General features: G+C 72.6%; 111 protein-coding genes and 1 riboswitch (1 of these 112 only partly in view). Of the genes, 66 read left to right on the top strand and 45 right to left on the bottom strand.

All coding sequences use genetic code 11. From position 1 onward, the window contains the following. Positions 1–23 precede the first annotated feature (23 nt). Positions 24–1109 (bottom strand): NlpC/P60 family protein, encoded by a 1086-nt coding sequence (locus tag P3T35_RS16940; RefSeq protein WP_101385188.1) that lies wholly within the window; start codon positions 1107–1109, stop codon positions 24–26. Positions 1110–1471: 362 nt separating this feature from the next. On the opposite strand from P3T35_RS16940, the gene P3T35_RS16935 reads away from it, so the two are divergent. From P3T35_RS16935 to P3T35_RS16915, 5 genes are all read left to right on the top strand, one after another. Next, positions 1472–1846, top strand: coding sequence for a hypothetical protein (locus P3T35_RS16935; protein WP_280706558.1), 375 nt, complete (start codon positions 1472–1474; stop codon positions 1844–1846). A 197-nt stretch (positions 1847–2043) separates the two neighbouring features. Next, positions 2044–2865, top strand: a complete 822-nt coding sequence (locus P3T35_RS16930) for a hypothetical protein (RefSeq protein WP_180356547.1) — start codon at positions 2044–2046, stop codon at positions 2863–2865. Beyond that, entirely contained in the window at positions 2855–4138 is a 1284-nt protein-coding gene (locus P3T35_RS16925; RefSeq protein ID WP_280706533.1) for a hypothetical protein, read from the top strand. Before P3T35_RS16930 ends, P3T35_RS16925 begins: the two co-directional genes overlap by 11 nt. Positions 4139–4144: 6 nt before the next feature. Then, a complete protein-coding gene (locus tag P3T35_RS16920; protein WP_101381708.1) occupies positions 4145–5725 on the top strand; it encodes an SCO6880 family protein in 1581 nt (526 codons plus the stop codon). A 48-nt stretch (positions 5726–5773) separates the two neighbouring features. Further along, positions 5774–7117: an ATP-binding protein gene (locus tag P3T35_RS16915; protein ID WP_101381709.1), complete on the top strand. Its 1344-nt coding sequence runs from the start codon at positions 5774–5776 to the stop codon at positions 7115–7117. 20 nt (positions 7118–7137) lie between these two features. Here the strand turns inward: P3T35_RS16915 and P3T35_RS16910 are convergent, their stop codons facing one another. From P3T35_RS16910 to P3T35_RS16890, 5 genes are all read right to left on the bottom strand, one after another. Beyond that, the gene (locus P3T35_RS16910; RefSeq protein ID WP_101381710.1) at positions 7138–8631 is read right to left on the bottom strand and encodes a HAMP domain-containing sensor histidine kinase; all 1494 of its coding nucleotides are present in this window, start codon (positions 8629–8631) and stop codon (positions 7138–7140) included. A gap of 71 nt (positions 8632–8702) precedes the next feature. After that, entirely contained in the window at positions 8703–9476 is a 774-nt protein-coding gene (locus P3T35_RS16905) for a response regulator transcription factor (protein WP_101381711.1), read from the bottom strand. A 90-nt stretch (positions 9477–9566) separates the two neighbouring features. Next, a complete protein-coding gene (locus P3T35_RS16900) occupies positions 9567–10676 on the bottom strand; it encodes a trypsin-like peptidase domain-containing protein (protein ID WP_101381712.1) in 1110 nt (369 codons plus the stop codon). A gap of 89 nt (positions 10677–10765) precedes the next feature. Further along, positions 10766–11839, bottom strand: coding sequence for a LacI family DNA-binding transcriptional regulator (locus P3T35_RS16895; RefSeq protein ID WP_101381713.1), 1074 nt, complete (start codon positions 11837–11839; stop codon positions 10766–10768). A gap of 74 nt (positions 11840–11913) precedes the next feature. Continuing rightward, complete coding sequence (locus tag P3T35_RS16890) at positions 11914–12696, bottom strand: response regulator transcription factor (RefSeq protein WP_101381714.1); 783 nt, start codon at positions 12694–12696, stop codon at positions 11914–11916. Positions 12697–13074: 378 nt separating this feature from the next. Here P3T35_RS16890 and P3T35_RS16885 point away from each other — a divergent pair, with 378 nt between their 5' ends. The 5 genes from P3T35_RS16885 to P3T35_RS16865 all read left to right on the top strand — a co-directional run bounded on the left by P3T35_RS16885 (position 13075) and on the right by P3T35_RS16865 (position 16177). Then, complete coding sequence (locus tag P3T35_RS16885; protein ID WP_101381715.1) at positions 13075–13386, top strand: MoaD/ThiS family protein; 312 nt, start codon at positions 13075–13077, stop codon at positions 13384–13386. Positions 13387–13504: 118 nt separating this feature from the next. Beyond that, entirely contained in the window at positions 13505–14200 is a 696-nt protein-coding gene (locus P3T35_RS16880) for a DUF2993 domain-containing protein (RefSeq protein ID WP_101381716.1), read from the top strand. A 427-nt stretch (positions 14201–14627) separates the two neighbouring features. Then, on the top strand, positions 14628–15470 hold the full coding sequence (locus tag P3T35_RS16875) for a sulfurtransferase (protein ID WP_101381717.1): 843 nt from the start codon (positions 14628–14630) through the stop codon (positions 15468–15470). Positions 15471–15506: 36 nt separating this feature from the next. Then, positions 15507–15797, top strand: coding sequence for a DUF1416 domain-containing protein (locus P3T35_RS16870; protein WP_101381718.1), 291 nt, complete (start codon positions 15507–15509; stop codon positions 15795–15797). A gap of 119 nt (positions 15798–15916) precedes the next feature. Then, positions 15917–16177: a hypothetical protein gene (locus P3T35_RS16865; RefSeq protein WP_280706556.1), complete on the top strand. Its 261-nt coding sequence runs from the start codon at positions 15917–15919 to the stop codon at positions 16175–16177. On the opposite strand, the gene P3T35_RS16860 is transcribed toward P3T35_RS16865, so the two are convergent. Continuing rightward, positions 16171–16533: a DsrE family protein gene (locus tag P3T35_RS16860; protein WP_101381720.1), complete on the bottom strand. Its 363-nt coding sequence runs from the start codon at positions 16531–16533 to the stop codon at positions 16171–16173. The two genes, P3T35_RS16865 and P3T35_RS16860, sit on opposite strands and share 7 nt — an antisense overlap. 273 nt (positions 16534–16806) lie before the next feature. Between P3T35_RS16860 and P3T35_RS16855 the strand changes: the two genes are divergently transcribed. The 3 genes from P3T35_RS16855 to P3T35_RS16845 are packed head-to-tail and all read left to right on the top strand — an operon-like array spanning position 16807 to position 18868. Next, the gene (locus tag P3T35_RS16855; RefSeq protein ID WP_101381721.1) at positions 16807–17391 is read left to right on the top strand and encodes an FABP family protein; all 585 of its coding nucleotides are present in this window, start codon (positions 16807–16809) and stop codon (positions 17389–17391) included. A 60-nt stretch (positions 17392–17451) separates the two neighbouring features. After that, on the top strand, positions 17452–17895 hold the full coding sequence (locus P3T35_RS16850) for a Fur family transcriptional regulator (protein WP_101381722.1): 444 nt from the start codon (positions 17452–17454) through the stop codon (positions 17893–17895). A 10-nt stretch (positions 17896–17905) separates the two neighbouring features. After that, positions 17906–18868, top strand: coding sequence for a glycine cleavage T C-terminal barrel domain-containing protein (locus P3T35_RS16845; RefSeq protein WP_101381723.1), 963 nt, complete (start codon positions 17906–17908; stop codon positions 18866–18868). Between the two features lie 13 nt (positions 18869–18881). On the opposite strand, the gene dtd is transcribed toward P3T35_RS16845, so the two are convergent. Continuing rightward, a complete protein-coding gene (gene dtd, locus P3T35_RS16840) occupies positions 18882–19343 on the bottom strand; it encodes a D-aminoacyl-tRNA deacylase (protein WP_101385191.1) in 462 nt (153 codons plus the stop codon). Positions 19344–19656: 313 nt separating this feature from the next. On the opposite strand from dtd, the gene P3T35_RS16835 reads away from it, so the two are divergent. After that, positions 19657–20160, top strand: coding sequence for an ABC transporter substrate-binding protein (locus tag P3T35_RS16835; protein WP_101381724.1), 504 nt, complete (start codon positions 19657–19659; stop codon positions 20158–20160). A 72-nt stretch (positions 20161–20232) separates the two neighbouring features. Here P3T35_RS16835 and P3T35_RS16830 read toward each other — a convergent pair whose 3' ends face one another. Further along, positions 20233–20721 (bottom strand): inorganic diphosphatase, encoded by a 489-nt coding sequence (locus P3T35_RS16830; RefSeq protein WP_101385192.1) that lies wholly within the window; start codon positions 20719–20721, stop codon positions 20233–20235. A gap of 76 nt (positions 20722–20797) precedes the next feature. On the opposite strand from P3T35_RS16830, the gene dacB reads away from it, so the two are divergent. The 6 genes from dacB to folE all read left to right on the top strand — a co-directional run bounded on the left by dacB (position 20798) and on the right by folE (position 28412). Next, on the top strand, positions 20798–22204 hold the full coding sequence (gene dacB / locus P3T35_RS16825; protein WP_280706521.1) for a D-alanyl-D-alanine carboxypeptidase/D-alanyl-D-alanine-endopeptidase: 1407 nt from the start codon (positions 20798–20800) through the stop codon (positions 22202–22204). 59 nt (positions 22205–22263) lie between these two features. Further along, positions 22264–23451, top strand: a complete 1188-nt coding sequence (locus P3T35_RS16820; RefSeq protein WP_101381726.1) for a zinc-dependent metalloprotease — start codon at positions 22264–22266, stop codon at positions 23449–23451. 156 nt (positions 23452–23607) lie between these two features. Next, a complete protein-coding gene (gene tilS, locus P3T35_RS16815; RefSeq protein ID WP_101381727.1) occupies positions 23608–24780 on the top strand; it encodes a tRNA lysidine(34) synthetase TilS in 1173 nt (390 codons plus the stop codon). Positions 24781–24821: 41 nt separating this feature from the next. Beyond that, positions 24822–25376 carry a hypoxanthine phosphoribosyltransferase gene (gene hpt / locus P3T35_RS16810; RefSeq protein WP_101381728.1) on the top strand — a complete coding sequence of 185 codons (555 nt, stop codon included), beginning with the start codon at positions 24822–24824 and terminating at the stop codon, positions 25374–25376. A 273-nt stretch (positions 25377–25649) separates the two neighbouring features. After that, on the top strand, positions 25650–27680 hold the full coding sequence (gene ftsH / locus P3T35_RS16805) for an ATP-dependent zinc metalloprotease FtsH (RefSeq protein ID WP_101381729.1): 2031 nt from the start codon (positions 25650–25652) through the stop codon (positions 27678–27680). Between the two features lie 126 nt (positions 27681–27806). Next, the gene (folE, locus tag P3T35_RS16800) at positions 27807–28412 is read left to right on the top strand and encodes a GTP cyclohydrolase I FolE (RefSeq protein ID WP_101381730.1); all 606 of its coding nucleotides are present in this window, start codon (positions 27807–27809) and stop codon (positions 28410–28412) included. Positions 28413–28469: 57 nt separating this feature from the next. Here the strand turns inward: folE and P3T35_RS16795 are convergent, their stop codons facing one another. Next, on the bottom strand, positions 28470–29648 hold the full coding sequence (locus P3T35_RS16795; protein ID WP_101381731.1) for an alpha/beta hydrolase-fold protein: 1179 nt from the start codon (positions 29646–29648) through the stop codon (positions 28470–28472). Positions 29649–30019: 371 nt separating this feature from the next. Here P3T35_RS16795 and P3T35_RS16790 point away from each other — a divergent pair, with 371 nt between their 5' ends. The 7 genes from P3T35_RS16790 (at position 30020) to P3T35_RS16760 (ending at position 36294) form a co-directional block, all read left to right on the top strand. Continuing rightward, positions 30020–31867 carry a phosphatidylglycerol lysyltransferase domain-containing protein gene (locus P3T35_RS16790; RefSeq protein ID WP_101381732.1) on the top strand — a complete coding sequence of 616 codons (1848 nt, stop codon included), beginning with the start codon at positions 30020–30022 and terminating at the stop codon, positions 31865–31867. 72 nt (positions 31868–31939) lie between these two features. Further along, entirely contained in the window at positions 31940–32794 is an 855-nt protein-coding gene (gene folP, locus P3T35_RS16785) for a dihydropteroate synthase (RefSeq protein WP_101381733.1), read from the top strand. 31 nt (positions 32795–32825) lie between these two features. Next, positions 32826–33338 (top strand): nuclear transport factor 2 family protein, encoded by a 513-nt coding sequence (locus P3T35_RS16780; RefSeq protein ID WP_280706514.1) that lies wholly within the window; start codon positions 32826–32828, stop codon positions 33336–33338. 99 nt (positions 33339–33437) lie between these two features. Next, a complete protein-coding gene (folB, locus tag P3T35_RS16775; RefSeq protein ID WP_101381735.1) occupies positions 33438–33800 on the top strand; it encodes a dihydroneopterin aldolase in 363 nt (120 codons plus the stop codon). Positions 33801–33876: 76 nt separating this feature from the next. Continuing rightward, positions 33877–34470 (top strand): 2-amino-4-hydroxy-6-hydroxymethyldihydropteridine diphosphokinase, encoded by a 594-nt coding sequence (gene folK, locus P3T35_RS16770; protein ID WP_101381736.1) that lies wholly within the window; start codon positions 33877–33879, stop codon positions 34468–34470. Positions 34471–34549: 79 nt separating this feature from the next. Then, positions 34550–35047, top strand: a complete 498-nt coding sequence (locus P3T35_RS16765) for a DUF3180 domain-containing protein (protein ID WP_101381737.1) — start codon at positions 34550–34552, stop codon at positions 35045–35047. A 68-nt stretch (positions 35048–35115) separates the two neighbouring features. Further along, a complete protein-coding gene (locus tag P3T35_RS16760; RefSeq protein WP_101381738.1) occupies positions 35116–36294 on the top strand; it encodes a hypothetical protein in 1179 nt (392 codons plus the stop codon). 26 nt (positions 36295–36320) lie between these two features. Here P3T35_RS16760 and P3T35_RS16755 read toward each other — a convergent pair whose 3' ends face one another. Beyond that, a complete protein-coding gene (locus tag P3T35_RS16755; RefSeq protein WP_101385193.1) occupies positions 36321–36806 on the bottom strand; it encodes a hypothetical protein in 486 nt (161 codons plus the stop codon). A gap of 52 nt (positions 36807–36858) precedes the next feature. Here P3T35_RS16755 and arfB point away from each other — a divergent pair, with 52 nt between their 5' ends. Then, entirely contained in the window at positions 36859–37293 is a 435-nt protein-coding gene (gene arfB / locus P3T35_RS16750) for an alternative ribosome rescue aminoacyl-tRNA hydrolase ArfB (RefSeq protein ID WP_101381739.1), read from the top strand. 17 nt (positions 37294–37310) lie between these two features. Here the strand turns inward: arfB and P3T35_RS16745 are convergent, their stop codons facing one another. Next, on the bottom strand, positions 37311–37832 hold the full coding sequence (locus P3T35_RS16745; RefSeq protein WP_280706509.1) for a flavin reductase family protein: 522 nt from the start codon (positions 37830–37832) through the stop codon (positions 37311–37313). 340 nt (positions 37833–38172) lie between these two features. Between P3T35_RS16745 and P3T35_RS16740 the strand changes: the two genes are divergently transcribed. Next, entirely contained in the window at positions 38173–40080 is a 1908-nt protein-coding gene (locus P3T35_RS16740; RefSeq protein ID WP_101381741.1) for a diguanylate cyclase, read from the top strand. Between the two features lie 10 nt (positions 40081–40090). Further along, positions 40091–41140 (top strand): hypothetical protein, encoded by a 1050-nt coding sequence (locus P3T35_RS16735; protein WP_101381742.1) that lies wholly within the window; start codon positions 40091–40093, stop codon positions 41138–41140. A gap of 79 nt (positions 41141–41219) precedes the next feature. On the opposite strand, the gene nagA is transcribed toward P3T35_RS16735, so the two are convergent. From nagA to P3T35_RS16720, 3 genes are all read right to left on the bottom strand, one after another. Next, entirely contained in the window at positions 41220–42401 is a 1182-nt protein-coding gene (nagA, locus tag P3T35_RS16730) for an N-acetylglucosamine-6-phosphate deacetylase (protein WP_101381743.1), read from the bottom strand. Next, entirely contained in the window at positions 42398–43330 is a 933-nt protein-coding gene (locus tag P3T35_RS16725) for an ROK family protein (protein ID WP_101381744.1), read from the bottom strand. Before P3T35_RS16725 ends, nagA begins: the two co-directional genes overlap by 4 nt. A gap of 84 nt (positions 43331–43414) precedes the next feature. Further along, complete coding sequence (locus P3T35_RS16720; protein WP_101381745.1) at positions 43415–44332, bottom strand: sugar isomerase; 918 nt, start codon at positions 44330–44332, stop codon at positions 43415–43417. A gap of 157 nt (positions 44333–44489) precedes the next feature. Here P3T35_RS16720 and P3T35_RS16715 point away from each other — a divergent pair, with 157 nt between their 5' ends. The 3 genes from P3T35_RS16715 to otsB all read left to right on the top strand — a co-directional run bounded on the left by P3T35_RS16715 (position 44490) and on the right by otsB (position 46529). After that, positions 44490–45281, top strand: a complete 792-nt coding sequence (locus P3T35_RS16715; RefSeq protein WP_101381746.1) for a DeoR/GlpR family DNA-binding transcription regulator — start codon at positions 44490–44492, stop codon at positions 45279–45281. A 135-nt stretch (positions 45282–45416) separates the two neighbouring features. Beyond that, positions 45417–45644: a DUF3263 domain-containing protein gene (locus tag P3T35_RS16710; protein ID WP_101381747.1), complete on the top strand. Its 228-nt coding sequence runs from the start codon at positions 45417–45419 to the stop codon at positions 45642–45644. Between the two features lie 30 nt (positions 45645–45674). Continuing rightward, positions 45675–46529, top strand: a complete 855-nt coding sequence (gene otsB / locus P3T35_RS16705; RefSeq protein ID WP_101381748.1) for a trehalose-phosphatase — start codon at positions 45675–45677, stop codon at positions 46527–46529. Between the two features lie 27 nt (positions 46530–46556). Here otsB and P3T35_RS16700 read toward each other — a convergent pair whose 3' ends face one another. Together P3T35_RS16700 and P3T35_RS16695 are read right to left on the bottom strand one after the other, a co-directional pair. Then, positions 46557–48008 carry a trehalose-6-phosphate synthase gene (locus P3T35_RS16700; RefSeq protein WP_101381749.1) on the bottom strand — a complete coding sequence of 484 codons (1452 nt, stop codon included), beginning with the start codon at positions 48006–48008 and terminating at the stop codon, positions 46557–46559. Positions 48009–48054: 46 nt separating this feature from the next. Further along, positions 48055–49089: a glucosyl-3-phosphoglycerate synthase gene (locus P3T35_RS16695; protein WP_101381750.1), complete on the bottom strand. Its 1035-nt coding sequence runs from the start codon at positions 49087–49089 to the stop codon at positions 48055–48057. A 181-nt stretch (positions 49090–49270) separates the two neighbouring features. Beyond that, a riboswitch (SAM riboswitch) is annotated at positions 49271–49402 on the top strand. A 17-nt stretch (positions 49403–49419) separates the two neighbouring features. Here P3T35_RS16695 and thrC point away from each other — a divergent pair. From thrC to P3T35_RS16660, 7 genes are all read left to right on the top strand, one after another. Continuing rightward, positions 49420–50697, top strand: a complete 1278-nt coding sequence (thrC, locus tag P3T35_RS16690) for a threonine synthase (RefSeq protein WP_101381751.1) — start codon at positions 49420–49422, stop codon at positions 50695–50697. A gap of 67 nt (positions 50698–50764) precedes the next feature. Next, complete coding sequence (locus tag P3T35_RS16685) at positions 50765–51043, top strand: MoaD/ThiS family protein (RefSeq protein WP_101381752.1); 279 nt, start codon at positions 50765–50767, stop codon at positions 51041–51043. A gap of 509 nt (positions 51044–51552) precedes the next feature. After that, complete coding sequence (locus P3T35_RS16680) at positions 51553–51756, top strand: cold-shock protein (protein WP_030289665.1); 204 nt, start codon at positions 51553–51555, stop codon at positions 51754–51756. Positions 51757–52090: 334 nt separating this feature from the next. Next, entirely contained in the window at positions 52091–53713 is a 1623-nt protein-coding gene (groL, locus tag P3T35_RS16675) for a chaperonin GroEL (RefSeq protein ID WP_101381753.1), read from the top strand. A gap of 225 nt (positions 53714–53938) precedes the next feature. Further along, the gene (locus P3T35_RS16670) at positions 53939–54526 is read left to right on the top strand and encodes a Uma2 family endonuclease (protein WP_101385194.1); all 588 of its coding nucleotides are present in this window, start codon (positions 53939–53941) and stop codon (positions 54524–54526) included. Between the two features lie 4 nt (positions 54527–54530). Further along, positions 54531–54893, top strand: coding sequence for a hypothetical protein (locus tag P3T35_RS16665; protein ID WP_101381754.1), 363 nt, complete (start codon positions 54531–54533; stop codon positions 54891–54893). Between the two features lie 75 nt (positions 54894–54968). Next, positions 54969–55652, top strand: coding sequence for a copper homeostasis protein CutC (locus P3T35_RS16660; protein ID WP_101381755.1), 684 nt, complete (start codon positions 54969–54971; stop codon positions 55650–55652). 90 nt (positions 55653–55742) lie between these two features. Here the strand turns inward: P3T35_RS16660 and P3T35_RS16655 are convergent, their stop codons facing one another. Next, entirely contained in the window at positions 55743–57833 is a 2091-nt protein-coding gene (locus P3T35_RS16655) for an AAA family ATPase (protein WP_280706497.1), read from the bottom strand. A gap of 307 nt (positions 57834–58140) precedes the next feature. Here P3T35_RS16655 and P3T35_RS16650 point away from each other — a divergent pair, with 307 nt between their 5' ends. Continuing rightward, positions 58141–58362 carry a hypothetical protein gene (locus P3T35_RS16650; protein WP_101381756.1) on the top strand — a complete coding sequence of 74 codons (222 nt, stop codon included), beginning with the start codon at positions 58141–58143 and terminating at the stop codon, positions 58360–58362. Positions 58363–58411: 49 nt separating this feature from the next. On the opposite strand, the gene P3T35_RS16645 is transcribed toward P3T35_RS16650, so the two are convergent. The 4 genes from P3T35_RS16645 to P3T35_RS16630 all read right to left on the bottom strand — a co-directional run bounded on the left by P3T35_RS16645 (position 58412) and on the right by P3T35_RS16630 (position 64067). Further along, positions 58412–60046: a DNA repair helicase XPB gene (locus P3T35_RS16645; protein ID WP_101381757.1), complete on the bottom strand. Its 1635-nt coding sequence runs from the start codon at positions 60044–60046 to the stop codon at positions 58412–58414. Between the two features lie 95 nt (positions 60047–60141). Continuing rightward, on the bottom strand, positions 60142–60741 hold the full coding sequence (locus P3T35_RS16640) for an antibiotic biosynthesis monooxygenase (RefSeq protein WP_101381758.1): 600 nt from the start codon (positions 60739–60741) through the stop codon (positions 60142–60144). A 94-nt stretch (positions 60742–60835) separates the two neighbouring features. After that, a complete protein-coding gene (pgeF, locus tag P3T35_RS16635; RefSeq protein ID WP_101385196.1) occupies positions 60836–61564 on the bottom strand; it encodes a peptidoglycan editing factor PgeF in 729 nt (242 codons plus the stop codon). A gap of 10 nt (positions 61565–61574) precedes the next feature. Continuing rightward, positions 61575–64067 (bottom strand): helicase-associated domain-containing protein, encoded by a 2493-nt coding sequence (locus tag P3T35_RS16630; protein WP_101381759.1) that lies wholly within the window; start codon positions 64065–64067, stop codon positions 61575–61577. Positions 64068–64254: 187 nt separating this feature from the next. Between P3T35_RS16630 and P3T35_RS16625 the strand changes: the two genes are divergently transcribed. Beyond that, positions 64255–65070, top strand: coding sequence for a hypothetical protein (locus P3T35_RS16625; protein WP_101381760.1), 816 nt, complete (start codon positions 64255–64257; stop codon positions 65068–65070). Positions 65071–65191: 121 nt separating this feature from the next. Here P3T35_RS16625 and P3T35_RS16620 read toward each other — a convergent pair whose 3' ends face one another. Both P3T35_RS16620 and P3T35_RS16615 read right to left on the bottom strand, forming a co-directional pair. Next, positions 65192–66076 (bottom strand): methyltransferase domain-containing protein, encoded by an 885-nt coding sequence (locus tag P3T35_RS16620; protein ID WP_101381761.1) that lies wholly within the window; start codon positions 66074–66076, stop codon positions 65192–65194. A 47-nt stretch (positions 66077–66123) separates the two neighbouring features. Next, positions 66124–67083 carry an ABC transporter substrate-binding protein gene (locus P3T35_RS16615; protein WP_101381762.1) on the bottom strand — a complete coding sequence of 320 codons (960 nt, stop codon included), beginning with the start codon at positions 67081–67083 and terminating at the stop codon, positions 66124–66126. Between the two features lie 61 nt (positions 67084–67144). Between P3T35_RS16615 and P3T35_RS16610 the strand changes: the two genes are divergently transcribed. Then, positions 67145–67774 (top strand): HAD family hydrolase, encoded by a 630-nt coding sequence (locus P3T35_RS16610; RefSeq protein ID WP_101381763.1) that lies wholly within the window; start codon positions 67145–67147, stop codon positions 67772–67774. Here P3T35_RS16610 and P3T35_RS16605 read toward each other — a convergent pair. After that, on the bottom strand, positions 67741–68058 hold the full coding sequence (locus P3T35_RS16605; RefSeq protein ID WP_348533416.1) for a hypothetical protein: 318 nt from the start codon (positions 68056–68058) through the stop codon (positions 67741–67743). The genes P3T35_RS16610 and P3T35_RS16605 overlap by 34 nt on opposite strands. Before the next feature lie 451 nt (positions 68059–68509). Between P3T35_RS16605 and P3T35_RS16600 the strand changes: the two genes are divergently transcribed. Next, positions 68510–68893 (top strand): cold-shock protein, encoded by a 384-nt coding sequence (locus P3T35_RS16600; protein WP_101381764.1) that lies wholly within the window; start codon positions 68510–68512, stop codon positions 68891–68893. Positions 68894–68927: 34 nt separating this feature from the next. Here P3T35_RS16600 and P3T35_RS16595 read toward each other — a convergent pair whose 3' ends face one another. Genes P3T35_RS16595 through P3T35_RS16580 form a run of 4 tightly spaced genes read right to left on the bottom strand, consistent with a single transcriptional unit; the run spans position 68928 to position 72384 of the window. After that, complete coding sequence (locus P3T35_RS16595) at positions 68928–69776, bottom strand: 1,4-dihydroxy-6-naphthoate synthase (RefSeq protein WP_101381765.1); 849 nt, start codon at positions 69774–69776, stop codon at positions 68928–68930. Positions 69777–69794: 18 nt separating this feature from the next. Then, positions 69795–70439 carry a futalosine hydrolase gene (locus P3T35_RS16590; protein WP_280706475.1) on the bottom strand — a complete coding sequence of 215 codons (645 nt, stop codon included), beginning with the start codon at positions 70437–70439 and terminating at the stop codon, positions 69795–69797. A gap of 35 nt (positions 70440–70474) precedes the next feature. Then, entirely contained in the window at positions 70475–71044 is a 570-nt protein-coding gene (locus P3T35_RS16585) for a hypothetical protein (protein WP_101381766.1), read from the bottom strand. 26 nt (positions 71045–71070) lie between these two features. Then, positions 71071–72384 carry an MFS transporter gene (locus tag P3T35_RS16580; RefSeq protein WP_280706552.1) on the bottom strand — a complete coding sequence of 438 codons (1314 nt, stop codon included), beginning with the start codon at positions 72382–72384 and terminating at the stop codon, positions 71071–71073. A 730-nt stretch (positions 72385–73114) separates the two neighbouring features. Between P3T35_RS16580 and P3T35_RS16575 the strand changes: the two genes are divergently transcribed. From P3T35_RS16575 to P3T35_RS16565, 3 genes are all read left to right on the top strand, one after another. Then, on the top strand, positions 73115–73996 hold the full coding sequence (locus P3T35_RS16575) for a DUF3027 domain-containing protein (RefSeq protein WP_101381767.1): 882 nt from the start codon (positions 73115–73117) through the stop codon (positions 73994–73996). Between the two features lie 120 nt (positions 73997–74116). Continuing rightward, the gene (locus tag P3T35_RS16570; RefSeq protein WP_101381768.1) at positions 74117–77464 is read left to right on the top strand and encodes a molecular chaperone Hsp90; all 3348 of its coding nucleotides are present in this window, start codon (positions 74117–74119) and stop codon (positions 77462–77464) included. A 109-nt stretch (positions 77465–77573) separates the two neighbouring features. Beyond that, entirely contained in the window at positions 77574–78140 is a 567-nt protein-coding gene (locus P3T35_RS16565) for an NAD(P)H-dependent oxidoreductase (protein WP_101385200.1), read from the top strand. Here the strand turns inward: P3T35_RS16565 and P3T35_RS16560 are convergent. Beyond that, complete coding sequence (locus P3T35_RS16560) at positions 78127–80604, bottom strand: HAD-IC family P-type ATPase (RefSeq protein ID WP_101381769.1); 2478 nt, start codon at positions 80602–80604, stop codon at positions 78127–78129. The genes P3T35_RS16565 and P3T35_RS16560 overlap by 14 nt on opposite strands. A gap of 138 nt (positions 80605–80742) precedes the next feature. Continuing rightward, positions 80743–80997, bottom strand: coding sequence for a DUF2530 domain-containing protein (locus P3T35_RS16555; protein ID WP_101381770.1), 255 nt, complete (start codon positions 80995–80997; stop codon positions 80743–80745). Between the two features lie 125 nt (positions 80998–81122). On the opposite strand from P3T35_RS16555, the gene P3T35_RS16550 reads away from it, so the two are divergent. The 3 genes from P3T35_RS16550 to P3T35_RS16540 all read left to right on the top strand — a co-directional run bounded on the left by P3T35_RS16550 (position 81123) and on the right by P3T35_RS16540 (position 83369). Then, entirely contained in the window at positions 81123–82583 is a 1461-nt protein-coding gene (locus tag P3T35_RS16550; protein ID WP_101381771.1) for an NCS2 family permease, read from the top strand. 169 nt (positions 82584–82752) lie between these two features. Then, on the top strand, positions 82753–82953 hold the full coding sequence (locus tag P3T35_RS16545) for a type II toxin-antitoxin system VapB family antitoxin (protein ID WP_101381772.1): 201 nt from the start codon (positions 82753–82755) through the stop codon (positions 82951–82953). Next, positions 82950–83369, top strand: a complete 420-nt coding sequence (locus P3T35_RS16540; RefSeq protein ID WP_101381773.1) for a PIN domain nuclease — start codon at positions 82950–82952, stop codon at positions 83367–83369. Before P3T35_RS16545 ends, P3T35_RS16540 begins: the two co-directional genes overlap by 4 nt. 156 nt (positions 83370–83525) lie before the next feature. Here the strand turns inward: P3T35_RS16540 and P3T35_RS16535 are convergent, their stop codons facing one another. After that, positions 83526–86321 carry a hypothetical protein gene (locus P3T35_RS16535; protein ID WP_101381774.1) on the bottom strand — a complete coding sequence of 932 codons (2796 nt, stop codon included), beginning with the start codon at positions 86319–86321 and terminating at the stop codon, positions 83526–83528. A gap of 712 nt (positions 86322–87033) precedes the next feature. On the opposite strand from P3T35_RS16535, the gene P3T35_RS16530 reads away from it, so the two are divergent. The 4 genes from P3T35_RS16530 to P3T35_RS16515 all read left to right on the top strand — a co-directional run bounded on the left by P3T35_RS16530 (position 87034) and on the right by P3T35_RS16515 (position 90296). Next, positions 87034–87237 (top strand): hypothetical protein, encoded by a 204-nt coding sequence (locus P3T35_RS16530; protein ID WP_101381775.1) that lies wholly within the window; start codon positions 87034–87036, stop codon positions 87235–87237. 130 nt (positions 87238–87367) lie between these two features. Further along, on the top strand, positions 87368–88279 hold the full coding sequence (locus tag P3T35_RS16525; protein ID WP_101381776.1) for a DUF4231 domain-containing protein: 912 nt from the start codon (positions 87368–87370) through the stop codon (positions 88277–88279). A gap of 91 nt (positions 88280–88370) precedes the next feature. Then, positions 88371–88805 carry a MarR family transcriptional regulator gene (locus tag P3T35_RS16520; protein WP_101381777.1) on the top strand — a complete coding sequence of 145 codons (435 nt, stop codon included), beginning with the start codon at positions 88371–88373 and terminating at the stop codon, positions 88803–88805. Positions 88806–88874: 69 nt separating this feature from the next. Next, positions 88875–90296: an MFS transporter gene (locus P3T35_RS16515; protein WP_280706466.1), complete on the top strand. Its 1422-nt coding sequence runs from the start codon at positions 88875–88877 to the stop codon at positions 90294–90296. 75 nt (positions 90297–90371) lie between these two features. On the opposite strand, the gene P3T35_RS16510 is transcribed toward P3T35_RS16515, so the two are convergent. From P3T35_RS16510 to P3T35_RS16490, 5 genes are all read right to left on the bottom strand, one after another. Then, positions 90372–91112, bottom strand: coding sequence for a peptidase E (locus P3T35_RS16510; protein ID WP_101381779.1), 741 nt, complete (start codon positions 91110–91112; stop codon positions 90372–90374). Further along, the gene (locus tag P3T35_RS16505) at positions 91109–91654 is read right to left on the bottom strand and encodes a GNAT family N-acetyltransferase (protein ID WP_280706464.1); all 546 of its coding nucleotides are present in this window, start codon (positions 91652–91654) and stop codon (positions 91109–91111) included. Before P3T35_RS16505 ends, P3T35_RS16510 begins: the two co-directional genes overlap by 4 nt. Before the next feature lie 45 nt (positions 91655–91699). Continuing rightward, on the bottom strand, positions 91700–92335 hold the full coding sequence (locus tag P3T35_RS16500; RefSeq protein ID WP_101381780.1) for a Stk1 family PASTA domain-containing Ser/Thr kinase: 636 nt from the start codon (positions 92333–92335) through the stop codon (positions 91700–91702). Beyond that, positions 92335–92850, bottom strand: coding sequence for a SigE family RNA polymerase sigma factor (locus P3T35_RS16495; protein ID WP_101381781.1), 516 nt, complete (start codon positions 92848–92850; stop codon positions 92335–92337). The genes P3T35_RS16500 and P3T35_RS16495 overlap by 1 nt, the downstream gene beginning before the upstream one ends. Before the next feature lie 298 nt (positions 92851–93148). Next, positions 93149–94132 (bottom strand): ArsR family transcriptional regulator, encoded by a 984-nt coding sequence (locus tag P3T35_RS16490; RefSeq protein WP_218976702.1) that lies wholly within the window; start codon positions 94130–94132, stop codon positions 93149–93151. A gap of 56 nt (positions 94133–94188) precedes the next feature. Between P3T35_RS16490 and P3T35_RS16485 the strand changes: the two genes are divergently transcribed. The 4 genes from P3T35_RS16485 to thpR all read left to right on the top strand — a co-directional run bounded on the left by P3T35_RS16485 (position 94189) and on the right by thpR (position 96770). Next, complete coding sequence (locus P3T35_RS16485; protein ID WP_101381782.1) at positions 94189–94584, top strand: SDR family oxidoreductase; 396 nt, start codon at positions 94189–94191, stop codon at positions 94582–94584. 85 nt (positions 94585–94669) lie between these two features. Then, positions 94670–95617, top strand: coding sequence for an alpha/beta fold hydrolase (locus P3T35_RS16480; RefSeq protein ID WP_101381783.1), 948 nt, complete (start codon positions 94670–94672; stop codon positions 95615–95617). Between the two features lie 60 nt (positions 95618–95677). Next, entirely contained in the window at positions 95678–96082 is a 405-nt protein-coding gene (locus P3T35_RS16475; RefSeq protein WP_101381784.1) for a hypothetical protein, read from the top strand. Between the two features lie 100 nt (positions 96083–96182). Further along, positions 96183–96770, top strand: coding sequence for an RNA 2',3'-cyclic phosphodiesterase (gene thpR, locus P3T35_RS16470; RefSeq protein WP_101381785.1), 588 nt, complete (start codon positions 96183–96185; stop codon positions 96768–96770). 3 nt (positions 96771–96773) lie between these two features. Here the strand turns inward: thpR and P3T35_RS16465 are convergent, their stop codons facing one another. Both P3T35_RS16465 and P3T35_RS16460 read right to left on the bottom strand, forming a co-directional pair. Continuing rightward, positions 96774–96920, bottom strand: coding sequence for a hypothetical protein (locus P3T35_RS16465; protein WP_180356549.1), 147 nt, complete (start codon positions 96918–96920; stop codon positions 96774–96776). A 37-nt stretch (positions 96921–96957) separates the two neighbouring features. Continuing rightward, entirely contained in the window at positions 96958–97089 is a 132-nt protein-coding gene (locus P3T35_RS16460; protein ID WP_280706456.1) for a hypothetical protein, read from the bottom strand. A 78-nt stretch (positions 97090–97167) separates the two neighbouring features. Here P3T35_RS16460 and P3T35_RS16455 point away from each other — a divergent pair, with 78 nt between their 5' ends. The 4 genes from P3T35_RS16455 to P3T35_RS16440 all read left to right on the top strand — a co-directional run bounded on the left by P3T35_RS16455 (position 97168) and on the right by P3T35_RS16440 (position 100862). Next, positions 97168–97287 (top strand): Scr1 family TA system antitoxin-like transcriptional regulator, encoded by a 120-nt coding sequence (locus tag P3T35_RS16455; RefSeq protein ID WP_280706454.1) that lies wholly within the window; start codon positions 97168–97170, stop codon positions 97285–97287. Positions 97288–97601: 314 nt separating this feature from the next. Next, positions 97602–97871 carry a hypothetical protein gene (locus P3T35_RS16450; protein ID WP_101381786.1) on the top strand — a complete coding sequence of 90 codons (270 nt, stop codon included), beginning with the start codon at positions 97602–97604 and terminating at the stop codon, positions 97869–97871. Beyond that, the gene (locus P3T35_RS16445; RefSeq protein WP_101381787.1) at positions 97864–98475 is read left to right on the top strand and encodes a DUF6879 family protein; all 612 of its coding nucleotides are present in this window, start codon (positions 97864–97866) and stop codon (positions 98473–98475) included. Before P3T35_RS16450 ends, P3T35_RS16445 begins: the two co-directional genes overlap by 8 nt. A 53-nt stretch (positions 98476–98528) precedes the next feature. Then, complete coding sequence (locus P3T35_RS16440; RefSeq protein ID WP_101381788.1) at positions 98529–100862, top strand: AAA family ATPase; 2334 nt, start codon at positions 98529–98531, stop codon at positions 100860–100862. Positions 100863–100865: 3 nt separating this feature from the next. Here P3T35_RS16440 and P3T35_RS16435 read toward each other — a convergent pair whose 3' ends face one another. From P3T35_RS16435 to P3T35_RS16420, 4 genes are all read right to left on the bottom strand, one after another. Then, a complete protein-coding gene (locus tag P3T35_RS16435; protein WP_280706450.1) occupies positions 100866–101744 on the bottom strand; it encodes a formyltransferase family protein in 879 nt (292 codons plus the stop codon). Between the two features lie 49 nt (positions 101745–101793). Continuing rightward, positions 101794–101964, bottom strand: coding sequence for a hypothetical protein (locus P3T35_RS16430; protein ID WP_180356550.1), 171 nt, complete (start codon positions 101962–101964; stop codon positions 101794–101796). A 216-nt stretch (positions 101965–102180) separates the two neighbouring features. After that, positions 102181–102798 (bottom strand): hypothetical protein, encoded by a 618-nt coding sequence (locus tag P3T35_RS16425; protein ID WP_143676871.1) that lies wholly within the window; start codon positions 102796–102798, stop codon positions 102181–102183. 125 nt (positions 102799–102923) lie between these two features. After that, complete coding sequence (locus P3T35_RS16420) at positions 102924–103511, bottom strand: TetR/AcrR family transcriptional regulator (protein ID WP_101381791.1); 588 nt, start codon at positions 103509–103511, stop codon at positions 102924–102926. Positions 103512–103590: 79 nt separating this feature from the next. On the opposite strand from P3T35_RS16420, the gene P3T35_RS16415 reads away from it, so the two are divergent. After that, positions 103591–104358, top strand: a complete 768-nt coding sequence (locus P3T35_RS16415; protein ID WP_101381792.1) for an SDR family oxidoreductase — start codon at positions 103591–103593, stop codon at positions 104356–104358. 199 nt (positions 104359–104557) lie between these two features. On the opposite strand, the gene serC is transcribed toward P3T35_RS16415, so the two are convergent. Then, positions 104558–105679, bottom strand: coding sequence for a phosphoserine transaminase (serC, locus tag P3T35_RS16410; protein WP_101381793.1), 1122 nt, complete (start codon positions 105677–105679; stop codon positions 104558–104560). A 180-nt stretch (positions 105680–105859) separates the two neighbouring features. After that, entirely contained in the window at positions 105860–106960 is a 1101-nt protein-coding gene (locus P3T35_RS16405) for a citrate synthase 2 (RefSeq protein WP_101381794.1), read from the bottom strand. 385 nt (positions 106961–107345) lie between these two features. Here P3T35_RS16405 and pdxH point away from each other — a divergent pair, with 385 nt between their 5' ends. The 3 genes from pdxH to P3T35_RS16390 all read left to right on the top strand — a co-directional run. Beyond that, positions 107346–107969: a pyridoxamine 5'-phosphate oxidase gene (gene pdxH / locus P3T35_RS16400; RefSeq protein WP_101385203.1), complete on the top strand. Its 624-nt coding sequence runs from the start codon at positions 107346–107348 to the stop codon at positions 107967–107969. 363 nt (positions 107970–108332) lie between these two features. Next, complete coding sequence (gene fxsA, locus P3T35_RS16395; protein WP_101381795.1) at positions 108333–108512, top strand: FxSxx-COOH cyclophane-containing RiPP peptide; 180 nt, start codon at positions 108333–108335, stop codon at positions 108510–108512. Positions 108513–108562: 50 nt separating this feature from the next. Further along, positions 108563–109915 carry the 5' portion of an FxsB family cyclophane-forming radical SAM/SPASM peptide maturase gene (locus P3T35_RS16390; RefSeq protein WP_218976703.1) on the top strand. Its footprint extends 1008 nt past the window's final position, so the window shows 1353 of its 2361 coding nt (coding positions 1–1353); the start codon lies at positions 108563–108565; its stop codon lies off the right edge, out of view.

Raw genomic sequence — 109915 nt, 5'->3', positions numbered from 1 at the left:
GGCATGCCCGAGCTGGCACTCCGTCAGGGGGAGGGGCTGGCGGAGGCCGAGGCGAGCGAGGAGCCGCCCTTGCCGTCCAGCGCCGAGCCGCCGGTGATGGTGCCGTCGGGGGCCCTGCTGGGCAGCGCGGCGGCGCCGTCCGGGGTGACCCGGGTCGCGCCGATGTAGTCGGAGCGGTCGATCGCGTCGTAGCGGATCTGGGCACCGGTGTGCGGGGCGTCGATCATGTAGCCGCCGCCGACGTAGAGTCCGACGTGGTGGATGCTGCGCGGGTCACTCAGGTCGGTGGCGAAGAACACCAGGTCACCGGGGCGGAGTTGGTCGCGGCTGGGGTGCTGGCCCGAGTACCACTGGTCGTTGGCCACTCGGGGCAGGGTGATGCCGACCGAGGCGAAGGCGGCCTGGGTGAGCCCGGAGCAGTCGAACCGGCCGTCCTGCGAGGGCAGCCCCTCGCCGCCCCACAGATACGGGGTGCCCAGCTTGGTCTGCGCGAAGTAGATGGCGCCGTTGGCCTGCGCCGAGATCCCCACGGGGGCGCTGGGCGCGCTGAAGCTGCGCGCCAGCGAGAGGATCGAGTGAACGTAGTTCTGGGTCTCCGAGTAGGGCGGGATGCCGCGGTTGCGCAGCACCGCGTCGGTGCCGGCGTTGTAGGCGGCCAGCATGTTGGCCTGCGGGTCGCCGGGGACGGAGGCGACGTCCTTGGCGTAGGCGCAGTCGATCCGGGCGGCCATCGGGATGGCCTGGCCCGGGTCCCAGGGGTTGGTCCAACTCGGGTCCGCGTACTGCCTCCAGGTGTCCGGCATGATCTGACTGATGCCCTGCGCACCGACGTTGCTGACCGCGGTGGGGTTGAAGCCGCTCTCCTGGTAGAGCTGGGCGGCCAGCAGCGGAGCGGTCACCTGCGGGCAGGTGCTGCTGCCGGCCTGCTGGATCAGTGCCTGGTAGGCGGCCGGGACGGTGCCGGTGGCCAGCGAGACGTTGGAGCCGTAGCCGGCGTTGCCCTGGGGCAGGCCGCTCGCCGCATAGGTGCCGAGGCCGAGCAGCAGGAGGAAGCCGCCGCCAAGAGCTCCCGCAGCGATCGCCGCTCGGCCGCCATTCCGGAGTACCATCAGCACCATCCCGATGCAGTGTCAGAGTGCTTGTGTCCCAGGGTGCTGAGCTATCGGTTCGGCCCTGGACAGGAGCCTCCGGCGCGGTACCGGAACGCATATGCCCCCCGCACGCGCCAAGTCGAACGGCCGACACCTCTGCCAGTCTGCTGCAATGCGTTGCCCAGCGCAATCATCGGAGATACAAAGAGTGAGCGCTATCCTTCGTCCAGTGGACATCCTGGCAAACGTGTTCCGTGCCCCGCGACCAATCCTCAAAAAGTAGCCAAGTCGACATCAGATCCGGCCAAGAATAGGCCCTGGCCCTTCGCGCGTCGGTGGTCGTGGCCGTTGAATTGCCTGATCAGGCGGTGAGACAGGAAATGCACGTGAGTGACACAGTGAGCAGCGTGGGCAACACAGTGAATGGATACGCAAGCGGCCTGCTGGCCGCGGACCCTCCGAAGAAGCCCGGCATCGACACCATCATCGGTGGCATCGCCCCTGATTGGGGCCCCTTCGCCACGCTGGGCTCGGAAGCCCGGATCATGGTCGAGGTGGTGATGGCCGTCGCGATCCTGGCCTGTCTGGCGATCGCGGTCTGGGGGGCGGCCAAGCAGCGGATCGGCGCCACGGCGCTGCGTGACACCTTCAGTGCCGAGCAGGGCAAGGGGCTGATCGTCGCCGGTCTGACCGGCGTGTTCATCATTGGATCACTCGGCACCCTGTTCACCATTGTGTACGGCATGGCCATCTGATGAACGTTCATCTGATGAGTGCGGTCTTCTGATGGCTGCGTTCGTCTGATGACCTGACAGCCGACCGGGCCTGCGGCCGGGTCGGCCCACCGACGCTCCCCCGGCCTCCGGCCGGGGGCACCCCATTGCCTCCGCGCCGCAAGCCCGGAAGACCACGATGGAGCCCACCCCCGGCTCCCTGTCCCAGGAGGGCCGCCGTGCCGTTGCCCGACGACCAGCCGCACACCCGTACGCGGCTGCCGGTCGGCGAACAGGCCTCCGGCCAGCCGACCTCCCGTCAACCCAGGCCGCTGCGCACCCTGCTGACCGTCCTGGTGGTGGTCACCCTGCTCGTGGTGGCCATCTCCATCGCCAACAACGCCCGCACCGGCTCCCCGACTTCGGGAAGCGCCGGCGCGGGGCACTCCGCCGGCGCGGTACCGCCCACCGGCGCCGCCACCGCGCCCAGCGGCGACCAGCCGGTGACCACCAGCAGCAACGGCGTCGGCACCGGCTACCCGCACACCGACCAAGGCGCCCAGTCGGCCGCCGCCAACTACGCGGTGGCACTGGGCGGCGCGGACATGTTCCAGGCCGCCGGCCGGGGGCGGATCCTCGACACCATCGCCGACCCGGCCGCGCTGGGGGCACTGCGGGGGGTGCTGGACCAGGCGATGACCCCTCAGGTGCTGGCGCGGCTGGGGCTGGACGCCCAGGGCAAGGCACCGGTCGACCTGACCTTCGTCAGTCGTAGCAGTCCGATCGGTACCAAGACGGACGGTTACACGGCCGACAGCGTCAAGGCGGTGGTCTGGTGCGTGAGCCTGGTGGGGCTGGCCGGGCCCAACTCCACACTCCCGGTGCAGGCGAACTGGTACACCCTGACGCTCACCCTTCGCTGGGTCGACGGTGACTGGAAGCTTGCCTCCTACAGCCGTCAGGACGGGCCAGCGCCCCTTCCGGCCGATCAACAGGCCGCCACCGCCGATGAGATGACCGGTGCTGTTCAGCAGTTCGGAGGCTTCCGCTATGCCCGCTGAGACACGGCAGCCGACCGGCGCCCGTCGCGCTCTGACGCTCGGCGGGGTGATGGCGACGGTTCAGCTGGGCGCGATCCTGGCGGCGCAGCGGGCCTTCGCGGCGCCAAGCCCGTCGCCGTCCCCCTCGCCGTCCAGCACCAACGGGAACTGTCCGAACCTGCCGATGGCCTCGGACGGGATCCTCTGCGCCGACAAGCCCGGTTCTGTCCCCGGCTCCGGCACCGTGGGCTCCGTGACCGATCCGCTCGGTTCGTTGGCGAAGGCGTGTGCGCAGGCGGCGGCGTGGGTGGTGCGGAACCTGTCGGGGGCGATCGACAGCACGACGCAGGTGGACTTCACCAACACGGACTTCCTGTCGCAGTACGCGGTGGTGTTCGCGGCGTCGACGGTGCTGACGCTGGTGCTCTGGCTGCTGGCGGTGACCAAGCGGGCGGTCCGCGGGGTGCCGCTGACCCAGGCGATCTCGGAGGCCATCGGGTTCCTGTGGCTGACCGTGATCGCCTCGGCGTTCACCCCGCTGATCCTCTACACCTTGGTGGGGGCGACCGACGGGGTGACGGCGGTGATAGCGGCCGGGACCAAGTCGGGCACCGGCGACTACCTCGGCGGGTTCGCCGACACCCTGGAGCACGGGTCGATCGGTGGCGGGCCGCTGATCCTGGTGCTGGTCTCGCTGGTGGCGGTGCTGGCGGCGGTGGTGCTCTGGATCGAGCTGTGGGTGCGCACCGCGATGCTGTACGTGGGAGCGCTGCTCGGCACCGCGGTGTACGCGGGGCTGGTCGACAAGCAACTGTGGAAGCACGTGCGCCGCTGGGCGGGCCTGATGGCGGCGATAGACCTGGTCAAGCCGGTGATCGTGATAATCCTGGGGCTGGCTGCCGCGGTGGCCGGCGGCGCGGGGGCCTCCGACGACTTCTCCAGGGTGCTCGCCGGTCTGGCGATCCTGTTCCTGTCGGTCTTCGCCAGCTCCGCGATCTACCGCTTCGTGCCCGGCTTCGGCGACGAGATGATGCATCTGCGGCAGGCCCGGGCCAGCGCGGTCAGCGCCGGCCAGGCGATGATCAACGGGCCGGCCAACCTGGTCAAGCAGGGCATCTCGACGCACGGTTCGCGCGGCGGCGCGGAGACGGCGACCGCCTCGGCCAGCGGCGGCGCGGGCGGCGGCTCGGTCGCCCCCGGCATCGCCGCGCACGCCACCCGGCAGCCCGCCGCGCCGAAGACCCCGGCGGCACCGGCCCAGCCGCCGGCCCAGAACCCAGCGAAGGGAGGGTGACGCGCCTTGAGCAGTGAGCCGTTCGGCCAGTTCGGGGGGCAGTACGCCCAGCCGTACGTCCACCAGCGCCGCACCTACCTGATCGGCAAGTCCCGCCCGAACGCGCCGATCGGGCGCAACCGGGAGTCCGGGGAGATCATCCTGATCATCTTCGGCGCCTTCCTGGGGATGCTCTGGGGTCTGCTGGTGCCGATCCTGGCGCTGCGGATAGTCGGTCTGGTGGGCTTCCCGCTGCTGGCCATCGCCGCGGTGTACCTGCCGTACCGGCGCCGGACCTTCTACAAGTGGGTGGAGATCAACCGCACCTTCCGGCGCACCGTGCGCAGCGGCCGGGCGGTCTGGCAGTCCACGGCGATGGACGCCGGGACCCGGCTGGACGGCCGGGAGGTCGAGGTCGGCCCGCCGCCGGGGGTGGGGCGGCAGCGCTGGCTGAGCGCGCCGTTCGGGCCGGACGAGGTCGCCGTGCTGATGCACCTGGAGCGGCGCACCGTGACGGCCGCGATCGAGATCGAGGGCCCGGGTGTGGGGCTGCGCGACTCCGAGGACCAGGAGGCGCTGGTCGACCGGTTCGGCACCCTGCTCAAGCACGTCGCCAACGGGGACGGCTTCGTGACCCGGCTGCAGATCCTGGCCCGCACCCTGCCCGCCGACCCGGACGCGCACGCCAAGGACGTCGAGCGGCGCGGCGACCAGGACGCGCCGCGCTGGCTGCGGGACTCCTACGACCAGCTGCAGTCGATGGTGTCCACCTCCTCCGAGCAGCACCGGGCCTACCTGGTGGCCTGCATGCACTACACCCGGGACCTGGCCGCAGAGTCGCAGGCGATGGGCCGCAGCGCCTACGACAAGCGCGGCGCGGGCCGCGAGGACGACGGTCTGGCCGCCGTGATGGCCCGTGAACTGACCGACATCTGCGCCCGGCTGGCGGAGGCCGACATCCGGGTGCGGCAGCCGCTCGGCGAGGCCCGGCTGGCCTCGCTGCTGCACTCGATGTACGACCCGGACCACCCGATCGACCACATCCAGGCGATGACCCGGCGCAACGCCTGGCCGGCCGAGCTGGACGCCACCGACCCGCAGTACCTGCAGGCCAAGACCCGCGAGTCGGCCACCCGGGCGCCCTGGTGCCACGCCACCGCCTGGATCAAGGAGTGGCCGCTCACCCCGGTGGGCGTCAACTTCCTCGCCCCGCTGCTGGTGCACACCCCGGACGTGATCCGCACGGTAGCCGTCACCATGGACCTGGAGCCGACCGACGTGGCGATCGAGCGGATGCTCACCGAGAAGACCAACGACGAGGCCGAGGCCAGCCGTGCGGCCAAGATGAACCGCACGGTGGACCCGCGCGACCTGGCCCACACCGGCCGGGTCGACCAGCGCGGTGACGACCTGGCCTCCGGCGCGGCCGGGGTGAACCTGGTCGGCTACATCACGGTCTCCTCCCGCAACCCCGAGGCGCTGGCCCGCGACAAGCGGACCATCCGGGCCTCGGCCGGCAAGAGCTACCTCAAGCTGGAGTGGTGCGACCGCGAGCACCACCGAGCGTTCGTCAACACCCTGCCGTTCGCCACCGGCATCCGCCGCTGACCGTCTGCCACCGGCATCCGCCGCCGACCAACTGGAGCCCCCGTGGCCATGGGCAACATGACCGACTCGTTCACCAGCCTGATGTTCGGCAAGGTGGAGACCACCCGGCTGCCGGTGCGCACCTCCACCGGTCAGGCCCAGGCGGTCTACCTGCCCACCGCGGCACCGGGGTTGGGCGACTCCGGGGTGATCATCGGCCGTGAGGTGTACAGCGGCAAGGGCTACGTCTACGACCCGTTCCAGCTCTACGGCCAGCAGCTGCCGGCCCCGCACTGGCTGGTGCTCGGCGAGTCCGGCAACGGCAAGTCGGCGCTGGAGAAGACCTATGTGCTACGGCAGTTGAGGTTCCGCGACCGGCAGGTGGTGGTGCTGGACGCGCAGGGCGAGGACGGCGTCGGCGAGTGGAACCTGATCGCCAACGCGCTGGGCATAAAGTCGGTCCGGCTGGACCCGATGGCGGCCCGGGACGGCGGGGTCAAGCTCAACCCGCTGGACCCGGCGATCACCACCACCGGGCAGCTGTCGCTGCTGCGCACCATCATCGAGGTGGCGATGGGCCGCAGCCTGGAGGAGCGGGCCGGCTTCGCGCTGAAGGCCGCGCACGCCCATGTCCGGGCCACCGTGACGGACCGCCAGCCGATCCTCGGCGACATCATCGAGACGCTGCGCCGCCCCGACCTGTCCTCGGTGGAGTCGCTCGGGGTGGACCCGGAGGAGGTGCAGTCCTGGGGCCTGGACGTGGCCCTGGTGCTGGACCGGCTGGTCGACGGCGACCTGCGCGGCATGTTCGACGGGTCGACCACCGACGGCATCGACCTGGACGCGCCGCTGATCGTCTTCGACCTGTCGCACATCGACCGCAACTCGATCGCGATGCCGATCCTGATGGCGATCGTCGGCGTCTGGCTGGAGCACACCTGGATCCGCCCCGACCGCAGGAAGCGCATCTTCCTGGTCGAGGAGGCCTGGCACATCATCAACAGCCCGTTCGTGGCCCAACTCTTCCAGCGGCTGCTGAAGTTCGGGCGCCGACTCGGCCTGTCGTTCGTCGCCGTGGTGCACCACCTGTCGGACGTGGTGGACGGCGCCGCCGCCAAGGAGGCCTCGGCGATCCTCAAGATGGCCTCCACCCGCACCATCTACATGCAGAAGGCCGACGAGGCCCGGGCCACCGGGCGGGTGCTGGGCCTGCCCCGGTGGGCGGTGGAGATCATCCCCACCCTCTCCCCGGGCATCGCCGTCTGGGACGTCAACGGCAACGTCCAAGTGGTCAAGCACATCATCACCGAGAGCGAGCGCCCGCTGGTCTACACCGACCGCGCGATGACCGAGGATGCGGTGGCCGAGAGGATCCGGGCCGAACGTCAGCTCGCGGCGGAACCGGGAGTCTGACGCTCGGCCCGGGCGGACAGTCAGCCGGCTGCGGAGCCTGGCGGGTACGGCGGCTGCGGCGGCAGCGGGGGTGCCGCCGGGGGTGGTTCCGGGGCGCCGGGGAGGGTGACCACCGCGAACGCACCCGGGCCGCCGTCCGGCGCCGGACCCAGCGTGACCCGGCCGCCGCTGTCCTCCACGGTCTGCGCCACGATCGACAGGCCCAGCCCCGAGCCCGGCAGCTGCCGGGACGACGGGGAGCGCCAGAACCGGTCGAAGACGTACTGCAGTTCGTCCTCCGGGATGCCCGGGCCGTGGTCGCGGACCGTCAACCTCCCCTGGTGCAGGGTCACTTCGACGGCACCCGCCGGCGGGCTGTACTTCACCGCGTTGTCCAGCAGGTTCATCACGGCCCGCTCCAACGCGGCCGCGTCCGCCCGGGTGTACCAGGGCTCCAGGGCCACCTGGTAGTTCAGCCCCGGACCGCGCAACTTGGCCCGGTCCACGGCACGCTGGGCGATCTCGTGCACCGCGACCACCGCCACGTTCTGCCCCGGGCGCGGCGAGTCCGGTCGGGACAGCTGCAGCAAGTCACCGATCAGCACGGTGAGTTCCTGCATCTGTGCCTTCATCGAGCCGAGCAGCTTGGTCTTGGTGGCAGGCGGCAGCGGGCGGCCGGTGTCATCGCTGCGGATCAGCAGGTCCACATTGGTGCGCAGCGAGGTGAGCGGGGTGCGCAGCTCGTGCCCGGCATCCGCGATCAACCGGGTCTGCCGCTCCCGCGAGTTGGCGAGCGCAGTGGACATCGAGTTGAAGGACGAGGAGAGCCGGGCGATCTCGTCATTGCCGTGCACGGGGATCGTGGTGCCCACCTCCTCGGTGCGGGCGATGTGCTCCACCGCATCGGTGAGGTCGTCGACGGGACGCAGGGCGGCACGGGCGACGAGGCGCCCGGTGACGCCGGCGATGCCGATGCCGATGGCGGAGACGACGAGGAGGATGAAGCCGAGGTTCTGGAGGGAGTTGTCGACCTTGGCCAGCGAGGTGGCGGTGACCACCAGCGCCGGCTGGCCCGTCTGCCTGACAATGAGGGGGGTCAACCGGATCATGGCCGACTCCCCGTCGGTGTAACTGCCCACTCGGTAGGTGGATTTGACGGGCTGCTCAGGCGACACCGAGTTCAGCAGGTCCAAGTCGCTCTGGTGGAGCACGATTCCGCGCGCCGCGGGACCGGTCGGCACACAGATCTGGTTGCTGTAGGCCACTTCGAGGTCCCAGCGGTTCCCGCCGTAGCTCTCCTGATCCTGCGGCGGGAGCTGCTGGTACTTCTGCTTCGCAGCGTCAGCTGCGGCCTGCGGCGTGGTTTCGCAGGCTACGGGGGGGAGGTTATGCGGAATCGGCGCGGTCGCCAGCGTTTGCTGCTGCAGCGCGTACGTCTGGTCCCTCACGATGAACCAGCACGCAACCGAACACATCGCGATCGCCACCGCCACCGCCACCGACGCCAGCACCGCCAGCCGGCTGCGCAGCGACATGTCGTGGTACCACCGCGACAGCCGCCCGCGCGCCCGCTTCCCCCGTGAAACCGCTTTCGTCCCCATCACCCTCAGGCCGTCGCTCCGCTAGGCGCGCGCAGGGCGTAGCCGACCCCGCGTACGGTCTGGATGAGCCGGGGCATGCCGCCCTGCTCGGTCTTGCGGCGCAGGTACATCACGTAGACGTCCAGCGAGTTGGAGGACGGCTCGAAGTCGAAGCCCCACACCGCCTTGAGGATCTGCTCGCGGGTGAGCACCTGGCGCGGGTGCGAGAGGAACATCTCCAGCAGCATGAACTCGGTGCGGGTCAGCTCGATGGGCTTGCCGGCGCGGGTGACCTCGCGGGTGGCGGTGTTCATCTTCAGGTCGGCGAAGGCGAGCACCTCGGAGTCGTCCTCCACGGCGCCGGCCCGGGCGGCGGCCTCGGTGGCCAGCGCGTTGCGGCGCAGCAGGGCGCGGACCCGGGCCAGCAGCTCGTCCAGTTCGAACGGCTTGGCGAGGTAGTCGTCGGCGCCGACGTCCAGGCCGGTGACCCGGTCGCCCACCGCGTCGCGCGCGGTGAGCATCAGGACCGGGGCGGTGTCGCCGCGGGAGCGCATCCGGCGGACGGCGGTGAGGCCGTCCATCCGGGGCATCATGATGTCCAGCAGCACCAGGTCGGGCTTGTCGCGTTCGACGGCCTCCAGCGCCTCGTAGCCGTCGGTGGCGGTGCTGACCTCGTAGCCCTCGAAGGCGAGGCTGCTCTCCAGCGCGTCACGCAGCGCCGGCTCGTCGTCGACCACGAGCAGCCGCGCGGGCGGCGCGGAGGGCTCGGCGGGGTTGCGGTCGTCGGCGGGGGGAGTCATCGGCGGGGGTGCCCTCTCTGGGGATGGAAGGGGTGTTGCCATTGTGCGGTGCGGACCGCCCGGAACGGGACTACCGGGGGTCGGCGGGGTTCACAGCGTCTGGCCGGCCTGCATCTGGGGCAGCACCTGCTTGACGGTGTCGATCGGGATGGTGAAGCCGAGGCCGACGCTGCCGGCCTGGCCGGAGCCGGAGCCGGAGTTGCCGCTGCCGGAGTACATCGCGGAGTTGACGCCGATCACCTGGCCGGCGGCGTTGATCAGCGGGCCGCCGGAGTTGCCGGGGTTGAGCGCGGCGTCGGTCTGCAGCGCCGAGTAGTTGGCGGTGCTGGCGGTGCTGCCGCTGTTGGAGGGCTGGGTGTTGTAGCCGGGCAGGAACGGGTAGCCGAAGCCGCCGTTGCCGCGCGTGGTGGTCTCGTCGACCTGCACGGTGACCGGCCGGTTCTTGGCGCTGATGATGCCCGAGGTGACGGTGCCGGTCAGGCCGTCGGGGTTGCCGATGGCGACCACCGGGTCGCCGATCGCCAGCGCGTTGGAGCTGCCGAGGGTGGCCGGCTTGAGGCCGCTGACGCCGCTGGCGGTGATCACCGCGAGGTCGCTCGACTTGTCGGTACCGGTCACCGATCCGGTGGCCTTGGAGCCGTTGTCGAAGGCCACGGTGATCCTGCCGCCGTTGCTGACGGCGCTGGAGATCACGTGGTAGTTGGTGAGGATCTGGCCGTTGGCGGTGAGGATGATCCCGGTGCCGATGTCACTGCCGCCGCTGGTCTGCACGGTGATCTGGACGACGCTCGGCGAGACCGCGGCGGCGATCCCGGCCACGTTGGCGCTGCTGCCGCTCTTGTCGGCGACCGGGCTGACCACGGTCGGGGCGGAGGCGCTGGCGGTGGCGGCGGTGTGCCCGCTCTCGGCGACCGTGCCGCCGATCACGCCGCCGAGCACGGCCGCGACGGCGGCGACGGCAGTGGCGAGGGCGACCCGGCCGCGCTGGGAGTACCTCCCAGCCGCCAGGCTGGGGGCGAAGCCGTTGCGGCCGTGGTGCGCGGGGCCCTCGGGGCCCTCGGGGTCCGGCGCCGGCGCGGCGTCGAAGGCCGCGTAGGACGCCGAATGGTCGAAGTAGTCGAAGTGAGCGGTGGGTGCTCCGGCCGGCTTCGGCGGGAACGGGTACCCCGACTCATCTGCGGTGCTGCGGTGCTCGCTCATGCAGCACACGCTCCGCCCGGCGGATGAGAGTTCGATGAGAGTGGGGTCAGAACGGCCAGAGAAGCCCGTTGGCTTCTCATAAAGGCGCGTTACTCTGCGCCCACTCCGCTCGGCGCCGCCTCGAGGGCCGGCTCGGCGGGGCAGCCGCAGGAGCGCCGCACCACGAGGCGGGACGGGAACCGCCGCACCCGCTCGGTGCCCGAGCCGGGCACCATCAGCGAGTCGTCCAGCACCAGGTCGACGGCGGCCCGGGCCATCGCCTCGCCCTCGCTGGCCACCGTGGTCAGCGGCGGGTCGGCCAGCGCGGCCTCGGGGATGTCGTCGAAACCGGCCACCGCGAGGTCCTCCGGCACCCGCAGGTTCAGCTCGCGGGCCGCCCGCAGCACGCCAATGGCCTGGTCGTCGGTGGAGCAGAAGATCGCCGGCGGCCGCTGGGGGGAGCTCAGCAGCTTCAGCGCGACCTGGTAGGCGCCGTAGCGGTGGAACGGGGCCTCCACCAGGTGGCCGTTGCTGTCCTGGCCGGTCGTGGCCATGGCCCGCTGCCAGCCCGCGATGTGGTCGATGACCGGGTCGCCGGGCACCGGGGTGTCCACCGGGCCGCCGAAGCAGGCCACGTACGGGTGTCCGTGCACCTCCAGCAGGTGGCGGACCACCAACTCGGCGCCGCCGATGTCGTCGGTGACCACCGAGACGTCGTCGGCGGCTTCGGGGCGGCGGTGCAGCAGCACCACCTTGGCGCCCTCCATCGCGGCGAACTCCTTGGCGGACCGCGGTGGCGCACCCTGGCTGACCAGGATCAGACCGGAGACCCGCATGCCCAGGAAGGCCTGGATGTAGTGCATCTCGCGGTCTTCGAGGTAATCGGAGTTGCCGATCAGCACCAGCTTGCCGCGGTCCGAGGCGGCGCGTTCCACGGCGTGCGCCATCTCGGCGAAGAACGGCTGCCGGGCGTCCGGCACGATCATGCCGATCAGATTGGTGCGCCGGGAGGCCATCGCCTGCGCGACGCTGTTCGGCCGGTAGCCGAGTTGCTCGATCGCGGCGAGCACCCGCTCCTTGGTGGCGGGCGCCACCGGGCGGGGTCCATCGTTGATCACGTAGCTGACGACCGCGGTCGAGGTCCCAGCCAGTCGGGCTACGTCGTCGCGCGTCACCTTGGCCACGCAGGGAGTCTACGCGTGTATGTCCAGCCCGCCAGTGCCCGGGCCCGGTACCATCCCGGGCCCGGAGCGGGGGATCAGCCCTCGACGGCGCTGCGGACCGGCTGCTCGGCCTCGGCGAGGGCGTCGCCGTCGCCGGCCGGCAGGGCCTCGCTGTCGGCGGCCGACCGGTCGTTCTTGTCGCCCTGGTTGGGCACCACGAATCGATAGCCGACGTTGCGCACGGTGCCGATCAGTTGCTCGTGCTCGACGCCGAGCTTGGCCCGCAGCCGCCGCACGTGCACGTCGACGGTCCGGGTGCCGCCGAAGTAGTCGTAGCCCCAGACCTCCTGCAGCAGCTGGGCGCGGGTGAAGACCCGGCCGGGGTGCTGGGCGAGGTACTTCAGCAGCTCGAACTCCTTGAACGTGAGGTCGAGCACCCGGCCCTTGAGCTTGGCCGAGTAGGTGGCCTCGTCCACTGAGAGGTCGCCGTTGCGGATCTCCATCGGGCTGTCGTCCACCGCGGCCTGCGCCTTGCGGCCGATCGCCAGCCGCAGCCGGGCCTCCACCTCGGCCGGGCCCGCGGTGTCCAGCAGCACGTCGTCGACGCCCCACTCGGCGGTGACGGCGGCCAGGCCGCCCTCGGTGACCACCAGCAGCAGCGGGGCGCTCACCCCGGTGGAGCGGAGCAGCTGGCAGAGCGAGCGGATCTGCGGGAGGTCGCGGCGGCCGTCGACCAGTATGACGTCGGCACTCGGGGTGTCGACCAGGGCGGAGCCCTCGGCCGGGGCGACCCGGACCTGGTGCAGCAGCAGGCCGAGGGCCGGCAGTACCTCGGCGGAGGGCTGCAGCGCGTTGGTGAGGAGGAGGAGAGAACTCATACCCGGGGTGTCCCCTTTGCTTCTCCGTGGCCTGCCGGGACTGCGCAGGCTGCTCGTGGTGCGGCTGGTGGGGCACACATCGTCGTGCGACAGCCGACACGGGTGGGTTACCACTCGCAAGGACGTCCGGATGGGTGTCCTGAAAGCACAAAAGGACCCGAGGGCGACATTGCCCGGATCCCTTGCGTACCAGAGAGAATAGCCCAACAGGGGCCGCCGACGCAGGGGCGGAGCAGCGTGACGAAGATCGCGTCGCGCCGCGTGCGCCCCGGTGCGACCGGGCTGGCCTGGGGCGTTCCCGGTGCGGGCGGGGCCGGGTCATCATGGAGCACGGCACGCCGGATCCGTATTCGTCCATCTTGCAGAAGGGGCCGCACGATGTCCGCGACCACCGAACCCTCCGCCGGCCTCCCGGATGCGCCGATAGCGGAGGTGACCGGGACGATCCGCTACTGGGCGGCCGCCAAGGCCGAGGCGGGCATCGCCGAGGAGCCCTACCGGGCGGCCACGCTGGCCGAGGCGCTGGCGCAGGTGCGGCAGCGGCACGCCGACCGGCCGGGCTTCGTCCGGCTGCTGGACATCTGCTCCTACCTGGTGGACAGCGAGCCGGTGGGCGGCCGGGACCGCGCCGAGGTGCGGCTGGCCGAGGGTGGCACCGTGGAGGTGCTGCCGCCGTTCGCCGGCGGGTGACCCCGCCGGGCCCGGCGGTCGGGCCGACCGGAACCATGGTCACCGGTTGATCGTCGTACCGGCGACGGCAGGGCCGCCGGGGAAGCGCCGGTGGCCGTCAACGGGGAGAGGGAAGTCGATGCGGACCTGGATCAAGGTGACCGTCCCGGTCGTGGTGCTCGCCGGCCTGCTGGTGGGCGCGGACCGGGTGGCCGTGAACGTGGCGGAGAGCCAGGCGGCCGACAAGCTGGCCGGCCACCAGGGCATATCGGGGCGTCCCACGGTCTCCATCGACGACATGCCGTTCCTGACCGACCTGATCGACCAGAAGCTCGGCAAGGTCTCGCTGTCGGCCGCCAACATGACGCTGACCGGCAACGGCGGGCAGAGCGTCCAGCTGCACGACTTCCGGGCCGATCTGAGCGGGGTCAAGGTGAACTCCGGCTACACCTCGGCGACGGTGGACTCCGGGAGCGGCCACGGCCTGATCGGCTACCAGGAGGTGCACGACCTGATGGGCCTGGACTCGCGGATCTCGCTCGGCTACGGCGGCCCCGGGCTGGTCAAGGTGGGCTACGAGATGCTCGGCCAGAAGCTGTCCGCCACGGTGACGCTGCAGAACAACGGCAACACGATCCTGGTCGGCAGCGTCGGCAACATGCCGCCCGGCCTCGCCGCCATGCCCGGCGTGGGCGGGATGATCCAGCGGGACCTCGGCGCCAAGAGCTTCACCCTGCAGGGGCTGCCGGTGGGGCTGCACCTGGACAGCGTGACCCCGCAGCCGGGCGGCATCGAACTCTCCTTCGCGGGCACCGGCGTCACGCTGACCAGCTGAGCCCGACCGGCCGAGCACGGCCGTGACGGGGTCAAATCCCAGCATTCGACATATTTCATCTCACTATTCGACATGTTGGTGACAGGGACGGGATCGGCTCCCTAGCATCGTGCCCATGAAGCGACGGGCGAATCTCACCAAGCGGCGGGCGGTAGACCTCTGCCGCGTGGCTGCCTGCCTCTGTCGAATGCGCTGATCGGCGGCCTGCCCAGGCAGGCTCCAAGCGCCACCCACCTGCTGCCGCGGCCGGATCGGGCATGTTGCAAGCCCGCGGCCGCACCTCCCGCGTACTGCCCGACGGCACCTCGTACCCCGTTCACTATCCCACTATCCGGACAGAAAATCGGACAAGTGGACTCATGGGGCCGATCGACCGCCGTCCGGGCCATCACCTTCCGCCAACCGCCCCCGGATGGAGACAGAAGACATGAGCCGCAGTGACGTCCTGGTCGACGCCGACTGGGTCCAGGCCCACCTGGACGACCCGAAGGTCGTCATCGTCGAGGTGGACGAGGACACCGCCGCGTACGACAAGAACCACATCAAGAACGCCGTCCGGATCGACTGGAAGAAGGACCTCCAGGACCCGGTCCGCCGCGACTTCATCGACCAGGCCGGCTTCGAGGCGCTGCTGAGCGCCAAGGGCATCGCCAACGACGACACCGTGGTGCTCTACGGCGGCAACAACAACTGGTTCGCCTCCTACGCCTTCTGGTACTTCAAGCTCTACGGCCACCAGGACGTGCGCCTGCTCGACGGCGGCCGCAAGAAGTGGGAGCTGGACTCCCGCGACCTGGTCGACGGCGCCGAGGTCCCGAACCGCCCGGCCACCGACTACCGGGCCCAGGCCCAGAACACCGCCCTGCGCGCCTTCCGCGACGACGTGGTGAAGGCCATCGGCACCAAGAACCTGGTCGACGTCCGCTCGCCCGACGAGTTCTCCGGCCGCTTGCTGGCCCCGGCCCACCTGCCGCAGGAGCAGTCGCAGCGCCCGGGCCACGTGCCGAGCGCCCGCAACATCCCGTGGTCGAAGAACGCCAACGACGACGGCACCTTCAAGTCGGACGAGGAACTGCGCGCCCTCTACGCCGCCGAGGGCGTCGACCTGTCCAAGGACACCATCGCCTACTGCCGGATCGGCGAGCGCTCCGCGCTCACCTGGTTCGTGCTGCACCAGCTGCTGGGCCAGGAGAACGTCAAGAACTACGACGGCTCCTGGACCGAGTACGGCAGCCTGGTCGGCGTGCCGATCGAGCTCGGCGCCAACTGAGCACCGCGCGCGGCTTCACGAGCAAGGAGAAGAGACATGTGTGGTGCGAAGGCCGGCGGGCCCGACCTGGCAGGAGTTGACGTGGCGAACGAGACGATCATCCAGGGTTCGGTGACCCGCGACGGCGAGCCGGTCAACGGCTACGTCCGGCTGCTCGACGCGAGCGGCGAGTTCACCGCCGAGGTGCCGACCTCGGCGACCGGCCAGTTCCGCTTCTTCGCGGCCGAGGGCCAGTGGACCGTGCGCGCGCTGGTGCCGGGCGCGACCGTGGACCGCAAGGTGGTCGCGTCCAAGGGCGCGCTGACCGAGGTCCCGATCGCGGTCTGAGCGGCGATCCGCCGGAACCGAGCGACGAGCCCCTGCCCTGGCGGGGGCTCGTCGCTTTACCGTCAACGCTCTACCGTGAAGGTGTGCAGCAGCGCAACCGGCACCGCTACTACTTCGTGATGATGGGCGTCTGCCTCGGGCTCTTCGTCCTGGCCTGGGGAGTCGTGCGGTTCTTCTCGGTCGGCGCGGCGATCGGCATGTGCGTGGTGGCCATGGTGATCCCGCCGCTGGCGGCCGTCTTCGCCAACCGGCGCGACCCCGAGGACGACTGGTGGGAGGACCCACGCTGGGACGACCCGGACTGGGACAAGCCGGGCCACGACCGCGACCGTCCCGACCACGAGCCCAGGGAGCCCCGGGAGCCGCGCGACCGTCAGTAGACCAGCGCCTGCACCCCGTCGCCCATGATCTCGCTGACGAAGACCTGGGCGCCCGCGATCCGGACACCGGCCACCACGTCGGCCTGCTCGATACCCCGGCGGGCCGCGCACTGGGTGCACAGCGTGACCGTGCCCGCCGCCAGGATCCCCTCCAGCAGCTCCGGCAGCGGCGCGGCATGCGGAAGCTCGAACTCGGCCGCCCGGCCGGGCAGCGCGAACCAGGACGACTCCCCGGTGAGCCAGAGCGAGACCTCGACCCCGCTGGCGACCGCGACGGCCGCGACGGTGAACGCCTGGGAGCAGCGCTCGGGCGCATCGGCTCCGGCGGTGACCTTGATGACCAGCTTCTTCGACACGCGGTCAGCCTAGACCGGTTGTGGTGGCCCTCACCGCGTCACCCCGGTGCCCGACCGATAGACTCGCGCCGTCACCGTCCGTCCGTAGTTGAGCCGAACCGGGAGCGCCCCATGAGTGGCCTTGAGATCTTCTTCGATGTTCTGCTGGCCGTCATGTCCATCGTGATCGTCTGGTTCGCCGCCTTCTCGGTGATGAAGCTGTACCAGGGCCAGCGCTGATCCCTCCCGGTACCGTAGGGGTTGTCCGCTCCATCCCCGACCGCCCTCAGGACCATGATCGAGATCCCTTCTGACCTCCACCCGGACGTCGTTTCGCTGGCCTTCCTCCTCGGCACCTGGGAGGGCGCGGGCGTCCATGACTTCCCCGGCTCGGAGAAGTGCAACTTCGGCCAGGAGATCGTGTTCCGGCACGACGGCCGGCCGTTCCTGGAGTTCCGCTCCCGCACCTGGGTGCTGAACGCCGAGGGCGACAAGGTCCGCCCGCTGGAGAACGAGCACGGCTTCTGGCGCGTCACCACCAACCAGCGCGGCACCAGCGGCGAGCGCGAGGTGGAGCTCTCGCTGGTCCGCGACGACGGCACCGTGGAGATCTGGTACGGCAAGCTGGCCGACGGCAAGCCCCAGATCGAGCTGGCCACCGACGCCGTGGCCCGGGTCGAGGGCTCGGCCCCGTACAGCGGCGGCAAGCGGCTCTACGGCTTCGTCGAGGAGCAGCTGCTCTGGGTCGGCGAGAAGCAGGCGCCCGAGGTGCCGCTGCGCCCGTACATGTCCGCCCAGCTCAAGAAGGTGCTCAACCCGGCCCAGCTGGTCAAGGACGTCAACGACCTGCCGGACGACGGGATCGCCTTCTTCCGCTGAGCGGCTGGGCACCCACCGATCGCCACCGATCCCCACCGAGCGAGGGACGGCATCAACGCAGTGAACGACGGTACGACCGACTGGAAGGCCGATCTGCGCGAGCGCGGCTACCGCCTCACCCCGCAGCGCCAGCTGGTGCTGGAGGCGGTGGACGTGCTCGACCACGCCACCCCGGAGGAGATCCTCTCCCAGGTCCGGCGGACCGCCAGTGGGGTGAACATCTCCACGGTCTACCGCAACCTGGAGCTGCTGGAGGAGCTCGGGCTGGTCTCGCACGCCCACCTGGGCCACGGCGCGCCGACCTACCACCTGGCCGGCCGCCACCACCACCTGCACCTGGTCTGCCGGGACTGCGGCTCGGTCATCGAGACCGACACCGCGATCGCCACCCCGCTCATCGACGCCCTGCGTGACCAGCACGGCTTCGACACCGACCTCAAGCACTTCGCGATCTTCGGCCGCTGCGCGGACTGCACGGCCAAGCTCCGGCAGGGGCAGTCGTAAGCTGGCGGGCATGAAGAGCCCGCTGCTGTCCCTGCCCGGAGCCGTCCCCGCCGAGGGGCCCGACGAGGGGGTCGCGGCGCACTACGGCGACCTCTTCCGCGAACAGCGCGAGCTGGCCGCCGGCCGCGCCTTCACCGACCTGTCGCACCGCGGCGTGGTCACCGTGACCGGCCCGGACCGGCTCAGCTGGCTGCACCTGCTGGTCACCCAGCACGTCAGTGAACTCCCGCCGCAGCAGGCCGTGGAGGCGCTGATCCTCTCCCCGCACGGGCACGTCGAGCACGCCCTCTACCTGGTCGACGACGGCACCACCACCTGGGCGCACGTCGAGCCCGGCACCCAGGGCGCGCTGATCGAGTACCTGGAGCGGATGAAGTTCATGTACCGGGTCGAGATCGCCGACGCCACCGAGAGGTTCGCGGTGGTCCACCTGCCGGCCGGCAACTCGGCCGCTGCCACGGCGGCGGCCGCCGTGCGGGAACTCCCGTGGGGCCGCGACCTGTTCCTGCCGCGCGCCGAACTCGCCGCGCTCACCGAGGAGTTCGGCAGCCCGGCGGGTGTCTGGGCGTACGAGGCGCTGCGGATCGAGGCGCACCGCCCACGGCTGGGCTTCGAGACCGACCACCGCACCATCCCGCACGAGGTGGACTGGCTGCGCACCGCCGTCCACCTCAACAAGGGCTGCTACCGCGGCCAGGAGACCGTGGCCCGGGTGCACAACCTGGGCAGGCCGCCGCGCCGCCTGGTCTTCCTGCACCTGGACGGCACCGAGGAGACCCTGCCCCCGCACGGCACCGAGCTGCGCCCGGCCGGCGACCCGGAAGGCCGCCCGGTGGGCTTCGTGACCTCCTCGGCCCGCCACTACGAGCTGGGCCCGATCGCGCTGGCCCTGGTCAAGCGGAACACCCCGGTGGACGCGGTGCTGCTGGCCGGCACCGTGCCGGGCACCCAGGACGTCGTGGTGGCGCCCTGACGGCTGCCGGGGATCAGACCTCCAGCAGCACGGTGAACGGCCCGTCGTTCACCAGCGAGACCTTCATGTCCGCGCCGAACCGGCCGGTCTCCACCTTGGCGCCGAGGGCGCGCAGCTGCTCGACCACCTCGGCCACCAGCGGCTCGGCGACCGGGCCGGGCGCCGCGGCGTTCCAGGTGGGGCGGCGGCCCTTGCGGGCGTCGCCGTAGAGGGTGAACTGGCTGATCACCAGCAGCGGCCCGTCGAAGTCCGAGCAGGACAGCTCACTCTCGCCCTCAGCCTTCGGCCGGGAGGGGCCCCCACCCTCGAAGAGGCGCAGCGACCAGAGCTTGCGGGCCAGCTGCGCGGCCTGGGCCGGGGTGTCGTCATGGGTGACGCCCACCAGTACGCACAGGCCCGGGCCGCTGATCGCCCCGACCGTCTCCCCGCCGACCGTCACGGCGGCCTCGCTCACCCGCTGCACCACTGCTCGCATGCCGGCCATTGTCCACCAGGCCGGGCCGCCGGCGGTCGCTGCCAGGTCATATCAACGACACCCGTTCGCCAGGCGGCCGTACGGGTGCATCTGCGCCGCGCGGCGGCCCGCGGGATGGCACGATCGAGGGGTGGCCGCGCCCTGGCCGCCCGGACGGCCGTTCGGACCGTTCGGAAGCCCGTGCCGGTGCGGCTAGCCCGGGCGGGTGGCATCGGCGGGGCGGGGAACCCTTGGGAACCGTCGTTCGTGCAACCCGCAGGCGGGCGGTGCACAAGGGTGGGACCGAAGGACGCGACGGCAGGTGGTTGCTTCGATGGACACGACTCAGCTGGCCGCTCTCGGCCTCGCCGAACTGCGCATGCTGCGCACCGACGCGCTGGAGCAGGAGGCCGATCTGTCCTACCTGCGGCGGCTGTTGCAGGGGCGGGTGGACATCCTGCGGGCCGAGCTGGACCGCCGCACCCTGGCCCGGCAGCCGGCCCCGGCGGCCGAGACGCTGCTGCACCGGCTGCCGCAGATCCTCGCGGACGCCCCCTCGCCCGTGCGCCAGTCGGCCCGGCACGTCACCCTGGGCACCCCGCGCGGTGAGCAGTACCAGGAGCAGGCGGACGCCCTGATGGGGGACGTGCAGCTGGCCGACCTGGCCGCGCACGCCAGCGCCGAGCTGCTGGCCGCGCTGGACCGGCTGACCGCCAGCGAGCGGGAGATCTCCGGGCGCCGCTCCGAGCTGCAGCGCACCGCCGACTGGTGCAGCGCCGAGATCACCCGCCGGTACCGGGAGGGCGAGGCCCGGGTCGAGGACCTGCTGGTCGACTGAGACCCGCCCGGCGGAACGACGGCGGGGCCGGCCGGGCGCTCGGTCAGCACCCCGCCGGCCCCGCCCAGGGGATCAGTGGCCCTGCTCGGCCAGGCGCTTGATCGACGCGGTGATCTCGGTCTCCGCCTCCAGGCGGCCGACCCACTCGGCGCCCTCGACCGACTTGCCCGGCTCCAGGTCCTTGTAGACCTCGAAGAAGTGCTGGATCTCCAGGCGGTCGAACTCGGAGACGTGGTGGATGTCCCGCAGGTGCTCCCAGCGCGGGTCGGTGGCCGGGACGCAGAGCAGCTTGTCGTCGCCGCCCGCCTCGTCGGTCATCTTGAACATGCCGATGGCGCGGCACTTGATCAGGCAGCCGGGGAAGGTCGGCTCGTCCAGAATGACCAGGGCGTCCAGCGGGTCGCCGTCCTCGCCGAGAGTGCCCTCGACGAAGCCGTAGTCGGCCGGGTAACGGGTCGAGGTGAAGAGCATCCGGTCCAGGCGAAGACGACCGGTCTCATGGTCGACCTCGTACTTGTTGCGGGAGCCCTTCGGGATCTCAATGGTGACGTCGAACTCCAACGGTGCCTCCAAGGTAGGGACTGACAGAATCCCAGTGTCTCCTACAGCGGGGGGTGCTGTGGAAAGGGGTTGGGCTGTGGCAGGGACATACCGGGGCAGGACGGCGGCGCTGCTCGCGGCGCTGGCCGGGTTCGCGGTGCTGGCCGGCGGCGGACCGGCGCATCCGGCCGTGCCCACCGAGCGCGGCGGCCCGGCCGTCGGCGCATCGCCCGCCGCGCCCGTGGTGCTGCAGCCGGCGGTACAGCAGGGCACGGACGGCGCGCCGACCACCGCGGGGGTGCAGGCCGCGCTCGGCACCCTCACCACCGACAGGGCGCTGGCCGAGCTGAGCTTCGCGATCGTCGACGCCGGCACCGGCAAGCTGCTGCTGGGCGGGAACGAGACCGCCCCGGCCACCCCGGCCTCCACCACCAAGGTGGCCACCTCGGTGGCCGCGCTCAGCCTGCTGCCGCAGCAGACCCGGCTGACCACCAAGGTGGTCAAGGGCACCGCCCCGGACGAGATCGTGCTGGTCGGCGGCGGCGACCCGACGCTGACCGGTCTGAACCGGGACCAGATCAGGATCGGCGGCGCCCCGGTCGACACCGACTCGGCCCCGGCCTCGATGCCCGAGCTGGCCCGGCAGACCGCCGCCGCGCTCAGGGCGGCCGGCCTGACCACCGTTCACCTCGGCTACGACACCTCGCTCTTCACCGGCTCGCCGTTCCACCCGTTCAACGACGGCACCGACCTCGGCCCGATGACGGCGCTGATGGTCGACGAGGGCCGGATCACCGCCACCGACGACGTCGACGCCCCGGGGCGGGTGGAGGACCCGACCGGGCAGGCGGTCGCCGAGTTCACCGCGCTGCTCGCCGCCCAGGGCGTGAAGGTGGCCGACAAGCCCAAGGAGGAGCAGGCCCAGACCGGCGCCACGGTGCTCGGCCAGGTGCAGTCGCCGACCGTCGTCCGGCTGATCGAGCGGGCCCTGACCAACTCCGACAACACGCTGGCCGAGGCGATCGGCCGGCAGGTGGCGCTGGCCTCGCACCAGCCGGCCAGCTACGAGGGGGCCGGTGCCGCGACCCTGGCCGAGCTGACCAAGCTGGGCCTGCCGACCCAGGGCGTGCAGCTGTTCGACGGCAGTGGCATGAACTCCAGGAACACCCTCCCGGCGGCGGCGCTGGCCGATCTGGTGGCGCTGGCCGCCTCGCCGGACCACCCGCGGCTGCGCCCGGCGCTCACCGGCATGCCGATCGCCGGCTTCACCGGCACCCTGCGCATGCGCTACACCGCCGACCAGGGCACCGCCGACGGCGCCGGCATCGTGCGGGCCAAGACCGGCTCGCTGTCCGGCGTGAGCACCCTGGCCGGCACCGTGGTGGACGCGGACGGACGGGTGCTGGCCTTCGCGCTGATGTCCAAGGGCGCCGACGACGCGGGCGCCGCCCACACCGCGATGGACCGGATCGTCGTCAAGCTCGCCGCCTGCGGCTGCCACTGAATCCGTCGGAATGCTTCCCGGCGCTGCCGCCACGGCGGTGCAGCACGTACCGTGAGGGCATGACGAGCGCGAGCGGCGGTGCGGACATGGTCGACTGGAATCTCGCGGTCGCGACCGCGACCCGGCTGGCCCGCCCGGGCCCGGTGGTCACCCGGGCGGAGGCCGCCGCGGTGGTGGCCGAGCTGCGCGGGCACGCCCGGACCGCCGAGGGCGCGGTGCGCGAGTACACCCGGATGCGCCCCGAGCGGCTCGGCAGCCGGGGCGCGGCCCAGGTGCTGGTGGTGGACCGCCCCGGCTGGGTGCGGGCGAACGTTGCCGGTTTCCGGGCCGTGATCGGCCCGCTGACCCGCAGGCTGGCGGCCCGCCGGGCCGAGACCCCGGGCGGCGCGGTGCTCGGCGCGGTCGGCGAGAAGGTCACCGCCGTGGAACTGGGCGCGGTGCTGGCGCTGCTCTCCGGCAAGGTGCTGGGCCAGTACGAGACCTTCGCCGACGCGGAGCCCCCGGTGGTCGCCCCGGACAGTCCGGCCGGCCTGTTCGACCGGCCCCGGACCGGCAGCCCGGAGCCGATCGGCGCGGCGCCGGGCCGGCTGCTGCTGGTGGCGCCGAACATCGTCCAGGTGGAGCGGGAGCTGGACGTCGACCCGCACGACTTCCGGCTCTGGGTGTGCCTGCACGAGGAGACCCACCGCACCCAGTTCGGCGCGGTGCCCTGGCTGCGCGACCACGTGCAGTCCGAGGTGCAGTCGTTCCTCGCCGAGACGGATGTCGAGCCGGTCGCGCTGCTGGAGCGGCTGCGCGAGGCGCTGGCCCCGGGGGAGCGGCCGGCCAGTGGCGCGGGCGGCCTGCTGGAGGTGGTGCAGACGCCCCGGCAGCGGGAGATCCTGGCCCGGCTGACCGCGGTGATGTCGCTGCTGGAGGGGCACGCCGACGTGGTGATGGACGGCGTCGGGCCGTCCGTGGTGCCCAGCGTCGGGGAGATCCGGGAGAAGTTCCAGCGCCGCCGGGACCGCGGCGCCGGACGGCTGGACCTGATGCTGCGCAAGCTGCTCGGGATGGACGCCAAGCTGCGCCAGTACCAGGACGGCGCGGTCTTCGTGCGCGGGGTGCTGGACCGGATCGGGATGGACGGCTTCAACCGGGTGTGGACCTCCCCGAACACCCTGCCGACCAGGGAGGAGATCCAGAACCCGGCGGCCTGGGTGGCCCGGGTCGGACGCCAGTCCCAACCGAAGCCCCCGGACGAGTGAAGCGGCCTGGCGCCGATACGTTTCTTCATTCACCCGTCCGTGGGACCGTGGTCGTACCGGTGGCGCGGGGGGCTCGGGCGTGCCTTCCGTTCTGCGACGATCTGTGAGCACTCGGTCACAATCCGACCGGTCCCTCCGTCCGAGGAGCTGCTTCCCATGGCCCCACACCCCGCGGTCGCGGCGATACGCCTGGCCGTCCGCCGCGCCCTGGCGGACCTGGCGGCCGAGGCCGTCGCGTCCGGCGCCCCCGCCCCCATCCCCGCCGTGAACAGGCAGACCGCCCATAGCCGGTTGCCCGCCACCGTGCCGCCCACCGCCCCCGCCGCCGGCAGTCCCGCCACCGTGCTGATCGGCAACGCCCGCCGCCACCCCTCCGGGCTGCCGCGCACCCCCGCCGCCCCCGACGCACCGCTGGTGCTGGTCGCCGTCAGCGGCGGAGCCGACTCCATGGCACTCGCCAGCGCCACCGCCTTCGAGGCCCCCAAGCTCGGCCTGCGGGTCGGCGCGGTCACCGTCGACCACGGTCTGCAGGACGGCAGCGCCGACCGCGCCCGGCAGGTCGCCGAGCGGCTGCGCGCCTTCGGCCTCGACCCCGTGGAGGCGGTCACCGTGCAGGTTGGCCGGCACGGCGGGCCCGAGAACGCCGCCCGGGAGGCCCGGTACGCCGCGCTGGACGCCGCCGCCGAGCGCCACCGGGCCCTGGCCGTCTTCCTCGGCCACACCAGGGACGACCAGGCCGAGACCGTGCTGCTGGGCCTGGCCCGCGGCTCCGGCGCCCGCTCGCTGGCCGGCATGCCGGGCCGCAAGGGCCACTACCGGCGCCCGCTGCTGGACGTGGACCGGGCCGCCACCCGGCAGGCCTGCGCCGCCCAGTCCATCCCGGTCTGGGAGGACCCGCACAACCTGGACCCGGCCTACACCCGCGCCCGGGTGCGCCACGAGGTCCTCCCGGTGCTGGAGAAGCACCTCGGCGCCGGGGTGGTGGAGGCGCTGGCCCGCACCGCCCGGCTGTTCCGGGACGACGCCGACGCGCTGGACCAGTGGGCCGAGCGTGCCGAGCAGGACCTCTACCGCCGTGACCCGCACGACGGCCGGGGCTCACTCTCCGTGGCCGAGCTGGGTCTGCTGCCGGCCGCGGTGCGCCGCCGGGTGCTGCGCCGGGTGGCGCTGCGCACCGGCTCCCCGGCCGGCGACCTGTTCGCCCGGCACCTGGAAACCGTGGACTCGCTGGTCACCGGCTGGCGCGGTCAGGGGCCGCTGCAGCTACCCGGGGGAGTCGAGGTCACCCGCCGGTGTGGCAACCTGGTGTTTCGGCGGCGGACCGACTGACCGCCGGCACAGGACCACGAACCCTTGAGGACGTACTCCCGGTGGACGCAAAGGACATGGGCGCCGATCTGGCAAAGGTGCTCATCAGCAAGGACGAGATCGATGCGAAGCTGGCCGAGCTGGCCGAGCGGATCGACCGGGATTACGAGGGGAAGGACCTGCTGATCGTCGGTGTCCTGAAGGGCGCCGTCATGGTGATGGCGGACCTGGCCCGGACGCTGCACTCCAAGGTCACCATGGACTGGATGGCGGTCTCCTCGTACGGCATGGGCACCAAGTCGTCCGGCGTGGTGCGGATCCTCAAGGACCTGGACACCGACATCGCCGGCCGCGACGTGCTGATCGTCGAGGACATCATCGACTCCGGTCTGACGCTGTCCTGGCTGCTTGGCAACCTGGGCTCGCGCGGGCCGGCCTCGCTCGAGGTCTGCACCCTGCTGCGCAAGCCGGACGCGGCCAAGGTGGAGATCGACGTCAAGTACGTCGGCTTCGACATCCCCAACGAATTCGTGGTCGGGTACGGGCTGGACTACGCGGAGAAGCTCCGCAACCTCCCGTTCATCGGTACGCTCGCCCCACACGTCTACGGCGGCTGAGCGCCGATCGGCGCGAAAGGGAACACCTCACCGATTCCACCCGTTGGAGTCGGCGAACGGACAACTGCATAGACCGTAACGTTGCGCTCCGCCCGGAGCGGGGTGCGACTGCTGTACGGTCAAATTACCCGCTCTTCGTACTGGACTGGTCCGGCTGGACTGAATCCGGTGCCGCGCGGGGTGCGTACGCACATCATCAGGAGCGCCGACGGCCGAGTGCCGCCAGGTGCCGTTTGAGTGGCAGGAGGGACGGGGCGGCAACGCCCCGCATGGATGGACGTCAAGCGATACTTCCGCGCGCCGATCGCATGGATCCTCCTGGCAGTCGTCGCCGTCATTGTGCTGATGAACGTCGTTTCGGACTCGAACGGCTACAAGACGGTCGACACCGGCCAGGTGGTCCAGGCGATTAACGCTGGCAACGTCAAGCAGGCGCAGATCACCACCGGTGACTCCCAGACGATCAAGATCGAACTGAAGGACGGCACCGCGCTGCCGGCCGGCGGCAACGGCAAGGTCCCGTCGGGCACCAAGTTCCAGGCCTCGTACATCGGCGACCAGGGCAAGGACATCGCCGAGAAGATGTCCGACAACGCCTCGCTGATGCCCCCGCAGGGCTACACCATCAGCCCCGAGAAGCAGTCCACCTTCGTCAGCCTGCTGGTCTCGATGCTGCCGATCGTGGTCATCGTGCTGATCTTCCTGTTCCTGATGAACCAGATGCAGGGTGGCGGCTCTCGGGTCATGCAGTTCGGCAAGTCCAAGGCCAAGCTGCTCACCAAGGACACCCCGAAGACCACCTTCTCCGACGTGGCCGGTGCCGACGAGGCGGTCGAGGAGCTCCAGGAGATCAAGGAGTTCCTGCAGGAGCCGTCGAAGTTCCAGGCGGTCGGTGCCAAGATCCCCAAGGGTGTGCTGCTCTACGGCCCGCCCGGAACCGGTAAGACCCTGCTCGCGCGTGCCGTCGCGGGCGAGGCGGGCGTGCCGTTCTACTCGATCTCCGGCTCGGACTTCGTCGAGATGTTCGTCGGTGTCGGTGCCTCCCGGGTCCGCGACCTGTTCGAGCAGGCCAAGGCGAACGCGCCGGCGATCATCTTCGTCGACGAGATCGACGCGGTCGGCCGGCACCGCGGCGCCGGCCTCGGCGGCGGCCACGACGAGCGCGAGCAGACCCTCAACCAGCTGCTGGTCGAGATGGACGGCTTCGACGTCAAGGGCGGCGTGATCCTGATCGCCGCCACCAACCGCCCGGACATCCTGGACCCGGCGCTGCTGCGCCCGGGCCGCTTCGACCGCCAGGTCGCGGTGGAGCGCCCCGACCTGCAGGGCCGCCTGGACATCCTCAAGGTGCACCAGAAGGGCAAGCCGATCGCGCCGGACGTCGACCTGTCGGCCGTCGCCAAGCGGACCCCCGGCTTCACCGGTGCCGACCTGTCCAACGTGCTGAACGAGGCGGCCCTGCTGACCGCCCGCTCGGACCGCAAGCTGATCGACAACTCCCTCCTGGACGAGGCGATCGACCGCGTGGTGGCCGGCCCGCAGAAGCGCACCCGGATCATGTCGGAGAAGGAGAAGAAGATCACCGCGTACCACGAGGGCGGTCACGCCCTGGTCGCGGCGGCTTCGCCCAACTCCGACCCGGTGCACAAGGTCACCATCCTGTCCCGCGGCCGCGCCCTGGGTTACACCATGGTGCTGCCGGAGGAGGACAAGTACTCGCAGACCCGCAACGAGATGCTCGACCGCCTCGCCTACATGATGGGCGGCCGGGCGGCCGAGGAGCTGGTCTTCCACGACCCGACCACCGGTGCGGCCGACGACATCGAGAAGGCCACCGGTACGGCCCGCGCGATGGTCACCCAGTTCGGCATGACCGAGCGGCTCGGCGCGATCAAGTTCGGCACCGACAACGCCGAGCCGTTCCTCGGCCGCGAGATGGGCCACCAGCGCGACTACTCCGAGGAGGTCGCCGGGCTGGTGGACGAAGAGGTCAAGAAGCTGATCGAGAACGCCCACAACGAGGCCTGGGAGATCCTGGTCGAGAACCGGGACGTGCTCGACAACCTGGTCCTGGAGCTCCTGGAGAAGGAGACCCTGAACAAGGAGCAGCTGGCCGAGATCTTCGCCCCGATCGTCAAGCGCCCGGCCCGTCCGGCCTGGACCGGGTCGGCCCGCCGCACCCCGTCCACCCGCCCGCCGGTGCAGTCGCCCAAGGAGCTGGCGCTCAGCAACGGTGCGGCCGGTGCCGGTCCGGTGGACATCGTCAAGCTGCCTCCGGTGACCGGCGAGACCACCGAGAACTGAGGCCGCCGGCGCCTTGCGCGCCGCAGTTGAACAGCGGAATGGATGCCGCGCCTGACGGGTTTGTACCCTTGAGGCGCGGCATCTGTGCTGTTCAGACCCTTCACCCAGCTAGTTTGCGAGGCTCGCATGATCGATCCGGTGACGCTCGACGGACAGTCCGGCATCGGCACCTTCGACCAGAAGCGGGCCGAGAACGCCGTTCGAGAGCTTCTGATCGCCGTCGGTGAGGATCCGGACCGCGAGGGTCTGCTGGACACGCCCGCCCGGGTGGCGCGCGCCTACAAGGAGATATTCGCGGGCCTGTGGCAGGAGCCGGAGGACGTGCTGACCACCACCTTCGACCTCGGCCACGACGAGATGGTGCTGGTCAAGGACATCGAGGTGTTCTCCACCTGCGAGCACCACCTGGTGCCGTTCCAGGGCGTCGCGCACGTGGGCTACATCCCGGCCGTCAGCGGCAAGATCACCGGCCTGTCCAAGCTGGCCCGGCTGGTCGACGTCTACGCCCGCCGCCCCCAGGTGCAGGAGCGCCTGACCAGCCAGGTCGCCGACTCGCTGATGCGGATCCTGGAGCCGCGCGGGGCGATCGTGGTGATCGAGTGCGAGCACATGTGCATGTCGATGCGCGGGATCCGCAAGCCCGGCGCCAAGACCCTCACCTCGGCCGTCCGCGGCCAGCTGCGCGACCCCGCCACCCGCGCCGAGGCGATGAGCCTCATCATGAGCCGCTGAGCCCTCCTGGGTCCTGGTGAGCCCCGCTGAGCGCCCCTGACCGCCGGTCAGGGGCGCTCAGCTTGCCGGCTCCCGGTCCGGTGGGGGTGCCAACCGGTCGCTGAGCCACTCCAGCGCCGCCGGCAGCTCGCGCCGCCAGGTGTCGAAGCTGTGCCCCCCGTCCGGCAGGAAGAGCGCGTCCACCCGGAGTTCCGGGTGGGCCTTGGTCACCGTCGCGGCGGTGGCCAGGAACTGCTGGGTGGCCGAGTAGTCGTCCTCGGTCCTGGTGCTGACGATCAGCAGCGAGGAGGCGGGCACCGGCAGGTGCTGCAGCCGCCACGCCAGGTCGTAGCTCTGCGCCAGCTGCTGGCTGCCGCCGAACAGGTCCCCGGTCGCCCAGTCGCCGGCCACCTGGTAGTCGGCGTGCAGGGCGGCCGCGCTGCCGTAGGAGCCGGGGTCGCGCAGCGCCAGCCGCAGCGCGCAACTCCCGCCGGTCGAGTACCCCAGCACGCCCCAGGACTGCGGCGACCGGCTCACCCGGTAGGCGGATCGCAGCGCCGCCGGCAGGTCCTTGGCGAACCAGGTCTCGGTGGCCGGGCCGCCGGGCACGTCCACACACTCGGTGTTGCGCGGGGCGGCCACCGTGGGCCGGGCCAGCACCACCACGGTGGGGGCCATCCGCCCGGTGCGCTGCAGCTCCGAGACGCGCTGCGGGGTGTGCAGCTCGGTCAGCAGGTGGAGCGCCCCGCCGGGGTAGCCGGCCAGGGCGAGCAGCACCGGGAAGCGCTGCCGGGAGTACCGGGGATTGAAGTATTCGGGTGGCAGATAGATGAACATCTGGTCGGAGAGTCCGCTGGCCTTTCCGGTCACCCGGATCGACTCCACCCGGCCGACCTGTTCCGGCGGCCCCTGCGGCAGGTCGGTCACCGTGCCGAGGCCGCCCTCGTCGGTGGGCCGCACCAGGGTGTCGCCGGACGGCGGCCCCGACCGTCCGCCGCCCGACTGGGCCAGGGTGAGCGGCCTGGTGTCGGACTGCAGCAGGTCGCCCCAAGAGGTGTAGAAGCCGTAGGAGTTGTTGAGCGTCAGTCCGGCGACCGCCAGTACCGTCAGCTGAGTGAAGATCAACAGGCCGATGCGGCCCAGGAGTTGCCATGGATGACCGCCGGCCAGCCGGGGCCAGAGCCACACGGTGGCGACGGTCGCTAGCACGGCGACGGCCGTGGCGAGGTACACCAGCGCGGTGCTGGTCAGCTGCATCCCAGACCCCCTGGCGGTCCGTCAGCATGTTGGTGGGGTACTGCTGCCCCATCATCCCCGGGTCGCTCGGGGGAGGGCCACCCGAGCCGCGGTGCCACAGGGGCAACGTGCGCGGCACCGGTTGCGGCACGGTTGAACCGCTGGTAGGCGCCCGGCTTCACCCACAGGAACCAAAGCTCTAGACTTCGGCGTCGCCACTCGCAGGGGGGCCGGCCGCGTTCCGGGGACGGGACGCCTCGGTGCAGGTGAGCCACCCATTACTCGCTCTTGATGGTCTCTTGGTCTGGATTGGGAAAAAAGGATGAAGGTCCCTCCCGGCTCACCCCTCGGGGTGATCGGCCACCCGCGCGCAGCCTCTACTCTGAACTTCCATGAGCGTTCCCGTGTCCGCTGAGTCGTCCCAGGAGCAGCCCCGCCGCAGGGGGCTGCAGACGCTGCGTACCCAAGCCGCCGCCGTACCGCGTGCTTGGCTGCCCGGTGTGGTCGGCTACGCCACCCTGCTGGTCGGTCTGGTGGACATCGCCAGCGGCGTCTTCCCGCGGCTGCGCCACACCCGGGTGCACACCTGGGCCGGCGAGCTGCCCGGCACCACCACGACCATCGCCACCGCCGGCACCCTGGTGATCGGCCTGCTGCTGGTGCTGCTGGCACACGCCCTGCGCCGCCGCAAGCGCCGGGCCTGGCGGATGGTCTGCGTGCTTCTGCCGGTCGGCGCGGCGCTGCACATCGTGCGCTGGCACCAGATCGGCCCGGCCGTGGTCTCGCTGGTGCTCACCGCGGTGATGCTGGTGCACCGCCGCGAGTTCTACGCCAAGGCGGACCCGCGCACCCGCTGGCGGGCGCTGCTGAACCTCGTGGTGATGGGCGCGATCAGCCTCGGTCTGGGCTTCTTGATCGTCAACTCGCACTCGGCCCGCGAGATGGGGCACCCGAGCCTGATGGCCCGGATCCGGGAGACGGTCTGGGGGCTGTTCGGCCTGGACGGCCCGGTCCGCTACCACCCGGACCGGGTCGGCGACCTGGTCGGCTACTCGCTGGCCGGCCTCGGCCTGCTGACCGCCTTCTCCACCGCCTACCTGCTGCTGCGCCCGGGCAAGCCGGAGCCGGAGCTCACCGCCGACGACGAGGCCAAGGTCCGCGCCCTGCTCGACCGGCACGGCAAGCGCGACTCGCTGGGCTACTTCGCGCTGCGCCGGGACAAGAGCGTGCTGTTCTCGCCGACCGGCAAGGCGGCGATCTCCTACCGGGTGGTCTCCGGCGTGATGCTGGCCTCCGGCGACCCGGTGGGCGACGTCGAGGCCTGGCCCGGTGCGATCAAGACCTTCATGGCGCAGGCCCGAGAGCACGCCTGGGTGCCGGCCGTGATGGGCTGCAGCGAGACCGGCGGCGAGGTCTGGACCCGCGAGGCCCACCTGGACGCGCTGGAGCTGGGTGACGAGGCGATCGTGGACACCAGCACCTTCTCGCTGGCCGGCCGGGCGATGCGCAACGTCCGCCAGATGGTCAAGCGGATCGAGCGCAACGGCTACTCCTGCCAGGTGCGCCGGGTCGGCGACCTGAGCCTGGAGGACAAGCGGCGGATCGCCGATGCCGCCGCCCGCTGGCGGGGCACCGACACCGAACGCGGCTTCTCGATGGCGCTCGGCCGGTTCGGCGACCCCGGCGACGACGACTGCGTGGTGGTCACCGCCCACAAGGCGCCCGGCGAGGGCGAGGACCCGAACGCGGACGACCTCAAGGCCGTGCTGCACTTCGTGCCCTGGGGCGAGGACGGCATCTCGCTGGAGCTGATGCGCCGCGACCGGGCGGCCGACCCCGGCCTCAACGAGCTGCTGATCGTCGCGGCCCTGGAGGCGGTGCCGGCGATGGGCATCCGCCGGGTCTCGCTGAACTTCGCGATGTTCCGGTCGGCGCTGGCCCGCGGTGAGCGGATCGGGGCCGGGCCGGTGCTGCGGGCCTGGCGCGGGCTGCTGGTCTTCCTCTCCCGCTGGTTCCAGATCGAGTCGCTGTACAAGTTCAACGCCAAGTTCCAGCCGGAGTGGGAGCCGCGGTTCCTGGTCTACCCGAACACCCGGGACCTGCCGCGGATCGGCTTCGCGGCGATGCAGGCGGAGGCGTTCATCACCCTGGGCATGCCGCGGTTCGGCCGCAAGAAGCAGCGCCAGGGGCTGATGCCGGCGTCGGCCGAGCAGTCGGGCTCGATCGCCCCGGCCGCCTGAGCCGCACCGGGCAGACCGGAAGACCGGCAAACCGGCAAACCGGGCAGCGGGTTGCGGGCCGATAATGGGCCCATGAACAACCCGTTGCCCGGTTTGCCGGTTTTTGATCGCTGTGCCGTGATGGGGGTCGTCAATGTGACCCCCGACTCCTTCTCGGACGGCGGCCGCTGGCTGGATCCGCACAAGGCGGTGGCGCACGGCCTCGACCTGGTGGCCCGCGGTGCCGACCTGGTGGACGTGGGCGGCGAGTCGACCCGGCCGGGCTCCCAGCGGGTCACCGAGGAGGAGGAGCTGCGCCGGGTGATCCCGGTGGTGCGCGAGCTGGCCGCCGCCGGGGTGCCGGTCTCGGTGGACACCATGCGCGCCTCGGTGGCCGAGCAGTCGCTGGCAGCCGGCGCGGTGCTGGTCAACGACGTCTCCGGCGGGCTGGCCGACCCGGCGATGGCCCAGGTGGTGGCCGACAGCGGGGCTCCGTTCGTGGTGATGCACTGGCGCGGCCAGTCGGCCGACATGGAGCAGCGGGCCGTCTACGGTGACGTGGTGGCCGATGTGGTCGCCGAGCTGACCGCCCGGATGGAGGCGCTGCTCGCGGCCGGGGTCAAGGGGGAGCAGCTGATCCTGGACCCGGGGCTCGGTTTCGCGAAGACCGCCGAGCACAACTGGGCGCTGCTGGGAGGTTTGGACGCGCTGACCGCCTTGGGTCACCCGGTACTGGTGGCCGCATCGCGCAAGCGGTTCCTGGGTACGCTGCTCGCCGACCCGCAAACCGGCGAGCTGCGTCCACCCCGCCGGCGCGACGACGCGACCGCGGCGATCTCGGTGCTGTCGGCCCGAGCGGGGGCCTGGGCGGTGCGGGTGCACGACGTGGCGGGCACCGCGGATGCCGTCCGGGTGGTCGCCGCCTGGCGCGCCGCCGGGCCGAGCTGAGCAGACGGGCGGACGGAAGGTGGGTGGTGGCGTGACCGGTGACTCGCTGGGCAACGGCAACAACGGCAAGACGGCGGCCCTGGAGGCCGACCGCGAGGCGGTGCTGGCCGCGAACCAGCGGCTGTACGAGTCGCTGGAGAACAACGACCTGGAGGCGCTGGAGGACGTCTGGCTCTCCGCCGCCGACGCCGACGACAAGGGCGGTGTGGTCTGCGTGCACCCCGGCTGGCCGGTGCTGCGCGGCCGGGCCCAGGTGACCCGCTCCTACCTCCTGATCATGATGAACACGGAGTACATCCAGTTCTTCCTGACCGATGTCGAGGCCGAGGTGCAGGGCGATGTGGCGCTGGTCACCTGCACCGAGAACATCCTGTCCGGCGGCGAGGCCGAGGAGGAGGGGGAGCTGGGCCCGCTGGTCGGCGGCAAGGTGGTCGCCACCAACCTGTTCCGTCGTACCCCGGACGGCTGGCGGCTCTGGTCGCACCACGGCTCACCGGTGCTGACCAGCGGCGATGACGATGACGACGACGATGACCGGGGCTGACGTCCGGCCCCGGGGCCGAACCGTCGGCAGCCGAGGGTAGATTCGATGGTCGGTGGGCGACGGGGCCCGCCGGACCCAGATCAGGAGCAGTGATTTCTGGTGCTTGACCGTGTCACCCTGAAGGGCTTGCGCGCCCGCGGCCACCACGGCGTCTTCGAGCGCGAGCGGATCGAGGGCCAGACCTTCGTGGTCGACGTGGTGCTCCACCTCGACACCCGCCCGGCTGCCTCCGGTGACGACCTCACCCGCACGGCCCACTACGGGATCGTCGCGGAGGAGGTCACCGCGATCATCGCCGGCGAGCCGGTGGACCTGATCGAGACGCTGGCCCAGCGGATCGCCGACCAGTGCCTCAAGCACGAGCCGGTCGAGGAGGTCGAGGTCACCGTCCACAAGCCGGACGCGCCGATCACCGTGCCCTTCGACGACGTGACCGTCACCATCCACCGGGGCCGCCCGTGACGGCCCCCGTACGACCGCCCAGCAGCTACCCCCAGCCTTCGGCCGGGAACGCCCCCCACGCCCAGGAGGACGATCGATGAGCACCAGCGACCCGACCGCCACCCCGACCACCTTCAACCTGCAGCACCGTCTGGACAGCGCCGACACCACGCTGGCCAACCCGCGCACCGCCGTGGTGGCCCTGGGCAGCAACCTGGGCAACCGGCTGGAGACCCTGCAGGGCGCGGTGGACGCACTGGGCGACACCCCCGGCCTGAAGATCACCGGCGTGTCCGGCGTCTTCGAGACCGAGGCGCTGGGCGGCCCCGCCGAGCAGCCCAACTACTACAACGCCGTGGTGCTGCTGCGCACCACGCTGCCGCCGTACTCGCTGCTGGAGCGGGCCAACGCGATCGAGGACGCGTTCGGCCGGGAGCGCACCGTGCGCTGGGGCGCCCGCACCCTGGACGTCGACATCATCAGCTTCCAGGGCGTGCTGAGCGAGGACCCGGTGCTGCTGCTGCCGCACCCGCGGGCGCATGAGCGGGCCTTCGTGCTGGCTCCCTGGCTGGACGCCGACCCGGTCGCCGAGCTGCCCGGGCACGGGCCGGTCGCCGAACTGCTCGCCGCCATCGGAGACAGCCAGGACGTGCGCCGCCGCACCGACATCGGGCTGCAGCTGCCGCAGTAGGCAGGCCGCCGTCGGGCCGCGGCCGCCGGAGTAGGGTCGAGGCGACGGCCGACCGTCCGTCAGAAGGGAACACCCGGAAGTGAAGCCGCTGCGCCTGCGTCTCCTGCTGGCCATCTTCGTGGTCACCACGGCCCTCGCCTGGGCCGGCGCGAAGTTGTGGAACTCGCTGGACACGCTGCCCGGCACGCCCGCCGCCGCACCGGTGGTGCTGGCGGTGGTCGCCGTGATCCTGCTGGCGGTGGCCATCTCGCTGCGGTCCCGGCTGAAGGCGATCCGGGACCGGGCGCCGGGCGCCAAGCGGGTCGACCCGCTGCTGGCCGCCCGGGCCGTGGTGCTCGGGCAGGCCAGTGCGCTGGCCTCCGCGGTGGTCAGCGGGATCTACGCGGGCCTGGGCATCGAGCTGCTCACCCTGCCGGACTTCGACTCCCACCGCGGCCCGGCGATCACCGCCGGGCTGGCGGTGCTGGCGGGTGCCGCCGTGGTCGCGGTGGCCCTGTGGCTGCAGCACATCTGCAAGCTCCCGGACGACGGCGGCAACCACGACCGGGGCAAGGGCCCGGCCTCGTCGCCGCGCTGACCAGGTATCGACCGCAGGCCCCCACCCCAAGGAAACACTCAGGTTCGGCGCACGCTAGTTTTTTGACCATGCCTCGCGGACGCCACCGACACTCCTCACTCCTCAGCCGTGCGATCGGCCCCGCCGCCGCGGCCGTCCTCACGGTGGCCGCGCTCGCCGAGCTGCTGCTCGGCGCGGACCACATGGTGGTCCGCTCGGTCGGGGCGGCCGCAGTGCTGGCCGTGCTCGGCCTGGCGATGGTGCTGCGGCAGCGCGACCGCGCCGCCCGGGCCGCCGCCGATGCCGCCGCGGCCCGCCGGATCCGTGACGAGGAGCGGTTCGAGGAGCAGCTCGCCGAGGCCGAGTACGCCGCCGAGGTGGCCGAGGAGCGGGCGGCACGGCTCGGCCGCCGGCTGACCGCGGAGAAGTCCCGGCTGGCGAAGGCGGAGACCGAGATCGCCCGGCTGCTCAAGGAGCGCGCGGTGCTGGCCGCCGAGCAGGCGCTCAAGGAGGCCGAGGCGACGCAGCGGGCCATCGAGGCGGCCCGCCCCAAGTACCCGGTGACCCCGGTCGCCTATCTGCGGGCGGCGAACGCGCTGCGCGCGATGGCCCGCCGCGCCGAGCTGGCCGAGGCGCAGGCCGAGCACCTGGCGCGCCGCCAGGCCGCCCGGCAGCCCGCCGCACTGCCGCCGGCGCGGCCGGCCGAGGCCCCTGCGCTGCCCGAGGCGCTGCCCGCCGCCCTGCCGGACGCGGTGCCCGCCGCGCTGCCCGAGGTGCGCGCCCAGCACACGCCGGCCGTCGTCGAGCCGGCCGCCCGGCCGAAGGCCGGACCCGCGGCCACCGAGACCGAGGCCAAGGCCGCGCCCGCCGCGCAGACCCCCGGCGAGCGCCCCGCGGTGGCCGCCTCCCCGGTGCGCCCGATGCTCGCCGCACCCACCGAGCAGGCCGCCGCGGCCGCCGCCATGGTGCCGGTGGCCCGGCAGCGCCCGCGCCCGCCGGTGCCGGGCAGCCGTCCCGCGCCGTCGTTCAGCTTCTTCGACCGGGGCGCGGCACCGCGGGTGGCCGCGCCGGCCCCGTCGGTGCGCTCGGTCAGCGAGCTGGTCCAGCAGCGCGCCGAGCGGGCGGAGCCGGAGCAGGCCGGCCAGGCGCAGGACGACCTGGCCGATGTGCTGGGCGACGAGGTGGTCGGCGCCGAGGTGGTCGACCTGACTCCCGAGGACGAGACCGAGCTGCTGGACGTCGTCGAGCTGCGCGCCAAGCACAGCTGAAGTCCGCTCGAAGAGTTGAGCGTTGCTCAGATTCGCGGATAACGACCGGCCAGCACCCAGATGTTCGGGTTGTCGCCCAGCTCCGGGTGCAGGTCGGTCAGATCGGCCAGCACGTCCTGCAGGAAGTCCCGGGCCTCGCGCCGCAGTTCCTCGTGGCGCACCACCAGCGGCGGCTCGTCCAGCCAGCTGGCGATGATCTCCACATGCCCGAACCGCCGGGCGAACCTGAGCAGTTCGGTGTTCTGGGTGAAGTCCAGGTCGGCGGTGCGCAGCGCGGCGGCCCGGCTGCCGCGCGGGTCCTCGTCCAGTTGCTCCACGATGTCGCACAGCGCCCAGGCGAAGTCCAGCACCGGCACCCAGCCCCAGGCGGTGGACAACTCCAGCGCGTCCTCCGCCACGTACACGTCCCCGCAGAACAGGTCGTGCCGCAGCGCCTTCACGGAGGCGGTGCGGTAGTCGGTCTGCGGGGGGTCGGGGATCCGCAGCGAGAGGGAGTAGCCGAGCTCGATCACCCGCACATTTAACCGCGTGACGCGGCGGGGGTACGCCCGGGATGATGGGGGTATGCCCGAGCCAGTGCGCGTTCGGGGCTCGGTGGTGGTGCCGGACGCCGAGCTCGTCTGGCGCTTCTCCCGATCCAGCGGCCCCGGTGGCCAGCATGTGAACACCTCCGACACCCAGGTCGAGCTGCGCTACGACCTGGTGGCCTCCGCGGCGCTGCCCGAGGTCTGGAAGCAGCGCGCCCTGGAGCGGCTGGCGCACCGGCTGGTGGACGGCCGGGTGCTGGTGGTGCGGGCCAGCGAGCACCGCTCGCAGTGGCGCAACCGCGAGGTGGCGGCCGCCCGGCTGGCCTCGCTGCTCGGTGAGGCGACCGCCCCGCCGCCCAAGGCCCGCCGGGCCACCAAGCCCAGCCGCGGGATGGTCGAGCGGCGGCTGTCGAACAAGAAGCACCGCGCGGAGCTCAAGCGCGGCCGGTCGGCGCCGCGCGCCACCGATTAACCGATCAGGAGGCCGGCTCAGCCCAGCTGCCGGTAGCCGCCGCGGAAGTAGAGCAGCGGCCGGCCGTCCGGGGCCGGCACCCGGGCCCGCAGCACCCGGCCGAGCACCAGGGTGTGGTCGCCCGCGGCTATCCGCTGCTCGGTGCGGCACTCCACGGTCGCCAGGGCGCCGCCGATCAGCGGTGAGTCGGTCAGCTCGGAGCGCTCGTGCGGGGTGTCGGCGAACAGCAGGCGGTCGCTGAGCCGCCCCTTCATGGCGAACCGGGCGGCCACCGCCTTGTGCTCCTCGCCGAGGAGTGAGACGGCCCACAGGTCGACCCGGGAGAGCACTTCGTCCATCCGGGAGTCCTCGCGCACCGAGACCAGCACCAGCGGCGGTTCCAGCGAGACCGACAGGAACGAGGTCGCGGTCATGCCCGCGTCGTCGCCCGCGTCGGAGGCGGTCACCAGGGCGACTCCGGAGGCCAGCTGGGTGAGCGCGGCGCGGAACTCGTCCGGGGTGGCGTTGGGGGTGGTGAGGTGTTGCGGCGAGGTGGACACGTACCGCACGGTAGCCCCCGGGCTGTGTCGACGGCATCCGGCGGTGGTCCTAAGCCGGGTCCTAGGCCCCTTCTCGGGCGCCCGTACCCGGGCATCCGCAAGGGGGTCGCGGCGGCACGGACCGGGCACGACCGACCTCGAAGTTGGCCATCGCCGGATCCTGTCCGGGCATGACCGAGATGAACCGGGTTTGCCTCTCTATGCGTTCTGTGATTTGAGTCACAAGTAACGACCTATTGCTGACCGAGCGTGCCGATCGTTGTGCTCGCTGTGATTCAGTTCTTCTGGCAATCGGACGATAACCATCAAGACCCACCCGAAGAACCGGGGGAGCCCCCGCATGGAAGCCGAGTCGGAGCCGTACGTCCGCCTCGCGACCCTTCGCACCTTGCACCGGGTCGTGGCGGACCTCAACGCTGCCCGCAGCCTGGCGGGCACCTTGCAGGCCGTCGTCGAGGGGGCGGTGCACGGTCTGGGCTTCGACGCGGCCGCGGTCAACCTGGTCCGCCCGGACGGCGACCTGGTGGTGGCGGCGGTCTGGGAGTTCGAGGAGCGCGACTACGGCGGCCCCGCGGTGCTGCTCGGCCAGGTGGGCAGCCGGGCCTCCTGGGACCGGCTGCTGGCCGCCGCCGACCACTGGGGCGCCCTGCGGTTCCTGCCGTACGACCGCGGCTGGGCGGTCGAGCCCGACATCCCGCGCTGGACCGGCGACGGCCCGCTGCCGGTCTACGCCAACGACTGGCACCCCGAGGACGGCCTGCTGGCCCCGATGTACAGCGCCGGCGGCGACCTGCTCGGGGTGCTCAGCGTGGACCGCCCGCGCAGCGGCAAACGCCCGGGCGCGTGGACCCGCGAAGCCCTGGAGATGTTCTCGCTGCAGGCCTCGATCGCGATCGGCAACGCCCGGCTGCGGGCCGAGATGCAGCGGGCGCTGGCCCGGATGGAGAAGGACCAGCAGGCGCTGCGGGCCAGCGAGGAGAGCTTTCGCCAGGCCTTCGAGTACGCCCCCAGCGGGATGGCCATCACCGAGCTGCACGGCCCCGGCCGCGGCCAGCTGACCCGGGTCAACGACGCGCTGTGCCGGCTGCTCGGCCGCTCCCGGGCGAGCCTGCGCCAGCACAGCTTCCTCGACCTGGTGCACCCCGACGACCGGGGCCTGCTGGAACGCACCAGCACCGAGAGCGGCCGGGCCGAGCTGCGGCTGCTGCGGCGGGACGGCAGCTACCAGTGGGTCTGCCTGCGCAACTCGATCGTCGCGGACGCCGCCGAGGGCCCGACCTTCCTGCTCACCCATGTCGAGGACATCGAGGAGCGCAAGCGGCACGAACTCCAGCTGGCCCACCGGGCCAGCCATGACGCGTTGACCGGCCTGCCCAACGGCGCCGAACTGCGGGCCCGGCTGGCCCGCCGGCTCTGCGCGCTGCCGCAGGGCCCGGGCGGCGCGGCGGCGCACGACGGGGCTGCGCCGGGGCGGGGGCGGGGGGAGCCCGTGGGCGGTCCCTGCGCCCTGGAGACGGTGTCCGCCGCACCCGGCAGCGCGGGCTTCCACGGGCCGCACGGGCCGCGTTCGGCCTCCCCGGTGCCGGCCGGGGTCGGCGGCCCGTCGGCGCCCGGCCACGGGGCCCACGGCGACCTCGCGGAGCAGGGCGCCGGGGGCTGCGGCACCCTGACCCACGGGTACGCCGAGCGCGGCATGCCGGGTCTGGCCGCGCACGAGGGCTACGGCGCCCCGCCGCCGGACCACGTGCACGCCGTGGTGCCCGGCGACCCGGACGCCGCCCCGGAGCCCTGGCACGGCCCGCAGGCCGCCGGTCCGGCCCCGCAGAAGGGGTTGGCGGTGCTCTTCTGCGATCTGGACGGCTTCAAGTCGGTGAACGACCGGTTCGGCCACAACGCGGGCGACGCGGTGCTGGTGGAGGTGGCCCGGCGGCTCCAGCAGGCGGTCCGCGAGGGTGACACGGTGGCCCGGCTGGGCGGCGACGAGTTCGTGGTGCTGGCCGACTCGATAGGCAGTTCGGAGGCAACCGACCTGGCGGTGCGGCTGCGCGGCGCGGTGCAGCCGCCGATGCGGATAGCCGGGCGGGTGATGCGGGTCGGGGTCAGCCTGGGGATCGGCTGGGCCGGCTGCGGCATGAGCATCGAGGAGGTGCTGCACCAAGCGGACAAGCGGATGTACGACGAGAAGCGGGCCCGGGGCGGCACGCTGCGCGGCTCCCGGGGGGAACGCTCGCACCGGCGCGCCGTGTAGCCCCTGTAGGGTGCCCTGGGTACAGGTGCACCAGCACAGTGACGGGGAGTTGATCAGCGCGATGACGGCCGGCGGCCAGGGGCCCGAGGACGGCGCGGGCGGCGCCCCGCAGGAAGACGACCCGTTCGGGTACCTGTACCGGCCCGCCGAGGGCGCGCCGGGCGTCGAGCAGCCGCCTGCTGCCCCGCGCACCGCGTACCGCCCGATGGAGGTCGGCCGGGCCCAGTACGGCCAGCAGGCGCAGTACGGCCAGCAGGCCCCCCGCCCGCCGCAGGGCCCGCCGCCGCCCTACCTGCAGCAGCAACAGCAGCAGCCCGGCTACGGCGACCCCGCCGCCCAGCTGCCGCACCAGCAGCCCCGGTACGCCGAGCGGTCCCGGCCGCGGCCCGGCGAGGACGCGCCGCGCGGGCGCGGCAAGGGCGCGGTGATCGGCGTGGTGGCGGTGATCGCGGCGATCGCGATCGGCGCCGGCATCGCACTCTCCGGCAACGACGGCACCAAGAAGGACAACGCCGCCCCCAGGCCGACCGGCAGCGCCGGCCACTCGAGCGCCGGCAGCCCGGCCCCGTCGGCCTCGGCCGCGTCGTCCCCTCCGGCCTCGCCGAGCGCGGCCTCGGGCGGCTTCGTGGACGCCTCCAAGGCGCAGCCGGGCGGCGGCGCCACGCTGACCAACTCGATAAAGGGCGCGGTCTCCGCCGACGGCAGCTACCTGCAGATGCAGGCGGGCTCCACGGCGACGTTCACGGTGAACGTGCCGACCGCCGGCCTCGGGAAGATCTGGTTCCACTACGGCAACACCAGCGGCGGCGCGGTGCACGTCGGGGTCAGCGTGAACGGCCATGACCACGACGGCGGCACCACCTTCAAGAGCTGGGACACCGGTGGTGACCCGACGAAGTCCTGGTCGTACACCTGGGTGAGCCCGCAGCTGCCAGCCGGCACCGACACCATCGTGGTGACCACCAGCGGCGGTCCGGTGATGCTGGACCAGATGGCGCTGACCGGGATGAACGTGGACGGCAACTACCCTTCCCAGGGCCCGGCTTCACCGACCGGCTGACGGCTCGTCAGGCCGCCGGGGGCTCCCCCTCGGGAGGTGCCGGTCACCGGGCCCCTCCCGAGGGATAGCCGAGTGGTGCTCAGCTTCCGCTGGAGAAGCGCTCGGCGCCGGTGATCCATTCGCCGCGGCGGACCACGGCGACCAGGTCGTACGTCTCGGAGTCGAGCACCGCCAGGTCGGCGTTCTTCCCGACGGCCAGCGAGCCGGTCGAGTCGGACAGGCCGAGCAGGGCGGCCGGGTTGGTCGAGATGGACCGCACGGTCTGGGTGAGGCTCAGCTTGTTGACGAGGACGGAGCGCTTGAAGGCGACGTCCAGGGTGAGCGTGGAGCCGGCGATCGAGCCGCCCTCCACCAGCCGGGCGACGCCGTCCTCGACCCGGACCTGGAGCGGGCCCAGCGGGTAGAGGCCGTCGCCCATCCCGGCCGCGCCCATCGCGTCGGTGATCAGCGCGACCCGCTCGGCACCGGCCGCGCCGTAGGCCAGGTCCAGCACCGACGGGTGCAGGTGGACGCCGTCGTTGATCAGCTCGACGGTGACCCGCTCGTCCTCCAGCAGGGCGACGATCGGGCCGGGCGCGCGGTGGTTGATGCTCGGCATCGCGTTGAACAGGTGGGTGGCGACGGTGGCGCCGGCGTCCACCGCCTCCAGGGTCTTGGTGTAGTCGCAGTCGGTGTGGCCGACCGCCGCGATCACCCCGAGGTCGGCCAGCATCCGGACCGACTCCAGGCCGCCGGGCAGCTCCGGGGCCAGCGTGACCATCCTGGCGGTGCCGCGGGCGGCGTCCACCAGCTTGCGGACCAGCGCCGGGTCGGGCTCGCGCAGCAGGTCCGGGCGGTGCGCGCCGCAGCGCCCGGGGGAGATGAACGGGCCCTCGAAGTGCACCCCGGCCAGCACCCCGTCCTCGACCAGCTCGGACAGCACCGCCGCCTGCCGGCAGACCTCGTCGATCTCGCCGGTGACGGTGGAGGCGACCGTGGTGGTGGTGCCGTGCTCCAGGTGGGCGCGGGCGGCGACCAGCGCCTCCTCGGCGCTCCCGGAGGCGTAGGAGGCACCGCCGCCGCCGTGCACATGCAGGTCGACGAACCCCGGGACCACGGTGAAGCCTGTCAAGTCCAGGGCGGTCAGGTCCAGGCCGCCGGCCGCCCTGGGGCCGCCGATCCCGGTGATGGTGCCACCCGAGAAGGCCAGCCGGCCGTCCTCGACGACGCCGCCGGGCAGCACCAGCCGGGCACCGGCCAGGATTGTTTCCTCCGCGGTCACGCGGTCACCTCCGTTGAGAGCAGATCCCAGGCGAGCAGGCCGGCGCCCAGGGAAGCGGCGGTGTCTTTGAGCATGGCCGGGACCACCTTCGGGGGCACCTGGAAGGTCAGCCGCTCGGCGACCGCCGCGCGCAGGGGAGTGAAGAGCGTGTCACCGGCCTCGGCCAGCCCGCCGCCGACGATCACCGTCGACGGGTCGAGCAGGCTCTGCGCCAGCACGATGCCGTCGGCGAGGGCGTCCACGGCGCGCTGCCACAGGGCCGTCGCGGCCGGGTCGCCGGCGGCCACCGCCAGCGCGCAGTCGGCGGCGTCGGCGCCCGGGTCGCCCGACGCCTCGGCCCAGGCCCGGGAGACCGCGCCGGCCGAGGCCAGCGTCTCCAGGCAGCCGCGGGCGCCGCAGCCGCAGGCCGGGCCGCCGGGACGGACCACCACGTGGCCGATCTCGCCGCCGTAGCCGTGCGCACCCGACTCGATCCGGCCGTCGATGCCGATGGCTCCGGCGATGCCGGTGCCCAGTGCGATGAAGAGGAACCGCCCGACTCCGCGGCCGGCGCCGATCCGCCCCTCGGCCAGCCCGCCGGAGCGGACGTCGTGGCCGAGGGCGACCGGCAGGCCGCCGAGCCGCTCGCCGAGCAGTTTGCGCATCGGCAGCTCCCGCCAGCCGAGGTTGGCGGAGAAGACCGCGATCCCGTTCTTCTCGTCGATCGTCCCCGGCACCGCGACGCCGGCCGCGAGCGGGCCCTGGCCGAATCGGCTGCGGCCCTCCTCGGCGAGGTCGGCGGCGAAGTCGAGGATGGCGGCGACCACGGCGTCGGTGCCGTGCTCCCGCCCGGTCGGTCGGCGTGCTTCGAACAGCACGGAGCCGTCCTGGGCGAGCAGCGCGGCCTTCATGCCGGTGCCGCCTACATCGAGTGCGATGACGTGCTTCACGGGGGACAGTTTCCCTTGTCCAAGGAGAAGAGGTCTAGTCCAGTGGTCGGATTGGTCTGGCCCGGTCGAGGTGACTGCCGCCGGTCAGAGCAGTACCGACCGGGTCAGGGCCTGCGGACGGTCCGGATCCAGCCCGCGGGCCTCGGCCAGCGCCACCGCCAGTCGGTGCACCCGGACCAGATCGGCCATCGGATCCATACCCGCCGGTGCCGAGTCGGCCACCAGCAGCCCGCCGGTTTCCGCGATCTGGGCGTCCAGGCCGGCCGGCAGTGCGCCGAACATCCAGACCGCGCGACCGGGCCCGGTGATGGCGATCGGGCCGTGCCGGTACTCCATGGCCGGGTAGGCCTCGGTCCAGAAACGGGCCGCCTCGCGCATCTTCAGCCCGGCCTCCAGGGCCAGCCCGTTGGTCCAGTCGGCGCCCAGGAAACTGATCTGATCAATCGTCAGCAAGCCGTCGGGCAGCGGCTGGGCAAGCGCTTGCTCGGCGTCGTCGGCGGCTCGGGCCACCGGGTGCACGCCGGCCGGGAGTGCGCCGTGCAGCTCCAGGTGGGCCCGCAGCAGGGCCAGCGCGCTGGTGGCGAACCGGGTCTGCACCACCGACCGCTCGTCGGCGAAGTCCAGCACCACCAGTCGGTCGGCGGCCTGTTTGATCGGGGTGGCCGGGTCGGCGGTCAGCGCGGCGGTCGGGGTCCGGTCGGACAGCCGGTCCAGCAGGGCCAGCACCTCGGTGGTGGTGCCGGAGCGGCAGATCACGAGAACCCGGTCGTACTGCCGGGCATAACGGAACTCGGAGGCCGCGAAGGCGTCGGTCTCGCCCTGGCCGGCGGCCTCGCGCAGCGCGGCATAGGCCTGCGCCATGAACCAGGAGGTGCCGCAGCCGACCACGGCGACCCGCTCGCCGGGCTGCGGCAGCGCGGTGTCCGAGGGCTCGGCGAGCGCGGCGGCCCGGCGCCAGGTGGCCGGCTGGGTGGCCAGCTCCTGGGCGGTCAGAGAGCTCATGGCGTTCCTTCCGTCTGCGTGAACGTGCTTGTTTTATAGCTGTTTCGATCAGTAATGCGCAATAGGGTCGGCAAGTACGGAACGGCACTACGGCGGTGAACGGCACTGTGCGACGCTGTCCGGGCAGCGGTGGTCGATCAGCTTTGGAAGGCGCGGCGTGTCCCGATACGAGCGATGGAACGGTCTCCTCGAACTCCTCGCCGAGCACGGCAGGTTGGAGGTCGAGGAGGCAGCCACGGCACTCGGCGTCTCGGCCGCCACCATCCGCCGCGACCTGGACCAGCTGGCCCGCCAGCAGATGGTCACCCGCACCCGCGGCGGCGCGGTGGCCCACAACGTCTCCTACGACCTGCCGCTGCGCTACAAGACCGCCCGGCACGCGGGCGCCAAGCAGCGGATCGGCCAGGCGGTGGCGGCGCTGATCGACCCGGGCGAGGTGGTCGGCCTGAACGGCGGCACCACCACCACCGAGGTGGCCCGGGCCCTCGCGGTCCGCCCGGAGCTGGCCGAACGGCCGGAAGCCGGCGGCCAGTCGCTCACCGTGGTGACCAACGCGCTCAACATCGCCAATGAGTTGACGGTCCGGCCGGCCGTGAAGATCGTGGTCACCGGTGGTGTCGCCCGCCCGCAGTCCTATGAGCTGATCGGCCCGCTGGCCGCCAGCGTGCTCGGCGAACTCACCATGGACGTCACGGTGCTGGGCGTGGACGCGCTGGACGTCCAGGCCGGCGCGACCGCGCACCACGAGGGCGAGGCCAGCGTCAACCGGCTGCTCGCCGCGCGGGCCCGCCGGGTGGTGGTGGCCGCCGACTCCTCCAAGCTGGGCCGGCGCGCCTTCGCCCGGATCTGCGGCCTGGAGGCGATCGACACCCTGGTCACCGACTCGGCGGCGCCCGAGGAGATGGTGGCCGGCTTCGCCGAGGCCGGGATTCGGGTGCTCACCGTCTGACCCGGCCGGCCCCCGGGGTGGCGGCCGTACGCACCGGGGTGGTGGCTGTACGCCTCGGGATGGTGGCCGAGTGCCCCCGGGGAGGATGGCCGCGTGCCCGCGGGGTGGTGCCGCGGGCCCCGGGATAATGGCCGCATGACCGAGCTCACCGACCGCGACCGCGCCGTGCTGGCCCTGGAGGCCCGCCCCTGGCGCACCCAGGGCGCCAAGGAGCAGGCCGTCCGCGAGGAGCTGGGCATCTCGGCCACCCGCTACTACCAGCTGCTCAACGGCCTGCTGGACCGGCCGGAGGCGCTCGCCCACGCCCCGGTGCTGGTCAACCGGCTGCGGCGGATCCGGGAAGCCCGGCGTGCGGAGCGTTAAGTGAGCGACCTTGCGGGTAGGTTGGCCGCCATGGGCACCCTGCTGGAACCGACCACCCCCGCCGGCCGTGCGGGCCTGGCCGCGCTGCTGGCCGAGCCCCGCCGCGCCCTGCTCGCCTTCGACTTCGACGGCACCCTGGCCCCGATCGTCGCGGACCCCGAGCAGGCCTTCGCGCACCCGGGCGCGGCCGGCGTCCTGGCCCGGCTGTCCGGCCGGGTCGGCACCGTCGCGGTGGTCACCGGGCGTCCGGCACTGGCCGCGGTGCGGCTCGGCGGCTTCGCCGCTGCCCCGGGCCTGGACCACCTGGTGGTGCTCGGCCACTACGGCGCCGAGCGCTGGGACTCCACGACCGGGCAGCTGACCGCGCCCGCCAGCCACCCCGGCGTGGCCGCGGTCCGGGCCGAACTGCCCGCGCTGCTGGCCTCGTTGGGCGTCCCGGAGGGCACCGTGGTGGAGGACAAGGAGCGCTCGCTGGCCGTGCACACCCGGCGCACCGCCGACCCGGACGCGGTGCTCGACCGCCTGCGTGCGCCGCTCGCCGACCTGGCCGCCGCGCACGGCCTGGCGGTGGAGCCGGGGCGGATGGTGATCGAGCTGCGCCCGCCGGGCGTCGACAAGGGCGCCGCGCTCACCGAGCTGGTGCGCGAACGCGGGGCCGGCGCAGTGCTCTACGCCGGTGACGACCTGGGCGACCTGGCCGCCTTCGACGCGGTCGACCGGCTGCGGGCCGCCGGGCTGCCCGGGCTGCTGGTGGCCAGCGGCCCGGTGACCGGCGAGCCGCCGGTGCGCGAGGTGGCCGAGCGGGCCGACCTGGTGGTGCCGGGGCCCGGCGGGGTGGTGGAGCTGCTGGACCAGTTGGGCGAGGAGCTCGTGCCGACGCGCTGAGTCGCTGCTGAGTCGCTGCTGGGCCGCTCAGGAGGCGGTCAGCGCGGCCAACTGCTCGAGGAACCACTGCTGCGGCGAGAGCGCGGTGGCCGCCGCCGCCAGCCGCTTGGTGCGTTCGGTGCGCTCGGCGGCGGGCATGGTCAGGCCCCGGTGCAGCGCGTCGGCGGTCCCCACCACGTCGTACGGGTTGATCCCGATCGCGTCCTCGGCCAGCTCCGCCCAGGCGCCCGCCTCCCGGGAGAGCACCAGCGCGCAGCCCGCCTCGGAGACCACCGGCACCTCCTTGGCGACCAGGTTCATGCCGTCCCGGATCGGGTTGACCAGCGCCACGTCGGCCAGCCGGTAGGCGGCCAGCGAGCGGGCGAAGTCGTCCTCGACCTGGAGTATCAGCGGCTGCCAGGTGGCGGTGCCGAACTCGGCGTTGATCTCCTCGCTGATCCGCCGCACCGCCGCCGTGTAGTCGCGGTACTCGGCCAGGTCCTGGCGGGACGGGTAGGCGAAGGCGATGTGCACCAGCCGGTCGTGCCACTCGGGGCGGGTGCGCAGCAGGTGCCGGTAGGCCTGCAGGCCGCGCACGATGTTCTTGCTCAGCTCGGTGCGGTCCACCCGGACGATGGTTCGCCGGTCGCCCACCGCGGCCTTCAGCGCGGCCAGTCGCTCGTCGACGTCCGGCCGGTGCGCCCGCTCGCGCAGGAACTCCGCGTCGGCGCCCAGCGGGTGCACGCCCAGCGCCGTGGTGCGGCCCTGGAAGGTCACGGTCAGTGCCGCCCGGTCCACGGTGGCGCCCAGCACCCGCTCGCTGCAGTCGGCGAACGCCTCGGCCCAGCGCCGGGTGTGGAAGCCGGCCCGGTCCGCGCCCAGCACCCCGGTGAGCACGGCGGCGGCCGGGCCGTCGGGCAGCAGCCGGAAGTAGTCGACCGGCGCCCAGGGGGTGTGCAGGAAGTAGCCGATCCGCAGGTCGGGGCGGCGCTCCCGGAGCAGGGCCGGCACCAGGGTCAGGTGGTAGTCCTGGACCAGCACCGCCGCGCCCGGCGCGGCCTCGGCGGCCAGCGCCGCGGCGAAGGCCTCGTTGTACTCCCGGAACCCGGCCCACCGCTCGGCCGCGGCCTGGTCGAAGGCCGGCGCGGTGGGGGTGTTGTAGAGCTGGTGGTGCAGGAACCACAGGGTGGAGTTGGCCACCCCGTTGTACGCCTGGTCGAAGACCACCGGATCGATGTCCAGCATCCGGACGGCCTGGCCGCCGACGTCGAACCCGGCCAGGTCCAGGCGGCCCTGCGGGGACTGCCGGGCGGCGGCCCGGTCCGCCTCGCCGAGCGCCGCGCAGACCCAGACCGCGTGCGGGTCGTCGATCGCGGACAGCCCGGACACCAGGCCGCCGCCACCGCGGCGCGGTGTCAGGCTGCCGTCCGCGGCGTGGCGGAAGGCGACCGGGCCGCGGTTGGAAGCGACCAGGACGCGTGCGGTCGTTTGCTCGGCCATACCGGCAACCTTGCCGGGGTCGCGGGGTGGCAAACCAGGGCCTTTGTCACATCCGCTGGTTCCGGTACTCCGGCAGCTCGATCATCGGCGGCCGCTCCAGGGCCGTCACCGGGTGGTCGTGCGCCGTGAAGTCCCGGGTCACCGGGTCCCGGGAGAACTGGGTGAGCACCGGGCGGGCCAGGTCGTCGGCGGCCTTGAGCCGGTTGGTGCGGTCCAGCCGCTCCAGCGCGGTGCGGTAGATGGTGGCGGCCATCCGGCCCAGTGCCTGGCTGTCCTGGTGGCGGTGGTGGCGCACTCCGACGTCCACCTGGGCCAGCGCGTCCAGCCCGACCAGGTCCAGGGCGTCGACCAGCAGGCCCAGCTCCACCCCGTAGCCGGTCGGGAAGTGCAGCCGGTCCAGCAGCGAGCGACGGGCCGCGTACTCGCCGCCGAGCGGCTGCACGAAGCCGGCCAGCTGCGGCCAGTGCAGGTTGAGCAGGGGTCTGGCGACCAGTTCGGTCACCCGGCCGCCGCCGGACGGGACCACCGTGCCTGAGCCCGCGGCGGAGCCGCTGTTCGAAACTTCCAGCGGGCGGTCGTACATCGCCTTGACCAGCTGGATCTCCGGGTCGGTGAGCAGCGGGCCGACGATCCCGGAGACGAACGCCGGGTCGAACTCGCGCAGGTCGGCATCGATGAAGCAGACGATCGCCCCGCTGGTCACCAGCAGCGAGCGCCACAGCACCTCGCCCTTGCCGGGCACGGCCGGCAGCCGGGGCAGGATCGCGTCCCGGTGCACCACCCGGGCACCGGCGGCCGCGGCCACCTCGGCGGTCCGGTCCACCGAGCCGGAGTCCACCACCACCAGCTCGTCCACCAGCGGGATCCGCTCCATCAGCTCACGGCGGATCACCTCGACGATCTCGCCGACCGTGGACTCCTCGTCGAGCGCCGGCAGCACCACGCTGACCGTGCCGGCCGCCCCGGCCGCCTCCTTCGCGGCCAGTAACCGCGGCACCGGCCGGTCGGCCGCGGTCCAGGACCTGCGGCGCAACCAGCGGGCCGCCTCCGGGAGTAGCGCGGGGCTCTGCTCGGCTGGCAAATCTCGCTCCTTGTACGCGTGGAAATGGTCCGGGGCGTCTCGCGTGGCGGACGGCCCCTTTCCGCTGTGGTGCCTTCGGATACAGTCTTCGTACTGCGGTCAGACCTTCGCACACCGGGGTGGACCGCCAGGAAAACGTCGGCTCGCGCATCCGTGCGGTGCGCCGATGACAACTTCACAGAGCTCATCCAGAGGGACTGAGGGAACGGCCCGTTGACGTCCCGGCAACCTTCTCGACCGGCCTGTAGCAGGCCCCGGCGAGACAGGTGCCAATTCCGGCCCGGGCGCGACCGCGTCACGGGGAAGATGAGGAGAGAGGCCTCGCCGCCCATGGCTACCGCTACCCCTGCCGCAACGTCCACCGTTGATCTCGGCCCCGCCGCCGCCCTGTCCTGTCGGGAGTGCGGCACCCGGTTCCCGCTCGGTCCCAGCTTCGCCTGCCTGGAGTGTTTCGGCCCGCTGGAGATCGCCTACGACTACAGCGGCCACGACACCGCCGAGTTGCGGGCCCGGATCGAGGCCGGCCCGGCCTCCATCTGGCGCTACGCCCCGCTGCTGCCGGTCCCGGCCGACGTGGCGACCAAGCCCAACCTCAACCCCGGCTGGACCCCGCTGGTCGAGGCCGACCGGCTCGGCAAGGAGCTCGGCTTCACCGCCCGGCTGCACGTCAAGGACGACTCCGGCAACCCCACCCACTCGTTCAAGGACCGGGTGGTGGCCTGCGCCATCGAGGCGGCCCGGGCCTTCGACTTCACCACCCTGTCCTGCTCCTCCACCGGCAACCTGGCCGGTGCGGTGGGCGCCGCGGCGGCCCGGGCCGGCCTGCGCTCCTGCGTCTTCATCCCGCACGACCTGGAGCACGCCAAGATCGTCATGGCCGCGGTCTACGGCGGTGACCTGGTCGGCATCGAGGGCAACTACGACGACGTGAACCGGTTCTGCTCCGAGCTGATCGGCGATCCGGCCGGCGAGGGCTGGGGCTTCGTCAACGTCAACCTGCGGCCGTACTACGGCGAGGGCTCCAAGACGCTGGCCTTCGAGATCTGCGAGCAGCTCGGTTGGCGGCTGCCGGAGCAGATCGTGATCCCGATCGCCTCCGGCTCCCAACTCACCAAGATCGACAAGGGGTTGCGGGAGCTGATCGAGCTCGGACTGGTCGAGGACCGGCCGTACCGGGTCTTCGGCGCCCAGGCGACCGGATGCTCCCCGGTGGCCGAGGCGTTCAAGGCCGGTCGCGACGTGATCCGTCCGGTCAAGCCGGACACCATCGCCAAGTCGCTGGCGATCGGCAACCCGGCGGACGGCCCGTACGTGCTGGACATCGCCCGGCGCACCGGCGGCGCGGTGGAGGACGTCACCGACGCCGAGGTGGTCGAGGCGATCCGGTTGCTGGCCCGCACCGAGGGCATCTTCGCCGAGACCGCCGGCGGCGTGACCATCGGCGTGCTCAAGAAGTTGGTCGAGAGCGGACAGCTGGACCCGGGCAAGGAGACCGTGGCGATCAACACCGGCGACGGCCTCAAGACGCTGGACGCGGCGGCGGGGGCCGGCCTGACCGCGGTGATCCGGCCGAGCCTGGAGTCGTTCCGGGCCGCCGGCCTGGTCTGAGTCCGCCCGCATCCCCCACCCGGAACCGCCCGAACGCCATGAGCGCCTTGAGCAAGGAGTACCCCCGATGAGCGCCACCGTCCGCATTCCCACCATCCTGCGCACCTACACCGACGGCCGGTCCGAAGTGACCGCCGAGGGCGCCACCCTGGCCGAGGTGATCGCCGACCTGGACCGCAACCACACCGGCATCGGCGCCCGACTCCTGGACGACACCGGCAAGTTGCGCCGGTTCGTCAACGTGTACGTGAACGACGACGACGTGCGGTTCGCCGAGGGCCTGGCGACCGAGATCCCCGGCGGCGCCGGCATCTCGATCATCCCGGCCGTGGCGGGCGGCTGCTGACGGCCCGTCAGGGCCCTGTGGGGCGTCGTGCGGTCATGGCGGGCCGCACGGCGCCCCGTGCCGTGTCCGGGGGTGGTCCGCGGCGCCCGCCGGCAGGGCATAGGCTGTCCGTGCCGGCAGCGGTTCGGACGTCCTGGTCGCCGGGACGCAACTGCCGAGGTACCACTGGAATCGTGCTCGGGACGCGTCAGAAATTCTCGGGCAATTCGTGGTTTAAGTCCGCTATGTCCCAGGCGAATTGCCGACTCTGTCGCATTCCTCCCCAGCTGTCCCTTGGCGGGGCCGTCGAATTGGCGTCCAGTGACCCTGTTGCTCAGGGCGCTGCTCCGGATACATTCAGCCGCGGTCGACGCATTTGCCTGCCTCGGGGCGCCAACTGGCGCCCTGGCGTGGGTTGCTGCGGCATGCAGGGCCACGCCCCGGGGGGACACCTTCGGCATGGTCCGCCAGACCCGGGTCCGCGACCGGCGAACCCGTGAAGGGCCAGCACAGCACTAGGGGAGTTCGGAATGGCTCAGGGCACCGTCAAGTGGTTCAACGCGGAGAAGGGCTACGGCTTCATCGCGGTCGACGGTGGTGCGGACGTGTTCGTCCACTACAGCGCGATCCAGATGGACGGCTACCGCACCCTCGAGGAGGGCCAGCGGGTCGAGTTCGAGATCTCCCAGGGGCAGAAGGGCCCGCAGGCGGACATGGTCCGCGCCGCGGTCTGACCTTTCCGATCCTCGGGGGCCTCGGCTCAGACCGAGCTGGTGGACCAAAGCGGCCGAGCCCGCGGCCGACTTCCCATCCGGGAGTCGGCCGCGGGCTCGGCCGCTTGTCGTCGCCGTGCGGTTCATCCCGGCGCGTCGTTCAGCTCGAAGGAGCTTGCACTCGCCACACCGGAGTGCTAATCATTGGCGTTAGCACTCACAGCTTGAGAGTGACAAACGGACCGGGTCGGTGAGGCTCGGAGTGCGGCAGGGGACAGGACCCCCGCGCTCCAGGCCGTCCGTCGCGGGCACCTCTGGTCCGAGCAGTCGACCGTGTCCTGGAGGACCACTTCCAATGGCCAAGATCATCGCGTTTGACGAGGAAGCTCGCCGCGGCCTTGAGCGCGGCATGAACCAGCTTGCCGACGCCGTCAAGGTGACGCTGGGCCCCAAGGGCCGCAACGTCGTCCTTGAGAAGAAGTGGGGCGCCCCCACGATCACCAACGACGGTGTCTCCATCGCCAAGGAGATCGAGCTCGAGGACCCCTACGAGAAGATCGGCGCGGAGCTCGTCAAGGAGGTCGCCAAGAAGACCGACGACGTCGCGGGTGACGGCACCACCACCGCCACCGTGCTGGCCCAGGCCCTGGTGCGCGAGGGTCTGCGCAACGTTGCCGCCGGCGCCAACCCGATGGCTCTGAAGCGCGGCATCGAGAAGGCCGTCGCCGCCGTCTCCGACCAGCTGCTGGCCCAGGCCCGCAACGTGGAGACCAAGGAGCAGATCGCCGCGACCGCCTCGATCTCCGCCGCCGACACCCAGATCGGCGAGCTGATCGCCGAGGCCATGGACAAGGTCGGCAAGGAAGGCGTCATCACCGTCGAGGAGAGCAACACCTTCGGTCTGGAGCTGGAGCTCACCGAGGGCATGCGCTTCGACAAGGGCTACATCTCGGCCTACTTCGCCACCGACCTGGAGCGGATGGAGGCGTCGTTCGACGAGCCGTACATCCTGATCGCCAACTCCAAGATCGGCTCGGTCAAGGACCTGCTCCCGCTGCTGGAGAAGGTCATGCAGTCCGGCAAGCCGCTGCTGATCATCGCCGAGGACGTCGAGGGCGAGGCCCTGTCGACCCTGGTGGTCAACAAGATCCGCGGCACCTTCAAGTCCGTCGCCGTCAAGGCCCCGGGCTTCGGCGACCGCCGCAAGGCCATGCTGGGCGACATCGCCATCCTCACCGGCGGCACCGTGATCTCCGAGGAGGTCGGCCTCAAGCTGGAGAACGCCGGTCTCGACCTGCTGGGCACCGCCCGCAAGGTGGTCATCACCAAGGACGAGACCACCATCGTCGACGGTGGCGGCGACAGCGACCAGGTCGCCGGCCGGGTCAACCAGATCCGCGCCGAGATCGAGAACAGCGACTCGGACTACGACCGCGAGAAGCTCCAGGAGCGCCTCGCCAAGCTGGCCGGCGGTGTGGCCGTCATCAAGGCCGGCGCGGCCACCGAGGTCGAGCTCAAGGAGCGCAAGCACCGCATCGAGGACGCCGTGCGCAACGCCAAGGCGGCCGTCGAGGAGGGCATCGTCGCCGGCGGTGGCGTGGCCCTGCTGCAGGCCGCTGTCGCGTTCGACAAGCTGGAGCTGGACGGCGACGAGGCCACCGGTGCCAACATCGTGAAGGTCGCGCTGGAGGCCCCGATCAAGCAGATCGCCACCAACGCCGGCCTCGAGGGCGGCGTCGTGGTGGAGAAGGTCCGCAACCTCCCCGCGGGCCACGGCCTGAACGCCGCCACCAACGAGTACGTCGACCTGGTCGCCGAGGGCATCATCGACCCGGCCAAGGTCACCCGCTCGGCGCTGCAGAACGCCGCCTCCATCGCGGCGCTCTTCCTCACCACCGAGGCCGTCATCGCCGACAAGCCGGAGAAGGCCGCTGCCCCGGCCGGCGGCGGCATGCCGGGCGGTGACATGGACTTCTGATCCTTCGTCAAGGATCGGTCGTTCTGATCGCTTCGCGAGGGCGGTCTCCCCACCGGGGAGGCCGCCCTCGCGGCGTTTCCGGCAACAGTCACTCGTTCGTGGGACGCTGGGGGCATGGACGGTATCGGCGCCCCTGAGGACCCTCCCCCAGCCTCCGGCCGGGGGTGCCCCCACGGTGACGATGCACAGCGTCACGAGGAGGAGGGGAGGTCGGCGGTGACCGCGATGGCCGTGGAGCCGGGGCTGCAGTGGAGCTACCTGCTGGACACCTGGCGGGAGTTGGACGTCCCGGAGGGTTGGCGCGCCGAGATCGACGAGGGGAAGATCGCCTTGGTGCCTCCGCCCGGTGTGGGACACAACATGATCGCTGAGGAAGTCCACTGGGCCCTCAAGAGGTGCCTGCCGCGCAGCGTGGGGGTTTACCAGACCCTCGGCACCGAGATCGTCCCGCTGGAGAAGCTGTACATGCCGGACCTGGTGGTGGTGGACAAGGCGCTGCTGGACCCCGAGGACAGCTCGGTCGACGCCGGGGCGGTGATGATGGCCGTGGAGATCACCTCCAAGGACAACGCCCGCCAGGACCGGACCAAGAAGCTCTGGGCATACGCCCACGCCCCGGTCTCGCTCTACCTGCTCATCGATCGTTTCGACCCGGCCGGACCGACCGTGACGCTCTTCGAGGAGCCCGAGAACGGCGCCTACCGGCGGACCGTGCGGGCGTCCTTCGGTGAGCCGGTGAAACTGCCCGACCCCTTCGGCGTGGAGCTGGTCACGAAGGACTTTCCGGCAGCGGCCAAAACTGCGCGAAAATGACTGAATGACCAAGCCTGATCTTGAAGCCGCCCTGCACACCGCCCGGGCGGCGATCCTGGCCGACCTGTCGGCGCGTGATGCGGCGGACGCCGCCGTGGTGTCGCTGGTGGAGGACGCCGTGACGCACCGGCGGTGGTGGCTGGAGCAGTGGCCTCAGGGGGCCGAGTACGTGCTCGGGCTGGTGGCGCAGGACGTGCAGGACGCGCTGCTGGAGCAGTACGGGCGGTGGCCGATCTGCCTGGACTGCCAGGCGGCCGACGGCGATCTCCACGCGCTGGGCGTGGAGCCGGAGTTGGGCCCCGATCCGCACTGGGTGTGCGGCAAGCGGGGCGTGGTGGTGGCCCCGGTCGGATCGCTGGCGTCCTAGCGGCCCGGCGGCCGGTGTCGCCCGGCTGCGGCAGGGGGCTCGCGGGGTGAGCCGCCGGTGTGGCAGGCTACCGATATGTCTAGACCAATTCTTGAAGTCATCGCGCTGACCGCGTCGGACGCCCAGGCCGCGCAGGCCGGTGGCGCCGACCGCCTCGAACTGGTCACCGACATGGCCGCCGACGGACTCAGCCCGGCGGTGGCCGACTTCGCCGCGATCCGGGCGGCGGTGGACCTCCCGCTGCGGGTGATGCTGCGGATCCGCGACGGCTTCGGTCCCGGCGACCTGGACCAGCTCGGCGAGCGGGCCGCCGCACTGCACGCCGAGGGCGCCGAGGAGTTCGTGCTCGGCTTCCTGACCCCCGACGGCGCGGTGGACCTGCCCGCCGTCCGGGCCGTCGCCGCGGCCGTGGCCGGCTGCCGCTGGACCTTCCACCGGGCCATCGACCACAGCGCCGACCGGGCCGCCGTGCGGGCCGCGGTCGCCGAACTGCCCGGCCTGGACACCTTCCTCACCTCGGGTGCCGCCGCCGGGGTGGACGCCGGGCGCCAGGTGCTCTCCGGCGAGCTGGCCAAGGCGGGCGAGCCCGGCTACCGCCAGCGGATCCTGATCGGCGGCGGCCTGCGCGAGGAGCACCTGCCGGGGCTGCTCGCCGAGGGCTTCGACGCCTTCCACGTCGGCGGGGCGGTGCGCACCGACGGCTGGGCAGGCGGCGTCGACCCGGCCAAGGTCGCGCGCTGGCGCGAGCTGATCGACTGAACGCACTCCCGGCGGAGCACTCCCGGCGGTTCGACCGAACGCAGTCCTGACGCCGAGTCGACCGACCCGCCGTCAGGGCCTGCCGCCGTCTCAGCCCAGCTCGGCCGGCAGCGGATCGGCGTGCAGCACGGTCAGCCCCGACACCGCACGGGTCAGCGCCACATAGAGCCGGCGCAGCCCGGTGCGCCGGTCCGGCTCGCCGGCCACCACCGCGGCCGGCTCGTCCAGCACCACGTAGTCGTACTCCAGACCCTTCGCCAGCGAGGCCGGCACCAGGGTGAGCCGGGCCTCGGCGGTGGTCTCGGTGCCCGGGGTGAGGAACGGCATCCCGGCCGCGTGCAGCGCCGCCTCCAGGGCCGGCAGCCGGTCGTCCGCCGCGATCAGGCCGGTGGAGCCCTCCCGGCCCAGCGCCTCCCGGCAGGCCGCCAGCACCGCCCCGGTCAGGTCGTCCTCCACCCGGCGGATCGCCAAGGTGTCCTGGCCGGTACGGATCGAGGTGGCCGGGGCCAGGCCAGGCGCGATCGACGGCAGCAGCCGGGACGCGTAGGAGATCACCTGCTCAGGCACCCGGAAGCCGGTGGTCAGCTCCTCGACGTGGGCGCCGTCCTTGCCCAGGTGCCGCAGCGCCTCCGGCCAACTCGCGGTCGCCCACGGGGTGGTGCCCTGCGCCAGGTCGCCGAGCACGGTGGCGGAGCCGGTGGTGCAGCGGCGGCCGACCGCGCGGTACTGCATCGGCGAGAGGTCCTGCGCCTCGTCCAGCACCACATGGCCGAGCGAGGGGGTGCGCTGCACCAGGTCGGTGGCCTCGTCCACCAGCACCGCGTCGGCGGCCGTCCAGGGCGCGGTCTTCACCGACCGGCCCGGCTTGGGCGTGGGGGCACCCCCGGACGAAGTCTGGGGGAGGATCGCCGCCTGCTCCTCGGCGGTGAGGATCCCCTCGGCGCAGCGCGCCAGGAACTCCGCGTCACCCAGCAGCCGCAGCACCAGCTTCGCCGGGTCCACCGCCGGCCAGCAGGCCTTCACCACCGCCTTGACCTCGCGGGAGCGGGCCACCGCGTCCTGCACCCGGTCGTCGGGGGCCTCGCCGCCCTGCTCCATCTTGAGCAGCACGGCATGCGCGATCCGCTGCGGCAGCGCTGCCATCGCCGCGCCGTAGCGGATCTCCCGGCCGGCCAACTCCTCGATGATCTCGATCAGTTCATAGGCCGGAACGCGCCAGCGCCGGGAGCCGCGGACCACCACGCAGGGCTCGGTGGGCATCGTGATGCCGTCCCGCACGGCGCGGCGCAGCACCTCGGCCAGCCGCGCGTCGCCCTTGATCACGGCGGCCTCGGGGGTGTCCTGGGCCCGTACCTCGACATGCGCCACCAGCTGCTGCACGGTGGCCTGCGCCACGTCCAACTCGCCGAGTGCGGGCAGTACCTGCTCGATGTAGGAGAGGAACGAGCTGTTCGGCCCGATCACCAGGGTGCCGGCCTTGGCCAGCCGCTCCCGGTGCGCGTAGAGCAGGTACGCCACGCGGTGCAGGCCGACGGCGGTCTTCCCGGTGCCCGGGGCGCCCTGCACGCAGACCGTGCCGCTCACGTCGGCGCGGACGATCTCGTCCTGCTCGGGCTGGATGGTGGCCACGATGTCGCGCATCGGGCCGACGCGGGGCTTCTCGATCTCGGCCGCGAGCAGGGCCGAGGCCTGCTCGATCTCGGCCGGGTCGCTCAGGTTCTCGTCCTCATAGGCCGTCAGTTCGCCGCCGGTGTAGCCGAATCGGCGCCGCTTGGCGATGTCCATCGGGTCCTTGCGGCTGGCCTGGTAGAAGGTCTGGGAGACCGGGGCCCGCCAGTCGATCACCATCGGATCGCCGTCGCCGTCGTGCACGTGGCGGCGGCCGATGTAGAACTGGGACCCTCCGGCGCCCTCGCTCGCGTCCTCGCCGATCGCGCGCAGGAAGTCCAGGCGGCCGAAGAACAGCGGGGTGTCCGCCAGGTCGGCCAGGGCGGCGATCCGGCGCTGGATCTGGTCGTGCAGCACCTGCTGGGTGACCCAGGTGCCGGCCACGTCCGAGATGTCCAGCTGCTCGGCGTCCTCGCGCATCGCGCGCAGGGCGGCCCTGGAGGACGCCAGGTGGTTCCGCTCCCGCTGCAACGGGTCGGCGGGGTCGGTGGTGGTGGGGGCGGCGGAATGCACAGCGAACCTTCCCGGCCGCGCCGATCGGGCACGGCGGTCTCGTCGTAGCTCACGGTGAGCCTGGCCGGTTGCCGAGCGGCCAGGGCCTCCCCAGGGCAGCCGGGCACGGCGCCGCTGATCGGGAGGGGGGCAGACCGGACAGCTTAGACCCGTGGCGGCACCGCGGGCCAGCCGATTTGTCGGCGGACGTCAGGGTCGCCGTACATCCGCCGTAGGGGCCTTGTACGCCTGGCGGACGACTTCGGCCCCATCGGTTGCGGCCTTTCGGCTGATGTGCCCGCGGTGTCGGAAAACTACCGTGGAAGACATGAGCACCGTTCACTTGACGGCGCACCCGGCAGCGGCCAGCACCCCCCGGGCGCGCACCAGTACCGAGTCCCTGCCCACCACCGACAGGCCCCCCGGCGCCACCCAGCTGGACCGGCCGCACCGCCGCCGACCCGTGCAGAGCGCCGTGCGCGCCGTCGGCATCGTGCTGGACACCGCCGCGCGCGTGGTGTTCCTCGGGCGCGACGGCGTCAACCTGTAGCAGCCGCCTCGGACGTCGTCCGGGTCGACGCTCTGCTGGATGGCGCCGGCTAGATGTCGTCGGCGTCGACGATCCGGTAGGCGTACCCCTGCTCGGCCAGGAAGCGCTGCCGGTGCGCGGCGAAGTCCTGGTCCACGGTGTCCCGGGCCACCACCGAGTAGAAGTGCGCGGCATGGCCGTCCGCCTTGGGACGCAGCACCCGGCCGAGCCGCTGCGCCTCCTCCTGGCGGGAACCGAAGGTGCCGGAGACCTGGATCGCCACCGTCGCCTCCGGCAGGTCGATCGAGAAGTTCGCCACCTTGGAGACCACCAGCACGCTGATCTCCTTGCTGCGGAATGCCTCGAACAGCTTCTCCCGCTGGGCGTTGCTGGTCTCGCCCTTGATCACCGGCGCCTCCAGCACCTCGCCCAGCTCGTCCAGCTGGTCGATGTACTGGCCGATGATCAGCGTCTGGTCGCCCTGGTGCTTCTTGACCAGCGCCTCGACCACCCGGCGCTTGGTCGCGGTGGTCGAGCAGAACCGGTAGCGCTCCTCCGGCTCGGCGGTGGCGTAGGCCAGCCGCTCGGAGTCGCTCAGGGTGACCCGCACCTCGCAGCAGTCGGCCGGCGCGATGTAGCCCTGCGCCTCGATCTCCTTCCACGGCGCGTCGAACCGCTTGGGACCGATCAGGCTGAACACGTCGCCTTCCCGGCCGTCCTCGCGGACCAGCGTCGCGGTCAGGCCGAGCCGGCGGCGGGCCTGCAGGTCGGCGGTGAACTTGAAGACCGGCGCGGGCAGCAGGTGCACCTCGTCGTAGACCACCAGGCCCCAGTTGCGCGCGTCGAACAGTTCCAGGTGCGAGTAGACGCCCTTCCGCTTGGTCGTCATCACCTGGTAGGTGGCGATGGTGACCGGGCGGATCTCCTTCCTGGTGCCGCTGTACTCGCCGATCTCCTCCTCGGTCAGCGAGGTGCGCTTCACCAGCTCGTGCTTCCACTGGCGGGCCGACACCGTGTTGGTCACCAGGATCAGCGTGGTCGACTTGGCCTCGGCCATCGCGGCGGCGCCGACCAGCGTCTTGCCGGCGCCGCAGGGCAGCACCACCACACCGCTGCCGCCGTGCCAGAAGCCCTCCACCGCCTGCTGCTGGTACGGCCGCAGCTGCCAGCCGTTCTGCTCCAGCTCGATCGGGTGCGCCTCGCCGTCCACGTAGCCCGCGTGGTCCTCGGCCGGCCAGCCCAGCTTGAGCAGCACCTGCTTGATCTGCCCGCGCTCCGAGGGATGCACCACCACGGTGTCCGGCTCCACCCGGGCCCCGACCAGCGGCGCGATCTTCCTGGACTTGAGCACCTCTTCGAGGACCGGCCGGTCGGTGGTGGTCAGCACCAGCCCGTGCGCCGGGTGCTTCAGCAGCTGCAGCCGCCCGTACCGCGCCATGGTGTCGGCCACGTCCACCAGCAGCGCATGCGGCACCGGGTACCGCGAGTACGTCACCAGCGCGTCCACCACCTGCTCCGCGTCATGCCCCGCGGCCCGCGCGTTCCACAGCCCCAGCGGCGTCACCCGGTACGTGTGCACGTGCTCGGGCGCCCGCTCCAGCTCCGCGAACGGCGCGATCGCCCGCCGGCAGTCGGCGGCCTTGGGGTGGTCGATTTCAAGGAGCAGGGTCTTGTCGCTCTGGACGATCAGTGGCCCGTCGTTCACGTTGAGCAGTCCTCCATACGGTCAGGCGCAGACCCTCCAGTGTGGCGCATCGCGGTGGAAACCCGGAGTGCCCGGTCGGACGTTGGGCTCGGGGCTTACCGGTTGTCGGCGAAGACCACCTCGAACTCCTCCAGGCTCAGCAACCGGAACCCGCCGGCCCGGACGCCCTCGCCGCGGATGGCCGCTTGCGGTCCGCGTGAGCCCACCAGCGCTACCCGGTCCGCCCAGAGGGTGCCCACCATGGCCCGGCCGCGGGCACGGTCGACGAACACCGCCGACCCGATGTTCCCGGGGATCTCCTGGAACTTCGGCAGCGTCTGGTTGAACGTCCGGATCGCCTGGTCGACCTTGGCCGGGTCGAACTCCAGCCGGCCGATCCGGAGTCCGCTGCCGGCCGGCACATGGGCCCGCGCGACCGCCACCACCTCCCACACGTCGGTGGTGACGGTGGCCGCGAGCCCCTCCAGCAACTGGCCGCGGAGCTCCCGAAGTTGCTCGTCGCTGTTCCGCTCGGCCTCCTCGGTCTCCCACCAGCTGCCCATGGTGAGCTTCCCGAGCTCCCGGTCGGCAGACAGCCTGAAGCCCCGGTAGCCCGGTTGGTCGGCCAGCATCTTCGGGCTCTCGGCGGTGATCCTCTGGAGGGCCTGCTCGATCTTCGCGGGATCACCGGTGGCATAGGTCGTGCGTACGTACATGGCACTTCCCGTCGTCGCTTGCGGGTCTTCCTAGGTACGACGTTCCGCCGGTGGCGGGCAGGGCACAAGTGCTACCGGACCGTAGGCCCGGGTTTCATGCCTCGGCGAGCCAGACGTAGGCGGCGAAGCGACCGGTGGGGTTGGCGCGGCGGTGGGAGAAGAGGTCGGGGTCCTCGATGGTGCAGCGGGGGTCGCGGCGGATGTCGGTGAGGCCGGCGCGGGTGAGCTGCGCGGTGATGCCGGCGGGGAGGTCAAGGGCGGGGGTGCCCTGGCGGGTGGTGGCGAAGGTCTCGGGGACGGCGGCGGCGGCCTCGTCGCGCATCGCGGCCGGGACCTCGTAGCAGTGGCCGCAGGCGGCGGGGCCGATCAGGGCGGTCATCCGGGCCGGGTCGGCGCCGGCCTCGGCCATCGCGGTGAGCAGGTTGACGGCGACACCGGCCAGGGTGCCGGCTCGGCCGGAGTGGGCGGCGCCGACCACCCGGGCGACCGGGTCGGCGAGCAGCACGGCGGCGCAGTCGGCACCGAGCGAGGCCAGCGCCAGGCCCGGCTCGGTGGTCCAGATGCCGTCTACGGGCGGTGCGTCGGCGCCCCACGGGCGGTCCACCCGCGCCACGTCGGGGCTGTGCACCTGGCGCATCCAGACCACCCGGTCGGTGGCCAGACGGAGCCTCTCGGCGGTCAGTCGGCGGTTCCTCAGGACGTACTGGAAGTCGTCGGCGGTGGCGCCGCCGAGGTTGCGGCTGTCGAACGGCGGTTGGCTGACCCCGCCGTGGCGGTCGGTGACGGCGTACCGGATTCCGGGGGCGAGCTCCTGGACGATCATGCGCAGCACCCTAGCCGTCGGCCAGTTCGGCGACGCCGGTGATCCGGTGCAGCGCGAACGTCTGGATCTTCTCGGCGTGGTGGTCGAAGGCCGTGACGAAGCCGCCCTCCACCTTGACCGGGTCGATCACCCGCTGGGTGGCCAGGCCCTCGGCGTTGATGTAGCCGATCCACATCCGCTCGCCGAGCAGCACCGCGGTCTGCAGCGCGGCCAGGGTGTCGGCGGCCGCGGTGCGCGGGAGTTGGCGGGCGGCGGCGGGGCCGGGCACGGTCTCCCGGCGCTGGGCGGTGGCCGCGTGGTCGCCGGCCCGGATCGCCTTGACGGCGGCGCCGAGCAGCACCTCGTCCGGGGCGGTGGGCCCGTCGGCGACCGGCACCGGCGGGGTGCGCGGCGGGGTGCGGTGGGCATCCGGGCGGGTGATCACCAAGTCGCCCTCGGCCGACTCGGCGGCCGGTGCGTAGCCCATCGCGCGCAGCACCGAGAGCACGGTGTCGGGCGGCGCCTGGGCGGCCAGCACGGTCGGGGCGAGCAGCCGCAGCCGCAGCTCGGCGGCCCGGCGGTCGACCAGCACCTCGCCCAGCAGCGCCGGGTCGTCGCAGCGCAGGTAGGCCGAGGCGGCGCCGACCCGGAGCACGCCGTGCCGGCGGGCCACGTCGTCGATCAGATAGGCGAGCGGCTGCGGGACCGCGGTGCGGGAGTGCCGCTCCAGGAAGCCGTGCAGTTCGGCGGCGGTGCGGCCGGCGTCCAGCGCGCGGCGCACCGAGCCGGGAGTGAACCGGTAGACGGTGGCGCCGCCCTTGGACTCGATGTCGGCGCACAGCGCCAGCGCTTGGGCCAGCGGGGTGAGCAGCGGCCCGGGGGCGATCGCGGTCAGGTCGGGCTGCAGGATCACCTGGTCCAGCGGCTCGGGCAGCAGCGGGGTCAGCACCGGCACCGGGTCGTCGCCCGCCAGCAGGGCGCGCCCTGCGGAGCTGAGCGCGCCGCGGCCGGTGACGCCGAGCAGTTCGGCCTCGGCCAGCGTGAACTCGGTGAGCCGGGTGCGCAGATCGCGCCCGTCCGGGCCGGTGGCGCCGCCGCGCAGCGGGCGGTGCCAGCGCTGGACGGGGAGCAGCGCCTCGGCGCCCGCCGCGCCGCCCGGCGGCAGGGTGGCGAGCAGGCTGAGCACGGCGCGGCGGGTGGTGGGGGCGAGCACCCGGTCCAGCTCGGGGCCGAGCGGCGGGCGGGCCTTGCCCTTGCCGTCGACGCTGCCGACCAGCCCGGCCACCCGGGTGGCGGCCAGCCAACCGCCGACCAGCGCGGCCCAGCGCTCGGCGGTCGACTGCTGCAGCCACTGGTCGTACGCCGGGGTGGGGGCCCACACCTCGCCGGCCTCGCCGTCGGGGGCCAACAGCCCGGCGCCGTAGGCGAGTTCCAGCCAGAAGGCGGTCTCCGGCTCGGTGCGGTCCAGGGCGGCGGCGGTGCGCTTGAGGTCGCGCACGCCCAGGCCGCCGGCCCGCAGCACCGGCGGCGGCTGCAGGCCCCACACCTCCAGCAGCTCCTCGACGGTCTGCACGGCGGTGTGGGCCTGCCCGGCCGCCGCGTTGTCCACAGCCTGTGGATCCCGCTCGGCGCCCGGCAGCAGCGGCGGCGGTCCCGGCTCGACCAGCCGGTGGCTGCGCCCGCCGCGCAGATGCAGCGCCAGCTCGCGGGGGAGCACCACGGTGCCGGGGCCGGAGGGCAGCAGCAGGCCGCGGGCCAGCAGCCATTCGATCGGACTGCGGGCCTGCTCGGCGGTGACCGGCCGGGCCGCGTCCGGCACCGTGCCGGTGGGCGGGCCCCAGACCAGCTTCTCCAGCACCCCGAGGGCGGCCGGCGGGGCCTCGGCGAGCAGCGCGGCGCACCGCCTGCGGTCGGTGAGCAACTCGGTGAGCGCCGCGACGGCGGTCACCGGGTCGGGGGTGCCCGGCAGCCCGGCGCCCTGCACCAGCTCCTGCAGGCGGGCCGGCGACATCCCCAGGGTGGCCTCGGACAGGGTCGGGCCGAGCCCGGTGCCGCCCGGTGCGGTGGCGGTCGGCGCGAGCGCCTCGCGCACCGCGATCACCAGGCGCAGGGCGTTGTCCGGGCCCCAGACCAGGGCCCGCTCCCGCAGGGCGGCCAGCGCGCCGGGCAGCGCGGCGAGCACCGCCGAGCGGTCCACCGGCTCGGCGCCCGGGTGCGGCCTGACACCGCGGGCCGGGCCGGCCAGCAGATCGCGCAGCACGGTGCCGGGGGTGCCGTCCGGGGCGGCGGCCAGGGCCTCGGCGACCTGCAGGGTGAAGGCGTCCAGGCGCTCCAGCGCGCGCAGCGCGGAGGCCCGGCTGGAGAGCCGGGCGACCAGCTGGGTCAGGTCGGTGGGTACCGGGTTGAGCAGATCGGGGCGCAGCCGCAGCAGGGTGGCGAGCTCCTGGTCGGTGCCGGCGCGCAGCTCGTCGGCGAGGGTGCGGGCGCGGGACCGGCCCGGTCGTCCGTTCGGCTCGGTGGTCATCCGATCCAGAGTAGTCGCCGGTGCGGGGTGGCGGGGCGGGAGCACGGAGCCGGGCCGGATCCGACGGTCGGGGTGAGCGGGCGGCAGGAGGGGGCGGCGAAACGGCGGGTAGGCCTCGCATGGTCGGCGCTCAGTCGGTAGCGTCAGCGGACGGCGGGGCCTGGAGCGTGGAACGGGGTGGCGGGCGATGGCGGGTGAGCAGTCGGGCGGCGGGCCCGTTGGCGAGGCCTCGGGCGCGGGGTCGTCGGGGTTGACCGGGGGGCTCTCCGGCGGCGAGTGGTGGCAGCCGGACGCTCCGGGGCAGCCGCTCGGCGGCGCTGCGGGGGAGCAGGCCGACGACGGCGTCTACGTCGCCCGGCCCGAGGCGCCGGCGCGGCAGCGCGGGTCGGGGCCGGCGATCCCCGAGCGGCCGAGTGCCCCGCCGCCGTCCGGCGCGGGCCGGGCGTTCACGGCTGCGGACTTTCCGGGGTGGGACGCCGTCACCATCGACTTCCCCTTCGAGGACGAGCCCGAGGACGCCGGCGGGACCGCCGAGGGTGCGAAGCAGCTGATCCCGGGTCAGCGGACCGGCGCCGCCGCCGAGCCGGCCGCGGCCGAGGACGGTGCCGACCCGGACCCGGGGGCCGCCGTCCCCCCGGAGCGCCCCCTCCTGGCCGGACGCCGCCCGTCGCCGTTGCTGCTGCTGGCCGCCGCGGTGCTGGTCGGCGGGGCGGTGACCGGGTTGTTCCTGGTGCTGCTGATCGGCTGGGGGCTGGTCTACCTGTCCAAGGCGCTGCGGGACTTCACCAAGAAGTTCGCGGTCTTCGGCATCCCGCTGATCACCATGAGCACCTCGACGCTCTGGTACTGGGGCCGCACCCAGGGAAGCTGGGGCACGCCGCTGGCCTCGGGCTCGCCGATGACGCACGCGGCGATGCTGGCGGCCCCCGCCGTACTGCGGATCGCCGCAGTGGGCACCGCGCTGTTCGTCACGGCGATCACCATGCGGCGGCGCAAGGCATAACGCCCCGGGGTGCCCGCCCCCGCCGGGGCGCCCACCCCCGTCGTGGCGCCCACCCCCGTCGTGGCGCCCGCCCCCGTCGTGGTTCTCGTCCCCGCAGCGGCGAGCGTCCCCGCGGCGGCGCCTATTCGCGCAGTGCCGTCGTGTAGCGCACCGCCGTTCGCCGTCGTAGGCCGCCGTCGGGGGCGGCCAGGCGGGACAGCTCGGTCAGTACGGCCTGGCGGGCCTCGTCCAGGCGCGCGGCCGGGATCGCCTCCAGGGCCGCCCGCCAGCCGCCGGCCCGCTGGGCCTGCCACCAGGCGTCGGCGCTCGGGTAGTGGGTCACCGCCGGGTGCTCGTGGCTGCGGACGTCCGTGAAGCCGGCCCGGTGCAGCAGGTCGGCCGCCTCCTCGGGGCTGCGGCCCAGCGCGTTGTAGCGGGCCGCCCTGCTCTGCCGCAGCCGGGCCATGCGCGGCGGCAGGAACGCGTTGAGGGCCGCGCCGGGCCGCTCCCATCCCGGTTCGTCCGCGCCGAACGCGGTGAAGCCGAACCGCCCGCCCGGCACCAGCACCCGGTGCAGCGAGCTCAGCGCCGCCACCGGGTCCGGCGTGAAGATCACCGCGAACGAGGAGAGCGCCGCCTCGAAGGAGCGGTCCGGGAAGCCCAGCGCCTCCGCGTCGTCCACCCGGACCCGGACGTTGCGCAGCCCCCGCCCGGCGGCCTGCGCGGCGGTCGCCCGCACCATGCCGTCGGCCAGGTCGACACCGACCACGTAACCGTCCGGCCCGACCTCGCCGAGCGCGGCGAACAGCACCGCGCCCCGCCCGCACCCGACGTCCAGCACCCGGTCGCCGGCGCGCAGCCCGGCCAGCCGCGCCAGCCGGGCGCCGATCGGATTGAAGAAGCCGCCGTTGGCCGCGTCGTACTCCTCGGCGGCGAGCGAGAAGCCGTGGGCCAGGGCCTGCTTGCGGCGGTGCGCCGCGACTGCCGGATCGGTGGGTGACTCGCCTCGGAACTGAGTGTCCGTCATATGGCCAATGGTGGTCCCGCTGTGGCGTTCGTCACAAGGGTCGGGCGTCAGGCGCCCAGCATCGTCTGCAGCTGACCGAGCACCAGGTTCGCGCCGGTGTAGCCGATCCCCTCGAACCAGAGCCGGTCGTCGACCCGGAACACCCGGTGCGCCTTGACCGCGCCGAGCGCCTGCCAGGCGGGGGAGGCGAGCACCGCGGCGGCCTGGGCGGCGCCGCGGGCGCCGTGCGTCGCGTAGATCAGGAGGTCGCCGTCGGCCCCGGCGAGCTGGTCCGGGGCGACCTCGACGTCGAACCGGTCGACGTTCTGTGCGTCCGGCCGGTCGAGCGGCAGGTCGGCGAGCAGGGTGCCGAGGAAGTTCTGCCGGCCGTAGAGCCGGATCCGGCCGTCCTCGACGAACCGGACCACGCTGATCCGCCGCCCGCCCGCGCCGGCGCCGCCGATCGCCCGCCCGGTCTGGGCGAGCTGGGTGCGGTTCGCGGCGACCACCGCGTCCGCCGCGCTCTGGCGGCCCAGCGCCCGGGCGTGCAGCAGGAAGTTCTCCCGCCACGGGTAGCCGGTGGTGGCGGTGAGCACGGTGGGGGCGATGGCGCGCAGCGCGTCGTAGCGGGCGCCGTCCCGGGTCTGGTTGCCCAGGATCAGCTGCGGGCGCAGCTCGCGGATCCGGTCCAGGTCCGGGTCGCCCACGATGCCGACGGCGGCCGTCTTCGCCAGCCGGCCCGCGTCCCAGTAGCCGCCGGGGTCGGGGTCGGCCGCGACCCGGCAGGCGCCCGCCGGCGTGATCCCCAGGGTCATCGCGGAGTCCAGCTCGGCGGTGTCCAGCACCACCACCCGCAGCGGTTCGCCGGGAACCGCGACGAGGCCGGTGGCGGCGGTCACCGTGGTGCTGGGCTGCGGCGCCGGGATCTCCGGCAGCGGGGCCCGGCCGCCGGGCGACCGGTCGCAGCCGCCGAGCAGCGGCGCCAGGGCCGCCCCGAGCAGGCCGCGGCGGGAGAGGTGACGGTGCATCAGGGCAGTATGTCCGGTTCGTCCACCGAAATCCGGTGGCACGCCCGCTTAGGGTTGGGGCATGTCTGCGTTCACCGTCGGTTTCGACCTCGACATGACCCTGCTGGACACCCGGCCCGGGATCGCCGCCACCCACCGGGTGCTCTCGGCCGAGACCGGCGTCTTCATCGACGCCGATCTGGTGGTCACCCGGCTCGGCCCGCCGCTCGCCGTGGAGCTGGCCCACTGGTTCCCGGCCGAGCAGGTCGAGGCGGCGGTCGACCGCTACCGCGAGCTCTACCGGGAGCACGCCTTCGAGTCCACCGTGCCGCTGCCCGGCGCGCTGGCGGCGGTCCAGGCGGTGCGCGGGGCGGGCGGCCGGGTCGCGGTGATCACCGGCAAGTACGAGCCGAACGCCAAGCTGCACCTGGAGCACGCCGGCATCGAACACGACGCGCTGGTCGGCGACCTGTGGGCGGAGACCAAGGGCGCGGCGCTGCGCGAGCTGGGCGCCCAGGTCTACGTCGGCGACCACCTGGGCGACATCGTCGGAGCCCGCGCCGGCGGCGCGCTGGCGGTCGGGGTGGCCACCGGCCCGTACGGCGCCGAGCAGCTGGCCGAGGCCGGCGCCGACGTGGTGCTGGCCGACCTGACCGAGTTCCCCGCCTGGCTGGCCGGCTACCGCGCGGCCGCGCCCGCGCCGGTGGACTGAGCGGCAGCCTGCTCGGCGGCGTCGGCCCGGCGCCGCTGCGCCCGGGCCGAGCCGAACAGGCCGACCAGTGCCAGCAGGAAGCCCAGCGGCATCAGCATGCTGGCGAAGTAGGCGGGGGTGGGCAGCGGGGTGAGGTGGAAGAACAGCGGAATGAAGGTCACCACCGTGGCCATTGCCCCCACGATGAAGACCACCGCTCCGACCTTGACCAGGCGCTCGCCGGACTCCCGCACCGCTGACTCCTTCTCGGCCGATGTGCGCACCACCTCCGCCGATGTGCGCACGACGCCCCAGTCTCCCATGCGCTCCGGAAATCTCCCTGCCGTCGGGTTTACGAACGACTAAACTGACCGCCCGTCACCTGCGCGGATGCTCACGCCGTCACTGGCTGCGGTTCGCCGGGGACAGGGAGTTTCGAACTCCCTGTGACGGGGGTATGCAGGTGTCGCACGGGGTCAACCCGATCCCGCATTCCAGTCAGGGGGTGTGCCATGACGACCGCCGAACGGCTGTCGCCCGGCCGTGCCGTGCCCTGGCCGGCCCGCCACGGCAGACTCCAGCGGAAACCCTGGGCCGTGTGCGAGTGAAACCCCCGACTGCTCGTCCGCCCAAGCGCTGACGGCCTGCCGCGCACCGGTCCCGCCGCCCACGCGGCCGATCCGGTCCGCCCCCACTTTCCCCCAAGGCCCCTGACGACGACGCCTAGGCGCCTTCACACACACGAGGACATTCGAGATGCCCACCGGCCAGGTCAAATGGTTCAACGAGACGAAGGGTTTCGGCTTCCTGTCGCGGGACGACGGTGAGGACGTCTTCGTCCACAGCAAGGCGCTGCCCGCCGGAGTGAGCAGCCTCAAGCCGGGGCAGCGGGTGGAGTTCGGCGTGGTCGCGGGGCACCGTGGCGAGCAGGCGATGGGGGTCACCTTGCTCGACGCACTGCCTTCGGTGGCCGCGGCCCAGCGCCGCAGCGCCGACGACATGGCACCGATCGTGCAGGACCTGATCACCATGCTGGACGCCGTCCTGCCGGGCCTGCAGCACGGCCGCTACCCGGCCAAGGCGACCGGCCAGAAGCTGGCCCAGGCGCTGCGCGCGGTCGCCGACCAGTTCGACATCTGACGGCCGGCAGCGCCGTGCCGGGCGCGCCGGCCTCCTACGGGAAGGCCAGCGCGTCCGGCGCCACCGCCGGCACCAGGCCCTGCGCCGCCGCCCGGTCGAGCAGTCCGCGCACCGCCGCGTAGCCGTCCTCGCCCAGCTCGGCGGTGAACTCGTTCACATAGAGCCCGATGTGCTGGTCCGCCACCTCGGGGTCCATCTCCTGGGCGTGCGCCATGACGTACTCCCGGGAGGCCGCCGGATCGTCCCAGGCGGCCCGCACCGAGGCGGAGATCGCGGCGGCCAGCTCGCGCAGCCGGGCCGCGCCCAGCGAGCGCTTGGCGATGATCGCACCCAGCGGGATCGGCAGCCCGGTCGCCGCCTCCCAGGCCTCGCCCATGTCGGCCAGCTTGACCAGCCCGTAGTTCTGGTACGTGAACCGCGCCTCGTGGATCACCAGCCCGGCATCCACCCGGCCGTCCCGCACCGCCGGCATGATCTCGTGGAACGGCAGCACCACGATCTCGCCCAGCCCGCCCGGTACCGCCTCGGCGGCCCACAGCCGGAACAGCAGGTAGGCGGTGGACCGCTCGCTGGGCACCGCCACGGTCTTGCCGGTCAGGTCGCCGGCCGTCTCCGGGCGCGTGAGCACCAGCGGCCCGCAGCCGCGCCCCAGCGCGCCGCCGCAGGGCAGCAGCGCGTACTCGTCCAGCAGCCAGGGCAGCGCCGCGTAGCTGACCTTGAGCAGGTCCAGCCCGCCGCGCTCGGCCAGGCCGTTGGTCACGTCGATGTCGGCGAACAGCACCTCGGGCGCCTCGGCGCCGGGCAGCAGGCCGTGCGTCCAGGCGTGGAACACGAAGGTGTCGTTGGGGCAGGGCGAGTACGCGATCCGCAGCGGCTCAGCCATGTCGGGCCTCCTCGAACGTCAGGTGAGCAGGGAGTCGTAGGGCAGGCGCGCGAAGGCCCGTTCCAGGGCGCCCAGCGCCTCGCCGATCCGCCAGGCGGCCCGGTCCCGGGGGCCGACGGCGTTGGAGACGGTGCGCAGCTCCAGGGCCGGCACACCGCGCCGGGCGGCGGCCTCGGCCACCCCGAAGCCCTCCATCGCCTCGGCCACCGCGCCCGGGTGGCGGCGGGTCAGCTCGGCGGCCCGCTCGGCGCTGCCGGTGACGGTCGACACGGTGAGCACCGGCCCGGCGGCGGCGCCGAGCGCTTGCGCGACCCGCGCGACGGCGGTCGGCGGCGGGATGTGCGCGACGGTGCCGAAACCGAGGGCGGCCACGTCCTGGAAGCCGTCCGGGGTCTGCGCGCCCAGGTCGGCCGCGACGATCCGGTCCGCGACCACGGTGGCGCCGATCGGCGCGGCGGGCGCGAAACCGCCCGCGATGCCGGCCGAGACCACCAGCGGGTGCGGCTCGGCGGCCAGTGCGAAGGCGGTGGTCGCGGCGGCGGCGGCCGGGCCGACCCCGGCGGTCACCACGGTCACCCGGCCGGCGGGCGCGCCGCGCAGCACCGCCTCGGCCTCGGCGTCCACCGCGACGACGACGAGCAGCCGACCCCGGCTCGAAGGCACGGGGGTCGGCTGCCCGTCAGCGGGGTGCGGCAGGGTCACTGGCCCTGCGGGGCGTCCTGCGGCTGCGCGGAGCCGACCGGGGCCGCGTTGTTCTCCAGGTTGACGAACCAGACGGCGATGTAGTTCGGCTTGCCCGAGTTCGCGGTCTTGGGGTCGTACTCGACGATGGTCAGGCTGGTGTCCCGCACCTGGGTCAGCACGTTGGTCGCCGGGACCAGCCCCGAGAAGGTGTTGTCCTTCTGGTAGCGCGCGAGCGCGACGTTGCCCTGGCCGCCGCCGTTGGTGTAGGCGCTCCAGCCGTTCTTGGCGCTGTCCACGTCGATGCCGACGCCGATCCGGTCGACGCTCGTGATGCTCAGCGACTTGAACTTGGTCGGGTCGTTGGAGAGCGCCGCGCAGGCCGTGTTGGTGGCGTCGTCGAACGGCTTGCCACCGTTGTAGCAGGACGGCTCGAAGCGGGTGGAGTCGCGGCCGATGGTGACGGTCGCCTGGGTGGACAGCGGCTCGGTCTGGCCGGAGGCGTACGCGATGGACCCGCCGAGCGTGCCGGCGCCGATCACGACCACGGCGCCGAGGGCGGCGATGACACGGGTGTCGAGGCTCATGGACGAAGGCTATCCAACTCCGCCACTCACGCGACGCGGGGGTGCGGTGCGCCGCGGCGTGCCCCCAGCCGGATCAGGCTCACCACCGTCCACACCAGTGCCACCGCGAGCACCCCGGCGGCCACCGAAAGCCCCAGCGTGCCGTCCAGCGGCAGCAGGATCCCGACCGTGCCACCGACCACCCAGCACAGCTGCATCAGGGTCTCCGAACGGGCGAAGGTCGAGGTGCGGACCGCCTCCGGCACGTCCCGCTGGATCAGCGAGTCCAGCGCCAGCTTGGCCAGCGAGGCGGCGATGCCCGCCACCGCGGCCACCAGCATCACCGTCCCCAGGCCGTACCAGAGCGTGCTGGCCACCGCGGCGGCGGTGGCCAGCGCCAGCATCGTGGTGATGATCGCCTCCGAGCCGCGGGTGCGCAGCCAGGAGCCGAACACCGAGCCGAGCGCGTTGCCGCCGCCGGCCGCCACCGCCAGCAGGCCCAGCGACTGCGTCGGCGTCAGCCCGCCGACGGGGGCGACCCGCAGCAGGAAGGCCAGGAAGAGGGTGAGGAAGCCGGCCAGCCAGCGCAGCGCGGCCACCGCGCGCAGCCCGAGGACCACCGCGGGGCCGACCGTGCGCAGGCGGCCCGTGGGCCGGTCGGCCGCCGGCTGCGGCTGCTCGTCGGTGGCCGCCGGGTCGGGCTCGGCGTGCAGCACCGCGCGCTGCTCGCCCTTGGCCGAGTCCACCTGGTGCGGCAGGTGGAAGGCCATCAGGACGCCGATCAGGAAGACCACGAAGGCGCCCCGCAGCGGCCAGCCGGGGCCGATCAGATGCAGCAGCCCGCCCACCCCGGCGGCCAGCCCGGTGGCCAGCAGCCCGGCCAGGGTCACCCGGGAGTTGGCCTTGACCAGCGTCACCCCGGCCGGCTTCAGCCTCGGCACCACCACGCTGCGCACCACGCCGTACGCCTTGGACGCGACCAGGCAGCCCAGCGCCGCCGGATAGAGCGCCAGGCTGCCGCTCACCACCGCGCCGGCCATGGACCACGCCAGGATGGCCCGGACCAGCATCGACGTCGCCATCGCGGCCCGCCGGCCGTGCGGCACCCGGTCGAGCAGCGGGCCGATCACGGGGGCCAGCACCGCGAACGGCGCCATGGTGACCAGCAGGTAGAGCGCCACCCGGCCGCGGGCCTGGTCGGTGGGCACCGAGAAGAAGATGGTGGAGGCCAGTGCGATGGTGATCAGCATGTCGCCGAAGGAGTTCAGCGCGTGCAGCTCGATCAGGCTCGACAGGCCGGACTCCCCGGCGCCCTGGGCCGAGGTGGCCCTGCGGATCCGGCGCCCGGTGCCCTGCACCACTCTGCCGGTGCCGATCCCGGCCGCGGAGGCGCCGCGGAGCAGCAGATTGCGCCGTGGCGTGGTGTCCACGGGAGCCGTTTCGGGCCCCTCGGGTTCCTTGGGTTCCGCGGGTTCTTTGGGCTCCGACGACTCGAAAGGCTCCGACGGCCCTGTCAGCTCCTCGGAAGGCCCTGCGGCTGCTTCGCGCAGCCCCGCGTCGGCCGCCGACCGCGGACCGTCCTCCGCGGCGGGGACCGCCGACTGCCGCCCCGGCACACCGCCCGCCTGAGCCGCCGTTCGGTCGGCCAGCCGCGGATCCTCAGGGTCCGCACCGCTCGACCCGGCCGCGGACCGGGCGCGCTGCGACGGGTTCTCGTCCGTCACACCGCCATCCTGCCTGACAAACCGGACAGGTGCGGGGCATTGGCCCCGCGCGGCGCGGCCCGGTCGGCGCGGCGCTCGCCGGTCCCGGCTCGCCGGGCTGTCGCCGAGACCTTCTTGACGGGTAGCCTGCTGTCCGCGTGCCGCTGCGCCGGAGCGTGCGCGTCCGCCTCGGCCGGAGCCGACGGCGGCGCGGCCGGTCCCCGCAGGGCTCCGGGTCACGCAGAATAGGGCGGTGAGCTGGTTCTGACCGGCCGGTGACCGTGACCGACCCGGTGGCCCCGGACGGTTCGGAACGGCCCGGGCGAGTGACCGGGCGACTAGGCTGCAGGTAAGAAGACTGGAGAGAACCGACGCCGTGAGTGCTGCGATGCGAAGCCGTACCCCAGACCGGCTCTGTGCCGAGGCCGTCGAGCTCGCCAGGCAGGCAGCGGTCGAGTCGGTCGGCGCCGAGGCCGTCGGCGAGCACCTGGTGGCTCGCGCCGAGGCCGAGCGGGTGGTCACCCACACCTTCGAATGCCTGGACCCGGCCTACCGCGGCTGGCACTGGGCGGTGACCGTGGCCCGCGCGCCGCGCGCCAAGGTGGTCACCCTCGACGAGGTCGTGATGCTGCCCGGCCCGGACGCGGTGCTGGCCCCCGAGTGGGTGCCGTGGAGCGAGCGGCTGCGCCCGGGCGACATGGGCCCCGGCGACCTGCTGCCGACCGACGCCGACGACCTGCGCCTGGAGCCCGGCTGGACCGGCGAGGACGAGCCGGGCGCCGCCGGCGCCGAGCTCTTCGACCGCGAGGACGACCTCGTGGTGAGCGACCCGCACGTGCAGCCGGCTCCGGCCCGCGCCGAGATCGGCGCGGTCGCCGACGAGCTCGGCATGAGCCGCCCCCGGGTGCTCTCCCGGCTCGGCCTGCACCTGGCCGCGGACCGCTGGGAGAAGACCCACGGCCCGCAGACCCCGATGGCCCAGTCGGCCCCGGCCACCTGCACCAGCTGCGGCTTCCTGATCCCGATCGGCGGCTCGCTGGGCCAGGCGTTCGGCATCTGCGGAAACGAGTTCGGCCCGGCCGACGGCCAGATCGTCTCGCTCGCCTACGGCTGCGGCGGCCACTCCGAGGCCGCGGTGCTGCCGGCTCCGCCGGTGCCGGCCGAGCTGATCCTGGACGAGACCGTCGTCGAGCCGCTGCACCTGCACCCCGACCGGGCCGGCGGCTCGGTCGAGCCCGACGCTCCGGCCGAGGAGCTCGGCCACTCCTGATCGGCGCCCGATCCGCCCGGGTCCACGCCGATGGGCCCGGGCGCAGTCTGTCGGTGAAACGCGAGACAATGCCCCCCGTAGCAGTGTCCGGTGTGACAGACGGGGAAGGCGGCGGGTCCAGTGGAGCCTCGCATCATCGGTGGCGGCAGTGACGAGCAGATCGGCGACCGGTTCGGTACGGCCGAGTTGCGGCGTCGGGTGCTGGACGCCTGGACGGCCTCCCCGGCCCGGTTCCGGGAGGACGCCAACGCCGAGGAGGAGCTGGCCCTCGGCGGCTACCGGGACCGCCTGATCATCGAGTTGGCGCAGAACGCCGCCGACGCCGCCGCCCGGGCCGGCCGCGGCCCCGGCCGGCTGCGGCTGGCGCTGCGCGACGGGGTGCTGGCCGCCGCCAACACCGGTGCCCCGCTGGACGCCGTCGCCATCGAGTCGCTGGCCACCCTGCGGGCCTCCTCCAAGCGCTCCGACGCCACCATGACGGTGGGTCGGTTCGGTGTCGGCTTCGCCGCCGTGGTCGCCGTCAGCGACGAGCCGGCCATCGTCGGCCAGGCCGGCGGCGTGCGCTGGTCGCTCGCCGAGGCCCGCGAGCTGATTGCCGGTCAGGCCGCCCAACAGCCCGAGCTGGCCGAGGAGTTGCGCCGCCGCGAAGGCCATCTCCCGTTGCTGCGGCTACCGTTCGCGGCCTCGGGCGAGCCGCCGGTCGGCTATGACACGGTGGTGCTGCTGCCGCTGCGCGACGGTGCGGCCGAGGATCTCGCCCGCACCCTGCTGGACGGCATCGACGACGCGCTGCTGCTCACCCTGCCGGGCCTCGGCGAGGTGGTGGTGGAGACCCCGGACGGCACCGTGCGCACCCTCACCCGGGCCGCCGCCGAGCGCTCCGAGAGCGGGCTGTCCGAGGTCGTCATCACCGACCGGACCGGCGAGGCCGGCGGGATCGAGCAGGGGGGCGAGGAGTCCCGCTGGCAGACCGTCACCGCCACCGGCGCGCTCGACCCGGAGCTGCTGGCGGACCGTCCGGTGGAGGAGCGGTCCCGCCCGTACTGGACCGTCACCTGGGCCGTCCCGGTCGCCGCCGACGGCACCCCCGAGCCGGTCCCGGTCACGCCGGTGCTGCACGCGCCCACCCCGAGCGAGGAGCCGCTGGGCATCCCCGCGCTGCTGATCGCCTCCTACCCGCTGGACTCCACCCGCCGGCACGTCGCCCCCGGCCCGCTGACCGACTTCCTCACCGAGCGGGCCGCCGACGCCTACGCCGAGCTGCTCCGGGCCCGCGGCGCCGACCTCGGCTCGCTCTCCCTGGTGCCGGGCCCGCTCGGCCAGGGCGCGCTGGACAACGCGCTGCGCACCGGCGTGCTGGCCCGGCTGCCGCGGACCCCGTTCCTGCCGCACCCGGCCGCCGTCGACCCGGACGCCGTCGACGAGGGCGCCCCGGCGTTGCGCCCCGTTGACGCCACCCTGCTGGAGGGCGCCGACCGCTCGGTGGTCGAGGCGCTGGCGCCGATCTTCCCCGGCCTGCTGCCGGCCGGCCTGGAGCGCCGCCCGGAGCTGCGCGCGCTCCAGGTGCGCCGGGTGCCGCTGGCCGAGGTCGTCGACCAACTCGGCGGCCTGGAGCGGGAACCGGCCTGGTGGCGCAGCCTGTACGGGGCGCTGGCCGGCGCCGACCCGGAGGCGCTGGGCGCGCTGCCGGTGCCGCTGGCCACCGGGAGGATGCTGACCGGGCCGCGCCGGGTGCTGCTGCCCTCGGACGACGCCGACTGGGCCGGCTTCCCCGACTATCCGCAGTCGCTGGCCGAGGCGCTGGAGCTGTTCGACCTGCGGCTGGCCCACCCGGAGGCGGCGCACCCGCTGCTGGCCAAGCTGGGCGCCACCACCGCCACCCCCGCCGGGATCCTGGCCACCCCCGAGCTGCGGGCCGCCGTGGTCCGTTCGCTGGACGTCGGCGAGGAGGACTTCGACGGCGCCGTGGACCTGGCGGACGCGGTGCTCGGCCTGGTCAAGGCGGCCGGCACCCAGCCCGGCGAGCACCCCTGGCTGGCCCGGCTGGCGCTGCCGGACGACGAGGGCGAGCTCGCCCGGGCCGGTGAACTCCTGCTGCCGGACAGCCCGTTCGCCCAGCTGGCCCGGCCCGACGACGCCCCGTTCGTGGACGAGGACCTGCTGGACCGCTGGGGCCCCGAGGTGCTGGCGGCGGTCGGGGTGCTCGCCGACTTCGTGCTGGTCCGCGCCGAGGACGCGGTGCTCGACCCGGACGACCTGGAGCGGCTCGACCCGACCGCGCCCGCCGACCGCGCCGTGGGCGGCCGGCCGACCGGGCTGCTGGACGAGGCGCCGGACGGGCTCGCCGACTGGTGCGAGGAGGTGGTCGAGGCGCTGCACGAGGACCAGGCCGAGCTGGGGGTGCCGCCGGTGGCCGGGGAGTTGCTGGTGGTGCGGGACCTGGACCTGGTGGACGATCAGGCCTGGCCCGAGGCGCTGGCCCTGCTGGCCCGGCCGCCCTACCGGGACGCGGTGGTGGCGCCGGTGCGGGCGCTGCTGCCGGACGGGCGGTACGCCGACCTGCCGCCGTACACCGCCTGGTGGCTGCGCGACCACCCGGTGCTGGACGGGCGGGAGCCGGCCGGGCTGCGCGCGGCCGGAGCCGACTGGCTGCTCCGCGGCCTCTACGACGAGGCCCGCACCACGCTGGACCCGGAGTTCCTGCACGCCCTCGGAGTGCGCACCACGCTGGCGTCGCTGCTCGCCGAGCCACACGGCTCGGAGGAGCTGCTCGACCGGCTCACCGACCCGGACGGTGAGGTGACGCATCGCCAACTGCACGGCATCTACTCGTCGTTGGGTCGCGTCGAGGCCTTCGATGCGGAGCCGTTGGAGGTGGTGCGGGCGCTGCCGCCGCTGGATCCGGAGACCGGGCGCCGCCCGGCGCACACCGTGGTGGTGGACGCCACCGAGGCGGTGGTGGCCGACGCCCCCGACCTGGTGGCGCTGCTCCACCCGTACCCCCTGGTGCCGGTGGCGCCCGCGCTGGCGCCGGTGCTGGCCGAGCGGCTGCACGTCTCGCTGGCCAGCGAGATCGCCGGCGGCCGGGTGCTCTCGGAGGGCACCCTGCACCGGGTGTCGCCGTTCGTCCGGGAGTTGCTGCCCGGCTGCCCGGCGGCCTACGAGGAGCACGAGGAGCTGCTGGTGGTCGGCCCGGACGGCTCGGAGGCGGCCGTCGACTGGCGCTGGGACGCGGCGGCGCCCAGCCCGGAGCTGCCGTACGACCCGGAGGACCCCGAGGCGGAGCAGGACGGCGAGTTCGAGGTGCCGCCGGTGCCCGGCCTGCTGCACGCCGCCACCCCCGAGGGCCTGGCGGCCGGTCTGGCCTGGTCGGTGGGGCAGTGGCATCGCCGCTTCGAGGTGCTGGCCGCGCTCACCGAGCCGGACCGCGCCTATGAGCTCTCGGCGGCCCGCGACTTCGAGGGGTGACGCAGATCCCCGAGGGGTGGCGCAGATCCCGGAGGGGTGAACCGAACGGGTCGAAAGTTGACCCGAACGGGAGTGACAGCGTTTCGGGGGCGTGCCTAGGGTGTCGGTCATGATCGACAACCCTGGGCGCAGCTTCCTCTTCCTGCTGGCGAGCAGCCGGCACGACGGCAACACCGAACTCCTGGCCCGGCGGGCAGCCGAACAGCTGCCTGCCGGCACCGAGCAGCGCTGGCTGCACCTCGGCGAGCTGCCGCTCGCGCCGTTCGCCGACCGGCGGCACGACGGCGAGGGGATCTACCCGCGGCCCGAGGGCCACGAGCGGACCCTGTTGGAGGCCACCCTCGCCGCCACCGACCTGGTGATCGCCTCCCCGCTCTACTGGTACAGCGTCTCCGCCGATGCCAAGCTCTACCTGGACTACTGGGCGGGCTGGATGCGGGTGCCTGGCTACGACTTCCGGGCCCGGATGGCCGGCAAGACGCTCTGGACGGTCAGCGCCAGCTCCACCGAGGACCCGGCCGCCTCGGACGCGCTGGTGACCACCCTGCGCATGAGCGGCGAGTACCTGAAGATGCACTGGGGCGGCGCGCTGCTCGGCTACGCCAACCAGCCGGGCCGAGTCGTCGAGGACGAGGGCGCGATGACGCGGGCGAAGACCTTCTTCAGCGCGGCATAGGCCGGGGCTCGGCCGGCTGCTCCGCCGCCGGGGGGAGCCCGCGCCGCACGAACCGCCAGGACACCTCCAGCAGCAGGCCGGCGACCAGCGCGATCGCCACCCCCGTCCAGGGGTCGCGGTAGCCGGCCAGCTTCAGCTGGAAGAAGTCCGACAGCCAGGGGATCAGCAGCACCAGGGCGAAGGCCCCGGCCATGGCGGCGATCAGTAGCAACCGCCACCAGGTGTACGGCCGGGCCACGATCGCCAGCACCCATAGGGCGACCAGGAAGAGCGTCAGGGTGGCCACACTGGTGTCGGCCTTGAGGTCGGTGGCATGGTTGGCGCGGGCCAGGGCGTAGGAGGTGAAGGTGGCCGTCCCGGCGATCAGCCCGCAGGGCACCGCCAGCCGCAGCACCCGGCGGACGAAGCCCGGCCGGGCCCGCTCCTGGTTGGGTGCCAGCGCCAGGAAGAACGCCGGGATGCCGATGGTCAGGCTGCTGAGCAGGGTGGAGTGCCGGGGCAGGAACGGATACGGCAGCTGGGTGAAGACCACCAGCAGCGCCAGCAGCACCGCGTAGACCGTCTTCACCAGGAAGAGCCCGGCCACCCGCTCGATGTTGCCGATCACCCGGCGCCCCTCGGCCACCACCATCGGCAGCGTGGCGAACCGGTCGTCGAGCAGCACGATCTGCGCCACCGCCCGGGTGGCGTCGCTGCCCGAGCCCATCGCCACGCCGATGTCCGCGTCCTTGAGGGCCAGCACGTCGTTGACGCCGTCACCGGTCATCGCCACGGTGTGGCCGCGCGACTGCAGGGCGCCGACCAGCCGGCGCTTCTGCTGCGGGGTCACCCGGCCGAAGACGGTGGTGCGCTCGGCGGTGTCGGCCAGCGCCGGCGGGTCGGCGGGCAGCGTGCGGGCGTCCACCGGGTGCTCGGCCCCCGGCAGCGCCAGGCTCGCCGCCACCGCGCCGACCGAGACGGCGCTGTCTCCGGAGATCACCTTGGCCACGACCCGCTGCTGTTCGAAGTACCGCAGGGTGTCGGCCGCGTCCGCCCGCACCCGCTGCTCCAGCACCACCAGGGCCAGCGGCTGCAGGTCCTTGGCCGGGTCATGGTGGTCCCCCCGGCCGGAGGCTGGGGGAGCGTCCAGCGGCACGGGGGAGCGGCCCAGCAGCAGCACCCGCAGGCCGTGCGCACCCAGCTCGTCCACCTGCTCCAGCGCCGGATGGCCCTCCGGCAGCAGCACGTCCGGTGCGCCGAGCAGCCAGCTGCCCTCGCCGCCGCCCGGCTCCAGCAGCTGCGCCCCGCTCCACTTGCGGGCGGAGGAGAACGGCATCGCCTCCAGCAGCAGCCAGCGCTCCCGCTCCGGCCCGCCCTCGCCGAAGGCGTCGATCACCGCCTGCATGCTGGCGTTGGGCCGGGCGTCCGCGCTCGCCAGCACGCCCAGCGCCTGACGCAGCGTCGCCTCGTCGGCCAGTTCGGGCGCCAGTGGCCGCAGCTCCCGCACGTCCATGCCGCCCTCGGTGAGGGTGCCGGTCTTGTCCAGGCAGACCGTGTCCACCCGGGCCAGGCCCTCGATCGCGGGCAGCTCCTGCACCAGGCACTGCCTGCGGCCGAGCCGGATCACGCCGATCGCGAAGGCCACCGAGGTGAGCAGCACCAGCCCCTCCGGCACCATCGGCACGATGCCCGCCACGGTCCGCCGGACCGCCTCCCGCCAGTCGTTGCCCCGCACCGCCCACTGGCTGATCACCAGGCCGATCGCGGTGGGGATCAGCAGATAGGTGACGTACCGCAGGATGGTGTCGATGCCGCTGCGCAGCTCGGACTTGACCAGGGTGAACCGGCTGGCCTGCTCGGCCAGCTGGGCTGCGTAGGCCTCACGGCCGACCTTGGTGGCGGTGAAGGCGCCGGCGCCGGCCACCACGAAGCTGCCGGACATCACCTGGTCGCCCGGCTGCTTGAGCACCGGATCGGGCTCGCCGGTGAGCAGCGACTCGTCGACCTCCAGGCCGTCCTCCTCGATGACCTCGCCGTCGACCACCACCTTGTCGCCGATGGCGAGCAGCACGGTCTCGTCCAGCACGATCTGGGAGACCGGGATCTGTATCGCCTGCCCGTCCCGGCGCACCGCCGGGCGGGCCTCGCCGATCAGCGCCAGGCTGTCCAGGGTGCGCTTGGCGCGGATCTCCTGGATGATCCCGATCGCCGTGTTGGCCACGATCACCAGGCCGAACAGCCCGTCCTGGATCGGCCCGACCACCAGGATGATGGCGAACAGCACCCCGATGATCGCGTTGAACCGGGTGAAGACATTGGCCTGGACGATCTCCCGCACGGACCGGCTGGACCGCGCCGGCACATCGTTGACCTGGCCGCGGGCCACCCGCTCGGCGACCTCGGCAGTGCTCAGCCCGCGCTGGCGGGTGGCGGCCGGGCCGCCGGCGCGGGCGCCGGGGTCGCGCTGCTCCGAGGGGTGCGTCATGGCACCGACTCTACGTGCGGCAAATGTCCGGTGCGTCCTCCTATAGGCCGGTGTCGAGCGGCCGGAAGGAGGGGGCGGGTCAGCCGGGTGGATGAGTCGGGCGAGCCGGGCGGGCGCCCGGTGGACGGTGGGGTGCCGCTACTCGGAGCCGGCCGCCTGGGCGCGCCGGATCGCGTCCCGCCGGGCCCGGCAGTACCAGAGCCCGATCAGTCCGAGCAGCCCGCCGGACAGGCAGATCCACGGCCAGTTGCCGTGCCCCTGCCGGCTCAGCGTGTCCTGGAACGGCAGCAGCACCAGGAAGCCCAGGAACCAGAGCACCGTGCCGCCGCCGACGATCGCGACGTCATTGGCTTCCAGGGGCGGCGGCGCGGGGTGGATCGGGCTCTTCGGCATGGGACGTAGCGTACGTGTCCGCGCGCACCGTCATGGAGGCGCGCGTATCTACGCGCGAAGATGGCGCGTGCACGACCGGCCGACCCATACTGAAGACTTCCTCCACCCCCATTTGAGGACGACGCATGCCTTCCGTGGCCCAGCCGACCGTGGAGTCGCCCGAGCCCCCGGCACCCGCTTCCCCCACCGGTGCCATCGACCGCTACTTCAAGATCTCCGCGCGCGGCTCCAGCCTGCCCCGGGAGATCCGCGGTGGCGTCGCGACCTTCTTCACCATGGCCTACATCCTGGTGCTGAACCCGATCATCCTGTCCAACGCCGTGGACATCAACAAGCACACGCTGAGCTTCCCGCAGCTGGTCACCGCGACCGCGCTGACCGCCGGGCTGACCACGCTGCTGATGGGCGTGATCGGCAACGTGCCGATCGGACTGGCCGCCGGTCTGGGCGTCAACACCATCGTGGCGCTCCAGCTGGCGCCCAAGATGACCTGGCCCGACGCCATGGGCATGGTGATGCTGGCCGGCTTCTGCATCATGCTGCTGGTCGCCACCGGTCTGCGGGAACGGGTGATGAACGCCGTGCCGCTCGGCCTGCGCAAGGCCATCGCGATCGGCATCGGCCTGTTCATCGCGCTGGTCGGCTGCGTCGACTCCGGCTTCGTCAGCCGGATCCCGGACGCGGCCCACACCACCGTCCCGCTGGAGCTGGGCATCGGCGGCCACCTGCACGGCTGGCCGGTGCTGGTCTTCGTGCTCGGCCTGCTGCTCACCCTGGTGCTGGTGGTCCGCAAGGTGCCCGGGGCGATCCTGATCTCCATCGCGACGATGACCGTGGTCGCCGTGGTGATCCAGAAGGCGGCCGACCTGCCCGCCGACTCCTGGGGCCTGACGGTGCCCAAGTGGCCCGGCAACCCGGTCGCCACCCCCGACTTCGGCCTGGTCGGCAAGGTCAGCCTGTTCGGCGGCTTCCAGCACGTCGGTGCGCTCACCGGCATCCTGTTCGTCTTCACCGTGCTGATGAGCGCCTTCTTCGACGCGATGGGCACCATCCTGGGCGTCGCCGACGAGGCGCACCTGCTGGACAAGAACGGCGACCTGCCCGGCATCAACCGGGTCCTGATGGTGGACGGCATCGCCACCGCCGCCGGCGGCGCCACCTCCTCCTCCGCCAACACCTGCTTCGTGGAGTCCACCGCGGGCGTCGGCGAGGGGGCGCGCACCGGCTTCGCCAGCCTGGTGACCGGCGCGCTCTTCATGCTCGCGCTCTTCCTCACCCCGCTGGCCACCATGGTCCCGGCCCAGGCCGCCACCCCGGCCCTGGTCACCGTCGGCTTCCTGATCCTGGCCAACTCGATCCGCGACATCGACTGGTCCGACTACACCATCGCCATCCCGGCGTTCCTGACCATGGTGCTGATGCCGTTCACCTACAGCATCACCAACGGCATCGGCATGGGCTTCATCGTCTTCTGCGTGCTGCGGCTGGCCGTCGGGCGCGGGCGCAGCGTGCCGGTGGCGCTCTACGCGGTGGCGGCGGTCTTCGCGTTCTACTACATGATGCCGGCGCTGGGGCTGGCCAAGTAGCCGCCCGCCGCACCTGCGAAGCGCCGCCCCGGAGCCTGCCGCCGGGGCGGCGCTTCGCGTTGCGGGCCTTCCGGATGACCGGTACAGGCCGTTCGATATCTCTTCCATGGCCTTGGCGATATCATGGAGCCCGGGCCAATCCTGTGGAGCCAACTCCTTTGGAGTGAGCATGACGCGCACCGTTGTCGACCTCGACGACGACCTCCTCGAAGAGGCGCAGCGCCTCTTCGGCACGACCACCAAGGTTGCGACGGTCAATGCCGCCCTGCTGGAGGCCGTCAAGCTGGCCCGCCGGATAGAGCTGGCGGACGCGATTGCCAGCGGGGAGTTCGACCTGCTCGGCGAATCCGGCGGCAAGGCTGTGGCGTGAGCCGAGAGCGCTTCCTGATCGACAAGTCGGCTCTCGCACGGTGGGGCAAACCCTCTGTGCGGCCGGTCCTCGACGACCTTTCACAGCGGGCTCTCCTCGCGGTCAGTGCGGCGGTCGAGATGGAGGTCCTGCACAGCGCCCGGACGGCTGCCGAAGCGGACCGCCTTCAGCACCTGCTGACGGGATTCGACTATCTGCCGTGCACGGACGAGGTGTGGGACCGCGCCAAGTTCATCCGGCATCAGGCCCTGTTCCGGGGCAACCACCGTGCCCTGTCGATGGCCGACATGCTCATCGCGGCCACGGCGGAGCGGCATGCGGTCACCGTGCTGCACTACGACGGCGACTACGACATGATTGCGGCGATCACCGGCCAGCCCATGCGCTGGGTCGTCCCGGCGGGGACGGCTGACTGAGGTCGCCGAGCGGGTGGCGCTCTACGCGGTGGCGGCGGTCTTCGCGTTCTACTACATGATGCCTGCGCTGGGGCTGGCCAAGTAGCGGCCTCTGCAAGGCGGTCGAGCCCGGTCCCGCTGGCGCGGGGCCGGGCTCGGCCGGTTACCGGGATCGGGTCAGTGCTGCATCCAGGTGCCGGTGGACCAGAGGGACCTGCCGTCGGCGTCGTAGAGCACGACGTTCGAGTCGTACTGCACGACGGCGTAGGCGCCGGGGTGGCCCCAGGTGCCGGTGGACCAGAGGGAGTTGCGGTCGGTGCCGGAGAGCACGAAGTTGCCGTCGGCCTGCATGGCGGCGGTGGCGCCGGGGTGGCCCCAGGTGCCGGTCGACCAGAGGGAGCGGCCGCTGGATCCGTAGAGCACCAGGTTGCCGTCGGCCTGCATGCTCAGCTTGGTGCCCTGGTAGCGGGAGTTGTCGATCACGTAGCCCGAGGGCAGCCGGTCGCCCGGGTTGACCACCGCACCGCGGTAGAGCGGGCCGGTGACGTCGGTGCCGCTGTGCCAGAGCTGGTTGCCCAGGCTGTCGAGGACGGCGAGGTCGGCGGTGTCCAGCAGGATGGCGCGGCCGCCGGGGTGGCCCCAGGTGCCGGTGGACCAGAGGGAGTTGTGGCCGGTGCCGTAGACGACCAGGTTGCCGTCGGCCTGAAGGGTGGCGGTGGCGCCGGGGTGGCCCCAGGTGCCGGTGGACCAGAGGGAGCGGCCGGTTGCCTGCGAGTAGAGCACCAGGTTGCCGTCGGCCTGCATGGTCAGCCGGGCGCGCTGCCCCTGCAGCGACTGACCGCTCGCCAGGCTGCTCCCGGCGGCGAACGCGGCACCGGACGTGCCCCTGCTCCAGAGCGGCGTGTCGTCGGCGTCGAAGATGACGAGGTTGGTGTCGTTCTGCACGGTGAGGTGGTCACCCGGGTGGCCGCCGGTGCGGCTGGACCAGAGCGGGTTGCCGGCGGCGTCCTGGAGCACCAGGTCGCCGTCGGTCTGCAGGGTGGCGTAGGCGCCCGGGTGGCCGTAGGTGCCGGCGGTCCAGAGCAGCTTGCCGTCGGTGCCGACCAGCTCCAGGTCGCCGGTGGCGGTCACCTGGAGGTGGACACCGGTGGTGCCGGGCAGGGAGCTGCCCGCGTGCAGGGTGGTGCCGGGCGCGATGCCGTAGCCGTTCGGGTCATGGGCGGGCTCGTAGCTGCCGGTGCCCCAGAGTGCCTTGCCGTTCTGGTCCTTGACCACCAGGTCGCAGTCGGACGTGAGGGCCAGGTAGCGGCCGTTCAGGGTGGCCGGCCCGGCGCTCCACAGGGTCTGGCCGGCCTCCTGGACGACGAGTCCCTTGGCGGGGTCCCAGGCCGCTGCGGCGTTCGGGTGACCGGCGGTGCCGGTCGACCAGAGGACCTTGCCCTGGTAGTCGCTGTAGACCAGGTTGCCGTCTTCCTGCATGGTCAGCTTGGCGCAGGGACCGTAGCTGACGTCGCCGGGGATGCCCTGGAGGGCCAGGAGGTCGCCGGGCGCCGTCATGGAGTACGGAAGGTCGGACCCGAGCGGGATGCGCGCGGGGCTGAGTTGGGCGACTCCGTTGACCGGCGGCAGGCCCGGGTAGCTGTAGACGCGGCCGTTGAAGTCCCAGAGCAGGGCCGGGTTGCCGGTGCCGTCGGCATCGCCGGCGGAGGTGACCGGGCCACCCGAGGTGCCGGTCTGGTAGTAGGAGCCCGGCAGCAGGTCCAGCCGGCCGGGCAGCGGGCCCGGGGTGTCACCGCCGGCGGCGCCGAAGCGCTGGCCTTGGGAGACGTCGCAGGAGGCCATCGAGGGCAGTGAGTCGGTGAAGATGACGGGCGGGAAGCCGAAGCACTTTCCGGAGGCCGAGTCGACCAGCGAGCCGTAGTTGCCCGGTTGCCAGTGCTGCTCCGAGTCACGGCTGTCGCAGGTCGACAGGCCGGCCGTGGCGGCGTCGAGGCAGTCGCCCCAGGCGTGGACGGTGCCGTCGTTGCCGAACTGGAAGTGCGCCGTCATCGGGTTGGAGCAGGCCGCGAGGGTCAGCGGGACGTGCCCGGTGGTGGCCCCTGCGGGGAAGGCCGACAGGCACAGGTGGGTGCCGTCGGTCTGCACCAGCCCGTTCTGCAGCGGCTGCGGCAGGGGGGCGGTGAGGACGGTGGTGGGCGTGCCGTCGGCCTTGAAGGTGAGCGGGAAGCTGTCGATCGCGCCAGTCTCGCCCGAGCCGCGTACCCAGAGGGTCGGCACGCCGCCGACCTTGCCGGGGGCGATCAGGGAGGTGCCGCTCCAGTCGCCGGTGCCGAGCAGCACCGGATTACCGAAGGACGGGCCGCTCTTGGCCGCCGGGTAGTACCAGAGCTTGCCGTTCTCCACCGTGATCAGCGCCGGCTGGGTGTTGGCCCCGTTGCCGCCGTCGGTGGCCAGGATCTGGGTGGTGGAGTTCCAGGTCTGGTCGTAGCCGGTGCAGTCGCCGGCGGCGCAGGTGGCCGGCTTGGCGACGGTCAGGACCTTGTCCTTGTGGGTGAAGTGCCCCGGCGTACCGCCGAATTCGGCGTCGTTCGGATAGACGTAGACATGGTGCGAGCCGGGGTTGAGGAGCACCAGGTCATCGGTATTGCCGCCGGTGAGGCTGCCTCGGTGGGTGATCGCATACTGGCCCCAGGTCATCGACGACTCCGGAGCGGCCGCCTGGGTCGAGGCGGTGAACGCGGAAGCGCCGACCGGGAACGCGCCGAGGTAGTTGCCGACGCCCTGCACGACGTCCGGGGTACCGTCCCCGTCGATGTCGCCCGGGACCCCGGTGCCGGCGCTCGCCGCGCGGGCCGAGGGCGAGCCGGCCGCGAGTGCGGGGCTCGCGGCGCTCGCCGCCAGTGCGGGGCTCGCGGCGCTCGCCGCCAGTGCGGTGGCGAGCAGGGATGTGGCGGCCAGGTGGCCGAGTCTCATGCTGTTTCCCCCAAGAGATGTGTCAGATACGCGAGTTGGGTCCTACTGCCGCGTCTTCAGCGCGTGTAGTACCACCGCGGGGTGTTGGTCGGCGCCGTAGACCACGAAGGGGCCATCCGGGCTGCATGGCCGCGTGGGCGCCGCTGCGGTCCCAGGTGCCTGATGCCCGGACCGGCTGCCGGCGCGGCACCATGCCGCAGACGAGGTTGCCGTCGGTCGGCCTGGCCGATGACGTTCCGCCAGTCATGGCCGGGACGCTGGTGCCGGCCGCGGCGGTGGCAGGTACCGCTACCGCGGTGAGCCTGCGAGACCGGCTGCCAGGGCGGTGCGGGGCGCGGCTGCCAGGGCGGTGCGGGGCGCGGCTGCGCTCCCTCATCAGGGTTCCTCCCCCGGTGGGTGCCGGCGAGGCCGGCGGAAGTGTGAGGGGCCTGTAATACGGTGTGAACAACGTATGGGCCGAGCGCAGGGTATCGGTCGCCGGCGACCGGTCTCAATGGGGTTCCGCCGGTCCGTCCACGGCATGGTGACGATGGGGCAGATCGTCCGCACGGCTCATCCTCTGGTCCACCCGTGCTCCTCCCTCCCGCATCCTCCGCTCGTCCCTCGGGGGTAGGCGGACTCAGGGGAATTTCGGGGTCGTTCCCGGGTACCGCGCGGCGGTCCGGTCCGGGACGCTGGACTCATGGCGATGGTGAGGCAGCAAGCTCGACCGATGGTCCGGGAGTCCGGGCGCGGGGCCGCCGTGCTGGCGGTCCTGGTGGTGCTGGCCGTCCTCGGCGGTCTGCTGGGGCTCGCGGCGGCTCCGGTGGGTCCGGCGGCGGCGGTGCCGGTGCGCTGGCTGCTGCTGGGCGAGTTGGGGGTGCTGGGCGCGGTGATGGCGCTGGTGGCCGCCGTGGTGCCGGCCAGGCGGCGCTGACGGGCCGTCAACGGCGGGGCGGCCGCTGCGCGCCGGGTGGCCACTTGGCGCCAGATGGCCGGAAAGCGCTCTGTGTAGCCGTGTTGACGGTGGGCATACTGCCTCCTGAGTCGTGAGGGGGCACTCTCTGATGGTGCGATGGGACCCGTCCGGGATCGACGAGGCCGACTTCCTGCCAGAGCCGTTCCAGACGGCCGACCAGGCCTCGATCGCCGCACAGCGCCAGACCCTGCGCTGGAACCGCGGGATGATCGTGATGCTGGTGGTCGCGGCTGCGGTCGGCGCGGCGACGGGCGGTGACTCCGGGGTCGCGCCGCTGATATCCGTGGCCGCCTTCGTGGTGGCCGGCTGGTTCTGGTCCCGCCTGCGGGCGGTCAATCCGCAGGCCCGCTGGTTCGAGGCCCGCGCGGCGGCCGAATCGGTCAAGACGCTGGCCTGGAAGTACACGGTGCGGGCCCGGCCGTTCGGCGGCCCGGCCGACTCCCCCGAGGTGGACGAGGAGTACCGCGCGCAGGTCGCCGAGGTGCTGCGGACCTTCGAGGACTCCGGGGCGCTGCCGGCCGGCGCGGCACCGGAGATCACCGACGGCATGCGGGAGTTGCGGGCCGCGGGGCTGGTCGACCGGCGGACCGGGTACCTGCGGGTCCGGGTGGAGGGCCAGCGCACCTGGTACCTGGCGAAGGCGAGCGCCTATGAGTCGCAGGCGGTCTCCTGGGGGCTGGGCACGGTGACGCTGATGATCCTGGGTGGCGCGGCGGCGGTGGCCCAGGCGGCCGGGGTGCTCTCGGTCAGCCTGTTCGGCGTCTGCGCGGCGGCGGCCGCCGCGATCATCGCCTGGAACCAGCTGAAGCAGCTGCGCCCGCTGGTCTCCACCTACCGGCTGGCGGCCAAGGAGCTCGACGTGGTCTGGGGCAAGCTGACCGTGCTCGACCTCAACGACCCGGCGGCCGAGGCCCAGTGGGCGAGCCTGGCGGGCGACGTGGAGGACGCGGTGTCCCGCGAGCACACCAGCTGGCGCAGCCACCGGGCGTTCCCGCACTGACCTGTCTCTTTCCCTCTTCCGGGTTGCTCGGACGGTCGGCTCGCGCATGCCGATTTTTATTTAGCTAGAGTAATGACGTAAGCTAAGTATCATGTCCGAGATGTCCGAGGAGGACCTCGTCGCTGTCAATCAGCTGAGGTCCTCTGTGATGCGTCTGTCCCGTCGTCTGAAGCACCAGCACGTCGAGCAGTCGCTCAGCCCGACCGAGATGAGCGTGCTCGGCACGTTGGCGCGGTGCGGCAGTGCCACGCCTGGGGAGTTGGCGCGGCGCGAGCACGTGCAGCCGCCGTCGATGACGCGCATCATCGCGATGCTGGAGGAGAAGGGTCTGGTGCGGCGCGAGTCGCACCCGCAGGACCGGCGCCAGGTGGTGGTCAGCATGACCGAGCAGGCGGCCGAGATCCTCGACGAGTCCCGGCGGCGGCGCAACGCCTGGCTGGCCGAACTCGCCTCCCAGCTGACCGACGAGGAGTGGGCGGCGGTGCGGGAGGCGGCTCCCGCGCTGTACCGGCTGGCGCATCTGTAGCTCTCGGACAGGGTTGGCACGGCCGGGTGGCGGTAGCCCGGCGAACCGCGAACGAGAGGAACCGACCATATGAGCAAGGGAAGCCATACCAACGACCCCGAGGAACGCACCGCGGCGGCTGGCCCCGCCGCACCAGGCCCAACGGCCACGGCAGGCCCCACCGGGGCCCGCTTCACCCGACCCGGGGGGATGTTCTCCTCGCTGCGGGTGCGCAACTACCGGTACTTCTTCGCCGGTCAGATCGTCAGCAACACCGGCAGCTGGATGCAGCGGATCGCCCAGGACTGGCTGGTGCTGAGCCTGACCGGCAGCCCGCTCGCGGTGGGCGTCACCACCGCCATGCAGTTCCTGCCCACCCTGCTGCTCGGCCTCTTCGGCGGGGTGCTGGCCGACCGGATGCCCAAGCGGCGACTGCTGATCGCCACCCAGGGCGCGATGGGCGCGCTGGCGGCGGGACTCGCCGCGCTGACCATCTCCGGCGCCGTGACCGAGTACCACGTCTACGCCTTCGCGCTGCTGCTCGGCCTGGTCACCGTGGTCGACACCCCGACTCGGCAGGCCTTCGTCTCCGAGATGGTCGGCCCGAAGGACCTGGCCAACGCGGTCAGCCTGAATGCGGCCAACTTCCAGACCGCGCGCCTGGTCGGCCCGGCGGTGGCCGGCCTGCTGATCGCCGCGGTCGGCAGCGGCTGGGCGTTCGCGCTCAACGCGGTCTCGTTCGCCGCGGTGATCGGCGGCCTGCTGGCGATGCGCGTCAGTGAGCTGCGCCCGGTCGGGCGGATCCCGCGCGAGAAGGGCCAACTGCGCGAGGGCCTGCGGTATGTGAAGGAGCGTCCGGACCTGATGTGGCCGCTGGTGCTGGCCGGGTTCATCGGCACCTTCGGCTTCAACTTCCCGACGCTGCTCTCCGGTTTCGCCTACCGCACCTTCCACGTCGGCCCCGGCCTCTACGGCCTGCTGAACACCGCGATGGCGCTCGGCTCGCTCACCGGCGCCCTGATCGCCGCCCGCCGGGGCAACCCCCGACTGCGCCTGCTGACCGGTGCGGCCGTGGCCTTCGGCCTGCTGGAGACGGTCGCGGCGGTGGCGCCCGGCTACTGGAGCTTCGCGCTGCTGCTCACCCTGATCGGCGTCTTCGGGCTGACCTTCAACACCACGGTCAACTCCTACGTCCAGCTGGCCACCGACCCGGAGATGCGCGGCCGGGTGATGGGCCTGCTGGTGCTGGTCTTCACCGGTGGCACGCCCGTCGGCGCCCCGCTGGTCGGCTGGGTGACCGCGAGCTACGGCCCGCGCCTCGGCCTGCTCGCCTGCGGCGCGGTCTCGCTGCTCGCCGCCCTGGCCGTCGGCCTGGTCCTGGCCCGCTGCGCCGACCTGCGCCTGCGGGTCGACCTCCACCGCGGCAACGGCGGCCGCGTGGTGGCCTTCGTCCCGCGCCGGCACGAGTCCCAGGTGGCGCCGGAGCGGCGGGAGTTGGCGGCGGCCTGCTGACGCCTGGCCGGGGCGGGCGGTGCCGCCCGCCCCGGAGCGCCCGCCCTGGAGCGCCCGCCCCGGTGCCCGGGCGCCTCAGTGACGCGGGGCGGGGAGCAGGCGGGGTTCCAGGCGCTCCTCGATGGCTGAGGTGCCGTCACGGGTGACCAGGTAGGCGCCCTTGCCCGGGGTTTCGGTGACGGTCTCGACCAGCTTGGTGCCGCGGTAGACCAGGCCCACGCCGTCGTCGGTGCAGTGCGCTTCCGGCAGGGTGCCGTCCGCGACGAGCCGGTGGATCAGCGGGCGGCGCCCCGCGTCGACGTCGTAATGGACGCCATTACCGTAGGGCAGGAAGCCGAGTGCGTTGGTGATCGGGCGCAGTTGAGGGCCGAAGGAGTCGGTGGCGCCGCCCTGGAACCAGCAGATCGATCCGGCGCTGACCCCGCTGAGCACCACGCCGGCCTCCCAGGCGCGCCGCAGGATCGCGTCGAGCCCGTGGACCCGCCACACGGCCAGCAGGTTGGCCACCGAACCGCCCATGACCCAGACGACGTCCTGCTCGAGAACGGCGCTCTCGACGTCCTCGAGGTTGGGCATCGGGAAGAGGGTCAGCGGCGTCAGGTCGAATCCGGCGACCCTGGCTGCCTCCAGCATCCGCGCGGTGAAGTGCTCGGCGTCGCCGATCGCCGTCCCGATGTACATCACCCGGGGCCGGCGGCCGTGCGCACCCGACAGCTCGACCGCGTGGTGCACCAGGGAGTTGAACGCCACCATGGTGCGCCCGCCGGGGCGGTGGCCGCCGGAGGTGGCGAGGATGGTCGGCTCGGGCGCGGTCACGACGCACCACCGTCCTGCGGCGAGCCGAGCCGGATCTCCAGGAGCTGGCCCGGCCACGGGGTGCCGTCCGGGCGCGGGACCTCGAAGGGCTCGGTCTCGGTGAAGCCCAGGGCGCGGTAGGCGGCGACCAGCCGGCGGTCGCCGCCGCCGTAGCAGTCGACGCGCAGCAGGGGCAGGCCGCGGCGGGCGGTCTCGGCGCGGGCGTCGGCGATCAGGGCGGCGCCGACGCCGGTGTTCTTGCGGGTCCGGTCCGTGGCGAGGAAGCGGAGGTAGAGCTCGGGCAGGTCGGCGGGCGGGATGTACTCCGAGAGCTCCTGGGCGAGCACGCAGACGCCGATCAGCCGGCCGTCGTCGTCCTCCGCGATGCGCATCAGGTAGTCGGTGGCGTACTTAATCAGCTGAGCCACCCGGGCCTCACTGGTGGACCACGGCTGGTCGCCCCACTGACCGGTGCGCCCCTGGGCGACCAGCCATTCCATGGTGGTGTCGAGCATGGCGAGAATGGCTGGGACGTCGTCGGGGCCACCGGGTCGAATCTTCATACGATCTTGTTTACACCGAGTGGTGGCGGTGTGTCAGGGCTCCAGCTACGGCTTTCCCTTGGACACGAACAGATCGACCGCCGTGCCCTTCGGGACGGTCGCGCCGGCGGCGGGCTGCACGGAGATCACCAGCCCCGCCGCCATGTGCCAGTCCGTGAAGTCGTGCACCGTGCCCACCTGCAGCCCGGCGGCGGCCAGCAGCTGCCGAGCCGTGGCCTCGGACTGACCGACGACGGACGGCACCACGGCCGAACCCGCGATTGCGGGTGAGGTCGGGGTCGACGCGGCGGAGGGCGTGCCCGAGGAAGCGGGGGTCGAGGTCGGCCCGGCGGAAGGGGTGCCGGAGGAGGCGGGGGTCGAGCTCGGACCGGGGGAGGGGGTGCCGGAGGAGGCGGGTGTGGCGGGCGCGGTGTTCGTGGCGACCGCGCCGGCCGCCGCGTTCACCTGCCCCGCCCCCGGTCGCGCGGCCTGTGCCCCGAAGGCCACCCCCGCCCCCAGCACCACCACTGCGGCCGCCGCGCCGCCCACCACCAGGCGGCGGCGCCGCCTGGCCCGGCCGACCATCGCGGGCGCGTCGAAGACCGGAGGCTGCGGGTCGTTCGCGAAGTTCTCCATAGCGTGGGTCAGTGCCTTTCCGAACTCGGGATCAGGGATGTCGGAACCGTGCTGAGGGATCGTCATCAGGCACCTTCGAACTGCGGGAAGTTGATCTCGGACATACGGAGCTTGCCTATGCCCCGGGAGAGTTGGGAGCGCACCGAGCTCGCCGTGATGCCCAGCGTCTCGGCGATCTCATCCGGTCCCTGGTCGTGCAGGTAGTGCAGCACCACCACGGTGCGCATGCCGATCGGCAGCGCGTGCAGCGCCCGGACCAGCCCGTCGCGCAGCTCCACCTGCCGGTACGAGTCGTGCGGGTCGGCTCGCTCGGGCACCTCGAACCGCTCGCCGGCCCGTTTGGCGCGCCGCCAGCGGTCGTTGGCCAGGTTGACCAGGATCCGCCGCACATACGCCTCCGGCGAGTCGGTCGCCGCGATCCGCCGCCAGCGCCGGCACGCCTTCTCCAGCGCCTCCTGCACCAGGTCTTCGGCCACCTGCTGATGGCCGGTCAGCACGTAGGCGGTCCGGAAGAGTGCCGCAGAGCGCTGCTGGACGAACTCGACGAAGTCGAGCCGCTCGGCCCGCTGCCAGCTACCCACAGATTCTCCTTGCTACGGTTCCTGCCCCCATGACGGCGGCCGGCCGCCAGCTGCTGCACCCGGCAGTGGTGACCTGCGTCACGCGGGCGAGGGGGCCAGCTGGTCGCCGAGCGTGCTGCGCTGGTAGAGCACTTGCCGCCCGGCGCGGGCCCGGGTGACCAGGGCGGTGGCGTGCAGGACGCGCCTGTCATGTGGGCGAGGGGGCCAGTTGGTCGCCGAGCGTGCTGCGCTGGTAGAGCACTTGCCGCCCGGCGCGGGCCCGGGTGACCAGGGCGGTGGCGTGCAGGACGCGCCTGTGTCATGTGGGCGAGGGGGCCAGCTGGTCGCCGAGCGTGCTGCGCTGGTAGAGCACTTGCCGCCCGGCGCGGGCCCGGGTGACCAGGGCGGTGGCGTGCAGGACGCGCAAGTGCTGGGAGACCGCGCTCGGGGTGACCCGGAGGCGGCGGGCGAGTTCCACGGTGGCGAGCGGCTCCTCCAACAGGCCGAGCAGCCGGGCGCGCGGCGCACCTAGCAGGGACACGAGGTCGGCCGAGTCGACTTTCGGCGTCGGCTCCCACAGCGTCGCCACCCCACGACACGGATAGACCAGCCGTGGCGGCGTCTCGGGGCTGAGTGGCGGCGCGGGCTTGTGTGCGAACGCCGACGGCACGAGCAGCAGCCCTCGCCCGGCCGCCGAGACCCGGTGCGTGCAGAGCATCTGGCCGATCCGCAGCTCCCCGTCCTGCCAGCGCAGATTCGGGTGCATGTCGGCGAAGAGCAACCGCGCGCCGCCCAGGGCGAGTTGGCGTGCGCGGTAGGTCATGTCGGCTTCCAGGAGCAGGCGCAGCCGCGGCCAGCTCGGTGCGATCGCCAACTGCCGGTAGTGAATCAGCACTTCGCAGATGGCATCACGGAGCGCGATGACCGCGGCATCGTCGCGAGCGGCGGCATCCCGCAGCGCCTCCGGCAACTGGTCGGGTGCGTGGGCGAGTTGGATGTCCTGGCGGACCCGGGCGGCGGACACCTTGCGCACCAGGGCGAGTTGCTCCTCGAAGGTGGGTGCGAAGCTGGTGGGCTGCGGGGTCAGGAAGTCCGGGATCATCAGCCGCGGGGCGACCAGCGACAGCAGCAGCGCGGTGTCCAGCGACCCCAGTTGCCCCAGCACCGACCTGCGCCACGGCAGATGCAGCGCGGAGAGCCCCGGGTCTCGCAGCATCCGCAGGCTGAGCAGCGTCTCATGCATGGGCGAGACGGCGAACCGGGTGTCCGCGAGGTCCTCGACGCCGAGTACGAAGGTGATCATTAAGCCGTACGCTACATCGATTGCCGACGCACCGCTGCCGCGCTTGAATTCCCCTCATGACGCACCCAACTCAGCAGCAGCGCACGGCCATTGTCACCGGGGCGGCCCGCGGCATCGGCGCGGCGGTGGCCAAGCGCCTGGCGGGCGACGGCCTGGCGGTCGGCGTGCTCGACCTCGACGCAGCGGACTGCGCCGACACCGTGGACGCCATCGCGCGCGCCGGCGGGTCGGCGCTGGCCGTTGCCGCCGACGTCGCGGACGAGGCGGCGATCACGGCTGCTATCGCCCAGGTCGCTGCCGCGTTCGGGCCGCCGACCGTGCTGGTCAACATCCCGGTCGGCCGGGTGGGCCAGCCGGAGGACATCGCGCACACCGCGTCGTTCCTGGTCAGCCCCGGTGCCGGGTTCGTCTCCGGGCAGGTGGTCTACGTGGCGGGCGGGCCGGTCGACTGACGCGCGAACCAGGTGGAACACCGTGTCAGCGGCCGTGTCAGGACGGCGACAGGGTGGTGTCAGGCGAGCCGCCGATAGTTGACGCATGACTTCGAACAACACCACCTCGAACAACACCGCTTCGACCCAGCTGACTCCTCCGCTCGCTGCTCCACTCGGCGGGTTCCAGGACATCGACGGCCGCCGCATCTTCGTGCACCGGGCGGGCAGCGGCGACGGACCGGCCGTCGTGTTCCTGCCCGGCGCCAGCGCGGTCGGCCTGGACTACTTCGGCATCCAGCAGCAGGTCGCGCAGTTCACCACCGCCGTGGTGTACGACCGCGCCGGCACCGGCTACAGCGACCCGGCCGCGCTGCCGCGCACCGCCGCGGAGGTCGCCACCGAACTGCACGAGCTGCTGCACGCCCAGGGCATCGCCGGCCCGTACGTCCTGGTGGCGCACTCCCTCGGCGGCGCCTACGCGCACCGGTTCGCGCAGCTCTACCCGCAGGAGGTTGCCGGGCTGGTCTGGCTGGACGCCTTCCACCGCGACTGGGACGACTTCGTGCCCGCCGAGCTGAGCCTGGCGGCCAGCGACGAGCTCGCCCCGACCGAGGAGCAGCTGCGCCAGGCGCTGCCGTTCATGCGCGAGTTCGTCGCCCAGATGCTGGCCGACTACCCGGAGCACGTGCGGGAGTCGCTGGTCGAGTACCACGTGAGCGACCGGTGGATCCACGCCGGCATCGCCGAACGCGCCTCGATGGCCGCGCTGGCGCAGGAGCTGCGGGCCGGGGCGGACATCCCCGACGTCCCGCTGATCGCACTCACCCCGCTGGCCGTCGACCCCGCCCAGCAGGCGCTGATGTCGGAGGAGGCGCTGCGTGAGATGCACGAGGGCAAGACGCGGCTGTACGCGTCCATGGTGAACGCGGTCTCGGACGGCGAGCAGCGCATCCTCACCGACACCAACCACAGCCAGCTGTGCTTCGAGCGCGCCGATCTCGTGGTCCAGGCGATCCACGACGTCGTCGACCGGGCCACCGCCCGCGCCTGAGCCCGCAAGTCCATCCGACCAACCGTTTTCACACCACTGATTCAAGGGAGCGCACCAACCATGAGCATCACCTTCACCGACCAGGACAAGGCCACCCTGCGGATCGCCGCGTACGGTGCCGTCGCGCTGCTGACGGCCGCCGGTGTGGCCGGCGGCAAGCCGCACCGGATCTCCACCGACGGCTCCATCGCCCTGGCCTCCGCGACCGGTGCGGTCGGGCACGTGCTCGGCGAGAAGCCGGGGGCCGTGAAGCTGAACGACAAGACCGTGGCCGCCCTCGCCGACCAGGTGCTGCCGGCCCTGACGGAGTCCATGAGCCTGCTCAAGCGGCAGGACCCGGCCGAGGCCGACAACTTCCGCAGCATCGTCCTCCTCGCTCTCGAAGCGGCCACCCACCGCGGCGAGCCCAGCCCCACCATGACCGACATGATCCGCAAGATCACCAATGCCCTTGACGCCGCCTGATGCGGACGGCGAGCTGCGCAGCTGGTCACGGGGACCTCTCCGGCCCCCGTGACCAGAGCGGCGAAGCGTGAAAGAGGTGCGGCGGGCAGAGAATGGAGTCATGAGGCTCTTCGTCGCGGTGCTGCCCCCGTCCGAGGTACTCGCCGAGCTGGACGCCGTTGTGGCGCCGCTGCGTGACCTGCCGGGTGCGGAGCGGCTGCGCTGGACGGCACCCCAGGGGCGGCATCTGACGCTGGCCTTCCTGGGCGCGGTGGACGAGGAGCGCCTGCCGGCGTTGGAGGACGGGCTCGCGCAGGCGGTACTGGGACACCCGGTGCACCGGCTGCGGCTCGCCGGGGGCGGGCACTTCCACGACCGGGTGCTCTGGGTCGGGCTGGCCGGCGAGACCTGGGCGCTGCGGGGGCTGGCGCGCTCGGTGACCACGGTGACGGGCGAGGTGCTGGGGGAGGAGGCACCGGACCTGGGTGAGGAGGTTGCCTTCCACCCGCATCTGACCCTGGCTCGCACCGGCCCCAGGGGCCACCATGACGCCGAGGAGCGGAAGGCGCTCCGGACGGCGGCCCAGCGACTGGAGACGTTCAAGGGCGCGGAGTTCACGGTGGCTGCGGTGCATCTGATGCGCAGCGAGTTCCACGGCGGCCCTGCGCAGTACACGCGGGTGCGCAGTTGGGCGCTGCACCCCGCGTAGCACTCAGCGGCGGAGGGCCTCGGTGATCAGCAGCAGCTCGGTGGGGAGCAGCGGGCGGAGCTGGACGAGGACGGTCCCGGTGGGGGTGACGCGGAGGGCGGCGGAAAGGTCGGGGACATCGAGTTCCCGGTCCACGAGTGCGTCCTCCAACTCGTCGAGGGGGCCGGTGCTTGGCGGATGGACGGCATCACGGAGCGGACTTCGTCAGCCACTTGACGCCCACCTCCCATTCGCTGCCACCGCGCTCAGGCAGGTAGACGAGCTGGCGGCTGCGGTCCATGAACGCGCCGGTGCGCTGGTTGAGCACGTCGTAGATCAACTCCCCGCGCCGAACGGCTCGTAGGGGAGCTCGGGCGGCTGCACGCCGTCGGGGCGCGTGGTGGGTGGGCCCGCAGTGATGCGGGAGCAGCACGCGCACGTGCTGACCGTGATGCAACTGCCCAACGTCAAGGTTCAGGTTCTGCCGTTTGCGGCGGGGCGGTTACTCCGGCCCGACGAGTGGCATGACCATTCTTGAGCTGCCGAACGGTCGGAAGCGTGTGTCCAGTGCGTCGAATGCGCCCCGCAGTCCGCTATCCACGGCGTCGTCCCCGTCCGTGACTCAAGGACCCCCATGTCCCCTCCCTTGCCTTCCCCTTCCCCTCCTTCACTGCCTTCCTATCTTCTCTCAAAGTCGTTATTCTTAGCCTGAGTTGACTTCCGGCTCGCCGACCGATTCCTCTCGGAGCCGACTCCACGCCCCAATGGCGGATTCGCCGATATTGACGGTCGGTCAGGCGCTACATGTACGCTGAGTATCCAGTTGCTCACGTGCAAGCCCGAAGGAGTGCCATGAGCCACCCCTGGGAGGCGGATCCCGACGCCGTGCTGACCCGGCGCCTGGGCAAGTCGCCGGCTGAGCTGGGGACGACCGGCGGGCGGGACGGCTGTCCGGACGTCTGGGAGCTCGAGAACGGCGACATCGCCGTCGTCGGACGCGACCTGACCGAGGCCTACCGGGCGGGCCTGCCTCAAGACCTCGTTATCGGTGATGGTGAGCGCTTGGTGGTCATCCCCCGGATCACGCTCCTCGCCGCGAAGGCGGACCTGCCGGATGCGTGACCTCCTCGGCTCCTCCTCCCGCGGCGAGCGCCTCGCCCTCGATGTCTACCGGGCGGACTTCCGCAAGCGGGACTTCGCCGTCGACGGCTGGGACTCGTGGAAGCTGGAACGCCGCCAGCACTTCGTGGAGCCAGGGGACGCCAGTTGGCGGGCCTACTCCGAGGGCGACTGGGCGCGGGCGCTGGAGCTGATCGAGGCCCGGCGCGGCGAGCTGCTCCAGCTCTCCCAACTGGCCGCCGACCACGACTGCCGCCTGCTGCGCGTGCGGGTCGTCGAGTTCCCCGTCACCCTGTATCTCATTTGGGAGCTGCACCTGCTGCGCGTGCGGGCCGAGTGCGGCGAGCTGATCCGGATCGTCGGCCCCGAGCAGATCTCCCAGTACGAACAGGGCGGGCAGCAGCTGCCGGAGCTGATCACCCTGGGGCCGGACACTGTTTACGACATCTCCTACGACGCGACCGGCCTCGGCGACGGCGCGACCCGCTACACGGACGCCGCTACCAGGGAGCGCGTCGCGCGATTCATCGCCCACCTCTACGACCAGGGCGAGGACATCGAGAGCTTCATGGCGCGCGAGGTAGCCGCCCGGGTGTCGGTCAAGTGAGCGACGCGGTAGGGGAGGGACCGAAGACCTCCCCAGGCAGTACCAGCTCGTCGATGTCGGGGACCGCCGGCCAGGTCGTGCAGGCCCAGAACATCCAGGGCCTGCACTTCCACGCGCCCCCGCTGCCCGCCCACCACAGTGAACCGGTGCCCTGGCAGCTGCCCACCGACCTGCGCGGGTTCGTCAACCGGGTAGCGGAACGGCAGGCCATGGACCGCCTACTCGCCGAACACCCCTCGGCGGCCCAGGTGTTGGTGGTCACCGGCACCGCCGGAGTCGGCAAGACCTCACTCACGCTGCACTGGGCGCACGCAGTCCGGGCCCAGTTCCCGGATGGTCAGCTGTACGCCAACCTGCACGGCTACGATCCGCAGCCACCGGCCGCCGTCGCGCAGGTGCTCGAACGCTTCCTGCGCGCCCTCGGCGTACCCGCTGCCGCGATCCCCGCCGACCCGGAGGCGATGGCGGCGGCCTACCGGTCGCAGATGGCCGGTCGCCGGATGCTGATCGTGCTCGACAACGCCTCGCAGGCGGCCCAGGTCCGCCCACTGCTGCCAGGCGCTCCGGGCTCACTGGTCGTGGTGACCAGCCGCCATCGTCTCTCGGGCCTCAGCGTGCGGGAAGGCGCCCGGCATCTCACCCTGGAGGTGCTGGCGGAGCAGGACGCCGTGGACCTCCTGCGAGCGGTGACGGCGGACTACCGCAGCGAGGACGACCCGGCGGAGCTCACTCAGCTGGCCCGCCTCTGCGCCCGGCTGCCGCTGGCATTGCGGATCGCGGCCGAGCGCGCGGCCGGACGGCCACGGATGCCGCTGGACGACCTGATCCAGGACCTGCGCGACGAATCCAGCCTGTGGGACGCGCTCTCCAGTGAGGACGAGGAGGAGTCGGAGGCGGTCCGCTCGGTCTTCGCCTGGTCCTACCGCGCGCTGTCCGCCGATGCCGCGCGGCTGTTTCGGATGCTGGGCCTGCACCCCACCGGGGAGTTCAGCGCCGGTGCCGCCGCCGCGCTCACAGCTGTTGGCACGCGCCGAACGCGCCGTCTACTGGACGGACTAGTCGCGACCCACATGGTCGACCAGATTGCCCCGGACCGCTACCGGTTCCACGATCTACTGCGCGCCTACGCCATCGACCAAGCGCGTGGTGAGCAGGAGCCGCAGGAGAGCGAGCAGGCGCTGCGGCGGGTGCTCGCCTGGTACCTGCACACGGCGGACGCGGCCCAGGCCCGCATCGCCCCGCAGGAGCCCAGAGTCCCGCTGGACCCGCTCGACCCCGAGGTGGAACCCGCCAGCCTCGCTGACGAGGCGGCCTCGATGCAGTGGTTCGAGCACGAGCAGGAGAACCTGGTGGCCGCCACCCGGACTGCGGCAGCACTGGGTCTTGACCGATACGCCTGGCAGCTCGCTGTCGTGCTGCGCGCCTTCTACATGATTCGCAATCCGTTCCAGGACTGGCTCGCGGTCTCGCTGGTGGGTCTGGAAGCGGCCAGGTGCGAGGGTGACCGGCATGCGCAGGCGGAGCTGCACGAGAGCCTCGGCATGGCCTTCACCCAGTCCCACCAGCTCGACCAGGCGGCCGAGCAGTACCGGGCGGCGCTGGAGGTCCGGCGGGAGCTCGGCGACCCGTTCGGCGAGGCGCTGACCCTCAACGGCTTCGGACTGCTAGAACTGCGTCAACGGCAACTCTTCGGTGCGCGGCAGGCGTTCGAGCGTGCTCGGACGCTCTTCCAGGGGCTAGACGACGCCTACTGGGCGCCGCTGGTCGCGGTCAACCTCGCCGAGGCCGAGCTGGCGCTGGCCCGATACGAGGAAGCGGAGCCCCTGGTCCGCGCCGGGCTGGAGACGTTCCGGGCGCGGGCCAACCGCTGGGGCGAGGGCAACACGCTACGGCTCCTCAGCCTGATCCAGCTCGAAACCCGCCGTGAGGACGAGGCACTGGACACCGCCCAGCAGGCCGTCGATCTCGCTCTGGAGCTGAACAGCCCAGTGGCGGAGGGCCATTGGCTGGCCCAACTCGGCACGGCGCAACGCACGGCGGGGCACCCGGAGGATGCGCTCGGCTCCTACCACCGCGCGGCCGTCATCCAGCGCACGCTCGGGGACCGCAGCCGCGAGGCGCTGGCTTGGGACGGCGCGGGGCAGGCCTATCTCGACCTCGGGCGCGCCGAAGAGGCATCCGACTTCCACCGCCGCGCTGCGGCCGTGCATGGCGAGCTCGGCGACCGGTGGCAGCGCGCCGTGGCTCTGAGCCATCTCGCGGACGCCCTGGACGCCACCGGCGGCTCTGCGGACGCGTCCCGGCACCGCAGCGAAGCGCTCGCGCTGCTCGGGGAGTTCACCGACCCGAGAGCAGAACGCCTGCGCGAGCGGCTCACGCGAGGCTGACTGTCAGCTCGGGAGTAGCCAAGCCGCGCGCGTCGGCACCGGAACCCACTCCGCCACCCACAGTGGACCGTCGCCGCACTCCACCCGAACTCCGTCGCCAGGTGTCGTGCGGGACTTCAGCACAGATACCCACTGGCCGTTGACCATGGCGAGCGGACCGGGGACCGGGAACAGTCCGAAGCGGAAGGCGCGGACGAGATTGTGGATGTCGTGCCGCTTCGCCGACCAGTCGATCATCGAGTGCTGCGGGCCGAACAGACCTTCGTAGCTGGCGCGATCGTCGGACTGGGCCGTCCCGGCGAAGCCACTGTCGGCCAGTTCCAGCGCCTCAGCGAGTAGTTCGCGCGAGAGCGCCTGGACCTTGGCGAAGACGCGATCGCCGTCCAGGTCGTCCGGCAGTTCTACGCCGCCGCGTTGGACGAGGATGCGGCCGGTGTCGAAGGACTCGTCCATCCAGTGGACCGTCACCCCCGTCTCCGGATCTCCGTGGCGTACCGCCCAGTGGATCGGCATCGGCCCACGATGGCGGGGCAGCAACGAGGGGTGGACGTTCAGCACGCCGAGGCGTGGGATCCGCAGCACCTGGGCCGGGAGCTTCCAAGGGAACCCGTTGCACACCACCAGGTCCGGTTGACAGCCGGCGAGTGCACGGGCTAGGCCGGCGGGGCTGCGCGGTAGCAACAGGTCAGGGCCCGGCGGCAGCTGAGCCAGGATGTTGCCGACGGCGGTCCCCGCCACGGATGCGCTCCGCTGGTCCGGCTGGCGCGGGGGCGCGAACACGTAGGCGATCGGCTCGTGCCCCGCCGCGATGCACGGGCCGTGCAGGTCGGCGAACCCCTCAGCGCCGTAGGACAACAGAACGATCCGCAAGCGCTCCGGCACCGCGCCTCCCCATGGGCTGACTGAGGGCCGAGCCTAGCCTGACGGGACGTCAGCTGCGGTCGGCGACGGCCGTCCCCATCCGGCGCGCCAGGTAGCGGTGGATCTCGGTGGCATGCCGGTCGTAGATCTCACCGAAGCGCTCGGGCACGGTCGCCGACTCGCCGATGATCTCTGCATCGGTGGCCAACTGGCCTGTTGTCAGGGCTATGTAGGCGTCCATCAACAGACGCTGGGCCGATGGCTCGTCGGCTGGTCCCCGTGCATCATGCATGTCAACTCCGTCTATCGGCGGGCGTGGCCCGTGGTTGGACTCCTTATTGCCAGCCCGCCGGGGTCGGCTTCGGTGGTGATCGGCGGAAAACCGGGCCGGAAACGCGAACGGGCCGGACCCCTTGGAAGGGGCCCGGCCCGGTGGGCGGGTGCTACTGACCGATGATCAGACGTGGTACAGCTGGGTCATCTCGGTGATCTGCTTGTTGGAGTTGATCACCACGTCGTAGAAGTTGCCCATGCACTCCTCGCCCTTGGGGGTCGGGAACTTGTCGGGCTGGCCGCAGGACTGGACGTGGCGCAGGGCGGTGTCCCAGGGGACGAGCTTGAGGCCGCCGTCGTCGTAGATGATCTTCGTCTTGGCGGTCTGCGAGAAGGTGTACTCGACCGCCTGCGTGGTCGGGTCCCACTGCGGCCCGTCCGGGAGGTTGGGGTCGCAGTCGGCCTTGGCGATGTAGGCCTCGACGTGGTTCATGGCGCCGTTGACGTTGTCGACGCGGATCGCGGTGTGCCCGGGGGCGAGGGTCGGGCAGTCGGAGGGCTTGGCGCTACCGGACGCAACGGGCTTGGCGGGCTTGCCGGTGGCCGGGGCGGATGCGGGAGCGGAAGCGGCGGCGGACGGTGCGGTGGACGACGCCCCGTTGCTGGAGGTGTCGTCCGGACCGCAGGCGGTCAGCGTGAGTGCGGTGGCAGCGAGCAGGGCCGCGGCGGCGGCGTGACGGGCTGAAATGGTGTTCCCCCATGAACGGAAAAGTGTGTGCGCCGGACCCTGACGGCCGGCCAACTACCGTACGCACGCCTCGTACTGGTGTGCGGTCGGCGTGGCACGAGGGAGAACTGTACCGGCTCGGCCGACGGAGTTGATGTTGGTCGACTCGGCGTGGCGCATGTGATCCGGCTGACGTCCGGTCAGTCGACCGGCGGCCAGGCCCGCATCGCCGCCGCGGCCACCGCCTCCAGCTCCTCGCGCCCCGCGCCGTCCCGGGCCTGCTGGGACATGCCCTGCAGCACCGCGCCCGTGAAGCGGGCGAGGGTGGCGGGGTCGGTCTGCGGCGGCTCTTCGCCGCGGGCCACCGCCGCCGCGATCCGCTGCTCGAAGTCGGCGATGTTGGCGTTGCGGATGGCGCGCAGGGCATCGCGCACCTGGGGGTCGGCGCAGTTGGCCGCGGCGCTGATGATCATGCAGCCGCGCGGGTGCTCGGGTGCGGTGTACTCGCGGGCGGCGTCGAGGAGCAGGCGGGCCACGCCGGCGCGCACGGTGGGTTCCTCGTCCATGGCCCGCAGGCCGTAGTGCTCGCCGTAGCGGGCCACCACCTTGTCGAAGAGTCCGCGCTTGTCGCCGAAGGCCGCGTAGAGGCTCGGCGGTCGGATGCCCATGGCCTCGGTGAGGTCGGCGATCGAGGTGGCCTCGTAGCCGCGCTCCCAGAACAGCTCGGTGGCGGTGGCCAGGGCGGCCTCGCGGTCGAAGGAGCGGGGGCGCCCGCGGGTTCCGGTCATGGAGCTAATTTTATATCGACCGCTACAGATCCCGTGCTACGGTTCTTTCCATAGTGATCGCTACAGAAAGGCGACGGCCATGGATCGACTCACTGGCAAGACCGCTCTCGTCACCGGCGGCAGCCGCGGCATCGGCAAGGGGATCGCGCTGCGGCTGGCGCGCGAGGGGGCGCTGACCGCCGTGCACTACGGCAGCAACGGGCAGGCGGCCAAGGAGACGGTGGCCGAGATCGAGGCGGCCGGCGGGCAGGCCTTCGCGGTCGGGGCCGAGCTGGGCGTGCCGGGCGACGCCGCCGCGCTCTGGGCGGCCTTCGACGCGGCCCTGGCCGAGCGGGGCGCCGCGCCCGGCGTGGACATCCTGGTGAACAACGCCGGGATCGGCCTGCTCTCCCAGGTGCACGAGGTGACCGAGGCGGACTACGACCAGGTCTTCGCGGTGAACGTCAAGGCGCCGTTCTTCATCGTGCAGCAGGGCCTGGACCGGCTGCGGGACGGTGGCCGGGTGATCAACGTCTCGTCCGGTGTGGCCCGGATCGCCCTGACCGCGACGATCGCCTACTCGATGACCAAGGGTGCCCTGAACGTCTTCACCCACACCCTGGCCCAGCAGCTCGGCGGGCGCGGGATCACGGTCAACGCGGTGGCCCCGGGCATCGTGGCGACCGACATGAACCCGCAGCTGGACGACCCGGCGCAGCGCGCGGAGTGGGGCAGCATGTCGGTCTTCAACCGGGTCGGCGAGCCTGCCGACATCGCGGACGCGGTGGCGTTCCTGGCCTCCGAGGACGGTCGCTGGGTGACCGGCCAGGTGCTGGACGCCACCGGGGGCTCGCATCTGGGTGTCTGAGTCGGCCGGGTACCCTCGGGAAGCGTGGATCCCAAGACTCGTACCCGCATCGTCTCCGGCGCCCTGGGGCTGATCCTGGTGGCCGTGCTGATCGCTGCCGTCCTCGGGAAGTAGCTCCCAGGCACGTCGAAGGGCCGCCCCGGTCACCCGGTGGCGGCCCTTCGGCTAGCCGCGGACGGCCCTCAGCCGCGGACAGCCCTCAGAGCTGCTCGACCACGTAGTCGATGCAGGCCGTCAGTGCCTGCACGTCGGCCGGGTCGACGGCCGGGAACATCGCGATCCGCAGCTGGTTGCGGCCGAGCTTGCGGTACGGCTCGGTGTCCACGATGGCGTTGGCCCGCAGCGCCTTGGCGACCGCGGCGGCGTCGACGGAGTCGTCGAAGTCGATGGTGCCGACCACCTGCGAGCGCATCGCCGGGTCGGCGACGAACGGGTTGGCGAACGAGGACTTCTCGGCCCAGCCGTAGAGGTGGCCCGACGATTCAGCCGTACGGGCGACGGCCCACTCCAGCCCGCCGTTGCCGTTCAGCCACTCCAGCTGGTCGGCCAGCAGGAACAGGGTGGCGATCGACGGGGTGTTGTAGGTCTGGTCCTTCGAGGAGTTGTCGATCGCGGTCGGCAGGTCGAAGAACGGCGGGACGTAGCGGCCGGAGGCGGCGATCTCGTTGGCCCGCTCCAGCGCGGCCGGCGAGAAGGAGGCCAGCCAGAGCCCGCCCTCGGAGGCGAAGGACTTCTGCGGGGCGAAGTAGTAGACGTCCGTCTCGGTGATGTCCACCGGCAGGCCGCCGGCGCCCGAGGTGGCGTCCACCAGCACCAGCGAGCCGTCGCCGGCGGTGCCCGCGGGGCGGCGCAGCGGCATCGCCACGCCGGTGGAGGTCTCGTTGTGGGTGAGCGCGTAGACGTCCACGCCGTCCTCGGCGACCGGCAGCGGGTGGCTGCCCACCTCGCTCTTGATCACGGTCGGCTCGTCCAGCCACGGCACGGCCTTGACCGAGGAGGCGAACTTGGACGAGAACTCGCCGAAGCTCAGGTGCTGCGACTTCTGGCGCACCAGGCCGAGGGCGGCGATGTCCCAGAAGGCGGTGGAGCCGCCGTTGCCGAGCACCACCTGGTAGCCCTCGGGCAGGGAGAAGAGGCCGGCGACGCCCTCGCGCACGCGCTTCACGATGTTCTTTACCGGAGCCTGGCGGTGCGAGGTGCCGAGCAGCGAGGTACCGGTGGCGGCGAGGGCACTGAGGGCCTCGGGGCGCACCTTGGACGGGCCGCAGCCGAAACGGCCGTCGGCGGGCTTGAGGTCAGCGGGGATCTGAATCTGGGCCACGGGCGCAGCCTACTGCTCCGTATCGCCCTGGTCCGCCCCCTGTCCGGCCGCTGAGATGGGATCTTCAGCGACCGGGCGGGGATGTGGACCTGTCGGATCGTCAGCGAACGATCGGATCACCGGATCACCGGATCACCGGATCACCAGATCACTGGATCACCGGATCGGATGCGGATCCGATCAGTGCGCGATCGAGTCGTAGCCCTCGACATCGCGCGGGCTGCGCGGGCCGGGGCCGATGTAGCGGGCGGACGGGCGGACCAGGCGGCCGGTGCGCTTCTGCTCCAGGATGTGCGCCGACCAGCCGGCCGTGCGGGCGCAGGTGAACATCGAGGTGAACATGTGCGCCGGCACCTCGGCGAAGTCCAGCATGATGGCGGCCCAGAACTCCACGTTGGTGGCCAGCACCCGGTCGGGGCGGCGGCTGTGCAGCTCCTCCAGGGCGGCCTTCTCCAGCGCCTCGGCGACCTCGAAGCGCGGCGCGCCGAGCTCCTTGGCGGTGCGGCGCAGCACGCGGGCGCGCGGGTCCTCGGCGCGGTAGACGCGGTGGCCGAAGCCCATCAGGCGCTCGCCCTTGTCCAGGGTCTTCCTGACGTAGGCGGCGGCGTCGCCGGTGCGCTCGATCTCCTCGATCATGTGCAGCACCCGGGACGGGGCACCGCCGTGCAGCGGGCCGGACATCGCGCCGACCGCGCCGGAGAGGGCGGCGGCCACGTCGGCACCGGTGGAGGCGATCACCCGGGCGGTGAAGGTGGAGGCGTTCATGCCGTGCTCGGCGGCGGAGGTCCAGTAGGCGTCGACGGCCTTGACGTGCTTGGGGTCCGGCTCCCCGCGCCAGCGGATCATGAACCGCTCGACGACGGTCTCGGCCTTGTCGATCTCGCGCTGCGGGACCATCGGCAGGCCCTGGCCGCGAGCCGACTGGGCGACGTAGGAGAGCGCCATGACGGCGGCCCGGGCGAGGTCGTCGCGGGCCTGGGCGGCGTCGATGTCCAGCAGCGGCTTCAGGCCCCAGACCGGGGCGAGCATGGCGAGTGCGGACTGCACGTCGACCCGGATGTCACCGGAGTGCACCGGGATCGGGAACGGCTCGGCGGCCGGCAGGCCGGGGTTGAACTTGCCGTCGACCAGCAGGCCCCAGACGTTGCCGAAGGAGACGCTGCCGACCAGCTCCTCGATGTCCACACCGCGGTAGCGGAGGGCACCGCCCTCGCGGTCCGGCTCGGCGATCTCGCTCTCGAAGGCGACGACTCCCTCAAGACCAGGTACGAAATCGGACATCACGCGGCTCCTCAGTGACGTGAGGGCCGGTCCGCCGCTGGTGGGGCGACCGGCCGGTGACCGTTGGGTGTTTGGCACTCGGTGCCAGAGTGACAGGCACTGGGTGCATTGCGCCATACACCACGGCGGTGATGTTTCCCGAAGGAAGCTCGACCTTATGCACGCACCCGGTGAAGACCGGGGGACTTTCCGGTGGAAACCGGCCACTGCCGGACAAATGCCCGGCCCGCTGCTGGTCAAGCGGTGGCGAGCCACCATATCTCTTGATGTCGAGATTCCATAGGCGGGGCGTCGTGCGCCGCTTGTCGTACGGGATGATGTTGGCGTGCAGACCCCGGACCGCGCCCAGCCCGCGCCGCAGAACTCCGCCCCCGATCTCGCCCGGATGCGCCGTCACTATGCCGAGGAGGGGCTGTCCGAAACGGATCTGTCCCCCGACCCGGTCGCCCAGTTCAGCAGATGGTTCGCCCAGGCCGAGCGGGCCGGTGTGCTGGAGCCCAACGCCATGGTGCTCTCCACCGCCGACGCCGACGGCCGACCCAGCTCACGGACCGTGCTGCTCAAGGGATTCGACGAGCGAGGCTTCGTCTTCTTCACCAACTACGGTTCCCGCAAGGGTGCCGAACTGTCCGTCAACCCGCAGGCGTCGCTGCTGTTCCCGTGGTATCCGCTGGAGCGCCAGGTGATCGTGATCGGCCGGGTGGAGCGCACCGGGCGGGACGAGACCGCCGCCTACTTCCGGACTCGCCCGCACGGCTCCCAACTCGGCGCCTGGGCAAGCGAACAGTCCAGCCCGGTGGCCTCCCGCGAGGTGCTGGAGCAGCGGTTCGCCGAATTGGAGGCCCGCTATCCGGAGGGCGAGGGGGTGCCGGTGCCGCCGTTCTGGGGCGGCTACCGGGTGATCCCGCAGAGCGTGGAGTTCTGGCAGGGGCGGCCCAACCGGCTGCACGACCGGCTGCGCTACGTCGCCGCCGAGTCGGGCTGGACGGTCGAGCGGCTCTGCCCCTGACCGGCGTCGGACCCGGGGCCCCGAGCAGGCCCGGGCCGGGCGTCCCGGGCGTCCCGGGCAGGCCGGGTCCAGGCGCCCGGGCCTCGGGACCGACATGCTCCGATGCCGAGTCAGGTAGACGCGACGCGGACGACTTACGCGGATCGGAGTAGTCCGGTCGGATGGTATTCGGTGACCTCTTCGGGCCATCGGCTCGGCGTCGCCGCAGGTAGGCGCAGTTCGGGGGCGCCGGGCCGGACTACGGCACGTGCCGGTGTCCCCGCGGGCGGTGGACGGCGGCATGCTAGGGCGCTCTGAGCGGGCTACCTTTACCCACATCGGGTGCGGTTGAATCGCATCTCTCGCTGAGAAGGATCTGACGCTATGACCACTGTCCTGACTGTCGAGCCCGCCGAGCACACCGGCCCGCAGACCGACACCCGGATCCCGCTCGACCAACTCGCTGCCCTGGGGGTCGCGGAACTCACCGCGGCGCTGTACCGCGCCCTGCCCGGCGAGGAGTCCGGCCAGGTGGCGGTGGCGGCGTTCAACTCCTCCATCTGATCCGACCCGAAACGACAACTGACAGCGACGGATAGATAGTTCGGACTCCCGTGCTGGTTCCGTTCTCGCAAGTGGTGCTGAAGGTCCACAGTCGCTGCGACCTGGCCTGCGACCACTGCTACGTCTACGAGCACGCCGACACCAGCTGGCGCGGCCGCCCCAGGGCGATCGGCGAGGCGGTGGTCGACCAGGCGGCGCACCGGATCGCCGAGCACGCCCTGGCCCACCGGCTCCCCGCGGTGCACGTCGTGCTGCACGGCGGGGAGCCGCTGCTGGCCGGCCCGGTGCTGCTGCGCCGGGCTGCCGAGCAGCTGCGCGCCCGGCTGCCCGCCGACTGCGCTCTGGACCTGCGGATCCACACCAACGGGGTCCGGCTCAACGAGGAATTCTGTGAGCTCTTCAGCGAGTTGGGGATCAAGGTCGGCATCTCGCTGGACGGCGACCGGGCCGCCAACGACCGGCACCGGCGGTTCGCCGACGGCCGCAGCAGCCACCCCCAGGTGCTGGCCGCCGTCGAGCTGCTCCGCACCCCGCGCTACCGCGATCTCTACGCGGGCCTGCTCTGCACCATCGACATCGAGAACGACCCGGTCGCGGTGCTGGACGCCCTGCTGGAGCTGGCCCCCCCGAAGATCGACTTCCTGCTCCCGCACGCCACCTGGGACGCCCCGCCGCCCCGGCACGGCCGCCGGACCCCCTATGCGGAATGGCTGCTGACGATCCATCAGCACTGGCTGCGGCTCGGCCGCCCGGTCCCGGTGCGCACCTTCGACTCGATCGTCCGCACCCTGGGCGGCCGCTCCAGCCTGACCGAGTCGCTCGGCCTCGACCCGGCCGACCTGGTGGTGATCGAGACCGATGGCACCTTCGAGCAGGCGGACAGTCTGAAAACGGCATATGACGGTGCACCCGCGACCGGATTCGACATCTTCGCGAACAGCCTCGACGAGGTCGCCCGGCACCCTGGCATGATGGCCCGTCAGTCCGGGCTCGCCGGGCTCAGCGCGCAGTGCCGGGCCTGCCCGGTGGTGCGCAGCTGCGGCGGCGGGCTCTACGCGCACCGCTGGCGCACCGGCGCCGGCTTCGACAACCCGTCCGTCTTCTGCGGAGACCTCATGCGGCTGATCACCACCATCCGGGACCGGGTGGCCCCCGTGCAGCCGGCGGCCGCCGGCACGGGCGCCGGACTGACCGAGGACCAACTGGACCAGCTGGCCGGCGGCTACGGGGACGGGGCGACGGTGCGCGCCCTGGCCGCCGGCCAACTCGACCTGACCAGGCGGCTGCTGGCCGCCGTCGGCCCGGCGGCCGGCCCGGCCTGGGAGCTGCTCACCGAACTGGACACCGAGGCCCCGCTGGCGGTGGACGCGGTGCTCACCCACCCGTATGTGCGGGCCTGGGCG

Origin of the sequence: Kitasatospora sp. GP30, from assembly GCF_029892145.1 — a bacterium.
GTDB lineage: Bacteria > Actinomycetota > Actinomycetes > Streptomycetales > Streptomycetaceae > Kitasatospora > Kitasatospora acidiphila.
This window is presented reverse-complemented; position numbering and strand designations above follow the sequence as displayed.

What these genes read in the sequence shown, in the direction of transcription:
- P3T35_RS16940 (WP_101385188.1), bottom strand. Translation starts at nt 1,109, where the DNA reads ATGGTACTCCGGAATGGCGGCCGAGCGGCGATCGCTGCGGGAGCTCTT.
- P3T35_RS16935 (WP_280706558.1), top strand. Translation starts at nt 1,472, where the DNA reads ATGCACGTGAGTGACACAGTGAGCAGCGTGGGCAACACAGTGAATGGA.
- P3T35_RS16925 (WP_280706533.1), top strand. Translation starts at nt 2,855, where the DNA reads ATGCCCGCTGAGACACGGCAGCCGACCGGCGCCCGTCGCGCTCTGACG.
- P3T35_RS16915 (WP_101381709.1), top strand. Translation starts at nt 5,774, where the DNA reads ATGGGCAACATGACCGACTCGTTCACCAGCCTGATGTTCGGCAAGGTG.
- P3T35_RS16910 (WP_101381710.1), bottom strand. Translation starts at nt 8,631, where the DNA reads ATGTCGCTGCGCAGCCGGCTGGCGGTGCTGGCGTCGGTGGCGGTGGCG.
- P3T35_RS16905 (WP_101381711.1), bottom strand. Translation starts at nt 9,476, where the DNA reads ATGACTCCCCCCGCCGACGACCGCAACCCCGCCGAGCCCTCCGCGCCG.
- P3T35_RS16900 (WP_101381712.1), bottom strand. Translation starts at nt 10,676, where the DNA reads ATGAGCGAGCACCGCAGCACCGCAGATGAGTCGGGGTACCCGTTCCCG.
- P3T35_RS16890 (WP_101381714.1), bottom strand. Translation starts at nt 12,696, where the DNA reads ATGAGTTCTCTCCTCCTCCTCACCAACGCGCTGCAGCCCTCCGCCGAG.
- P3T35_RS16885 (WP_101381715.1), top strand. Translation starts at nt 13,075, where the DNA reads ATGTCCGCGACCACCGAACCCTCCGCCGGCCTCCCGGATGCGCCGATA.
- P3T35_RS16880 (WP_101381716.1), top strand. Translation starts at nt 13,505, where the DNA reads ATGCGGACCTGGATCAAGGTGACCGTCCCGGTCGTGGTGCTCGCCGGC.
- P3T35_RS16875 (WP_101381717.1), top strand. Translation starts at nt 14,628, where the DNA reads ATGAGCCGCAGTGACGTCCTGGTCGACGCCGACTGGGTCCAGGCCCAC.
- P3T35_RS16870 (WP_101381718.1), top strand. Translation starts at nt 15,507, where the DNA reads ATGTGTGGTGCGAAGGCCGGCGGGCCCGACCTGGCAGGAGTTGACGTG.
- P3T35_RS16865 (WP_280706556.1), top strand. Translation starts at nt 15,917, where the DNA reads ATGATGGGCGTCTGCCTCGGGCTCTTCGTCCTGGCCTGGGGAGTCGTG.
- P3T35_RS16855 (WP_101381721.1), top strand. Translation starts at nt 16,807, where the DNA reads ATGATCGAGATCCCTTCTGACCTCCACCCGGACGTCGTTTCGCTGGCC.
- P3T35_RS16845 (WP_101381723.1), top strand. Translation starts at nt 17,906, where the DNA reads ATGAAGAGCCCGCTGCTGTCCCTGCCCGGAGCCGTCCCCGCCGAGGGG.
- dtd (WP_101385191.1), bottom strand. Translation starts at nt 19,343, where the DNA reads ATGCGAGCAGTGGTGCAGCGGGTGAGCGAGGCCGCCGTGACGGTCGGC.
- P3T35_RS16835 (WP_101381724.1), top strand. Translation starts at nt 19,657, where the DNA reads ATGGACACGACTCAGCTGGCCGCTCTCGGCCTCGCCGAACTGCGCATG.
- P3T35_RS16820 (WP_101381726.1), top strand. Translation starts at nt 22,264, where the DNA reads ATGACGAGCGCGAGCGGCGGTGCGGACATGGTCGACTGGAATCTCGCG.
- tilS (WP_101381727.1), top strand. Translation starts at nt 23,608, where the DNA reads ATGGCCCCACACCCCGCGGTCGCGGCGATACGCCTGGCCGTCCGCCGC.
- ftsH (WP_101381729.1), top strand. Translation starts at nt 25,650, where the DNA reads ATGGACGTCAAGCGATACTTCCGCGCGCCGATCGCATGGATCCTCCTG.
- folE (WP_101381730.1), top strand. Translation starts at nt 27,807, where the DNA reads ATGATCGATCCGGTGACGCTCGACGGACAGTCCGGCATCGGCACCTTC.
- P3T35_RS16795 (WP_101381731.1), bottom strand. Translation starts at nt 29,648, where the DNA reads ATGCAGCTGACCAGCACCGCGCTGGTGTACCTCGCCACGGCCGTCGCC.
- P3T35_RS16790 (WP_101381732.1), top strand. Translation starts at nt 30,020, where the DNA reads ATGAGCGTTCCCGTGTCCGCTGAGTCGTCCCAGGAGCAGCCCCGCCGC.
- folP (WP_101381733.1), top strand. Translation starts at nt 31,940, where the DNA reads ATGAACAACCCGTTGCCCGGTTTGCCGGTTTTTGATCGCTGTGCCGTG.
- folK (WP_101381736.1), top strand. Translation starts at nt 33,877, where the DNA reads ATGAGCACCAGCGACCCGACCGCCACCCCGACCACCTTCAACCTGCAG.
- P3T35_RS16760 (WP_101381738.1), top strand. Translation starts at nt 35,116, where the DNA reads ATGCCTCGCGGACGCCACCGACACTCCTCACTCCTCAGCCGTGCGATC.
- arfB (WP_101381739.1), top strand. Translation starts at nt 36,859, where the DNA reads ATGCCCGAGCCAGTGCGCGTTCGGGGCTCGGTGGTGGTGCCGGACGCC.
- P3T35_RS16740 (WP_101381741.1), top strand. Translation starts at nt 38,173, where the DNA reads ATGGAAGCCGAGTCGGAGCCGTACGTCCGCCTCGCGACCCTTCGCACC.
- P3T35_RS16720 (WP_101381745.1), bottom strand. Translation starts at nt 44,332, where the DNA reads ATGAGCTCTCTGACCGCCCAGGAGCTGGCCACCCAGCCGGCCACCTGG.
- P3T35_RS16710 (WP_101381747.1), top strand. Translation starts at nt 45,417, where the DNA reads ATGACCGAGCTCACCGACCGCGACCGCGCCGTGCTGGCCCTGGAGGCC.
- otsB (WP_101381748.1), top strand. Translation starts at nt 45,675, where the DNA reads ATGGGCACCCTGCTGGAACCGACCACCCCCGCCGGCCGTGCGGGCCTG.
- P3T35_RS16700 (WP_101381749.1), bottom strand. Translation starts at nt 48,008, where the DNA reads ATGGCCGAGCAAACGACCGCACGCGTCCTGGTCGCTTCCAACCGCGGC.
- thrC (WP_101381751.1), top strand. Translation starts at nt 49,420, where the DNA reads ATGGCTACCGCTACCCCTGCCGCAACGTCCACCGTTGATCTCGGCCCC.
- P3T35_RS16685 (WP_101381752.1), top strand. Translation starts at nt 50,765, where the DNA reads ATGAGCGCCACCGTCCGCATTCCCACCATCCTGCGCACCTACACCGAC.
- P3T35_RS16680 (WP_030289665.1), top strand. Translation starts at nt 51,553, where the DNA reads ATGGCTCAGGGCACCGTCAAGTGGTTCAACGCGGAGAAGGGCTACGGC.
- groL (WP_101381753.1), top strand. Translation starts at nt 52,091, where the DNA reads ATGGCCAAGATCATCGCGTTTGACGAGGAAGCTCGCCGCGGCCTTGAG.
- P3T35_RS16670 (WP_101385194.1), top strand. Translation starts at nt 53,939, where the DNA reads ATGGCCGTGGAGCCGGGGCTGCAGTGGAGCTACCTGCTGGACACCTGG.
- P3T35_RS16665 (WP_101381754.1), top strand. Translation starts at nt 54,531, where the DNA reads ATGACCAAGCCTGATCTTGAAGCCGCCCTGCACACCGCCCGGGCGGCG.
- P3T35_RS16660 (WP_101381755.1), top strand. Translation starts at nt 54,969, where the DNA reads ATGTCTAGACCAATTCTTGAAGTCATCGCGCTGACCGCGTCGGACGCC.
- P3T35_RS16650 (WP_101381756.1), top strand. Translation starts at nt 58,141, where the DNA reads ATGAGCACCGTTCACTTGACGGCGCACCCGGCAGCGGCCAGCACCCCC.
- P3T35_RS16640 (WP_101381758.1), bottom strand. Translation starts at nt 60,741, where the DNA reads ATGTACGTACGCACGACCTATGCCACCGGTGATCCCGCGAAGATCGAG.
- pgeF (WP_101385196.1), bottom strand. Translation starts at nt 61,564, where the DNA reads ATGATCGTCCAGGAGCTCGCCCCCGGAATCCGGTACGCCGTCACCGAC.
- P3T35_RS16630 (WP_101381759.1), bottom strand. Translation starts at nt 64,067, where the DNA reads ATGACCACCGAGCCGAACGGACGACCGGGCCGGTCCCGCGCCCGCACC.
- P3T35_RS16625 (WP_101381760.1), top strand. Translation starts at nt 64,255, where the DNA reads ATGGCGGGTGAGCAGTCGGGCGGCGGGCCCGTTGGCGAGGCCTCGGGC.
- P3T35_RS16620 (WP_101381761.1), bottom strand. Translation starts at nt 66,076, where the DNA reads ATGACGGACACTCAGTTCCGAGGCGAGTCACCCACCGATCCGGCAGTC.
- P3T35_RS16615 (WP_101381762.1), bottom strand. Translation starts at nt 67,083, where the DNA reads ATGCACCGTCACCTCTCCCGCCGCGGCCTGCTCGGGGCGGCCCTGGCG.
- P3T35_RS16610 (WP_101381763.1), top strand. Translation starts at nt 67,145, where the DNA reads ATGTCTGCGTTCACCGTCGGTTTCGACCTCGACATGACCCTGCTGGAC.
- P3T35_RS16600 (WP_101381764.1), top strand. Translation starts at nt 68,510, where the DNA reads ATGCCCACCGGCCAGGTCAAATGGTTCAACGAGACGAAGGGTTTCGGC.
- P3T35_RS16595 (WP_101381765.1), bottom strand. Translation starts at nt 69,776, where the DNA reads ATGGCTGAGCCGCTGCGGATCGCGTACTCGCCCTGCCCCAACGACACC.
- P3T35_RS16585 (WP_101381766.1), bottom strand. Translation starts at nt 71,044, where the DNA reads ATGAGCCTCGACACCCGTGTCATCGCCGCCCTCGGCGCCGTGGTCGTG.
- P3T35_RS16575 (WP_101381767.1), top strand. Translation starts at nt 73,115, where the DNA reads ATGCGAAGCCGTACCCCAGACCGGCTCTGTGCCGAGGCCGTCGAGCTC.
- P3T35_RS16565 (WP_101385200.1), top strand. Translation starts at nt 77,574, where the DNA reads ATGATCGACAACCCTGGGCGCAGCTTCCTCTTCCTGCTGGCGAGCAGC.
- P3T35_RS16560 (WP_101381769.1), bottom strand. Translation starts at nt 80,604, where the DNA reads ATGACGCACCCCTCGGAGCAGCGCGACCCCGGCGCCCGCGCCGGCGGC.
- P3T35_RS16555 (WP_101381770.1), bottom strand. Translation starts at nt 80,997, where the DNA reads ATGCCGAAGAGCCCGATCCACCCCGCGCCGCCGCCCCTGGAAGCCAAT.
- P3T35_RS16550 (WP_101381771.1), top strand. Translation starts at nt 81,123, where the DNA reads ATGCCTTCCGTGGCCCAGCCGACCGTGGAGTCGCCCGAGCCCCCGGCA.
- P3T35_RS16545 (WP_101381772.1), top strand. Translation starts at nt 82,753, where the DNA reads ATGACGCGCACCGTTGTCGACCTCGACGACGACCTCCTCGAAGAGGCG.
- P3T35_RS16535 (WP_101381774.1), bottom strand. Translation starts at nt 86,321, where the DNA reads ATGAGACTCGGCCACCTGGCCGCCACATCCCTGCTCGCCACCGCACTG.
- P3T35_RS16530 (WP_101381775.1), top strand. Translation starts at nt 87,034, where the DNA reads ATGGTCCGGGAGTCCGGGCGCGGGGCCGCCGTGCTGGCGGTCCTGGTG.
- P3T35_RS16525 (WP_101381776.1), top strand. Translation starts at nt 87,368, where the DNA reads ATGGTGCGATGGGACCCGTCCGGGATCGACGAGGCCGACTTCCTGCCA.
- P3T35_RS16520 (WP_101381777.1), top strand. Translation starts at nt 88,371, where the DNA reads ATGTCCGAGATGTCCGAGGAGGACCTCGTCGCTGTCAATCAGCTGAGG.
- P3T35_RS16515 (WP_280706466.1), top strand. Translation starts at nt 88,875, where the DNA reads ATGAGCAAGGGAAGCCATACCAACGACCCCGAGGAACGCACCGCGGCG.
- P3T35_RS16505 (WP_280706464.1), bottom strand. Translation starts at nt 91,654, where the DNA reads ATGAAGATTCGACCCGGTGGCCCCGACGACGTCCCAGCCATTCTCGCC.
- P3T35_RS16500 (WP_101381780.1), bottom strand. Translation starts at nt 92,335, where the DNA reads ATGACGATCCCTCAGCACGGTTCCGACATCCCTGATCCCGAGTTCGGA.
- P3T35_RS16490 (WP_218976702.1), bottom strand. Translation starts at nt 94,132, where the DNA reads ATGATCACCTTCGTACTCGGCGTCGAGGACCTCGCGGACACCCGGTTC.
- P3T35_RS16485 (WP_101381782.1), top strand. Translation starts at nt 94,189, where the DNA reads ATGACGCACCCAACTCAGCAGCAGCGCACGGCCATTGTCACCGGGGCG.
- P3T35_RS16480 (WP_101381783.1), top strand. Translation starts at nt 94,670, where the DNA reads ATGACTTCGAACAACACCACCTCGAACAACACCGCTTCGACCCAGCTG.
- P3T35_RS16475 (WP_101381784.1), top strand. Translation starts at nt 95,678, where the DNA reads ATGAGCATCACCTTCACCGACCAGGACAAGGCCACCCTGCGGATCGCC.
- thpR (WP_101381785.1), top strand. Translation starts at nt 96,183, where the DNA reads ATGAGGCTCTTCGTCGCGGTGCTGCCCCCGTCCGAGGTACTCGCCGAG.
- P3T35_RS16455 (WP_280706454.1), top strand. Translation starts at nt 97,168, where the DNA reads ATGCGGGAGCAGCACGCGCACGTGCTGACCGTGATGCAACTGCCCAAC.
- P3T35_RS16450 (WP_101381786.1), top strand. Translation starts at nt 97,602, where the DNA reads ATGAGCCACCCCTGGGAGGCGGATCCCGACGCCGTGCTGACCCGGCGC.
- P3T35_RS16445 (WP_101381787.1), top strand. Translation starts at nt 97,864, where the DNA reads ATGCGTGACCTCCTCGGCTCCTCCTCCCGCGGCGAGCGCCTCGCCCTC.
- P3T35_RS16440 (WP_101381788.1), top strand. Translation starts at nt 98,529, where the DNA reads ATGTCGGGGACCGCCGGCCAGGTCGTGCAGGCCCAGAACATCCAGGGC.
- P3T35_RS16430 (WP_180356550.1), bottom strand. Translation starts at nt 101,964, where the DNA reads ATGGACGCCTACATAGCCCTGACAACAGGCCAGTTGGCCACCGATGCA.
- P3T35_RS16420 (WP_101381791.1), bottom strand. Translation starts at nt 103,511, where the DNA reads ATGACCGGAACCCGCGGGCGCCCCCGCTCCTTCGACCGCGAGGCCGCC.
- P3T35_RS16415 (WP_101381792.1), top strand. Translation starts at nt 103,591, where the DNA reads ATGGATCGACTCACTGGCAAGACCGCTCTCGTCACCGGCGGCAGCCGC.
- P3T35_RS16405 (WP_101381794.1), bottom strand. Translation starts at nt 106,960, where the DNA reads ATGTCCGATTTCGTACCTGGTCTTGAGGGAGTCGTCGCCTTCGAGAGC.
- pdxH (WP_101385203.1), top strand. Translation starts at nt 107,346, where the DNA reads ATGCGCCGTCACTATGCCGAGGAGGGGCTGTCCGAAACGGATCTGTCC.
- fxsA (WP_101381795.1), top strand. Translation starts at nt 108,333, where the DNA reads ATGACCACTGTCCTGACTGTCGAGCCCGCCGAGCACACCGGCCCGCAG.